This is a genomic window from Curtobacterium sp. TC1, assembly GCF_019844075.1.
Classification (GTDB): domain Bacteria; phylum Actinomycetota; class Actinomycetes; order Actinomycetales; family Microbacteriaceae; genus Curtobacterium.
Genome location: NZ_CP081964.1, coordinates 2,336,141 through 2,450,810, shown reverse-complemented (window position 1 = coordinate 2,450,810; position 114,670 = coordinate 2,336,141). Strand labels below are relative to the sequence as shown.

Sequence of the window (114,670 nt, the reverse complement as noted above, 5' to 3'; positions counted from 1 at the left end):
GACGAACACGGTCGGCCGTGCACGTGCACTCGGATCTAGGGAATCCAGGTGCGTGCGTGACCTTCCGTACGAGCACGATAACTCAGGTCCTGGCCATCCGAGCCGCCCCGCGCACCCCGTATCCGGCAACGGTGCCCCCAGTCCGGGGGGCCATGACGTGGGGGGTGTCACCCACCCGTGGGGTGGGCCTCGCCCGCCCGAAGGTCGGTCGGTGTACGAACGATGGTGATGTCCAGCGCTGACCCGACCGACGCCCGCCTCAACGACCGCACGCGCTGGAGGGCCTTCGCCGTGTGCGTCGCGGTGGCGGCCCTGACGATCCTCGACCTGTCGAAGGTCAACGTCGGACTGCCGTCGATCGAGCAGTCCCTCCACGCCACCAGCTCGTCGCTCCAGCTCATCGTCGCGGGGTACGCCCTGGCGTTCGGTCTCGCCCTCGTGCCCGCCGGTCGGCTCGGCGACCTGAAGAGCCGCCGCGCCCTGTTCATCGTCGGGCTCGTCGCGTTCACCGTGGCGAGCCTGCTCTGTGCCGTGGCACCGACCATCGAGGTGCTCATGGTCACGCGGATCCTGCAGGGCTTCGCCGCGGGCACGCAGATGCCGCAGGTGATCGGCCTCGTGCAGCAGCTGTTCCGCGGGCCGGAACGCGGACGGGCCTTCGGGCTGTTCGGCGCCATGATCGGCATCTCCACCGCGCTCGGCCCGACCATCGGCGGTGGGCTCATCGCGATCGGCGGCGAGGAGAACGGGTGGCGCCTGCTGTTCTGGATGAACGTGCCGCTCGGACTCGTCGCCCTGTTCTTCGCGGTGAAGCTCCTGCCCAAGGGAGCGCAGGGACAGGCTAAGGACCGCGAGCTGGACATCGTCGGCATCCTGCTGCTCGGCGCCGCGATCATCACGCTGATGCTGCCGTTCGTGCTCACCACGGGTGCCGGAGACTCCGGCGCGCGGTGGCTGTGGCTCGTCGGGTTCGTGGTGTTCCTCGGACTGTTCGTCCTCTGGGAGGTCCGGTACAAGCGGCAGGGCAAGTCGCCGGTGGTGCACTTCGAGCTGTTCCGGCTGTCGTCGTACCGCAACGGGCTGTCGATCGTCGCCGTCTACTTCGCGGCGATCCCGGCGTCCTTCCTGATGGTGACGCTCTTCCTGCAGGAAGGCCTCGGGCTCTCCCCGCTGTTCGCCGGCATGGTGAGCATCCCGTTCGCGGCCACGAGTGCCGTCGGGTCGTACATCGGCGGTCGGATCGTCGACCGGGTCGGGCGGGCACTGGTGGTCTTCGGGCTGTTCATGGTCGTGGTCGGCTTCGTGCTGCTCATGCTCGCCGCGGTCCTGACCCCGCCGGAGGTCACGCCGTGGGCGATGGCCGGGGCGTTCCTGGTCGGCGGGCTCGGCGGCGGGTTCGTGGTGTCCCCGAACCAGACGCTCACCCTGGCCGAGATCCCCGTCGAGCAGTCCGGCGTCGCCGGGTCCATGCAGCAGCTCGGGCAGCGCGTCGGGACCGCGATCGGTACCGCGGTGGCGACGAGCATCTTCTACGGGATCGTGCGGGGTTCCGCTGCCGGTGGCGACGGGTCCGGGGGGAGTCGGCTCGACGCGTACCACGACGCGTTCCGGAGCGGTACGACGTTCACGGTGTCGCTGATGGCGCTCGCCCTCGTGCTGGCCGTCGGGGACCTGGTGGTGCGGCGGCGTGCGGCTCGGCGCGAGGCCGCGACGGCCTGATCGACTCGGAACGACACCGTCGACGTCGCCCGACGTCGACGGTGTCGTTCTGCGTCGCGCTAGCGGCGGATGACCTCGACGACGGCGTCGTGCACCAGGCCGTTCGTCGCGAGCGCGCTGCCGTGCCAGGCTCCGGGGTCGCCGTCGAGCGAGGTGAAACGTCCGCCCGCCTCTTCCACGATGGGGACGAGGGCGGCGATGTCCCACGGCTTCAGGTCCGGTTCGCCCGCGATGTCGATGACGCCCTCGGCGACCAGCATGTACGACCACATGTCGCCGTAGGCGCGCGTGCGCCAGACCCTGCGCGACAGGTCGACGAGCGCGTCGAGCCGGTCGTCGTCGTCCCACTGCTGGATGCTGTTGTAGCTCAGGCTCGCGTCGGACAGGTCCGCGACGCCGGACACGCGGAGCGCGCCGTCGAACGAGTGCGCGCCGAGACCCTCCGCCGCCCACCAGCGCTTGCCGAGCGCGGGGGCGCTCACCACGCCGAGCACGGGGCGACCGTCGACCGCCAGGGCGATGAGCGTCGCCCACACCGGCACGCCGCGCAGGTAGTTCGCGGTGCCGTCGATCGGGTCGACGACCCACTGGCGGTGGCCCTCGCTCGTTGCCTCGGCACCGGTGTCCGCCGTGGTCTCCTCGCCGAGGAACGCGTCGTCGGGCCGTTCCGTCGCGATCCGCTCGCGCAGGGCGTGCTCGACGGCCTGGTCGGCATCGGTGACGTGCGTGCTGTCGGCCTTCTTCGACACGTGCAGGTCGGCGGCGCGGAACCGCTCGAGGCTGATCGTGTCGGCGATGTCGGCGAGCGAGCGGGCGAAGTCCAGGTCGGCGCTGAGGTCCACGGGTCGAGCGTAGCGGGGCTACGCGGCGACGACCTCTTCCTCCTCGAGCCGGGTGACCTCGCGCTCGCGGGCGATGCGCGTGCGGCGGGCGACGAGCCCGTGCACGACCACGCAGAGCAGGACCGCCGCGGCGAGCCAGAGTGCGAGGACCAGGGACGACCGGCCGAGCGAGGCGTCCGGGAAGTACTGCAGGTCCTGCGCTGCCTGCAGCCACGCGGCGCCGCTCCAGAAGGAGTGGAGCGCGGAGAAGAACCCGGGCACGAACGACGCCTGGAAGATCCCGCCGGACGACGTGAAGTTGAGCATCACGAACAGCATCGTGAGCACCGGTGTGGTCCACCGCCCGAGCACCGGGTGCAGGCCCACGCCGATCGCGACGATGATCGCGTCGTACAGCCAGGCGAACAGGAACACCTGCCAGTGGTGTGTGGTGATGACGCCGTAGATCGGTCCGGCGACGATGATCCCGATGCCGGCGACGACCCCGGCGGTGGCGAGCCCGACCACCGCGGTCCAGACCGCGCGGAGCTTCGTCGCGACGGACGCCACGGCGATGGCCGATGCGTAGCCGCCGACGCTCAGCGCGACGAGCAGGAAGAACAGCCCCTGTCCGGTGCTGTCCTGCTCGCCGGTCGGGACGACGTCGACGACCCGGAACGGCACGTGCTGCTCGTACGCGATCGGCAGGAAGACCTTCTGCGCGGCGCTCGCGGTCGTCTCGGACGCAGCCGTCGAGACGTAGAGCGTCGCGCCCGTGGTGGTCGGGGCGTACGCGGCGGCGAGGTCGCGGTCGCGGATCTGCCGCGCGGCGTCCTTGGTCGAGGCGACGACGTGGGCGACGAGCGCCCCGTCGGACTCGTCGGTGACGGTCTGGGCGAACACCTGGGTCGCGGCGGACTGCCCGACGATGCCGACCGGCAGCTCCTTCGGCATAGGTGCGTGGAAGGCGCCGAGGTAGGCGAGTCCCATCCCGGCGGCCAGGAAGAGCGGCACGAGGATGTGCGTGGCGAAGGTCAGGAGCACCCGTCCGAGGTCGGCGGGGCGCAGGACGCTGTCGGTGCGCTGCGGCTTCGGGGCCCTGGGGGACTTGTGCGTGGGGGAGTGGTGCGCGTGCGACGTCGTTGTCGTGCTCGAGGACGGGGCGTCGACGGCGGGGGTCGGCGCAAAGTTGTACTTTGCAACTTCAGACACGAGGGTTCACTGTACAACACTGCTGCACACGTGTCGACGCCGGGTCGGGCGGAGTGACACGCCCGAGCCCACTCCGCCGAGGTTCCACAACACGCCGCGCGCGGAGCGCCGAGGTTCCACAGCACGCCGCGCGGGGAGCGCCGAGGTTCCACGAACGGCCCGTGGCGCCGCCGAGATGTGCAGATTTCGGAACCTCGACGGGGCACGACGGCACGCGGCGCGGCGGGGCGGGCGCGGCGGGGCGGGCGCGGCGGGGTGCGACGTGCGCGCGGGCTACTCCAGGCCGGGGTCGGAGGCGCCCATGCCGGTGAGCAGCGCGCGGAAGGAGTCGAGCCGCTCGACACCCGTGGGCCCGAGCTCGCCGTCCTGCACCCGGTCGACGATCTCCCAGTCGTGCGCCTGCGCCAGGGGGATGTCGTCCCGCGCTGGCCGCACCGGGATCGCGTGCGAGGCGAACGCGCGGAAGACGTTCGCCGGGTCGACGTGCCCGAGGCCGAACGACCGCACGCCCGGGGTGTCGATGATCCAGCCGCCGTCCCGCACCCGCAGCGCGATCGACGACGACGAGGTGTGCCGCCCGCGACCCGTCACCGAGTTCACGACACCGATCGCCCGCGTCGACCCGGTCAGGGCGTTCACGAGCGTGGACTTGCCGACGCCGGAGTGCCCGACGGTCACGGTCACCTTGTCGTCGAGCAGGTCGTGCAGGGCCTCGAACGGGACGTCGTCGGACCGGCTCGTCACGATCCGCAGGTCCAGGCACGCGAAGTGCGCCAGGAACGGGGCCGGGTCGGCGAGGTCGGTCTTCGTGATGCAGAGGATCGGGTCGAGCCCGGCGTCGAACGCGGCGACCAGGTACCGGTCGATGAGCCGGGTGCGGGGCTCCGGGTCGGCGGCCGCGACGACGATGAGCATCTGGTCGGCGTTCGCCACGATGACGCGCTCGACCTCGTCGGAGTCGTCCGCACTGCGACGGAGCAGCGTGGTGCGCTCGGCGACCTTCACGATGCGTGCCAGCGACCCGGGGTCACCGGAGACGTCGCCGACGAGCGACACGTGGTCGCCGGTCACGACCGACTTCTTGCCGAGCTCGCGGGCCTTCGTCGCCGTGATGACGTGCTCGTCGCCGGGATCGGAGCCGGACCCCGTCCCCACCAGCACGCCGAACCGCCCGCGGTCGACGTTCGTCACCCAGCCGACGGGTGCGTCGTCGTAGGTCGGCCGCGTCTTCGTGCGGGGTCGGTTGCCCTTCGGGTTCGGACGCACCCGCACGCTCGACTCGTCGTACTGTCCGTACGGCTCGTCCGCGTCGGAGTCGTCACCGTCGACGTCGTCCCACCAGCTCATGCGCTCAGACTCCCGGAACCGAGTCGAGCGAGCCGGAGGAGGCGACCAGCGCCGCCCACAGCTCGGGGAACTGCGGCAGCGTCTTCGCCGTCGACCCGATGTCGTCGACGGCGACGCCGTCGACGACGAGACCCACGATGGCGCCGGCCGTCGCCATCCGGTGGTCGTCGTACGCGGCCCAGTCGCCGCCGTGGAGCGCGGCAGGCTCGATCCGCAGGCCGTCGTCGAGTTCGTGCACCGAGCCTCCCGACCGGTTCACGTCCGCCGCGAGCGCGGCGAGGCGATCCGTCTCGTGCCCACGCAGGTGGCCGATCCCGGTGATCTCGGTCGGCCCGCCGGCCAGCGCCGCCAGCGCGACGAGCGCCGGTGCGAGCTCGCCGCCGCGGCTGAGGTCCAGGTCGAGACCCGGCAAGGAGGCCCCACCCCGGATCCCGACGCCGCCGTCGACGACCAGGTCGTCACCGTCTCGGGCCACGGTCGCGCCCCACAGGGGCAGGAGCGCCTCGAGGTCGGCGCCGACCTGCGTGGTCGCGCGCGGCCAGGTGCGGATGCGGACGGTGCCGCCCGCGACGAGCGCGGCGACCGCGAACGGTGCGGCGTTCGACAGGTCCGGCTCGATCGTGATGTCGCGCGCGCCGATCGGCCCGGGGTGGACGACCCACTCGCCGACCGCGGGCTCGTCGACGGTCACGCCGCGGGCACGGAGCGCGGCGACGGTCATCTCGATGTGCGGCAGGCTCGGCAGCCGTTCGCCCACGTGGGTGAGGTGCAGGCCCTCGTCGAAGCGCGGCGCGGAGAGCAGCAGGCCCGAGACGAACTGCGACGACGCCGACGCATCGATCGACAGGGCGCCACCCCGGACCGAGCCGGTGCCGGTGAACGCGAACGGCATCGAGCCGTCGCCGTCGTCGGTGACGTCGACGCCGAGGTCGACGAGCGCCCGGATGATCGCGTGCATCGGACGCTTGCGGGCGTAGGGGTCGCCGTCGATGACGACGGGGCCGACGGCCAGGGCGGCGAGGGGCGGCAGGAACCGCATCACGGTGCCGGCGAGCCCGCAGTCGACGCGCACGTCACCGTGCATCGGCGCCGGGGTGATCCGGAGGTCCGGGCCGTAGGGGTTCGGCTGCTCGCCCGGTGCCGGTTCGACCTCGTCGATCCCGACGCCGAGCTGCCGGAGGCCCGCGATCATGAGCGCCGAGTCGCGGGAGTGCAGCGGCAGGCGGATGACGGAGGGGCCGTCCGCGAGGGCGGCGAGCACGAGCTCGCGGTTCGTCAGCGACTTCGAGCCGGGCAGCGCGATGTCGCCGCGCAGGGGGCCGCGCGCGAGCGGGGCGATCCAGGGGGCCGGGTCCGCGGCGGGCTGTGCACCGCTCCGGGAATGCGTCGTGTCTGCCATCGGTTCACAAGACTACTGAAACGATCGGGAGGACCCTTGGCGACAGCACTCGCACCATCGCGGACGCGCCTGCCCGGCGTGTCCACGTCGCTCGCTCTAGACTGGCCCGCGATGACGACCGACGAGCCGCAGGCAGCACCGCACGACCTGGTCGACGAGACCGAGGAGCAGCTCGACGCGGTCGAAGCGGAAGAAGCAGCGTCGTTCGTCGACGCCAAGACCGTGCCGGCCGACGAGCTCCGCGCGCTCTTCGAGACCCAGGCGCTGCCGTTCATGGACCAGCTGTACGGCGCGGCGATGCGGATGACCCGCAACCCGGCCGACGCCTCGGACCTCGTGCAGGAGACGTTCGTCAAGGCGTTCGCCGCGTTCCGTCAGTTCAAGCAGGGCACGAACCTGAAGGCCTGGCTGTACCGGATCCTGACGAACACGTTCATCAACACGTACCGCAAGAACCAGCGGAACCCGTACCAGGGCACCATCGACGAGCTCGAGGACTGGCAGCTGGGCGGCGCGGAGAGCGTCACCCAGTCGATCTCCGCACGTTCGGCCGAGGCTGACGCGATCGACCACCTGCCGTCCTCTGCGGTCAAGGACGCCCTGCAGGCCATCCCGGAGGACTTCCGGATGGCCGTGTACTTCGCCGATGTCGAGGGCTTCTCGTACCAGGAGATCGCCGACATCATGAAGACCCCCGTGGGGACGGTCATGAGCCGTCTGCACCGTGGTCGCCGGCTCCTCCGGGGGCTCCTGGCGGACCACGCCCGTGAGACCGGCATCGTCCCGGACGCAGCGTCGACGGCGACGATGCGCGGACGAGGTCGGAAGACTGCCGCGACCGAGGGTCGCGTCGATGGGAAGGAAGCACGATGAGCGGCTGCGACTGCTCCAAGGCGAAGGCCGAGCTCGAGGAGTTCCTGCACGGGGAGCTCTGCCGCGAGGACGCGGCGGACATCCGTGAGCACATGGACGACTGCGAGGACTGCACGACCGAACACCGCGTCGGCGTCGTCCTCATCGAGACCGTGCGCCGCGCGTGCAAGGAGACCGCTCCGGAGGAACTGCGCGGCGAGATCCTGGCGCGCATCCGGCTGGAGCAGTCGACGCACTGACCGGACCGCGGGCTCATCGTCCCGCGGCGTGGTGCGCTGCGATCGTCGCTGCGTCCAACACGGCGGCGTGGACACGGACCGTGTCGACGTCGCCGGTGTACGCGTAGTCGCCGGCGTCGGGCCAGCCCGCCAGGGTCTGCCGTCCTGCTCGCCAGTGCCCGTCGTACTGACGGAGCGATGCGGCATCGGCCCGCGTGCCCTGCTGTACGCCGTCGAGCCAGAGGGTCATCGACCGCGGCTGGAAGGTCGCGACCGCGTGGTGCCACTCCCCGTCGGTGACGATCGCGGACGATCCCACGGTGAACTTGAACTGGGTGCCCGATCCCTCGACGCCGAAGCGGAGTCGACCGCTGCTGTCGAGGTAGAGGTGTCGATCACGGTGCGTGGACGCGGCGTTCCGGTCGGAGCCGAACCCGAAGAGCCGACCGCCGTCCGTGTCCGTGGTGCGGAACCAGACCTCGATCGTGAACGCGTTCGGGGCGCTCACGGCGGTGTCGGTGACGGCCCAGGTCTCCGAGCTCCCGGTCGTCCCGAAGGTCGCGTGCGGGTTGTCCGCACAGCTGCCGACCGTCCGGGTGCCGTCGCCGACGAACTGCCCGTCGGCGCCGTTCCCGCTCGAGTCCGTGACGAGCCGGGTGCCCTTGTCGGCGAAGTCCCACGCGAGCACCGCCCCGGGCACCGGATCGTGGAAGCACGCGAACGTCTGACTGCGGAGCGACGAGGCAGAGCCCGTGGTACCGCTGAACCCCGCTGCCCCCATCGTGCTGAGGGCGATCGTCGTGGCAGCCAGTGCTGCGACGACCGACAACGAGGTCTGCGTCGGACGCACCACGCCGGCCGGGGTCAACGCTCGTGTGTGCAGGTCCCACCGTGGCGTCCCGCACCGTCGGCACGGCTGACCGGCCACGATGTCCCGGTCGACGCGAGCCAGTACCGCGACGACCGCGGCGGCGGCGGCAGTGAGCGCGAGCGGGGTCCAGGACCCGGAGCGGACCCACACGGTCGGCAGGCCGATGCCCGGGAAGCGGAGGACGCCGACGCCGTGGACGGCCGACGGGGAAACCGGGGTCCGGTCTGCCTCCGCGTTCGCGTCACCGCGGAGGCGGAGGTCGCCGTCCTGCTCGATCCGCTCGAGGCGGTGGAGTCGGAGCCGGTCGTCGTGGTCGGGGTCGTCGACCAGCAGGACCCGTCCTGGCGTGACGGACTCGGCGTCGACGGGCATCGCAGCGACGACGTCGCCGGTGCGGATCCCCGGCGCCATCGAGTCCGAGGCGACGGTCGTGACGTACCACCCGAGCATCGCCGGCAGCGATGCCCAGACCGCGAGCAGGAGCACCGACCAGAGTGCGGTGCGTGCCGAGACCGCGAGGAGCAGCCGGGGGAGGTCGCCGGAGCACCGGACGGGTCGTCGGGTGACGGTGGGCGACATGGGCTGCTCCTCGTGGTCGGTGGCGGTCACTGGGCGGGGCGGGACGGTCAGTCGGTCTGCGCTTCCCAGACGAACGTGGTGCCGGCCTCGGACGACTGCACGGTGTTCGGGGCGTCATCGGCGAGGGTGTAGCTGATCCGGTACGTGGCGTCCGCGGTCCCGGTGGCGGGCTCCCACGCGTCGAGGCCGGTGCCGAACGAGTCGTGCGCGGCGAGGTCGGCGAGGGTGCCGTCGTGGACGGTGGAGCCGGCGGCGAAGGAGTTGCAGTCACCGGCGGTCGCGAGGGACCCGCGCTCCACCTGCACGTCGAGGTACCGGCCGAGCGAGTCGGCGTCGGTCTGCTCGTCGACGTAGAACTTGACGGTGGAGGGGTTCGTGGTCTCGGCGGTGACGGTGATGCAGTTCGTGCCGGACGACCCGGGGACGAGGTCGCCGACGTCGAACATCGCGGCGCCCTGGTCATCGTCGGTCAGTGCGACGGCACCGGTGCGCCAGCTGTTCGTGGCGTTGTCGGTTGTGTCGGAGAACGCGGCGTACGAGGCCGTGGCGATGAGCGCGCCGCTGGCGACGACGGCGAGGGGGAGGGCGATCCAGGCGGCGGTGCGGCCGTGGCGGGAGGTGATGTGCATGGCTGTCCTGTCGTTCGGAATCACCCGGCGGGTGATATGACAGCAGCATATATGAATATCAGTTACGAGGACACCCCGTCGCAACACAACGCGGCGCCCGGGTAGGGTCGCCAGCATGACCCTCCTCGTCGAGTCGATCACCACCTGGTCCGACACGGACGTCTCCGACGTCGCCGCCCTCGTCCGACTGCTCGGCCACGAGGTCGACGACGCGGCGATGCGCGCACGCCTCGAACGGCTCACGCCCGAGGCCGGACACCGCACCTGGGTGGTGCGTGGCGAGGACGGCCGCCCGGTGGCGGTCGCCGGCGCGCAGGTCACCTGGGCGTACGCGAGCGACGAGCCGACGGCGCAGCTCTTGCTGCTGGTGGTCGACGACGCGGCCAGGAGGCTCGGCACCGGTTCGGCGCTGATCGGCACCTTCGAAGCATGGGCGGTGGAGCAGGGCGCGCGTCGGCTGAGCGCCGTCAGTGCGGCCGCGACGGACAGCGCGCACCGGTTCTACCAGAAGCGCGGGTACCACGACGCCGGGGTGCGCTACACGAAGATCGCGTAGCGCACCCCGGCGTGGGGTCTAGTCGAGTGCCTTCTCGATGACCTCGGTGGCCTCCTGCGCGGAGCGCTTCGACGAACCGGTGGCCGGCGCAGCACTCGCGGCACGGGCGGCGACCGACAGCGGTCGACCGTCGAGGTGCGGTGACAGGTTCATGCAGACGAAGGGCCAGGCGCCCTGGTTCTCCGGCTCTTCCTGCGCCCACACGACGTCGGCGTCCGGGTAGCCCGCGAGCACCTCGAGGATGCGCTCGAGGGGGAGCGGCGCGAGCTGCTCCAGCCGGACGAGGGCGACGTCGGAGACCCCGCGCTTGTCGACCTCGGCGCGCAGGTCGTGGTGGACCTTGCCGGAGTGCAGCACCACGCGACGCACCGCTGCCTTGTCGGTCACCCGGTCGTCGTCGATGACCTCTTCGAAGGTACCGCCGGTGAAGGCCTCGACCGCACTCGTCGCCTGCCGCAGCCGGAGCATGGCCTTCGGCGAGAAGACGATCAGCGGCTTCTGCGGACGCGCCCACGCCTGACGACGCAGCAGGTGGAAGTAGGACGCCGGGGTGGAGGGACGGGCGACGACCATGTTGTCCTCGGCGCACAGCTGCAGGTAGCGCTCGATGCGGGCGGAGGAGTGGTCCGGTCCCTGGCCCTCGTAGCCGTGCGGCAGCAGCAGGACGAGGCCGGAGCGCTGCCCCCACTTCTGCTCGGCGGACGAGATGAACTCGTCGATGACGGTCTGGGCGCCGTTGGCGAAGTCGCCGAACTGCGCCTCCCACAGCACGAGTGCCTCGGGACGCTCGACCGAGTAGCCGTACTCGAACGCCATCGCCGCGTACTCGCTGAGGAGCGAGTCGTAGATGGTGAAGCGGGCCTGACCCTCGGAGAGGTTCGACAGCGGCAGCCACTCCTGGCCGTTCGACCGGTCGTGGAACACCGCCTGGCGCTGGACGAAGGTGCCGCGCCGGGCGTCCTGGCCGGCGAACCGGACGGGCTTGCCCTCGACCAGCAGCGAGCCGATCGCCATGAGCTCGGCCATCGCCCAGTCGACGCCGCCGTTGCGGGTCATCTCGGTGCGCTTCGACAGCAGCTGCTGCAGCTTCGGGTGGATCGAGAAGCCGGCGGGCGGGTTGCTGTGCGCGTCCCCGATGGAGCGGACGAGTTCCTCGGAGACCGCGGTGTCGCGGACCTCGACCTCGGAGTCGTCCTGCTGCGCCGCCGGGCGTTCGAGCCCCTGGACGGCGCCGTCGTCGTCGACCTGGATGACCGGGATGGTGCCGGTCTGCGCCTCGTGCGTCTCGGCGAAGGCGCGCTCCAGGCGGTCCTGGAAGTCGCGGTGTGCCTCGTCGTACTCCTCTTGCGTGATGTCACCGCGACCGACCAGGGCCTCGGTGTACAGCGTGCGGACGGACCGCTTCGCCTCGATGAGGTTGTACATGAGCGGCTGGGTCATCGAGGGGTCGTCACCCTCGTTGTGCCCCCGGCGGCGGTAGCAGATGAGGTCGATGACGACGTCGCGGTGGAACGCCTCGCGGTACTCGAACGCCAGGTCGGCGACGCGGGCGACGGCCTCGGGGTCGTCGCCGTTGACGTGGAAGATCGGCGCCTGGATCGTCTTGGCGACGTCGGTGGAGTACACCGAGCTGCGTGCCGACTCCGGCGGGGTGGTGAAGCCGACCTGGTTGTTGATGACCAGGTGCACGGTGCCACCGGTGCGGTAGCCGCGCAGCTGCGACATCTGCAGCGTCTCGACCACGACGCCCTGACCGGCCATCGCCGCGTCGCCGTGGACGAGGACCGGCAGGACGTTCGTCGAACCGGGGCCCTGCTTGTCCTGCTTGGCGCGGACGATGCCCTCGAGCACGCCGTCGACGGCCTCGAGGTGGGACGGGTTCGCCGCGATCGTCACGGGGATGCTCGAACCGTCCGAGGTGCGGAAGAGCCCCTCGGTGCCCACGTGGTACTTCACGTCGCCGGAGCCCTGACCGGACACCGAGCCCGGCAGGGATGACCCCTCGAACTCACGGAAGATCTGCCCGTACGTCTTGCCGGCGATGTTCGTCAGCACGTTCAGGCGACCGCGGTGGGCCATGCCGATCGCGACCTCGGCGAGGCCCACGGCAGCAGCGTGCTGGATGAGCGTGTCGAGGAACGCGATGGTGGACTCGCCGCCCTCGAGCGAGAAGCGCTTCTGCCCGACGTACTTCGTCTGCAGGAAGGTCTCGAACGCCTCGGCCTCGTTGAGCTTGCCGAGGACACGGAGCTGCTCGTCCTTCGACGGCTTGGAGTAGGGGACCTCGATGCGTTCCTGCACCCAGCGGCGCTGCTCCGGGTCCTGGATGTGCATGTACTCGATGCCGACCGTGCGGCAGTACGCGTCGCGCAGGATCCCGAGCACGTCGCGCAGCGGAGCGCTCGTCGTGCCGGCCAGCCCGCCGGTGACGAACTCGCGGTCGAGGTCCCAGAAGGTCAGCCCGTGGCTCTCGATCTCGAGGTCGGGGTGTGTGCGCTGGCGGTACTCGAGCGGGTCGATGTCGGCCATCAGGTGCCCGCGGACGCGGTAGCTGTTGATGAGCTCCTGCACGCGAGCGGTCTTGTTGACGCGGTGCGCCAGGTCGACGTTGATGTCGTTCGCCCACTGGATCGGCTTGTACGGGATCCGGAGCGCCGCGAAGATGCCGTCGTAGAAGCCGTGCTCGCCGATGAGGCGCTCGTGCACGTGCTTGAGGTACTCCCCCGACCCGGCGCCTTGGATGACCCGGTGGTCGTAGGTGCTCGTCAGGGTGATGGTCTTGCCGATGCCGAGCTCGACCAGGGTCTTCGACGCCGATCCCTGGAACTGCGCCGGGTACTCGAGGGCGCCGGCTCCGATGATGGCGCCCTGCCCCTTGGTCAGGCGGGGGACCGAGTGCACGGTGCCGATGCCGCCCGGGTTCGTGAGCGAGATCGTCGTGCCCTGGAAGTCGGCCGGCGTCAGCTTGTTGTCGCGGGCTCGCTTCACCAGGTCCTCGTAGGCCGACAGGAACTGGCCGAAGGTCAGGGTCTCCGCGCGCTTGATGCTCGGGACGAGGAGGGAGCGGGTTCCGTCCTTCTTCGGGACGTCGATCGCGATGCCGAGGTTCACGTGCGCCGGGGCGACGACGAACGGCTTGCCGTCGCGCTCCTCGTAGAACACGTTCTGGCTCGGGAAGTCCTTGAGCGCCTGCACCATCGCCCACCCGATCAGGTGGGTGAAGGAGATCTTGCCGCCGCGGGCACGGCGCAGGTGGTTGTTGATGACGATCCGGTTGTCGATCATCAGCTTCGCCGGGATCGTCCGGACGCTCGTCGCGGTGGGGACGGTGAGCGAGGCGTCCATGTTCGACGCCAGGGTCTTCGCCATGCCCCGGAGCGGGGTCGCCACGTCCTCGTGGGTCTCCTCGTGGTCGTCGGCGGCGTCGTTGGCCTCGGCCGGGATCGGCTGCGGGGCCGGCTGGCGCGACGTGGTCTTCGCCTGGATCGGACCTCCGGCCGGAGCGGGAGCAGCGGCGGGCTCGGCGGGGGCGGGAGCAGCGGCGTCGGCGGGAGCGGCGGCAGCGGGAGCGGCGGTGTCAGCTGTCGGAGCGCCGCCGACCTGCGTGCGGTGGTAGCTCTCGAGGACCGGCCACCAGGACTTGTCGACCGACTCCTTGTCCGCGACGAACTGCTCGTAGAGCTCGTCGACGAGCCACTCGTTCGCCCCGAATTCGCCCGCGGTCTCGTCCGTTCCGGTCAGATGGCTCGACACAGCCGATCGCCCACTCTCCGTCGATAGATGCTCGTGTGTGTCGTGCGGTGCAACCCTGCCCCGCACAGGTGCCAAGCCTAGCCGCTGACACATGTCCGTTCCGTGTCAGCCTCGGCGCGAGTCGGGGCCCGGTCCGGCCTCCGGGCGGAGCCGTACAGTGGGCCCCATGAGGTTCTACGAGACGCGGCCGACGCACGACCTGACCTACTCCGACGTCTTCCTCGTCCCGAGCCGTTCCGGTGTGACGAGCCGCTTCGACGTCGACCTGGCGTCCAACGACGGCAGCGGTGCGACGATCCCGATCGTGAGCGCCAACATGAACTCGGTCACGGGTCCGCGCCTCGCCGCGACCCTGGCCCGTCGCGGGGGCGTCGGCGTGCTGCCGCAGGACATGCACCTGCAGGACCTCGACGCCGCGATCCGCTGGGTGAAGGACCAGCCGGTCGACTACGACACCGCCTACGACATGGGGTCCTCCACCACCGTCGCCGAGGCCCTGGAGCAGCTGCTGCCCGTCGCCGGTCGTGGCGTGGTGGTCCGTGACGCCGCCGGGGAGTACCTCGGCTGTGTCCCCGCGAGCCGGCTCGGCGACGCCGGTCCCGACGCGACGCTCGGCGACCTGCTGCACGGTGCCTCGACCGCGATCGACGCCGAGGACGCCGGCACACCCCGCCACGTGTACGACGTGCTGAGCGGCGCCGAGGTCGACTTCGCGCCCGTCGTCCGGCACGGCAAGGTCGTCGGCACCACGAGCCGGACGAGCGCCATCCGCTCGGACATCTACACGCCGGCCGTCGACGCCTCGGGTCGCCTGCGCGTCGCAGCCGCGATCGGCATCAACGGCGACGTCGCATCAAAGGCGCAGGCCCTCGCCGCCGCCGGGGTCGACGTCCTGGTCCTCGACACGGCCCACGGACACCAGGAGGGCATGCTCCGCGCGCTCCGCACCGTCGCCGGGCTGCGGCTCGGCATCCCGCTCGTCGCCGGCAACGTCGTCACCGCCGACGCCGTCGCCCACCTCGTCGACGCGGGTGCGGACATCATCAAGGTCGGTGTCGGACCCGGCGCCATGTGCACCACACGCATGATGACCGCCGTCGGTCGGCCGCAGTTCTCCGCCGTCCTCGAGACCGCGGCGGCTGCCCGGTCACTCGGCGCCCACGTCTGGGCCGACGGCGGGGTGCGGTACCCGCGCGACGTCGCCCTCGCCCTCGCGGCCGGCGCCTCGGCCGTCATGATCGGCTCGTGGTTCGCCGGCACCCTCGAGGCGCCGGGCGTGCTCCGCCGCGACGCCGCCGGCAAGGCCTACAAGGAGAGCTGGGGGATGGCGTCCGCCAAGGCCGTCCGCGAGCGCTTCGAGCGGCTCGACCCGTACGAGCGGGCCCGCAAGGAGCTGTTCGCCGAGGGGATCTCGTCGTCGACGATCTACCTCGACCCGGAGCGCCCGAGCGTCGAGGACCTGCTCGACATGATCACCACCGGCGTCCGCAGCTCCGCCACCTACGCCGGTGCAGCGTCGCTCGCCGAGTTCTCGGAGCGCGCCCTGGTCGGCATCCAGTCCGCCGCCGGGTACGAAGAGGGCAAGCCGCTGCCCGTCAGCTGGTAGCGCGCGCAGGCGGGCGCGGCCATGGTCGCGACCACGAACGGACGGGAGGCACGGTGCCAGCTGGCACCGTGCCTCCCGTCCGTCTGTTCTCGCGTCTACCGGCGTCGGGTCGCGTCCTCGACCTCGCCGACGAGCTCCTCGAGGATGTCCTCGAGGAAGAGCACGCCGAGGGTCCGGCCGTCGGCGTCGAACGCGCGAGCCACGTGGCGGCCAGCAGCTCGCATGGTGGCCAGGGCGTCCTCCAGATCCATCTCCGTGTAGAGCGAGATGAGCTGCCGGATGCGCTTCGGCGGCACCGGGTCGTCGAACTCGTCCGGCCGCAGGTCGATGACGTCCTTCACGTGCACGTAGCCCGTGGGGGAGCCGTCCTCGCCGACGAGCACGTACCGCGAGAACCCACGCTGCGCCACCGCACGCTCGACGTCCGCCGGGGTGGCGTCCTCGGGCAGGGTGACGAGCTCGGCCATCGGCACGGCGACGTCGCGGACCTTCTTCTCGGTGAACTCGAACGCCAGCGCGAGCTTGCCGTCGTCGGTCAGGGTGCCCTCGCGGCGGGACTGCTCCACGATGGTCTGCACCTCTTCGACCGTGAACGCGCTGACCGCTTCGTCCTTGGGCTCGACGCGGAACAGCCGCAGCACGGCGTTCGCGACCTCGTTCAGGCCGACTATCACCCAGTGCAGGCCGTGGCCGATGTACCAGAGCGTCGGCACGAGCAGCAGGGCGGCGCGGTCCGGCATCGAGAACGAGATGTTCTTCGGGACCATCTCGCCGAACACCACGTGCAGGAACGAGACGAGCAGCAGCGTGATCACGAACGCCACGGTGCCGATGACCTCGACGCTCCAGCCGGTCAGGTGCAGCGGGACCTCGAGCAGGTGGTGGATCGCCGGCTCGGAGACGTTCAGGATGAGCAGCGAGCAGACCGTGATGCCGAGCTGCGTGGTCGCGAGCATGCGGGTGGCGTGCTCCATCGCCCACAGGGTCATCTGCGCCGCCTTCGAGCCCTCCTCCGCACGCGGTTCGATCTGGGAACGGCGGGCGGAGATGACGGCGAACTCGGCGGCGACGAAGTACGCGTTGCCGAGCAGCAGCACGAAGAGCCAGAAGATCCCCCACCAGTCGGAGCTCATCGGGTGCTGCCCTTCGTGGTGGTCTTCGTGGACGGGATGATGATGGCGGTCGCCGCGGTGTCCGTCGGCGGGGGTGTCGGGGTCCAGCGGATGCGGTCGATCCGCCGGCCGTCGAGGCGTTCGACGCGGAACACGCCGCCGTCGAGCGGGACCTCGTCACCGACGACGGGCAGGCGGCCGAGCGTCGACATGAGGAACCCGCCGACGGTCTCGTACGGGCCGTCCTCCGGCACCTTCACGCCCGCGCGGTCCTCGAGCTCGTCGGGACGCAGGAGACCGGGGAAGGTCAACCAGTCGCGGGAGCGGACCACGTCGATGCGCGCGCGGTCGTGCTCGTCGGAGACCTCGCCGACGATCTCCTCGATCAGGTCCTCGAGCGTGACGACCCCGGCGGTGCCGCCGTACTCGTCGACCACGATGACCATCTGGTAGCCGCGGCCGCGGACCTCGGCGAGCAGGGTGTCGCCCGGCATCGTCTCGGGAACGCGTTCGGCGTCGGTCATGAGGGCCCCGACGGGGACCTCCGCGCGCTTCTCGCGCGGGACGGCGACGGCCTGCTTGACGTGCACGATGCCGACGACGTCGTCCGCGTCCTCCTCGATGACGGGGAAGCGGCTGAAGCCGGTCTTGCGGGCGAGGGCGATGACGTCCTGCGCGGACTCGGACACCCGGATGGTGGAGAGCCGCGGGCGCGGGGTCATCACGTCGCTGGCACTCAGCTCGGAGAACGAGATCGTCCGTTCGAGCAGGGTCGCGGTGTCCTGCTCGAGCGACCCCTCGGACGCCGACCGGCGGAGCAGCGAGGTGAGCTCCTCGGCGCTGCGAGCGCCGGACAGTTCCTCTTGGGGCTCGATGCCGATCGACCGGAGTACGGCGTTCGCGGTGCCGTTCAGCACCGCGACCGCCGGCTTGAACACGGTCGTGAAGGCGATCTGCAGGGGCACGACGAGCTTCGCGGTCTGCAGCGGCAGCGCGAGGGCGAAGTTCTTCGGCACGAGCTCACCGAGGATCATCGACAACAGGGTCGCGATGACGAGCGCGATGATCGAGCCGGCCGTCTCGACGATGCCCTCCGGCAGGTTCATCGCCAGGAACGGCGCCTCGAGCAGCTTCGCGATCGACGGCTCGAGCAGGTAACCGGTGAGCAGCGTGGTCAGCGTGATGCCGAGCTGCGCACTGGACAGGTGCGTCGAGGTGACCTTCAACGCCCCGATGACGGGTGCCAGGCCCGGCTCACCGCGGTCGCGACGCGCTTCGACGTCGGCGCGGTCGAGGTTGACGAGCGCGAACTCGGACGCGACGAAGACGCCGGTGCCGAGCGTCAGCAGGATGCCGCCGACGAGCATGACGATGTCGATCGGACTCATGATTCACCCCCGTCCGCGCACGGGGATGACGTGCAGCTCACCGAGTGAGCGGCGGATGAGTGAGGCGAAGAACTATTCGGGGGATCGTCCACAGTGCTGCCAATCGTACTGCCTGCCGGGGCCCGGAGCCGTGAATCCGTACAGAACCCCCGGTCCCTACGCCGTGACGCGGGCGCGGTGGTACTGCTGCGGCTCGTAGTCGACGGTCACGCCGAGTTCGGCGGCCACACGCAGCGGGAAGCCCGGGTCGCGCAGGAACTCGCGGCCGACCATCACGACGTCGGCCTGCCCGGTCGCGACGATCTGCTCGGCCTGGAAGCCCTCGGAGATCATGCCGACCGCGATGGTGCCGATGCCGGCGTCGCGCTTGATCGCCGCGGCGTGCGGCACCTGGTAGCCGGGGCCGACCGGGATCGGTGCGCTCGCGACGTTGCCGCCGGTCGAGACGTCGGCGAGGTCCGCGCCGTGCTCCGCAGCCCACCGGGCGACCTGCGTGGTCTCGTCGAGCGTGACCCCACCGTCCACCCAGTCGGTCGCCGAGAACCGGACGACGATCGGGAAGCCCTCGCCGACCTCGGCACGGACGGCGTCGACGACCTCGAGCAGCGCCCGGGCACGGTTCTCGAGCGACCCGCCGTACTGGTCGGTGCGGTGGTTGCTGAGCGGCGAGAGGAACTGGTGCAGCAGGTACCCGTGGGCTGCGTGGATCTCGACCAGGTCGAACCCGGCCTCGACGGCACGCCGAGCGGACTGCGCGAACGCCAGGGCGACGACCCGGATGTCCTCGGTCTCGAGCTCGCGCGGCACGGCGTACCCGTCGAAGGCCACGGCGGACGGGCCGACGGTCGACCAGCCGCCCTGGTCGGCGGGGACCGAGCCGTGCTCGGACTCCCACGGGCGGAACGTCGACGCCTTGCGGCCGGCGTGTGCGAGCTGGACACCGGCGGCAGCACCCTGCGCGTGCAGGAAGTCGACGATCGGCTTGAAGGCGTCGCGCTGCTGGTCGTTCCAGAGCCCGAGGTCCTGCGGGCTGATCCGCCCCTCCGGCACCACGCCGGTGGCCTCGACGACGACCGCGCCAGCCCCGCCCTTGGCGAAGCCGCCCAGGTGGACGAGGTGCCACGGGGTCGGCATGCCGTCCTGTGCCTCGGCCGAGTACTGGCACATCGGGGAGACCCAGATGCGGTTGCGGACCGTCAGGTCACGGATGGTGATCGGCTCGAACAGGGCGTGCGTCACGCGGGACTCCTCAGGGGACGGGCGCCGGCTCGGCCGCGAGTTCCGCCAGGAACGACCGCAGTGACGCCGACGACGTGTAGTGGTGGCCGACCGCCCCGATCGCTTCCGCGCCGGTGGCGTTCTCGGCCCTGTTGTCCACGAACACCATCTGCTGCGGCTCGATTCCCAGACGCGCGCAGGTGTCGCGGTAGATGGATGCGGCGGGCTTCAGGACGTGCTCCTCGGCGCTCACCACGACGGTCTCGAACAGCGAGCCCATCGGGGAGCGTCGGTACGGGTCACCGAAGTCGAAACCGGCGTTCGACAGCAGCGCCACCCGGGTGCCCGCGTCGTGCAGCTCTTCGACGATCGCCAGGGTCTCCGGTTCGACCTCGAACCACCCGGTGAAGTCGACGGCCCAGAACCGGTGGATGTCCGTGATGCTCCAGCTGCGTCCGACGCGCTCGCCGATCGCCTGCCAGTAGGCCACGACGGAGAGGTCCCCGCGGTCCAGGTCGTGGCGGAGTTCCTGGTAGACGGGGAACAGTTCGTCGGCCGGCACCCCCGTCAGCTCCACGAGTGCGTCACGCGACGCGTGCGGCGTCCTGCTGATCACCTCGCCGTAGTCGAAGACCACCACGCGACCAGGCAGGAACAGGCTCATGCGCTCCACCGTAACGTGGGGCCGGTGAACGACTTCGTGCCCGTCCAGCCGTCCGATGCCGCCGCGTGGGTCACCGCGCCGACGGGGGAGTCCACCAAGTACCGCCGTGGTGTGCTCGGCATCGCGACCGGCTCCGACCAGTACCCGGGTGCCGCGGTGCTCGGGATCGACGCCGCGGTGCACACCGGTGTCGGCATGGTCCGCTACGTCGGACCGTCGCGCGCCACCGACCACGTGCTCACCCGCCGCCCCGAGGCCGTGTCCGGCGTGGGACGCGTGCAGGCCTGGCTCGTCGGCTCGGGCATCTCGGCGTCGTCGCTCCGTGACCTGGACGACGTGACCGCCTCGGGCTTCCGGCACGCTTCCGACGACGGCGTGCCGGTCGTGGTCGACGCGGGCGCGATCCCGCTCGTCGACCTCGGCCCGCTCGCCGTCCTCACCCCGCACGCCGGGGAGCTCGCGTCGTTGCTCGGCGTCTCTCGCGATTCGGTCGAGCAGGGCCCGGCGGCCGCTGCCCTCCGTGCCGCCGAGCAGACCGGCAGCGTCGTGCTGCTCAAGGGCGAGCGCACGCACGTGGTCACGCCCGACGGATCGGTCCGGTTGGTGGCGTCGTCGGCGACGCCGTGGCTCGCGGCGGCCGGTGCCGGGGACGTGCTCGGCGGGGTGCTCGGGGCGCTCGTCGCCGCGCAGCAGGGGTCCGTCGAGGCTGCCGGATCGTCGCTGACGCCGTCGGACCTCGCGCACCTGGCCGCGTCGGCCGCGGTGGTGCACGGGTTGGCGGCGCGGCGGGCGTCCGGCGGCGGACCGTTCCCGATGACGGCGCTCATCGCCGAGCTGCCGGGGGTCGTGCGGGACCTGGTCGTCGAGGGCGACGCGCGCGGGTAGCGGTCGGTGCGGGCGCACCTTCCGACGATGCACGAGGTGATCGACGCGTGTTCCGTCGAAAGATGCGCACGCAACGGGTTCGTGCGCATGTTGCGACGAAACACCACCGGATCGACGGGTGGAAGGTCGCAACATGCGCACGCATGCGCGAGGGGGCGCGGCCCGAGACGCGAGCGGGGACGGACGGGAGGCCCGGTGCCAGCTGGCACCGGGCCTCCCGTCCGCCTGTCGCGTGCGTCACGGGCGTGACGCGCGTCGCGGACGTCAGCTCGCGGGGGTCGCGTGCACCAGGAACTCGACCGTGCCGGAGTCGTCGACCTTCACGAAGCCGAGGCTCGGTGCCTGCACTTCGTAGTCCGAGAACGTGACCGGGACCGAGCCGGAGATGTCGACGCCGTCGCCGTTCAGGCCGACCTGCAGGTCGGCGGTGACGTCCTTGGTGACGCCGTGCAGCGTGAGCTTGCCGGTCGCGGTGACCGTCGTCGTGTCCGAGCCGCTCGGGACCGCGTCGGCGATCGGCTCGGTGAGTTCGAACGTGGCCTCGGGGAAGGCGGAGGTGTCCATCGCGGAGTCGCGGAAGTACGAGTCGCGCTGGTCGGAGTCGGTGGCGATGTCGGCGACCTGCACGGTGATCGTCGCCTTCGTGATGCTCGTGCCGTCGACGGTGGCGCTGCCGGAGACGCTGTCGGTGCGGCCCGTGACGGTGACGTCGGAGCCGTTCAGGACCTCGTGCAGGCGGTAGCCGGCCTCGGAGTCACCGCCGACCGTCCAGTCGCCGGACAGGTCCGCGTCGTCGAGGGTGGAGGCCTGTCGGCTGGCGGCCACGGACGGTGCCGCCGAGGCCTTCGCGTTCTCGTTGCTGGTGTAGACGTTCGTCGCGACGATCGCCCCGATGACGCCGAGCACGACGACGGCGGCGATGACGGAGATCCAGATGACGGCCTTGCGGCGCTTGCGCGGACGTTCGGTGGTCACGAGCAAGACGGTGACACGTCATGGTTGGGGGAGCCTGGGATTCTCAACAGGTTCGGGTGTGCTCGCTGTCCGTGTGCTCGCTGCCGGCACGCCCGCTGCCGGTACGCTCGTTCGGTGCTGAGGACCGGGAACCCGTGGATCGAACGCGTCGGGTTCGTGGTGGCGTTCGCCGCCGTGCACGCGGCGCTGTGGTGGCTGACGGCCGTCTCGGCGAACCTGCCGCTCGGCGACGTCACCATCACGTACAGCCGGTGGATCGAGACCGGGCGGAGCGCGGACTTCTGGGTCGGTATCGACGGCGAGTGGGTCTACCCGATCCTGGCGATCGTGCCGATGGCCGCCGCGGCGCTCGGCGGCATCGCGTCGATCGGCTCCGGGTGGCTGCTGCTGATGGTCCTGCTCGATGCCGTGGCGTGCGCGTTCCTGTGGCGGTTCCGGGCGCGGGCCGTGCTCGGTTCGTCGGTGCGTGCGGGCAGCTCGTCGGCGGGCGGTGTGCGCGTCGTGTGGTGGTGGCTCGTCTTCCTGCTCGCACTCGGCCCGATCGCCCTCGGGCGCATCGACACCGTGGCGACCGTGTTCGCACTGGTCGGGGTGGCGTTCGTCGCCTCGCGGCCGGCGGTCGCCTCGGCGCTCTTCACCGCCGGTGCCTGGACGAAGGTCTGGCCGGCCGCGCTCGTCGCCGTGCTGCTGCTCCTGCGGAGGGGGCACCGCCGCGGCGTGCTGTCGGGGGCGCTCGTGCTCAGCGCGCTCATCGTGCTCGTCGACGTGCTCTGGGGCGGCGCGCCGTACCTCCTGTCGTTCATCGGTGAGCAGACCGGGCGTGCGCTGCAGATCGAGTCGCCCCTCGCGACGCCGTTCATGTGGGCGGCGGCGTTCGGAGCCCCCGGTGCGGCGGTGTTCTACGACCAGCAGATCCTGACGTTCGAGGTCTCCGGTGCCGGCACGCACGCCGCGGCCGCGGTCTCGACGCCGCTGATGGCCCTCGTCGTCGTCGCCGGTGTCGTCCTCGCGCTGTGGGCCGCACGCCGTGGCGCCCGACGGGCCGAACTCGCGCCGGTCCTCGCGCTGCTCTTCGTCGCCGCGCTCATCGCCACGAACAAGGTCGGATCGCCGCAGTACATCGGGTGGCTCGCCGTGCCGATCGTGTGGGGGCTCGCCGCCGGGACGCCGAGTGTGCGCCGCTTCGTGCCGATCGCGATCGCCGCGCTGCCCACCGCCGTGCTGACACAGCTGATCTACCCCGCGTACTACGACCAGGTGCTCACGCTGCAGCCGTGGATGCTCGTGGTGCTGACGCTGCGGAACGTGCTCGAGGTTGGGATCCTGGCGTGGACCGTGGTCGAGCTGGTGCGGATGGGCCGGGGCGCGGGCAGGATGGACGCATGATCGTCGCCTTCTCCGTTGCTCCGTCCGGTGGTCCCTCCGAACAGGCGGACGGCTCCGTGCACGACGCCGTCGCCGCGGCCGTGCGGGTGGTCCGCGAGAGCGGCCTGCCGAACCGGACGTCGTCGATGTTCACGGAGCTCGAGGGGGAGTGGGACGAGGTCATGGACGTCGTCAAGCGCGCCACCGAGGCCGTCGGCGCCTACGGCTCGCGGGTGTCGCTCGTGCTCAAGGCCGACATCCGACCGGGGCACACCGGGGAGATCGACGGCAAGCTCGAGCGGCTCGAAGCGGCGCTCGGCGAGGAGCGCTGAACCCCGCTGGCGTGCGCTGCGGCTGCAGCGCTCGGCGCTCGCGCTCAGCGCTTGACGCGCCGCCGTGCCCGGGTCCGACGGCGGGGGTCCGGCCCGAGCACCACGAGCACGGTGAGCAGCGCGATGCCGGCGAGCACCGCGATGAGCACGATCACCATGCCCATCGGGTCGGTGGCGTCCTCGCAGTTCGCGGGCGCGCCGGCGCGGCACGAGGCGAGCACGGTCGTGGTGAGGGTCACGTGCTCATTGAACAACGAGGACCCGCACGACACGCCGTCGCCCTCCCGGGGATGTCGGTGGTCGGGTGTCTCATGGCCCGTATCGAGCCACATCCGGTGGCCCCGAGACGACGAGGAGCGCGTGATGACCCACGACGGCTGGTGCCCTGACTGCGACTTGCGAACGGTCGTCATCGACACGGACGAACAGGGCGAGAACGCCTGGGCCACGTGCGCCGAGTGCGGCGTCGGCTGGACGCACCGTGACGAGCTGCCCGAACTCGCTCCCACATCGACGCGTCCCGTCCACTCGGAGCGTCAGGCGGCCTGAGCCACCTCGGCGGTCCGCGCACGGCGACTTCCGTTCGGCCTTTAGAGCGGTCTACACTGCTCGGACCGGATGGTCGTCGCCACCCGGACCGTCCCGTTCGCTGCTGAACCCGGACCGGCACCCCGTTCGGGCGTGGCCGCGCTGCCGATCGGCACGTGGACCGCGACGATCGCGGATCGCCCCCGCCGACACCGTCCAGCCGACACCCCGATCCGACGCCGCCCGTGCAGGACGTCGTCCGAGAACAGGCCCCATGTCACAGCTCACGCCTGCGCGTCGCACCGCCGCGCTCATCTCACTCGCCCTCGGCGGCTTCGCCATCGGGTCGACCGAGTTCGTCGCGATGGGCCTGCTGCCGAACATCGCACAGGCGCTGCTGCCGCAGCAGTACGGCCTCGACCCGGACGCCGGCATCGCGCACGCGGGCTGGCTCGTCAGCGCCTACGCGCTCGGCGTCGTGGTCGGTGCTCCCACCATCGCGGCGATGTCCGCGAAGTTCCCGCGCAAGGGTCTGATCCTCGTGCTGCTCGTCGGGTTCGTCCTCGCGACGATCGCGAGCGCACTGCTGCCGTCGTTCGGCCTGGTGCTCGTCGCCCGCTTCGTGGCCGGCCTGCCGCACGGCGCCTACTTCGGCATCGCGTCGATCGTCGCTGGCGACATGATGGGCCCGGGCAAGCGCGGCAAGGGCATCGCGATGGTGCTGCTCGGCCTGTCCGTCGCGAACGTCGTCGGTGTCCCCGCGATCACCTGGGTCGGCCAGCTCGCCGGCTGGCGGATCGCCTACGGCGTCGTCGCCGCACTGTTCGCGCTCACGTTCCTCGCCGTCGCGGCCTTCGTACCGAAGAGCGCCCGTGACGAGCACGCGACGATCGGCCGGGAGCTCCGTGCCTTCCGTGTGCCGCAGGTCTGGATCGTGATGGGCCTCGGCGCCGTCGGGTTCGGTGGGTTCTTCGCCGTCTACTCGTACATCTCGCCGCTCGTGCAGCACGTCACCGGCATGCCCGAGTCGTTCGTGCCGATCGTCCTGGTGGTCGTCGGCATCGGCATGGTCGTCGGTGGTGTGCTGGGCGGACACCTCGCCGACCACAGCGTGAAGCGCACGATCTACTTCGGGATGTTCTCGCTCATCGGCGCCCTGCTGCTCACGGTGCTGACCGCGCAGTGGCTCTGGGGCATGCTGCTCGGCGCGTTCCTGCTCGGGGCGACCTCGTCGGCGATCCCGCCGGCGGTGCAGTCCCGGTTGATGGACGTCGCCGGCGACGCCCGGACGATCGCCGCGGCGCTCAACCACTCGGCGTTCAACATCGGCAACTCGCTCGGCGCAGCACTCGGCGGCGCGGTCATCGCGGCCGGCTTCGGGTTCGTCGCACCGGGCTGGCTCGGCATCGTCCTCGCGCTGCTCGGCGTCCTCGTCACGATGGTCAGCTACTCGGTCGAGCGTCGCACCACGCGCCGTGCCGCCCTGCGCTCCCCGTCGCCGAGCACCGGCCCGATCACCGCGCCCGTCCCCATCCACTGATCGCGCGCAGTGGGCGGTCCCACGCACCGGACGGGAGGCCCGTGGCGACGCCGCCACGGGCCTCCCGTCCGATGTGGGGTGCGGGAGACCGCCCATGGTGAGCAGAAATGGTCGGGTCCCGTGATGGGACCCGACCATTTCTGCTCACGAAGCGGGCAAGCGCGCACGTGCGCCGCGCGCTACAGGCCCAGCGGGCCGCCGTCCTGCACGATGATGCCGTCGGTGATCGCACGCTTCCGGAGCGCGACCTTCGTGCCGACGTCGAACCCGGCGACGCGGTACTTCTCGCGGATGCGCTTGAGGTAGCTCTTCGCGGTCTCCTCGGAGATGCCGAGCTGGTAGGCGACGCTCTTGACGGGCTCGCCACCGCCGTACAGCGCCATGACGCGACGCTCCTGGGCGCTGAGCTTCGGCACGCCGCCGACGTCACCGCTGTTGATCGCCAGGTCGAGCTCTGCGGAGACGTACTGCTCGCCGCGCTGGGCGGAGCGGATCGCCTCGACGATCATGTCGGCGTCCTCGCTCTTCACCAGGTAGCCGAGGGCTCCGGCCCCCAGGGCCTCGCGCACGACGTTAGGCTCCGAGTACGTGCTCATCACGACCGTCTTCACCCCGGCGGTCTTGAGCGTCGAGATCTTCAGCGACACCGGGATGGAGTCCTTGAGGTCCAGGTCGAGCAGCACCACGTCCACCGGGAACGCCGGGCTCGTCAGGAGCTCGGGCCAGGTCGTGACCGCGGCGACCAGGGTGATGTCGTCGGCGGCGTTCCGGATCCACTCCGTGAGCGCGCCGAGGAGCATCCTGTGGTCGTCGACGAGTGCGAGTCGGATGGGTTCCTCTGGAGTCGCCATGCGGGCGTCCTTTCTCGGGGGCAGGTCGTGCCCGATCCTAGGAGGGAGGGGCAGGTGACACGGGCAGGCTGTCCGGGTGTCCGGCAGCTACATCGACGGATGTCGGTCCACGACGCAGTGCGCGACGATGTGGAGTGCGCCGTCGCGGACCGTCTCGGTGTACGGGCCGATGCGCTGCAGGGCGCTCCACGCGGTCGGGCCGAGCCTGCGGCGTTGGACACCGCGGGACTCGATCACCACCGGCACGTCCATCCGTTCGTCGGTGACGGGGTGGCCGTCGGACCCGACGGGCCCGAGCGTGACCGAGACGACCGGCAGGCCGGGGGTGGCGGTGCGGCCGTCGCCGACCATCTGCCACAGGGCCTGCAGCAGCCCGTCACGCTGGGCGGGGGTGAGGTGGCCGGCCAGCGCGCCGGGGTCGGCGACGCTCACCGAGCGGCCGAGGTGGTCCGACTCCGTGATCGCGTGGTAGAGCCAGGTCTCGCGACGGCCCTCGATGAGGTGCAGCCGGAGCTCGGTCGCGAGCGAGGCCGCGACGGAACTCGAGGCGTCCGACAGTGGCAGGGGATCGGTGCCGTTCGCGACGGCGTCGAGCAGCTTCTCGGCGGCCAGGTCGAGCCGGGCGAGCTCGTCCGAGGCGAGCATGCCGACGGCGAACTGCGGCGCCTGCACGTTGCTCTGCACGAGCACGCGGTCGAGTTCCCGCTGCACGAGCTGCCGGAACCGCTGCACGACGTACAGGGCGATCGACGGCGGCACGACGACCAGGGCGAGCAGGGACACGATGCCGGGCAGCGTGTCGTTCGTGATCGGGGTCGATGCGACGCTCATGCCGATGAACGCCAGGCCGAGCACCGCGATGGCGGCGGCGACTTCACGGGCGGGCCGGAGCGTGGCGATCGGCAGCAGTGCGAAGCCCGCGGCGATCGACGCCGACGCCGTGTGCGCGATGTCGTGCTCGGGCCAGATCCCGATGAAGTCGAGGGTCACCACGCACGCGAGCACGACGCAGATCAGCACGAACGCCAGTCCGGTCAACCGCTCGCCGTAGGTCAGCACGCTCAGGCCGACACCGACCGCGGCGACGAGGTAGAGCGCCCACGCGGCGGCGGGCAGCCACGGGTCGGAGAACTCGGACCAGCGGACCAGGAAGTACACGATGCCGGACACGGCCTCGATCGCGGTGAGCACCGCGGCGCCGAGGCCGAGGTAGCCGGCACCGAGCGAGGCGCCGGGCTTGGCGGCCTGGCGGAGCGACCGTGCGCCCGTCGAGGTCGAGGGGAGTCCGCGGGCCTGCCGGCGTTCGCTGGTGCGGTAGCGCTCGCGCGCTTCGCGGCGGGTGCGGGGCGGCTGCTGGCCGCTGGACTCACCGGGCAGGCCGCGGCTGATGGTGTCCTCGGGGACCCGGGTCATCGCGGTGCCTCCAGGACGACGGTGGTGCCGGAACCCGGCGCGGAGAAGAGCTTGGCGTCGCCGCCGACCTCGCGCAGACGGCTCACGACGCTCTCCTTGAAGCCGAGTCGTTCGGCGCTGACGGTGGTCAGGTCGAACCCGACACCGGAGTCCGTGACCATGGCGCGCACCATGTCGTTGTCGTGGACGATCGTGACGTGCGCCTCGCCGACACCGGCGTGCCGGCGGACGTTCTCGAGGCACTCGCCGAGCGCCAGCAGGAAGGCGTCGAGCACGTGCGACGGCAGCAGCACCTGGCCGGTGCCGTGCCAACTGACCTCGAGGCCCATCCGGCCGAAGCGCTGCTTCACCGACTCGAGGGTCTGGCCGAGCGGCGACTCCTCTTCGCGGGTGAGCGAGTAGTCGCCGGACTGCGACGGCTGCGGGGTCGCGCCGAGTCGCAGGTGGCGCAGGAGCCGGGCGTCCTCGGCGGCCTGCTCGCGCATCGCCTGCTCGGAGACCCCGACGCCCGAGTGGGCGAGGAGCGTGAGCGTCGCGAGGACCGTGTCGTGCAGCAGCCGAGCGCCCTGCCGCCGCTGCGCCTCGGTCTCGCTCGCCTGGCGTTCGGCGCGGTGCGCGGTGCCGATGCTGTAGATCCGTCGCGCGACGCGGGGGATGCTGCGCGAGATCCAGACGGCCACCACCGCGATGAGCACCCAGCCGAGCAGGGCGCCGCTGACGGGCGTCGACAGGAACCCGCCGGTCGCCCAGACCATCACGACCACGACGACACCACCGGCGGCGATCGTGAGCCCGAGGCCGACCGGCTGCCCGCGCTGCGCCATCAACGGTGCGGACAGCGAACCGCCGGCGAGTGTCATGACGGCGCTGGCGACGAGCGGGCGGACCGACTCGTCCGCCCCGGAGAACAGGACCGCGAGGGACGCGAGCCCCGTCACGAGGATCGCGGCGGTCCACCACACGGAGCCGCTGCGCCCGAAGAACACGAACGAAGCCACCATCGCGGCGATGCAGAGCAGGGCGCCCACGAGCGGCAGAGCGGGGACCGCGGCGGCGGAGACCACGCCGACGACGCTGACGAGCGCGCAGACGATGCCCACGACACGGGTCGTCGCCCGCAGCAAGCGGTCGCGTTCCTGTGCGATGAAGTCCATCGATGTCCTGGTTGGTGACGAGCTGGTGTGACGGGTCGTGCGGGGAAACCGAGCCTCGTTCAGTCCGGGCTCGCAGCCATCCAACCACGGGCGACACCCGTTGGGGGGTGTTCGGCGCGCCGCCGCGCGTGATGCGGCGCAGCCGCGCGCGTGCCGTGGTGCGTGCCGCGCGCGCCGCGCTCAGTCGTCGAGCAACCGCCGCAGGTGCGCGCCGACCTGCTCGTGCTCGATGAGGAACCCGTCGTGCCCGAACTCGCTCTCGATGACGGCGGCCGTGTCCCCGTCGACCGTGTCCGGGACCCCGGCGGCGATCCGGTGCTGGTCCTCGATCGGGAACAGCCGGTCGCTCGAGATCCCCACGACGAGCGTGCGCGCCGTCACGAGTTCGAGCGCCGCCGCGACACCGCCCCGCCCCGCGCCGACGTCGTGCGAGTCCATCGCGTGCGTGAGCGTGATGTACGACGATGCGTCGAAACGCCGGGTGAACTTGTTGCCGTGGAAGTCGAGGTAGCTCTCCACCGAGAACCGCCCGTCGTCGCCGAGCGGTGAGACGTCGCTCTGCCAGGACCGGGCGAACCGGCCGTTCAGCTCGTCGGACGCCCGGTAGGTCATCAGCGCCATCCGCCGCGCGAGCGCCAGCCCGCGGTGCGGTCCCTCGCCGGCGTGGGCTTCGTAGTAGTCGCCGCCGGCGAACGCCGGGTCCATCTGGATCGCCGAGCGCTGCAGCGAGTTCGCCGCGATCTGGTCCGCCGTGGTCTGCGCCGTCGACGCCAGCACCGCCAACCGCTGGACGCGCGCGGGGTGCGACACCGCGAACTCGAGGGCGTGCATCCCGCCCATCGACCCGCCGACGACGGCCGCGAACACGTCGATGCCGAGTCGGTCGGCGAGCTGGCGCTGCACCTCGACCTGGTCGCGGACGGTGACGAACGGGAACCGCGAGCCCCACTCGACGCCGGCGGGGGACACCGACGACGGCCCCGTCGTGCCCTGGCAGCCACCGAGCATGTTCGGCGCGATCACGAACCACTCGTCGGTGTCGATCGCCAGGCCGGGGCCGACGACGTCGCCCCACCAGCCGGCGGTGCGGTGTCCCGGACCGGGAGCGCCGGCGACGTGCGAATCGCCGGTCAGGGCGTGGAAGAGCAGGACGGCGTTGTCCCGTGCCGGGTTGAGCGTGCCCCACGTCTCGTAGGCGACGCGCACGGCCGGCAGGCGGCCGCCGCGCACCCACTGCTCGCCGAGGGACACGAAGTGCCGCGCACCCGGGTGGTCGCCGGGGCGCCAGGCGCCCGTGACGGGCGGCTTGCCGAGGGTGCCGAGTTCGGCGCCGGGCACCAGGGTGGACGGCACGGAGTCCTCAGGGGTCGTCTGCCAGTCCATGGTGGGTCCAGTCTGCCGGGAGGCGCGGCTCGCCGCCGCCGTGTTACGTCACGTCCGCCCCCTGGCCGGGTCGCAGGCCGCGCTCGCCGTTTGCTTGCGTGCGCATGTTCCGACATCGTGCGCGTTGTTCGACTCGCGGATCGTCGCACCATGCACACGCACCGGATGCGTGCGCAACCAGCGACGTCCCACGAGTCGATCGACTCGTGGGACGTCGCAACATGCACACGCATCGAGCGCGCCGTGCCTCGGTGCCCGGCGGACGCTACGCGCGCTGCCCCTCCTGCGAGACCGCACGGGCCGCGGCGAGTCCGGCCTCGAGGTCGGCCTTCAGGTCCTCGATGTTCTCGATGCCGACGGACAGCCGCACCAGGCCCGGTGTGACCCCGGTGGTGAGCTGCTGCTCGGGCGTGAGCTGCGAGTGGGTGGTCGACGCCGGGTGGATCACGAGCGAGCGCACGTCGCCGATGTTCGCCAGGTGCGAGAACAGCTGCAGGTTGTCGACGAACGCCTTGCCCGCCGGCACCCCGCCCTTGAGCTCGAACGACAGCACGGCGCCGACGCCCTTCGGCGCGTACCGGTTCGCCGCGGCGTACCAGGGCGACGTCGGCAGGCCGGCGTAGGCGACGGTGGCGACGTCCGGGTGGCGGTCGAGCCACTCGGCGATCTCCTGCGCGTTCGACACGTGGCGCTCGATGCGGAGCGACAGGGTCTCGATGCCCTGCAGCAGCGCGAACGCCGTGTCCGCCGAGTTCGACGCCCCGAGGTCGCGCAGCAGCTGCACGCGCGCCTTCACGATGTAGGCGAGCTCGTTGCCGACCGCCTCCGCGAAGACCGCACCGTGGTACGACGGGTCGGGCGTGTTGAACTCCGGGAACTTGTCCGGGTGCTGCGACCAGGCGAACTTCCCGCCGTCGACGATGATGCCGCCGATGACGGTGCCGTGGCCACCGAGGAACTTCGTCGCCGAGTGCACGACGATGTCGGCCCCGTGCTCGAACGGACGGATCAGGTACGGCGTCGCGATGGTGTTGTCGACGATCAGCGGGATGCCGGACTCGTGTGCGACGTCGCTGACGCCGGTGATGTCGAGGACGTTGATCTTCGGGTTGCCGATGGTCTCGGCGAAGAACAGCTTCGTGTTCGGGCGGACGGCGCGCCGCCACTCCTCGAGGTCGTCCTGGTCCTCGACGAACGTCGTCTCGATGCCGAGCTTCGCCAGCGTGTACTTGAACAGGTTGTACGTGCCGCCGTAGATCGACGACGACGACACGATGTGGTCGCCCGCCCCCGCGATGTTCAGCACGGCGTACGTCTCCGCCGCCTGACCGGACGCCACGAGGAGTGCGCCGCTGCCGCCCTCGAGCGCCGCGATGCGCTGCTCCACGACGTCGTTCGTCGGGTTCATGATCCGGGAGTAGATGTTGCCCGGCTTGGCGAGGGCGAACAGGTCGCGGGCCTCGTCCGAGTTCGCGAAGACGTACGAGGTCGTCTTGTAGATCGGGGTGGCGCGGGCGCCCGTGGTCGGGTCCGGCTGTGCGCCGGCGTGGACCTGGGTGGTCTCGAACCGCCACTGCGCGGCGTCGTGCTCGGTCATCTTGGTGCTCCTGTCCGGTGCGGCTGGTCGTCGGGTCGCCCTGCGCTCGGCCTGGAGGCGCGGCGCGGCTGTGCGTCGGGTGTCACGGTACGCAGGTGGTCGCGCTGGTACCAGCGCACCCGCCTCGGGACGTAACGCGCACGCCCGACGCGCCACGGGCCTCCCGTCCGAGCCTGCGCGCTCGTCTGACGGCGGCGACCGAGCGGGGACGTCACCGATCGCGGCGGAACAGCCAGCCGACGTTCGGTTCCAGCAGCCAGCGCATCCCGCGCCGCACGAAGGGCTGGGCGAGGAAGAGACTGACCGCGCAGGCGATCGCGACCATCAGCAGCACGAACGGCCACGCGGAGTGCGGGCCGGCGAGCACACCGGACTCGCGGATCGGGTAGAGCACGAAGGTGTGCAACAGGTAGACGTACATGGTCGCCGCACCGAACTGCGTGAGCCAGATGTTCCGGCGGGGGATGAGCACCAGGAACGACGCGGTGAGCAGTGTCGCGAGCAGCATCAGCCCGAACCGGACGGCGCCGGCCCACCAGGCGTCCTCGCCGAGACCCGAGTACGAGTCGTCGTAGAAGAACCAGTGGTGCAGGTCGAACTCCTTGAACTGCGGGATCCACACCGCGCACGACACGGCCCACGCGGCGAACACGACACCGGCGGCGACACGCACCCGGACGACGGTGCGACGCGAGGCCTCGTACCAGCGGTCGAAGAGCCCCCACTGCTTGACCTGCCACCCGAGCAGGAAGAACGGCAGCAGGCTGATCGCGCGTGAGAGGGACAGCGTGGAGTCGACGTTGTCGAAGTACCCGACGCCGATGCTGAACACGACGGCCCAGAACAACGGCCACCGCAGCTGCGCCAGGTACGGCAGGATCAGCTTGAAGATGCCGAGGGCCAGCAGGAACCACAGGGTCCAGGTCGGCTGGGTCGGGTTGAAGTCCTTGCCGCCCTCGACGATGCCCTGCACCACGGTCCAGATCGTCTGCATGATGATGTACGGCACGACGATGTCGGTGATCGTGCGGCGCATGCGCTTCGCCGTCGGGGTGTCCGCCGACGAGAAGTACCCGCTGATCACACCGAACGCGGGCATGTGGAACGCGTAGATGAACGTGTAGAGCGCCAGGGCGTGCTCGCTCGCCGTCGTCTGGCGCTGGATCGCGTGACCGATCACCACGAGCGTCACGGCGACGAACCGCGCGGTGTCCCACATGGGGATACGGCGCGGTGCCCGGCCGGGTTCGAGCTGCGTCGCCGGGGCCGAGGGTGCGGGAGGGGCGGCATCCGTCGTCATCGTCGGTCACGTTACCGGATCGTGACCTGGGAGGGTCGGTACGGTGGGGGTCCGGGGCGAGCAGTCGTCCCGGAACCGGGGCGATCAGTCGCCCGGTCACCGACCCAGGAGGCAGATCACATGGCAGCACGGCGCGCAGTCGTCACCGGAGCGAGCTCGGGCATCGGGGCGGCCACCGTCCGGCTGTTCCGGTCGCGGGGCTGGGACGTGCTGGCCGTCGCCCGCCGGGTGGCGAAGCTCGAGGCGCTCGCCGCGGAGACCGGGGCCGAGGTCCTGGTGGCGGACATCACGAGCGCTGCCGACGTCGAGGCGCTCTCCGCACGCGTCGCCGAGCTCGGCGGCGCCGACGTCCTGGTGAACAACGCCGGTGGCGCGTTCGGCTCGGCCAGCGTCGAGGAGTCGGACGTCGACGACTGGCGTGCCATGTTCGAGGTCAACGTGATCGGCACGAAGCGTGTCGTCGCTGCGCTGCTGCCGCACCTGCGGGACCGTGCCCGTGCGACCGGTGGAGCCGACATCGTCACGGTGACGAGCACGGCCGGGTTCGTGGCGTACGAGAACGGTGGCGGCTACAACGCCGCGAAGTTCGCCGAGCACGCCCTGGTCGGCGCGCTCCGGCTCGAGCTGAACGGCGAACCGATCCGCGTCGTCGAGATCGCCCCCGGACTGGTGAAGACCGACGAGTTCGCGCTCACCCGGTTCCGCGGCGACGAGCAGAAGGCCGCAGCGGTCTACGACGACGTGCCGGGCCCGCTCGTGGCCGACGACGTCGCGGAGGCGATCGTGCACGCGGTGGAGCTGCCGGCGCACGTGAACCTCGACCTGGTCACGATCCGGCCGGTCGCGCAGTCGGCGCAGCACAAGCTCGCGCGCGGAACGCTCACGCCGCGCTGAGCCGCCACGCTGATCCCCTGCGCAGCGCCCACGCTGATCCGCTGCGCAGCGCCCGGGCGGTGACCACGGGTCGCGGGCGCGGGGTCCCTGCCGGTACCGTGGTCGGATGCCGATCAGCAGCGAACCCGAGCCCACGGCGCCGGCTCAGTCGACCGTGACCGTGACGAGCGGGCCCGAGGTGCTCGGATGGTTGGAGTTCGGTGACGCCGCACGCCTGCTCGCGAAGGACGTGCTGTCCTCCGGCTTCGAGCCCGAGGTCGTCGTCGCCGTCGCCCGTGGCGGGCTGATCATCGCCGGTGCCGTGGCGTACGCGCTCGGCACCAAGGAGTGCGGCTCGATCAACGTCGAGTTCTACACCGACGTCGAGCAGCGCCTGGAGGAGCCCGTCGTGCTCGCACCCGCGCTCGACGCCCCGAGCCTGGCCGGTAAGCGCGTGCTCGTCGTCGACGACGTGTCCGACTCCGGTCGGACCCTGCGCCTGGTGGTCGACATCATCCGGAACGCCGGTGCCGACGTCCGCAGCGCGTGCCTGTACTCGAAGCCCGGCACCGTTCTCGAGCCCGACCACGTCTGGCGCCGAGTCGACGGCTGGATCACGTTCCCGTGGAGCGCCCTCGCACCGGTGACGGCCGAGTCGTGAGCATCCACCTCGTCGGCGGCGGACGCTTCGCCGCCTCGGACGCCGCAGCGCCCTTCCTCGCCGAGGCCACCGCACGGTCGGCTGCCGTCGGCCGGACGGTCCCGCGCATCGCCCTGCTCTCCGTCGCCGGCCCCGACGGCGGCAGCCCGTCGTCGACCGCCGACATCGCCGGGGTGCTCGGTGGTGCCCGCGCGGCCGAGGTCGTCGTGACCGAGGTCGCGGCCGGCCAGGTGTTCGACACGACCGTGCTGAGCGACGTCGACGCGCTCGTCGTCGGTGGCGGCGTCACGCCCGACTACCTCGGCGCGATCGCCCCGCTCGTGGACCAACTCCGGTTGCTCGTCGCCGACGGTCTGCCCTACCTGGGCTACTCCGCCGGCGCGATGATCGCCGCCGACCGCGCGCTCGTGGGCGGCTGGCGCATCGGCGGCGTCGAGATCTGCCCCGAGGAAGCCTCCGAGGGCCTCGACGAGGTCGAGCTCCGCGAGGGCCTCGGCCTGGTCGACCTGACCATCGACGTGCACGCGGTGCAGGCCGGCACGCTCGCCCGTCTCATCGCGAGCGCCGAAGCCGAGTTCGTCACCGCCGGCCTGGCGATCGACGAGGACACCGCACTCGTCGTCGGCGAGGGCGCGCTCGAGGTCCGGGGTACCGGCAGCGTCTGGCGCGTCATGGCCGGCGAGGAGTCCGTGGCCGTCGCCACGATGGGCGCGTAGCCGTCGTGGAACCACGACCGCTCGCCGACCTGGTCGACCCCGGCTGGGCGTCGGCGCTCGCTCCGGTCGAGGACGACGTGCACCGCATGGGTGCGTGGCTCCGCGACGAAACTGCGGCTGGCCGTACCTACCTGCCCGCCGGCGCCGACGTGCTCCGGGCCTTCACCACGCCCTTCGACGCCGTGAAGGTGCTCGTGGTCGGGCAGGACCCCTACCCGACGCCCGGCCACCCGATCGGACTGTCGTTCGCCGTCGATCCCGCGGTCCGCCCGGTGCCGCGCAGTCTGGCGAACATCTACAAGGAGCTCAGCGCCGACGTCGGCGTGACCCCACCCGCGCACGGTGACCTGCGCGCGTGGTCGGACCAGGGCGTCCTGTTGCTCAACCGGGTGCTCACGGTCCGTGCGGGCGATGCCGGCAGTCACCGCGGCAAGGGCTGGGAGGCCGTCACCGACCAGGCCGTCCGCGCACTGGTCGGCCGGGGGACCCCGCTCGTCGCCGTGCTCTGGGGTGCGCAGGCCGCGTCCGTCCGGCCGCTGCTCGGTGACACCCCGGTGGTCGCGTCGGCGCACCCGAGCCCGTTGAGCGCCTCGCGGGGCTTCTTCGGTAGCCGTCCGTTCTCGCAGGTCAACGCGCTGCTCGAGGAGCAGGGCGCGACGCCGGTCGACTGGTCGCTGCCCGGGCGCTGACGCGCCGCGCTCGCCCCGGGCGCTGACGCGCCGCGCTCACTAGGCTCGGGTCCGTGCTCGAGGAGGAATACCAGCGACGGCGGGTCCTGCCGCGACACCTGCGTGCCCGTCCGGCGAGCGAGACCGCGTTCGAGTACCGGATCCGTGCCGCCGAGGTGAGCGACCTGCCCGACGTGCGTGAGATCCACACGCACTACGTCCGCAACTCGTCGGTGACCTTCGACCCGTCGGCATTCACCTTCGCCCGCTGGAAGCAGCGCTACGACGACATCCGGAAGCGCACGCTGCCGTTCCTGGTCGCGGAGAACCCCGCCGGGCAGATCCTCGGCTACGCGCTGGTCGACGCCTGGAACCCGCGCGACCGGTCGAACCGCGTGGTCGAGGACTCGATCTACCTCGGAGCGGCGTCCGGCGGCAAGGGGCTCGGGCGTGCACTCATGGAGGCGCTGCTCGACGAGTGCCGGTCCGCCGGGGTCCGCGAGGTCGTCGCAGTGATCGCCGACCGGCAGGCCGAGGCCTCGATCCGCCTGCACGAGCGGCTCGGCTTCGAGGAGGTCGGTCGGATGGGCAAGGTCGGCTACAAGTACGACCGGTGGCTCGGCACGGTGACGATGCGCCTGCGGTTGCGCGGCCCGCGCCTCTTCGCGCGCAGGTAGTAGTCGGGCCGTCGTCCGTCGTCCGTCGTCCGTCGTTCGGTCGCGTCTCGGGCCGCGCCGAGGTTCCGAAATCTGCGCATCTCGGCGTGCGATCGCGCGCGTTGTGGAACCTCGACGACCAGCGCACGGCGTGTTGTGGAACCTCGACGACCAGCGCACGGCGTGCCGCCCCTCGCCCGCCCCCGCACACCCCGTCAGGGCAGCGGGGCCTCGGCGATGAACTCGTCGCGCGTCACACCGACGAGCGCCGTCGTCGCGGCTGCGGCAGCGGCACCGTCGCCCGCGACGAGCGCGTGACCGACGGCCTCGTGCCGGAGGGCGGCCTCGCGCGTCCAGCGCGTGATGGTGTCGCGCGACTCCGAGGTGCGGGTGCGCAGCAGCGCCTCGACGGTGCCCGCGAAGTGCGCGAAGACGGCGTTGCCGGACCCGGTGAGCAGGGCGCGGTGGAAGCGGACGTCGGCCTCGAGGTACGCGCGGCTGTCCTCGCGCGCGCAGGCGGCGAGCATGTCCTGCGCGGCGTCGAGGACGGCGGACGCCCCGGAGCCGCCGGCGGTGAGCGACGCCGCGACGGGTTCGACGCCCAGCCGCAGCTCGAGCAGTTCCCGCTGCTGCTCGAAGTACGCGGGCGACGCGCCGCGCCACCGGATGACCGTCGGTGCGAGCAGTTCCCACGACCCGATGCCGAGCACCTGCGTGCCGACGCGCTGCCGGGGTTCGACGAGGCCGAGCGACTGCAGGACGCGGAGCGCCTCGCGGACGACCGACCGGGACACGCCGAACTCGTCCGCCACGAGTTCGGGGCGGACCACCGTGCCGGGCTCGAGCGCGCCGTCGACGATGCGCTGCCCGAGGGTGTCGAGCACGTGGGCGTGCAGTCCGCGTGCTTGGGGCATCGTTCCTCCATGCAGTACGTGTCGCGCGGTCGGCGTGACGTCGGTCCCATCGAAACGGCAGACTGCGTCCGAGGGCGGATGGCGCGCGGCGGATCGTCGTATAGTCTGATTAATCAGATTATTGAGGGTCGGCTCGTGCAGCGCCAGCCGCCCTCGACACCAAGGCGACGGAGCCGCGCGGCAGCGGCTCCAGGAAGGGGCACCGATGCCTCACGCTCCAGTCCACGCGCTCGCGCACCCCGTCGGTGCGGTCCTCGCCGCCGAGGGTGGCGGCACCGAGACGGTCGACCCGTCCGGCCCGATCCCGCAGCTGATCATCGCGGCCCTCGTCGGCATCGTCGTGATCATCGCGCTCATCACCTGGCTCAAGGTGCACCCGTTCATCGCGCTCGTGATCGGTGCCCTGGGCGTCGGCATCGGCGCGGGGCTCGCGCCCGACAAGGCGGTCACGAGCTTCGGCAACGGCTTCGGCGCGACGATGACGAGCGTCGGCATCCTGGTCGGCCTCGGGTCGATGTTCGGCAAGATGCTCGTCGACTCCGGTGCTGCCGACCGCGTGGTCGACACCCTCGTCCGCAGGTCGTCGAAGGCCGCGCTGCCGTGGACGATGGCCCTGATCGGTGCGCTGATCGGCCTGCCGATGTTCTTCGAGGTCGGCCTCGTGCTCCTCATCCCGATCATCGTGCTGGTCGCCAAGCGCAGTTCCGTGCCGATCATGAAGATCGCCGTCCCCGCCCTGGTCGGCCTGTCGACGATGCACGCGTTCGTCCCGCCGCACCCCGGCCCGCTCGTCGCCATCTCCACCGTCGGCGCGAACCTCGGCACCACGCTCGCCTTCGGCATCGTGCTGGCGATCCCGGTGATCGTGCTCGCCGGTCCGGTCTTCGCGCAGTTCGCGGCGCGCTGGGTCGACATCCCGGCCCCCGACCTGTTCGGGTCGCGTGGTTCGGACTCCGGGGCGGCGTCCGGTCCGCAGGACCCCGCTTCGGGCGGACGGGAGGCCCGGCGCGGCCCCGCCACGCAGGACACCGCGTCCCTGCCCAACGGCAAGAGCGACTTCACGCGCGTCATCAGCGAGCCGCGCAGCCCGTCCTTCACCGTCGCGCTCGTCGGGATCCTGCTGCCCGTCGTCCTCATGCTCGCCCAGGCCATCCGCGAGGCCACCATGCCCGACGCCGCCGGCTCGTGGGTGAGCCTGCTCGACTTCCTCGGGTCGCCGATGATCGCGATCGGCATCGCCGCGATCTACGCGATGGTCTTCTTCGCGATCGGCGGCGGCATGGACCGGTCCGCCGTGGCGAAGTCGCTCGAGAGCGCACTGCCCCCGGTCGCCGGGGTGCTGCTCATCGTCGGTGCCGGCGGTGGCTTCAAGCAGGTGCTCATCGACACGGGCATCGGCGGGGTGATCGCGGACGCCGTGAAGGACTCCGGCATCTCGGTGCTCCTCGTCGCCTGGGTCGTGTCGGCCCTGGTGCGCGTCGCGACCGGGTCGGCCACGGTCGCCACCGTCACCGCGGCGGGCATCATGGCGCCGATCGCCGCCGACCTGTCCTCGCCGATGACCTCGCTGCTCGTGCTGGCGATCGGTGCCGGGTCGGTGTTCCTGTCGCACGTGAACGACGCCGGGTTCTGGCTCGTCAAGGGGTACCTCAACACCACCGTGGGGCAGACCTTCAAGACGTGGACGGTGCTCGAGTGCCTCATCTCGGTGCTCGGTCTGCTCGGGGTCCTGCTGGCCGGGGTGTTCATCCGATGAGCGGCGACTCCGCTCTGGATGCGCGCGTCCTGGTCGTCATGGGGGTCTCCGGTTCCGGCAAGTCGACCGTCGCGGCGATGGTCGCCGAGCAACTCGGGTGGGACTTCGCCGAGGGCGATGCGATGCACCCGCAGGCGAACGTCGACAAGATGCACGCCGGCACACCGCTCACCGACGAGGACCGCTGGCCGTGGCTCGACGTCGTCGCCGGCTGGATCCGCGGGCACCTCGACGCCGGGACGCACGGTGTCGTCACGTGCTCGGCACTGAAGCGGTCGTACCGCGACGTGCTGCGGGCGCCCGGCGTGGTGTTCGTGCACGTGGCCGGTGACGGCGCGTTGATCGAACAGCGGATGTCGCAGCGGTCCGGCCACTTCATGCCGACGTCGCTGCTGCAGTCCCAGCTTGCGACGCTCGAGCCGCCGCAGGACGACGAGGCGCACCTGACGATCGCCGCCGACCGTACTCCGGAGGAGGAGAGCGCCGAGGTCGTCGAGCGGCTCGGGCTCGGCGTCGGCCGCTAGCTGAACCGGATCGGGGTGCCGACCGGCAGGGCGGCGAGGGTGCGGGTCATCTCCGCTGAGATCCGCACGCACCCGTGCGAGCTGCCGGTCGGGTCGGGGTAGTAGTGCAACGCGGTCAGGGCCGCGTTGCCGCCGTACGACGGGATCCGTGACGAGTGCGCCCCGGTCAGGATGATCGGGTTGCCCTGCGTGTAGGTCACACGGGTGTCCACGTACGCCGCTTCGACGTAGGTGGCGGTGTCGGTCGGCGTGGGGTCTTCGGGAGTGCCGAGCCGAGCAGCCTCGGTCGCGGTGACGTCGCCGCTCCGGGTGACGACCGACACCGTGCTGCGGGCGACGTCGACGTGGATCATCCGGTCGGTTTCGGCGATGGTGAAGTCGGCGGCCCTCGCCCAGGCGAACGTGGCACTCGACGCGTCCGGGTCGCCGCCGTCGCCCGGGGTGCGGTTCCGGGCGGGGGTCGAGACGAGGAGCATGCCGCCGTCGACACCCGGAGACCGGCCCCAGACGGCGGTGGCGGCGGGCAGGTCGATCGTCGAGACCCGGTGCGAGAGCGTCGCCACCGGACGCGCGCGGCTCGACGGGCTGGCGTACAGGGCCACGAGGTCGTGCCGCGGGGTGGCGATCTGCCAGGTGTCCGCGGGGCGGACGTCCCCGCCGTCGAGGAGTTCGGGGACGACGCCGTCGTGGAACGCCAGGGGCAGTGCGGCGAGGGCGGCGGCCGACGGGGCTCGGGGGACGGCTGCGAGCGTCGGGGTGGAGGTCGGCGTCGGCGCCGCGGTCGGCGCGGCCCGTGCGGCGCGGCTCGGGTCGGCGTCCGGCCGGTCGGCGGTCACCCCCACGACGACGATGGCCGCGACGGCGACCGCAGCGGCGCCCGCGGCCACGGCGATCCAGCTCCTGCGTCGCATCGGCATCCCCCTGTGCTCCTGGTCCAGCGTGCGCTCGTCGTCTGGGTGTGTGCTCGTGGTGTCGGTCAGCGTTCGGTGACGTGGCCGGCGTCGACGTGCCACTGCCGGTCGAGGCGGACGGTCTCCAGCATGCGCCGGTCGTGCGTGACGAGCAGCAGGGTGCCGTCGTAGGAATCCAGCGCCTGCTCGAGCTGCTCGATCGCCACCAGGTCGAGGTGGTTCGTCGGCTCGTCGAGCACGAGCACGTTCACCCCGCGGGCCTGCAGCAGCGCGAGTCCGGCGCGGGTCCGTTCGCCGGGGGAGAGCGCCGACGCGGGACGCCCGACGTGGTCCGCCTTCAACCCGAACTTCGCCAGCAGCGTCCGGACGTCCGCGGTCGTGTACTCGGGGACGATCGCCTCGAACGCGGCGGCGAGGGACTGGTCGCCGGTGAAGGCCGCGCGGGCCTGGTCGACCTCGCCGACGGCGACGCTCGATCCGAGCGAGGCCGTGCCGGTCGTCGGCACCTGCTTGCCGAGCAGCGCACGCAGCAGCGTGGACTTGCCGGCGCCGTTCGGTCCGGTGATCCCGATGCGGTCGCCGCCGTCGACCTGCAGCGACACCGGACCGAGGGCGAAGTCGCCCTGCGTGAAGGTCGCGTCGGACAGCGTTGCCACGACCGCGGACGACCGCGGTGCGCTGCCGATCGTGAACTCGAGCTGCCACTCCTTGCGTGGTTCCTCGACCTCGTCGAGCCGCGCGATGCGGGACTCCATCTGCCGCACCTTCTGCGCCTGCTTCTCACTCGACTCCGAGGCGGCCTTCCGGCGGATCTTGTCGTTGTCGGGGGCCTTCTTCATCGCGTTGCGCACGCCCTGGCTCGACCACTCGCGCTGCGTCCGGGCGCGGGAGACCAGGTCGGCCTTGGTCGCGGCGTAGTCGTCGTACGCGTCGCGCTTGTGCTGCCGGGCGATCTCGCGCTCCTCGAGGAACGAGTCGTACCCGCCGCCGAACAGCCGGTTGGACGACTGTGCCAGGTCGAGCTCGAGCACGCTCGTCACCGAGCGCGCCAGGAACTCGCGGTCGTGGCTGACGAGCACGACGCCGCCGCGCAGGCCCCGCACGAATCCCTCGAGCCGGTCCAGCCCGTCGAGGTCGAGGTCGTTCGTGGGCTCGTCGAGCAGGACGATGTCGAAGCGCGACAGCAGCAGCGCCGCCAGTCCGACCCGGGCGGCCTGCCCACCGGACAGCGTGGTCATGAGCGAGTCCGGTCCGACACCGTCGTCGTCGGCGCCGGTCTCGAGCCCGAGGTCGGCCAGGACGGCGGGGATGCGGTCCTCCAGGTCCGCGGCGCCCGCGGCGAGCCAGCGGTCGAGCGCCGTCGAGTAGCGGTCTGCGGCGGCGTCACCGGCGTCCGGGTCGCCGAGCGCGGCCGCCGCGGCGTCCATGGCCTCGGTCGCCTCGGCCGACCCGGTCCGGCGGGCGATGTACCCGGCGACGGTCTCGCCGGCGATCCGCTCGTGTTCCTGGGGGAGCCAGCCGACGAACGCGTCGGTGGGTGCGAGCGACACCGTGCCGGCCAGGGGCTCGTCGACGCCGGCCAGCAGCCGGAGCAGCGTGGACTTGCCGGCGCCGTTCACGCCGACGACACCGATCACGTCGCCCGGCGCCACGGTGAGGTCGAGGGAGTCGAACAGCGTGCGTGCGGCGTACCCGCCGGACAGGCCCTTGGCGACGAGCGTGGCGGTCATGCGCCAATCGTCCCACGTGGCGGAGCGCGCACGGCACCGTGCTCAGAGTGCCCGGGACTCCGGGTGCAGCACACTGGTGGGATGGGACCCTGCGTCTTCTGCGCGATCATCGCCGGCGACGAACCGGCCGTCTGGGTCGAGCGCGAGGAGCACGCCGTGGCGTTCGCGCCGCTGCCCGGGTCCGCGCTCGCACCCGGGCACACCCTGGTCGCGCCGGTCGAGCACGCCGACGACCTGCTCGGCGCCGCACCGCTCGCGCTGGCTGCGACCGTCGCGCTCGCGCAACGTGTCGCACGGGCGATGCGGGGCGCGCTCGGCGCCACCGGCACCGTCGTCCTGCAGGCCTCCGGCGCCGATGCCGGGCAGAGCGTGCGGCACCTGCACTTCCACGTCGTGCCGTGCTGGCCGGACGACGGCACGACGCACTGGCCGGAGCCGCCCTCGGCACACGTCGTCGACGGTGACCCGCACGCACTCCTCGCCGAGATGTTCGAGTAGCCGATCCCGGGCAGCGGTGCGCGGAACGGAGTGGAGTGGGCGCTGCACCGTCACGCCGTCCCACCGACACCTCCAGGAGCACACCATGACCACGAAGATCACCCTGATCATCGACAACCCGGCCGACCCGTCCGCGTTCGAGCAGTCCTACGTGGAGCTCGAGTCCCTCGCCGCGAAGCTGCCGGGCCTGCAGCGCCTCGAGGCTGCGAAGGTCTGGCCGAAGGAGGACGGCACCCCGACCCCGGCCCACCGCACCCTCGACCTGTACTTCGCCTCGTACGGGGACGCGTCCGACGCGGTGGCGACCGCCGAGGCCGGCGCGTTCTTCGAGCGGCTCGGCGGGACGGGCGCCACGTTCACCGGCCTGTTCTCCGACATCGAGCACGAGTAGCACCGACGGCCGGGCTGGGTCTCGGGCTGAGCGACACTCCTCGGGTCCGGAACCGCGAGGACTGTCGCTCAGCGCGAGTCTCGGCTCGGCACCGGCGTCAGCCTGCCCGCGCCGAGCGGGAACGGGCCGGCGTGGTACTCGAGTACGGCCGCGTCGCCGACGGACAGCGTCGCTCCACCGAAGCGCCATGCCCGGTTGAACAGGTACACGCCGATCACGGTGCGGCCGTCGTCCGCGACCGCCCACGTGCCGGTACCCCACTGCGCCGGGTGCCCGACCCCGTCGATCGTGACGGTGGGGCGGGCGGACCAGGTGAGCAGGGGGCGAGCGAGCCGGAGCTCGATCCGGCGCTTCGTCGTGCCGGAGGGGAGAGTCGTGTCCACCTCCGCAGGATAGGGCCAGCGGACCCGCCGCCAGCGCGCCCGTCCACCCGCCGCCAGCGCGCCCGCCGCCGGCGCACCTGTGCCCGTCGCGCCTGCGCACCCGTAGCGTGGCGGCCATGACCACCACCGTCCTCGTCGCCGGCGCCACCGGAGACCTCGGCGGACGCATCGTGCACGAGCTCCTGCAGCACGACACCCGCGTCCGCGTCCTCACCCGCCCGAGCAGCGACGCAGTACAGCGCCGTTTCGCCGACGACGACCGCATCGACGTCGTCACCGCGGACTACTCGGACGCAACGGCTCTGTCGGCCGCACTCGCCGGGGTCGACGTGGTCGTCTCCGCGGTGAGCGGCACCCGCGCCGTGATCGTCGACGCGCAGCGCGCCATGCTCGACGCCGCGGTCGAGGCCGGCGTCCCGCGGTTCATCCCCTCGGACTACGCCGCCGACTACCGGTCGATCACCCCCGGCTCGAACCGCAACTTCGAGCTCCGCCGCGAGTTCGCCGCCGCCCTCGACGCCGCGCCGATCCGTGCGACCTCGGTGCTGAACGGGGCGTTCACGGACATGCTCACCGGTCAGGCACCGCTGATCCTGTTCGACCGCCAGCGGGTGCTCTACTGGTCGTCGGCCGACCAGGTCCTCGACTTCACCACGAAGGACGACGTCGCGCGCGTGACGGCGCTCGTCGCACTCGACGCGGACGCCCCCCGTGTGGTCGAGGTCGCCGGTGACCGCGTCACGGCACGGTCGATCGCCGACACGATGTCACGGCTGACCGGCACGCCGTTCCGGCTGCAGTGGGCGGGCACGACCGGCACGCTGTCGGCGATGGCCCGGGTCGGCCGGCGGCTGTCGAAGGACGACGCCGAACCGTTCCCGGCGTGGCAGGGCATGCAGTACTTCGTGAGCATGTTCAGCGGCGAGGCCGAGCTGCACCACGTCGACGACGACCGTTACGGTCCGCACGGGTGGACGAGCGTCCGCGACGTGCTCGCCGCCCACCTGGGCGTCTGACGGTCAGGCCGGGAGGCCCGCCCCGCGTCGCGCAGGACGGCCGGCGGTCCGCCGCCGTGGCCGTCACGGGCACGCGCCGGCCGGGTCCTGCGCTGACGGTCAGGCGCCGCGGACGGCCCTGACGATCTCCTGCCGTGCTGCTCGTCCGCTGCGCGTCGGCAGCAGGGGGAACACGTGCAGGGCGCCGGGCAGCTCGCGCAGCGTGACGTCCACGCCCGCGGCCCGGGCGGCCTCGACGAGCAGGTGCGCGTCGGGGTTCAGCACGTCGTGGGTCCCGGTGTGGACGAGCATCGGGCCGAGGCCGTGGAACGAACCGGACAGGGGACTGACGTCCGGGTCGTCGATCGACAGGCCGTCGGCCCACAGGTGACCGAGGACACGGCCCCCGTCGCGACCGAGCCACGGGTCGCTCGGCTGCACCTCGGGGATGCGCGGGTTCGAGAAGCCGAGGTCGAGTGCCGGTGACACCAGGACGGTCCGGAGGGAACGGACGCCCTGGCCGCGCAGGGTCTGGGCGACGGAGAGCGCGATCTGCCCACCGGCGGAGTCACCGGCCAGGTGCACCCGTCCGCGCCGGTCGATGACGCGGCGTGCGACGTCGATGACCAGGTCGTGCGCCTGCCGAGCGTTGCCGTCCGGCAGGAGTCGGTAGATCGGCACGGTCACGGTGGCGCGCGCCTCGGCTGCGAGCTGGGCGATGAGCGCCCAGTGCTGCGGGGCGATCTCGTGGACCCACCCGCCGCCGTGCACGTACACGACGTCGCGGAGCGGTGGCTGGCGGCTCGGCGTCACGGTGTACACGGGGGAGCCGGCCTGACGGTGGACGTCGACGCGCACGTCGGGCCGGAGGCGCCTCGGTGGTCCGAAGGGCTCGGGGCGGAGGGCCTGTCGGCGGACGGCCCGGTGCGCTCCCGCCTCGGTGACGAACGGCGCGTTCGCGTGCGTGGCCCGCAGGAACAGCGGGACCGCGGCTTCGGGGACGATCACGCTGCGCCTCCCGCGTCGGCGGTGTCGTCGGCGCCGTCGGGCTCGCGCACCGGCTCGCTGAGCCCGAGGAGCGCGCCCCGCACCGCGGCGACGCGGATGGTCGCCGCGTCGTCGTAGAGCACCGTCTGGCTGACCGCGCCGACGTGCGCGGCGACGACCGCACGCGTGAAGACGTCCGGCGCGACGGTGAGACGTCGGCCCTGCGCCGTGACCGACTCGACGAGCAGCGGTTCGAGCGCGGCGTGGAAGGCGTCGGTGTGCGTGCGGAGCAGCGCCCGGAGCTCGGGCTCGTGGCGTGCCCGCGACAGCAGGACCGACCGGATCGCGTACCACTTGCCCTCGGGTGGCAGGCCGCCGAGGACCCCGGAGACGATCGCGTCGACGGACTGCGGGTCGGTCGCGTCGAGCGCTGCCCGGAAGCCGTCCTCGAGCCGCTCGACGACCACGGCCTCCTGCGCTTCGTACACCGCGAAGAAGAGCTCGTCGGTCGTCGCGAAGTTCGAGTAGAAGGCCCCGCGCGTGAAGCCCGCACGCGCCACGATCGCCTCGACGCTGGCCGAGGCCGAGCCGGTCTCGTCGAACAGCGCCTCGGCGGCGCGGACGAGCTCCGCACGGGTGCTGCTGCGTCGCCGGACGGGTCGGGCGCGTGCGGCGGGGTCGTCGCTCACTCGTGGGGACACCGGTTCATCCTAGGAGGCGTCGTCCGACCGGCGCGGGTCCGCCAGGTAGTCGTGCACGGACCGTACCGGCGCGAGCGTCAGGTCGGTCAGGACGTGTGAGGCGCTGACGACCTCGAGCACCGGCAGGTCCGCCATCGGCGCGAGGGCGTGCTCGAACAGCTGCAGTCGGGCGGGCCCGGTCCAGGCCCCCTTCACGACGATGTCGGTGATCTCGGTCCGCACGAGGTCGGCGGCCCGCAGCCCCAGCGTCGTCACGTCGGGGACGAGCTTCACCATCCAGGTCGGCACCGTGATCTGCGCCGCGGCCTCGACCGGGTCCATCGGCTCCCACTGGTACGCCATGGTCGCCGTCGCAACCCGTTCGGCACCGCGGTCGAGCGTGCCGACGAGGGCGCCCTGGTCGACGCGCAAGCCCGGGGTCCCGAGCACCTTCGGGTAGGCGCTCAGTTCGCGACCGGCGAGCGTCGCCGCGGAGTTGTCGAGGTACATGGCGTGCAGGTACTCGCCGACCTCGCCGTCGTGGGTGACCTGGATCGCCTGACCGGACTCGACGTACGGGCCGTACCCGTCGACGTCGCCCATCTTCATGACCTCGAACCGGACCAGCGGGGCGTCCACCCGCAGCGGCTCCGGCACCACGGCCCGCAGTGCGTCGGGGTCGGTCCGGTACACGACGTTGAAGTACTCGCGGTCGGTGAAGCGCGTCGGTCGCAGCGGGTACACCGGCGCGGTGAGGGGCGTGGTGGCGTGGCGGAGGACGTCCGAGGCCTGCATGAGAACTCCTTGTCGGTTGCAATACGATCCGTACTGAGTACGTTGTGTATCGAACGTACACCCGAGAACGAAGGACACCATGGGCTTCCCCCTGCCGACCGACATCCGCAACCGACCCGTCACCGTGATCGGCGGTGGGACCCTCGGCCGGCGCATCGCGCTCATGTTCGCCAGCGCCGGTGGCGAGTCCCGTGTCTACGATCTCGCCGAACCGGTCCGCACGGCCGCCGTCGAGTACGTCGAGCGCGAGCTCCCGGCGCTCGCCGCCGCGCGGGACGGCGGCGCGGTCGGCACCGTCCGCGCGTTCGACGACCTGCACGCGGCCGTCGCCGGTGCGTGGCTCGTCGTCGAGGCGATCCCGGAGCGCATCGACCTCAAGACCACGGTGTTCGGCCAGCTCGACCGCGCCGTCGGGGCGGACACGATCCTGGCGAGCAACTCGTCGTCGTACGCGAGCCGACTGATGATCGACGAGGTCGAGCACCCCGAGCGCGTGCTGAACATGCACTTCTACATGCCGCCGGCGCAGAACGCCGTCGACCTGATGAGCGACGGCGAGACCGACCCCGCGGTCGTCGACCTGCTGCTCGAGGTCCTGCCGACCTACGGTGTCCGCCCGTTCGTCGCCCGCAAGGAGTCGACCGGGTTCATCTTCAACCGCATCTGGGCGGCCATCAAGCGCGAGTCGCTGGCCGTCGTCGCCGACGGGGTCTCCACGCCCGAGGACGTCGACGCCATGTTCGCGGTGAACACCGGGTCGCCCGCGGGTCCGTTCCGGATGATGGACCAGGTGGGGCTCGACGTCGTCCTGGACATCGAGGAGCACTACGCGGCGGAGGACCCGCACCTGCCCGAGGGTCCGCGGCAGCTGCTCCGGCAGTACGTCGAGGCCGGCGACCTGGGCGTGAAGACCGGGCGCGGCTTCTACCGGTACGACCAGCACTGACGGCCGACCAGCACTGTCGGACGACCAGCACCGACGCCGCCTAGGCTCGGGAACCGTGTTCGAACTCCACCACCTCGCCGCGCAGGAACTCTGGGACTGGATCCGCCGGGGGGAGGCGACCGCGCTCGAGGTGACCGAGCACTACCTCACCCGCATCGAGCGCCTGGATCCCGGCCTCGGCGCGTTCGTGACGGTCACGGCCGACGCAGCGCGCACGAGAGCCGACCGTCTCGGCCACCTGGTGCCGACGTCCAGACCGTTGTGGGGCCTCCCGTCCGCCGACAAGGACCTGTACGACCGCGCCGGGGTCCCCACGCGCAGCGGCACCGCGAGCCTGCCGGAGCGCCCCGCCGGGGCCGACCACCCGCTGGTCGCGGCGCTCGACGCGGCCGGCACGGTGAGCCTCGGCAAGACGACGTCGCCCGAGTTCGGGATGTCCTCGTCGTCGGAGACCCGGTTCGGGGTGACGCGGAACCCGTACGACACGGGCCGTGCGCCCGGCGGGTCGTCGAGCGGCGCGGCGGTCGCCGTCGCGGCCGGACTGCTGCCGGCGGCCGTCGGGTCCGACGGTGGGGGTTCGGTCCGGATCCCGGCCGCCGCGACCGGACTCGTCGGCCTCAAGCCGAGCCGTGGGCGGGTGCCGTCGATGCCCGGTCGCTCCGGCGTCGGCGGACTGTCCGTCGCCGGGCCGCTGACCCGGTCGGTGGCGGACGCCGGGATGCTGCTCGACGCGCTCGTGGCGCCCACCGGGCTGGCGGAGCCGGCACCGTACGCCCTGGTCACGCCGGACGTGGGTGACGGCCCGTTCACCGCCGCGGCCGTCCGCGGCGAGGGGCGCTTCGTCGTCGGACTGCTCGACGGCTCACCGTGGGACGACACCGTCGACGTGGTGGTCGACCCCGCGGCGCGCGCTGCCGTCGAGACCGCGGTGCGGGTGCTCGGCGAGGTGGGGCACGGCGTGGAGGACGTGCAGATGCCCCGGGCGCCGTACGCCGACGCGTTCCGGGTGGCCTGGGAGAGCTCCGCGGCGCGGCTGCCGATGGTCCCCGGCATCGACCTGACCGCGCTGACGCCCCTGGTGGCGTGGCTCGTGGAACGGGGACGGCGGCTCACCGGCACCCAGGTGCTCGACGCGATGACCACGCTCGACACGTTCTCGGCGACGCTGATCGGCGCGTTCGACCGGTTCGACGCCGTGCTGTCACCGACGCTCGCGCTGACCCCGAGGCCGCTCGGCTGGTACGGCGACGACCCGGACGAGGACTTCCGCCGCCAGTGCGCCTACTCGCCCTGGACCTCGATGGCGAACGTGGCGGGGCTGCCGGCGATCACCCTGCCCGTCGGGGTCACCGCCGACGACCACCCGGACGGTGGCGGCCTGCCGATGGGCGTCCAGTTGATCGGGCGTCCGGGGGGCGAGCGGGTCCTGCTCGCGATCGGGGCCCAGCTCGAGCGTCGGCTGCGGTGGCAGCGGCGGCACCCGGCGGCCTGGACCGCCTGACCGCCTGACGCGGGTGCAACTCGCGCGGCGACCTGGAACGACACTCCCGATGTCGTACGACGTCGATGTTGTCGTTCCGACTCAGAGCCCGCCCGCGCTACGGCAGGGTCGGCGCGGCCTCGACCAGCGCCCGCGTCACCGGGTGCACCGGCGCGTCGAGCAGCCCGACCGGCCCGTGCTCCACGATGCGCCCCGCCGACATCACCGCGACGGTGTCGCACAGCCGCTGCACCACGCCGATGTCGTGCGACACCAGCACCAGCGTCAGCCCGAGGTCGTCGGCGAGCGAGCGGAACAGGTCGATGACCCGTGCCCGCACGACCACGTCGAGCGCGCTCATCGGTTCGTCCCCGAACAGGATCCGCGGACCGTGCACCACCGCCCGGGCGATGGCGATGCGCTGCCGCTGGCCGCCGGAGAACTCGTGCGGGTAGCGGTCGACGGCGTCCGCCGGCAGGTCGACCCGTTCGAGGACGTCCCGGACGAGCGCGGCGTGCGAACCCTCCACCCGGAGCGCCCGCAACGGTTCGCGGATGATCGCGCCGACGCGCATCCGCGGGTCGAGCGACGCGTACGGGTCCTGGAACACCACCCCGGTCTCGCGACGGAACCAGCGCATGGCACCCGCGGACCCGGACGCCACCACCGGACGACCGGAGGCGGTCACGGCACCCGCGGAAGGGGCCTCCAGGCCGGCGAGCAGCCGCACCAGGGTCGACTTGCCGGATCCCGACTCGCCGACGATCCCGAGCCGCTGGCCGGGGGCGACCGTCAGGTCGACGCCGTCGACGGCGGTGCGCACCGGGCCCGGTTCGAAGGGCCCGCGGCGGGGGAGTCGGTAGGTGCGGTGCAGCCCGACTCCGTCGAGGACGGCGGTCATGCGGAGCCTCCGGACGGTCGGGTACGACGGGCGGTGGCGCGCGCGGCATCGACGAGCGCGACGGTCGCGGGGTGCTGCGGCGCCGCGAGCAGCGACGCGACCGAGCCCTGCTCGACGACCCGGCCGGCGTCGAGCACGACGGCGGTGTCGGCGATCCGGGCGAGCACCGCCAGGTCGTGCGTGACGAAGACCATGCCGGCCGCCAGCCCTTCGAAGAGGTCGAGGATCCGCGCCTCGGTCGTGACGTCGAGCGCCGTCGTCGGCTCGTCGGCGACCAGGTACGCGGGCTGCCCGGCCATCGCCATCGCGATGCAGATCCGCTGGCGCTGCCCGCCGGACAGCTGGTGCGGGTACTGGCGCAGCAGCGACTCCGGGTCCGGCAGTCCGACGTCCGCCGCCAGCGCGGTCGCCGCGGCACGCGCCGCCCGCCGGTCGAGTCCCCGGTGCAGCCGCAGGGGCTCGGCGATCTGCGCGCCGACGCGGCGCAGCGGGTCGAGGGCGGTGCCGGGCTCCTGGAAGACCATGCCGATGCCGGACCCACGGTGCCGTGCGCGCTGTCGGTCGGGCAAGCCGACGAGTTCGGTGCCGTCGACACGGATGCTGCCGGTGACGGTCGCCCCGGTGGGCTCCAGCCCCATCAGGGCGAGCGAGGTCATCGACTTGCCGGATCCGGACGCGCCGATCACGCCGACGCGTTCGCCGGGAGGCACGGTGAACGTCACGTCGTCCAGGATCGTCCGCCCCGTGATGCGGACGGAGAGCCCCACCACCTCGAGCCCACCGGTGCCGGTGTCGCTGCGGCTGTGGCTGCGGTCGGTCATGCGGTCACCCCGGGGGTGGTCGTGGCCGCGTCCGGGCGGCGGTCGCCGCCCGCTGCGCGGTCGTTCGTCGTCAGACGCGGGTCGGTGGCGTCGCGGATCGCGTCGCCGAGCAGGGAGAGTGCGGCGACGACCAGCGCGATCGCGGCTCCGGGCCAGGTGGCGCTCCACGGGTGCACCCCGATGTAGGTCTGCAGGTCGGACAGCAGGCTGCCCCACGACGCCGTGTCCGAACCGGCGCCGTAGCCCAGGTACGACAGCCCGGCCTCGGCGAGGACCGCGGTGGCCATCGCGAGCGAGAGCTGCACGGTGAACAGCGGCGCGGCGTTCGGCACCAGGTGGCGGAACAGCACCCCGGCACCACCGACACCGGAGGCGCGGGCCGCGGTGACGTAGTCGCTGCGGGCGATGCGGCGGATCTCGCCGCGGGCGACCCGGGCGATCGTCACCCCGAAGGACAGCCCGACGCTGACGATGACGACCCCGAGCGACCCGCCGGACACCGCGGTCAGGAGCATCGCGGTCAGCAGGGTCGGGAACGCCACCAGGATGTCGAGCAGGACGGCCGTGCCCTCGCGCACCCAGCGGGCGGTGAGCGACCCGATCGCGGTCAGGGCGATGCCGACGACGCTGGCGATCACCCCGGCCCCGACGGCGACGAGGACGGTGGTGCGGGTGCCGGCGAGCAGGTAGCTCGCGATGTCGCGGCCGGCGGCGTCGGTACCGAACCAGTGTGCGGCGCTCGGACCCTCCCACTGGTGGAACGGGTCGGCGCGGAAGGGGTCCTGCGGCGTCCACACGAGCGACACCGCGGCGAGGACCACGAGCAGACCGAGCACGACGACGGCGAAGACCCCGGTGGGCCGGGACAGCAGGCGGCGGATCACCCGGACACCTCGCGTTGGCGCGGGTCGAGGGTGCGGTGCACGACGTCGACGGCGAACCCGACCAGCAGCACCAGTCCGGTGAGCACGAGGAGCTCGGACTGCACCTTGGTGATGTCGCGGCGGCCGACGTCGGTCACGAGCATGCGCCCGACCCCGGGCAGCGAGAACAGCTGCTCGACGACGACGGCCCCGACCAGCAGCCCGGCGATCTGCACCCCGAGCACGGCGAGCACCGTGAGGGCGACCGACGGCAGCCCGTGCCGGAGCAGTGCCTGCGTGCGGGTGAGGCCGATCGCGGCCGCGGTGCGGACGTGGTCCGCGTCGAGCACCGACAGGGTCGCCGACCGGGTGAAGCGCAGGATGACGGCACCCTCGACCGCACCGATGGTCATGGCGGGGAGCACGAGCGAGGCGAACGCCCGGCCCGGCTCGGACCAGCCGTCGAGCGGGAAGCCCTGCGTCGGCAGCCAGTGCAGCGTGACGGCGAACAGGGCGACGAGCAGCATGCCGGCCCAGACGACCGGGACGGCGGCGACGGCCTGCGCGACGAACCCGATGACGGCGCCGCCCGGCCGACGGCGGAGCACCGCGGCGACGACCCCGAGGGGGACGCCGATCACGAGCGCGGTCGCGAGCGACATGCCCGCGAGCGGCAGGGTGATCGCCAGTTTCTGCGCGATCTCCGGCGCGACCTGCCCGTTCGTCACGAGGGACCGACCGAGGTCGCCGCGGAACACCCCGCCGATCCAGTCGAGGTACTGCGCCACGACGGGCCGGTCGAGGCCGAGCTGCTGCCGGAGCTGCTCGACCTGCGCCGGGGTCGACTGGGTGCCGGCGACGACCTGTGCGACGTCGCCGGGCAGCACCCGCAGGGTCGCGAAGATGATGACGCTCGCGACGAGCAGCCCGACGACGAGCAGCAGCAGCCTGCCGACCAGGAACCGGGTCACGTGCTCGGAGCTCCGGCAGCGGTTCGGTTCACTTGACGGCGAGCTTCGACAGGTCGAGCCTCGAGTTGCCGCCGTCGACGGGGAAGCCCGTGACGCCGGTCCGCACCGCGGTGATCTCGGTGGCCGTGTAGAGCCACTCGCCGGCGGCGTCCTCGCTCACGATCTTCGCGGCCTTGCGCAGGGCCTCGGTCTTGGTGGCCTCGTCGGTCGCCGCGATCGACTCGGCGTAGAGCGACTGCACCTCGGCGTTGTCGTAGCCGAAGTAGTAGTCGGGGTTCGCCCAGTTGCCGAAGTCGCGGGCCTCGACGTGGTCGACCATCGACAGGTCGAAGTCACGCTCGCCCGACTTCGGTGCCTGGAACACCGAGGACAGCCAGGTGGCGAAGTCGACGCGCTTGACGGTCAGGGTGATCCCGACGTCGGCGAGCTGTGACTTCAGCACGTCGCCGATGGTCGCCGGGTAGACGTTCGCGTACGTCAGCGTGAGCTTCAGGTTCTCCTGTCCGGCGGCGGCGAGGAGCCGCTTCGCGTTGTCAGGGTCGTACGCGTCGATGTCGGTCAGGTCCTCGTACCCGGGGTCGAGCTCCGGGATCGGACCGCCCTGCTCGACACCCGTGCCGCCGATGGCCTTGATGAGCGCCTTCGGGTCGATCGCCTGCCGGATCGCCTGGCGCACCCGCTTGTCGGTGAACGGTTCCTTGCGGTCGTTGAACGCCAGCGTGTACTTGTCCGTCGTCTTGCCGCTGTGCAGCGCGATGTCGGCGTTCCCCTGGAGCTGGCTCTTCAGCGTGCCGTCGACCGGGTTGAGGACGTCGAGGTCCCCGTTCGCCATCGCGTTGACGGCCGTCGACGGGTCGGTGATGTACCGGAAGACGATCTTCGCGACCTTCGCCTTCGTGCCCCAGTAGTCGTCGTTGCGGTCGAAGGTGAGCGAGTCGCCCTGCTTCCAGTTCGCGACCTCGTAGGGGCCGGTGCCGTTCGCGGTGTCCGACAGGTCGTTCGTCGCGGCCTTCTCGAGCACCAGTCCGGAGCGGCCGGTCAGGTTCCAGAGCAGGTCCGAGTCGGGCTTCGCCAGCTCGAGCCGGACCACACCGGTCGACGGGGACGTGATCGAGGTGACGCCGGCGAGCTTGGCGGAGTCCACGTAGGTCTCGTTCGACTTGACCTGCTCGAGCGACCACACGACGTCGGCCGCGGTGACGTCCTTGCCGTCCTGGAACGTGATGCCGTCGCGCAGCGTGAACGTGTAGGTCAGGCCGTCGTCGGAGACCTCGTGCTCGGAGGCCAGCACGTCGCGGATGTCGCCGTCGGCGGTCCGGCCGACGAGCCCCTGGTACACGTTGTCGATGAGCACCTGGTCGAGCGCTGCACCGGACTGCGTGCGGATGTCGAGGCTGGTCGGTTCGAGCACCAGGCCGACGCGCACGGTGGCGTCGGCGCCGCCGTTCTCGTTCGACGAGCCGGAGCAGCCGGTCAGCGCGAGGGCGGAGACGACGGCGACCGCGGTGGCGGCGAGGGCGGCACGTCCGATGCGCGTGGTGCGTGCAGCCCGGGCGGTACGGCGGTGGAGCGGACTCATGGGGTGTGGGTTCCTTCCGGACGCGAGGCGATGGTCACAGCTCGCGCTCGCACGAGGTTACCGGGGGCCGGTACGGTCCCGCGACGGTTCATCGATCCGGTGCAACAAACCGTGACGTCCCGCCCATGCCCGGATCGCCGCAGCGAGTTCGAGGGGCGCCTGGTTCTGCACCGCGTGCCGTGCGGTGACCGTCACGATCTCGGCGTCCGGCAGCCGCTCGGCGAACGCGGCGTGCAGCTTCGGTGAGACGTACCCGCGGTCGCCGCGGACGAGCAGGATCGGCACCCGCAGGGCCTCGAGGTCGGGCCAGGCGTCGGCGAAGCGCCCCACCGACGACGTGCGGCCGGCGGGCAGGTGCGGGAAGTGGTGCCGCCGGACGAGCGCGCCGTCGTCGCCGAGCCGCGTGGTGTGGCGGGCCTCGCGCAGCAGCACGTGCCGGTCGTCGCCGACGCGTGCCTCGATCGCCCGGTCGACGACCTGGTCCAGCGTCGCGAAGGGCTCCTCGGCCTCGAGTGCCCGGGCGATCCGGTCGACCGCCCGCTGCGCGAAGTCGGGCGACATGTCGACGAGCACGAGCCCGGTGACCCGCTCCGGTGCCGTGGCCGCGAGCCGTGCCGACAGGATCGCGCCGAGGGAGTGCCCGACGACGATCCCCGGCGGGACCCCCAGGGCGTCGAGCGCGGCGAGCACGGTCGGCGCCGTCACGGACGCCCCGTAGTCCGCGTCGTCCCGCCACGACGACCGGCCGTGTCCCGGCAGGTCGAGGGCGACCGCCGGCTCGCCGACGGCGAGCGCGGTCTGGTCGAAGCTGTGGGCGTCGATGCCGAGGCCGTGCAGGTAGGTGATCCGGGCCTCCCGGTCTCCCCACCGGATGGCGGACGTCTCCTGTCCGTCGTGGGTGCGGACCACCTGCCTGGAGGCGCGGAGCGGCTCCGTCACGCCGCTCGCGCGGGCGAGGGCGGCCAGGTCTGCGAATTCGTCGTCGGGGGCATCGGGCACGGAAGCGATCTTCGCACCGTCGGCGGGGTCTGGAGACCTTAGGTAAGGCATGCCATACTCGGATCCGTGGCAACCCGGTACCGCGTCTTCTCCGTCCGTGTGGCAGCGGTCACGTCCCTCACCCCGCACTTCGTCCGGGTGACGCTGACGGGCGATGCCCTGGCGGACTTCTCCTCGGTCGGGCTCGACCAACGGATCAAGGTCGTGCTGCCGCTGGACGGCGTGGGCTTCTCCGAACTGCCCGAGGACGAGGACTGGTACGCCGCCTGGCGTGCCCTGCCGGACGCGGAACGGAACCCGCTGCGCACGTACACGGTCCGCTCGTTCCGGCCCGACGCCCGTGAGCTCGACATCGACTTCGTCGCGCACGGGGACGCCGGGCCCGCATCGCGGTGGGTGTCGTCCTGCCGCGTGGGCGACGAACTCCGGATCGTCGGACCGCGCGTGCCGGAGTCGCCCGAGGACCTGCCGACCGGCGCCGCCGAGTTCGCACCCGGGCACGCGAACCGCATCCTGCTCGCCGGGGACGAGACCGCCGCCCCGGCGATCTGCGCCATCCTCGAGGCGCTCGACGTCTCGACCGTCGGCCACGTCTTCATCGAGGTGCCGACCGACGCCGACCGGCTGCCCGTGACCGCGCCCGCCGGGGTCGAGGTCCGTTGGATCGCCCGGAACGGCGCGACGCACGGCGTCCGCATGACCGACCAGGTGCACGCCTGGGCGTCGACGGTCGTCGCCGGTTCCTCGTCCGCCGCCGGTCCCGCCTGCGGGGACGCCGTCGAGCTGACCGACGTCGACGTCGACGAGCAGGTCCTGTGGGACGTCCCCGCGCCGGTGGACGAGCGTCCGGTGTACGCGTGGATCGCGGGGGAGGCCGGCTGCGTCAAGGAGCTCCGTCGGCACCTGGTGCGCGGCGTCGGGATCGACCGGAAGCAGGTCGCGTTCATGGGGTACTGGCGGCACGGCAAGGCCGAGAACTGAACGCCGCAGCCGGGCTCCCCACGACCGCGTTGGGTGTGCGTGGGCTGACGCTCGCGTACGACGACCGCATCGTGGTGGACGCGCTCGACGTGGACGTCCCCGACGGCGAACTGACCGTCATCGTCGGCCCGAACGCGTGCGGCAAGTCGACGCTGCTGAAGTCGTTCGCACGCACCCTCAAGCCGCGCGCTGGCACCGTGTACCTCGACGGCGCGCCGATCGACTCCTACCGTCCGAAGGCCGTGGCCCGACGGGTCGGCATGCTCCCGCAGACGCCGATCGCCCCCGACGGCATCACCGTCCGCGACCTGGTGTCCCGCGGGCGCTTCCCGCACCAGGACCTGCTGCACCCGTCCTCCGGGTCCGACCGGCGGGCCGTGCAGGCCGCCCTCGAGCAGACCGAGACCCTCGACCTGGCCGACCGCAGCGTCGACGAGCTCTCCGGCGGGCAGCGGCAACGGGTGTGGATCGCGATGGTCCTGGCGCAGGAGACCGACATCGTGCTCCTCGACGAGCCCACGACGTTCCTCGACATCGCCCACCAGTACGACGTGCTCGAACTGGCCTCCGCGCTGCACGCCGCGGGCCGGACGGTCGTCGCGGTGCTGCACGACCTGAACCAGGCGGCGCGCTACGCCACCCACCTCATCGCGATGCGCCAGGGGTCGATCGTGGCCGCGGGGCCGCCGTCGTCCGTGCTCACCGCCGACCTGGTCGAGGACGTCTTCGGTCTGCCGTGCGTGGTCGTCCCCGACCCCGAGACCGGCACACCCCTGATCGTCCCGCGTCGCCCCGCCGCAGCCTGACGACGCCGCGCCGCGCCCCGCCCCGCCGCGCCGCGCCCCGCCCGGCCCGGTTCCCCGAGGTTCCGAAATCTCGGCATCTCACCGCGCCCACGGGCCGCCCGTGGAACCTCGGCGGGACGTACGCGGCATGTCGTGGAACCTCGGCGGCAGGGAGAGCCCTCGTCCTCGCCGACGCAGGGGCTCAGCGGTAGCCGCCGTCCTCCAGGCCGGCCTCGACCTCGAAGCGGTTGCGGAGCGGATCACGGCCGGCGGCGGCGTACAGCACGGGCATGAGCATGCCGTACCGCCGCCACTGCGCGACGTGCACCCGCTCGTGCCGGAGCACCTTGGGCCCGTCGTTGTCGCGGGTCAGGTAGACCGAGCCCACGCAGGTGCCACCGCGGCGGAACACCCACCGCGGCAGCCCCGTGCAGACGATCAACCCGTCGACGACCCGGACGGGCCCGGTCGACAACGGTAGGCCCACCGCGAGGCCGACCGCGGTCGCGAACAGCCAGCCCGCGCGGGACACCGGGGAGTCCAGGAGCGGGTTGCGCACCCCTACTCCGGGCGACCGTAGGTCTCGAGCAGGCGGAGCCAGACCTCGTTCATGGTCGGGTAGGCCGGCACCGCGTGCCAGAGGCGGTCGACCGGGACCTCGCCGACGACCGCGATCGTCGCCGCGTGCAGCATCTCGGCGACGTCCTGGCCGACGAAGGTGACCCCGACGACGACCCCTCGGTCCTCGTCGACGACCATCTTGGCCCGCCCGGTGTACCCGTCGGCCTGCAGTGCGGACCCCGCGACCCCGCCGAGGTCGTACTCCACGGCACGGACGTTCAGCCCCTGCTCGCGGGCGGCCTGCTCGGTCAGGCCGACGCTCGCGACCTCGGGGTCGGTGAAGGTGACCTGGGGGACCGCGGCGTGGTCGGCCGTCGCGACGTGGGCGCCCCACGGCTCGGTGTGCAGCGGCGTGCCCTGGTACCGGGCAGCGATGGCCTCGCCGGCTGCGCGGGCCTGGTACTTGCCTTGGTGGGTGAGGAGCGCGCGGTGGTTGGCGTCGCCGACGGCGTACAGCCAGTCGGTGCCGTGCACGAGCATCGTGTCGTCGACCTCGAGCCAGTCACCGGCGGTGAGCCCGACGGACTCGAGCCCCAGGTCGGCGGTGTGCGGGGTACGGCCGGTGGCGGCCAGGACCTCGCTCGTGATGACGGTGGTGTCGTCGTCGAGTGTGGTGGTGACGAGCCCGTGCTCGTCGCGGTCGACCCGCACGGGGCTCACACCGGTGCGGACGTCGACGCCGAGTTCGCGGAGCGCGTCGGTGACGAGCTCGCCGGCGAACGGCTCCATGCCGCCGAGCAGCCCGTGGCGGGCGACGAGGGTGACCTTCGCACCGAGCGATGCCCAGGCGGTGGCGAGCTCGGAGCCGGCGACGCCGCCGCCGATCACGAGCAGGCTCTCCGGCACCTGCTGGGCGCTGGTGCCCTCGCGCGTGCCCCACGGCTTCGCGTCGGCGAGTCCCGGCACGTCCGGCAGGGCGTGCAGCGATCCGGTCACGACCGCGACGGCGGCGCGGGCCGTGTGCGTCTCGCCGCCGACCTCGATCGTCTTCTCGCCGGTGATGCGGGCGTGGCCGCGGATCAGGGCGATGTCGGCGGACTCGAGCCAGGACACCTGGCCGTCGTCCTTCCAGTCCGAGGTGAACGAGTTGCGGCGCGCGAGCACGTGGGCCGCGTCGAGTTCGCCGGTGACGGCCTGCTTCGCACCGTCCAGGCGCTTCGCCGCGGCCAGGGCGTGGCCGCTGCGCAACAGTGCCTTCGACGGCATGCACGCCCAGTAGGAGCACTCGCCGCCGACCAGTTCGGACTCCACGATCGCGACCGCCAGGCCGCGCTTGTGGGCGTAGTCCGCCACGTTCTCGCCGACTGCGCCGGCGCCGATCACGATGAGGTCGTAGTCCGTCATGTGGCCGAGCGTACGCGGACCGGCATGGGGTGTGCCCGGCGCGCCGGGTCGGTTCTCAGGCCACCCGGGAGGCGCTGGTCAACGCCCCGACGACGCGCAGGATCACGCCGAGGTCGTCCACTGCACGGTCCGGGTCGACGGGAGCGAATCCGGTGAGCGCGGCGCCGGCGAGGCGCCGGCCGCGGGTCGCGGCCTGGATCCGCTCGACCAGACCGGCGCCGTCGAGTCCGAACGGCACGGGTTCGAGCAGGCCGTCGACCTCGGACGGGTCGAGGACGTCGAGGTCGACGTGCACGAACACCGACGTGGCTCCGGTGGCGTCGACGGCGGCGGCGAGGGCGTCCGGGGTGGCGGCGTCGACGTCGAGCCGGGTGATCCCGGCTCGGTCGAGCGCTGCTTCCTCGGCGTCGTCGAGACCCCGGACCCCCGCGACCACGACCGATGACGCGGGGAGCACGGGCAGTGCGGGGAACAGCTCGTCGGCGCGGTCGACGAGGATCCGCAGGGCTGCGGTCTCGGCGGCGACGGGTTGCGCACGGTTGAGCGGTCGGTACCCGCTGGACCCGGCGATCCGCACGAACGCGGTGTCGGGGCCGAGGCCCACGGTCGCGCCGAGGACGATCGCGCCGTCCCCGCCGACGACGAGGACCGGTTCGCTGGCGACGCCGGTCTCCGCTGCCACGCGGTCGGCGACGGCGAGCACGGAGGTGTAGCGGGCGACGGCCGTCTCGAGGCGGTCGCCGGCTCCGGTGGGGACGTCGACCACGGTGGTGGACGCTCGGGGGAGGTCGGCCGCGATCGCGGTCGCTCCGTCCCCGAGGCGCATCGCGCGCGACGACGCCGAACCCTGCCACTGACCGACCACGAGGAACTGCATCGTCTCAGTCTGTCAGGTGGGGTCCGGCGTCGTCCGGGAAGGTCAGAGGCTCGACGAGCCGCCGGACTTCAGCGCGGCGAGTCGTGCTTCGACCTCGGCGTCCTTGCCGACGTCCTCGAGGCTCTCGAACTGGGCGTCGAGGCTCGACGACTGCAGCTCCTGCTGCCCGAGGACCTTCGCTTCTTCACGACGGACCTTCTCCTCGAAGCGACCGAGGTCGCTCGTCGGGTCGAGCACGTCGATGTTGCCGAGCGCGTCGTTGACCTTGGACTGCGCTTCGGCCGTCTTGGAGCGGGCGACGAGGTTGTCGCGCTTCGCCCGGAGTTCCTCGAGCTTCTGCTCCATGCCGGCGAGCCCGGTCTTGAGCTTCTCCACGGCTTCGTTCTGCGAGGCGAGGTTCGGCTCGGCGTCCTTGACCTCCTGCTCGGCGGCGATCTGCTTGCCGATCGCGATCTTGGCGAGGTTGTCGAACTTGTCCGCCTCGGCCGTCTTGCCCTCGGCGCGGTACTTGTCCGCGGCGGAGGACGCGCTGGCCGCCTTCTGGCCCCACTCGGTCGAGGCGCGCTTGTCCTCTTCGTGGTCCTGCTCGAGCAGGCGCACGTTGCCGATGGTCTGCGCGATCGCCGTCTTCGCGTCGGCGATGTTGTTCGTGTAGTCGCGCACGAGCTGGTCCAGCATCTTCTGCGGGTCCTCGGCGTCGTCGATGAGCTGGTTGATGTTCGCCCGCACGAGGGTGGAGATGCGGCCGAAGATCGTCTGCTTTGCCATTGCTGTTCCCTTTCCTGGAAGGTCTGACGTGGTGAGTCTGGTCTGTCGGGTTCGGTTCGTCGGGTGTGGTCTGTTCGTCGGCTGGGGCGGGGTCAGAAGCGGCCGCCGCCGGAGAACCCGCCTCCGCCGCCTCCGCCGCCCCCACCACCGAAGCCGCCTCCGCCACCGAAGCCCCCGCCGCCGCCCCCGAAGGAACCGCCGCCGAAGCTGCCGCCGCGGCCGCCGAGCAGGCCGCCGAGCACGATGCCGGTGACGAGGCCGCCGAGCTGTGCCCCGTTGCCGCCGCCGCCGCCGAAGCCGCCGCCACCGCCACCCCAGCCGCCCATGTCGCCGTTCGCGGCGTCCATCGCGGCGGCCGCGTACTGCTCTGCGGCGCGTGCGGCCTGCAGGGCCTGTCCGGGATCGGTCGTGGCGAGCTGCACGGCGTCGTCGAGGGCGCGTTCGGCCTCGGACAACCGGGTGCGGGCGGTCGGCCCGATGCCCCCGCGGTGCAGCGAGATGTACTCCCGCGCCTGGCTGATCCGGTTCCGGGCGTCGCGCAGGGCGTCGTCGAGCGCTCGGGACGCCCGGCGCTGCTGCTCCTCGGCACCGCGGGCTGCGGCGATGGCCTGGTCGATCTCCGTGTTCGCCTTGGTGAGGGCGTCGACCGCGGCGACCGGGTCCTTGGGGTCGAGGCCCTGTCGGAGCACGGTCTGCGCCCGCGTGACGGCGGCGGCGAGGTCGGGACCGCCGACGGTCAGCGTCCGGGCCGCCGAGACGTCGCCCTCGATGTCGATGCGCATCGCCTCGGCGCGCGCCGTGGCCTCGGCGAACGATCCCTCGGCGGCGATCGCGCCGTTCGTGAGCTGCTGCACCTGCGCCAGTGCGTGCTGCGCGTCACGCACGGCGACCACTGCCTCGCCCTTGTCGCCCGCGGCGATCGCCGCGGTGGCCGCGTTCGAGCGCTCGGTGGCGTAGGCGAGGACCTGGTGGGCCTGGTCGACGTTGTCGGACACGGTGGCGAGGGTGCGCCCGGTGTACCGCGACCGGACGCGGTCGAGGGCTGCTGCTGCCGCGCCGACCGACGCCGGGGCGGCCGCCACGGCCGGGGCCAGTGCGACCGCTGCGTCGTCGACGCCGTCCTCGAGCGACCGGAGCTGGTCGAAGGCCTCGGTCTGCGCCTCGATCGAGGCGTGCGCCTGCTGGCAGATCGCGATGATCTGGTTCGCCCAGTCGGCACGCTGCTGGGGGGAGTCGGGGATCTCATCGTCGAGCTGCTGCCGGAACGTGAAGGCCTTGCGCACGGCCTGCTGTGCGGCGGCGACGGCGTCGGCGAAGGGCTTCGCGGCGTCGGGACCGAACTGCGCCGTGGCGAACCCGACCTCTTGCTCGGCGGTGCGGAGTTCGTCGTCGATGGTGACGAGCGCTCCGCCCGCGGTGCGTTCGAGGTCGGCGAGGGACTCCTGCTGCGCTTTGGTGGCCGCGGCGGTCCTGCGCTTGTTGCGGGCGCGGATGACGAGCACGACGACCACCAGGCCGACGACGATGACGAGCAGCAGGATCCAGAGCCAGGTCAGATCCGGCGGCGCCTGGGTGTCGGTCAGGCCGTTCGCGAACGCCACGGCCGCGCCGGACCAGTCGCCCTGCTTCAGCTCGGGGAGCAGTGCGTCGTTCACGGCGCTCTGCACGTCGGACTCGGAGATGGCGGTCTCGTTGGTCTGCTGGACGTCGTAGTTGCGCTCGTCGACCGCGACGGACAGCAGGATGCCGTCCGTGTCGATCTGGTTCCGGTCCATGACCGCGGAGCCCCATGCGGTGTGGTCCGTCGGATCGGTGAACGTCGGCACGAACACCACGTACAGCTGCGTCTGGGTCTCGGCGTACAGGTCCTGCACCGCCTGTTCGACCTGCGCCTGCTGCGACGAACTGAGGGCGTCGGCTTCGTCGAGGACGTACGCACCACCCAGGTCGACGGGTGCCGTGGCCTGCGCGGTCGCTGCCGGAGCCAGGACGATCAGCATCGCCACGACCGCCGCCGTGACGCGACCCCAGAGCCGCGCTGTCCCCCGTTCCGTGCTCGACCCGCCTGTGCCCGATCCGTGCTGGACCGTTCGCATCCGTCCTCCGTCCGTCACCGGTCGGCGCCGTCGACACCGCTCCGAACCGCGCCCTGTGTGCGCCGTCGCCCGGAGTCTATCCAGGCCCCGGAGCGCACGGACAGACTCCCGGTGAACCCTGTGGACAAGCCGATCCATGGGTGTCTTGTCCCCCGAGCCGGGGTATGCTGGCGGCACTGTTCGACGACGAACGGAAGGGAACAGCAATGGAGCGAACCACGAGTACCGAGGTCGTCCCGCTCGAGGACGGCTACCACCGCGTGTCGACGCCGGCGACCGGCGTGATCGGCTTCGTGCGCGAGCACGACGGCCGCTACGAGGTGCTGCGCGGACGCGTCCGCCAGGCGACCCGATCCGAGGGTCTCTACAGCACCATGAACGTCGCACTCATCGCGCTCACGCACGCGTAGCGACACGGCTCTGGACCGACCACCCGCGCACCGTAGGCTGCGTGCGTGGGTGAGTCGGGCCTCCAGACCGTCGTCGTGACGCTGTGCGCGCCCGGTCCGGACCGCGCTGCCGACCGGGAGGCCCTGGTCGCCGCCGTCGCGTCGGCGTCCGGTTCCGAGACGGCCGAGGTGCGCGCGGGGCGCGTCTGCCCGCACTGCCGCGGGACCGACCACGGTCGTCCGTGGGCCACGGTGCACGGCACCGGCTACGGCGTCAGCCTGTCGCGCACGACCGGAGCAGTCGCCATCGCCGTCGCTCCCGGCATGGTCGGCTTCGACGTCGAGCGCGTGTCCCGCGTCGCCGCAGCGCCGCTCGACGCCTTCACGTCCGGTGAACGCGGTCGTTCGGCGGGTGACGTCGGCCTGCTCGCGGCCTGCTGGGCGGCGAAGGAGGCCGTGCTGAAACGCGACGGCCGGGGCCTGCGAGTCGACCCGATCGCGGTGGACGTCGACGTCGCGGCCGGGTCCGCGCGCTTCGAGGGGGTCGACCACGCCGTCACGGTCCTCCGACCGGCAGCCGACCTGGTGCTCGTCGTCGCGGCCGGCGGACTGCCCGTCGTGGTCGAGGGGACGGTCAGCGGGGGAGCGTGAGCACCGCTACGCCGTCCTCGGTGATCGCGATGGTGTGCTCGGTGTGGGCCGTCCGGGCTCCGGTGGCGCTGCGGAGCGTCCAGCCGTCGGGGTCGGTGACGAGCACGTCGGTGTCGGCCATCACCCACGGCTCGAGCGCGAGCAGGAGCCCCGGCCGGAGCGTGTAGCCGCGACCCGCGCGGCCGGTGTTCGACACGTGTGGGTCCTGGTGCATGGTCGAACCGATGCCGTGGCCGCCGAACTCGACGTTGACCGGGTAGCCCGCGGCCTCGAGCACGGTGCCGATCGCGTGCGACAGGTCGCCGGTGCGCGCACCGGGGCCGGCAGCGGCGATCCCGGCGGCGAGGGCGCGCTCGGTGGCGTCGATGAGGGCGAGGTCCTCGTCGCGCGGGGTGCCGACGACGAAGCTCACCGCGGCGTCGGCGGCGATGCCGTCCAGGGACACCGCGAGGTCGAGGGTGAGCAGGTCGCCGTCGGCGAGGGCCCGGTCGTGCGGCAGCCCGTGCAGCACGGCGTCGTTCACGGCGGTGCAGATGTGGTGGCCGAACGGACCGCGGCCGAACGAGGGGGCGTAGTCGACGTAGCAGGAGTCGGCACCGGCGTCCTCGATCATCTGCTTCGCCCACCGGTCGATCTCGAGCAGGTTCGTGCCGACGCGGGTGCGTTCGCGCAGGGTCTGCAGGATGGTGCCCACGAGGGCTCCGGTGGCGCGGGCCTTGTCGACCTCGGCGGGCGTCAGGATCTCGATCACGCGGATGATCATACCGGTATTACTATGTGGGGATGGTCCGTCTCCCGCTCAGCCCCGACGAGGTCGCGCGCGGCCGCCGCCTCGGTGCGCTGCTCCGTCGTGCCCGTGGTCCACGGTCTATCGTCGACACCGCCCTCGCCGCCGGGATCTCGCCCGAGACGCTCCGCAAGATCGAGACCGGGCGCATCGCGACGCCGGCGTTCTCGACCATCGCAGCCGTCGCGGGTGTGGTCGGACTGTCGCTCGACGCGGTGTGGTCCGAGGTCAGCTGCGACCCGGCCGACGGCGAACTGGCGGGCTAGCCGGCCGGGCAGCGGAGCCCGCTAGTCGACGCGGGGCGCGAGCAGCGCCGGAACCGACGCCTCGTCGATCCACGGGCCGGTGACCGCACGGACGTCCGCGACGGGACGGCCGGCGGCGTCCGCGAACGCCCCGAGCACGTCGGGCACCGTCACCGAACCGTGCCGGTGCCGTTCGGTGATGCTCCGGAGCCCGGCGAAGAACGCGTCGTCGCCGAACGTGCGGCGGACGGCGTGCAGGGCGAGGGCGCCGCGCTTGTAGACGCGGTCGTCGAACATGTCCTTCGCGCCGGGGTCCCCGACGACGAGGTCCTCGGGCTGGTCGAGCAGGCCCTGCCGGTACTCCGCCGCGAGCGTGTCGGCGGTGTCGCCACCGCGTTCCTCGGACCAGAGCCACTCGGCGTAGCAGGCGAACCCCTCGTGCAGCCAGATGTCCTGCCAGCGCGCGACCGTCACCGAGTTGCCGAACCACTGGTGGGCGAGCTCGTGCGCGATGAGCCGGTCGGTGCCGTGCTCGCCGTCGACGTGGTTGCGGCCGAACACCGCCAGCCCGTGGGCTTCGAGCGGGATCTCGAGCTCGTCGTCGGTGACCACGACGCCGTACGCCGCGAACGGGTACGGGCCGAAGCGGTCGGAGAACAGCGCGAGCATCTCCGGCACCTGACCGAAGTCGGTCTTCGCGGCGGTCGCCAGGTCGGAGGGGTGGTGCAGGGTGACGGGGACGACGGCGCCGCGGAGCCTCGTCGTGCGGTACCGGCCGATCTGCACCGTCGCCAGGTACGTCGCCATCGGCTCGGTGGTGGCGTAGGTCCAGCGGGTGCCGATCCGGTCGCGTTCCTTGCCGAGGAGGTCGCCGTTCGCCAGGACGTCGTACGCGGCCTCGGCGGCGATCTCGAACCGGTAGGTCGCCTTGTCGTCCGGTCGGTCGTTGCACGGGAACCACGAGGGTGCCCCGGTCGGCTGGGCCGCGACGATGACGCCGTCGGTGAGCTCCTCCCACCCGACCTGGCCCCAGGCGCTGCGCACGGGGCGCGGGTTGCCGCGGTACTTCAGGTGCACGGTGAACGTCGTGCCGGCCGCGATCGGGGACGCCGGGGTGACGGTGACCTTGTGCACGGCGTTCGACACCTTCTTCGCGCGGGCACCGTCGACGTCGGCGCGCTCGACGCTCAGGCCGTGCAGGTCGACCACGATCTTGTCGAGCGGCTCGAGGGCGCGCGCGGTGATCGTCGCGGTGCCGTCGAGGCGGTTCGTGGCGACGCGGTAGTCGAGGCGGAGGTCGTAGTGCTCGGCGCTCCAGCGTCGGTCGCCGCTGTGCGGGGTGTACGGGTCGGCAGCGGAGGTGTTCGGCACGGTCTCAGTCAACCCCATGGCGGCGGTCAGTCCGCCACGGAGCCCGGTTCGGCTGTCCACGGAGCGATGGGGTTGCCGGACCACCGCGACCCGGTGGGCACCTGCTCGCCGCGCATCACGAGCGAGGCCGGACCCACCGTCGCGCCCGTGCCGATGCCCGCGGCGGGCAGGACGACGCTGTGCGGGCCGAGGGTCGCCCCGGCGTCGAGCCGGACGGCGTCGAGCTGCATCACGCGGTCGTGGAACAGGTGGGTCTGCACGACGGTCCCGCGCGCCACCGAGGCGCCGGCGCCGATCGTCACGAGGTCGGCCTCGGGGAGCCAGTAGGTCTCGAGCCAGGTGCCGCGGCCGATCGTCGCACCGAGGCTCCGCAGCCACGCCGCCAGGGCCGGGGTGCCGGTGGCCTGCTCGGCGAACCACGGCCGGGCGACCGTCTCGACGAAGGTGTCCTGCACCTCGTTGCGCCAGACGAACGACGACCACAGCGGGTGCTCGCGGGCGGTGATCCGGCCGACGAAGACCCACTTCGCGATCGTCGACACCACCGCGGCGACGGCGCCGGCGACGATCAGCACCGGCCCGGCGAGCAGCACCGTCCACCCGACACCGACCGCGGACCACAGGGCGAGCAGCGTGCCGGCCACACCGAGGGCGACGCCCGCGGACACCATCGGCGCCACGAGCCGCAGCAGCTCCCAGCAGCCGCGGGCGACCTTGAGCCGCACCGGCGGACGGAAGGTGCGCTCCTCGTCGAACTGCGTCGCCGCACGGCGGAGCCGCACCGGGGGCGAGCCGAGCCACGACGACCCGCGCTTGGCCTTCTTCGGCACGGCGGACAGGACCGCCACCAGGGCTTCGCGCGGTACGGAGCGTCCGGCGCCCGTCATCCCGCTGTTGCCGAGGAAGGCCCGCCTGCCCACCTTCGACCGGCCGATCCGCACCCGGCCCCCGCCGAGCTCGTACGTCGCGACCATGGTGTCGTCGGCCAGGAACGCCCCGGACGCGATCTGCGTCAGCGCGGGGATGAGCAGGACCGTGGAGATCTCCGTGTTCCGGCCGACCTTCGCTCCGAGCAGCCGCAGCCACACCGGCGTCACGAGCGAGGCGTACAGGGGGAACAGCAGCGTCCGGGCCGCGTCGAGCACCCGCTCCGTCGACCACGCCTGCCAGCCGATGCGCGAGCGCACGGGGTGGCGTCCCTCGTGCAACCCGATGCCCAGGAGCCGCACCGACCCCACCACGAGCAGGGCGTACACGGCCCCGGCGACCACGGTCGCGAGCGGCACCGTCGCGAGGGCGCGCAGGACCGCGTCACCGAGCGTCGGCGCGCGCCCGACCAGGGCGGCGGCGACCAGCAGCCCGACCGCGACACCGATCACCGGCAACCCGGCCACGGCCACGGAGCCGGCCCCGTACGCCAGCAGCCAGCGTCGACGCGACGGGGGACGGGCCTCCCGGCTGTGCCTGGCCGAGCCGACGCGTTCGGCGGGCGAACCCGCCCAGCGTTCCCCGGCGGGCACCCGGCCGGCGACGGCCGAACCGGCCTCGACCTCGGCGCCCGCGCCCACGTGCGCACCGGGCAGCAGCGTGGTGCGGCTGTGCACGACCGCGTCGTCCTCGACGCGCACCCGACCCAGTCGGAACACGTCGCCGTCCACCCAGTGCCCCGCGAGGTCGACCTCCGGCTCGATCGACGCACGCTTGCCGATCGTGAGCATCCCGGTGACCGGCGGGAGCGTGTGCAGGTCGACGTCGGTGCCGATCCGCGCCCCCAGTGCACGGGCGTAGTAGCTGATCCACGGCGCCCCGGCGGTCGAGGGGCCGTCGACCGCCTCGGCGATCCGCTCCGCCAGCCAGACCCGCAGGTGCACCGAACCGCCACGGGGGTGGTCGCCGGGCCGCACCCCGACGAGCAGCAGCCGGGCGAGCACGACCGTCAGCGCCATCTTGCCGATCGGCGTCACGAACACCAGCAGCGCGACCACGAGTGCCGGCCAGGGGAGCACCGGCAGGAACGGCAGCGTGGTCGCGTGCAGCACCGCCGCGACCGACGCCGTCCATGTCAGCACCCGCAGCCCGCGCAGCACCTGCACCGGCAGCCCGAGCACCGTCATCGCGAGCCCCGTCGCCGGCGGGACCGGGGTCACGTCGCGCGACGCCGCCGCGACCGGACCGGACTCGTCCAGCGCGGCCGCCAGCGCACCGATGCGCGGGTGGTCGTACACGTCCGCCACCGTCGTCGTCGGGAACCGCTCGCGGATCGCCGAGACGAGCTGCGCCGCCGTCAACGAACCGCCGCCGTGCGCGAAGAAGTCGTCGTCGACGCTCGACACCGGCACCCCGAGGATCGCCGCCCACCGCTCCGCGATCCAGGCGACGGTGTCCGGCAGCATCGCGGCGTTGGTCGCCCCGGGCAACGGCCACGGCAGGGCGGCACGGTCGACCTTGCCCGACGTCCGCGTCGGCAGCGTGTCCACCACCGCGACGAGCGGCACGAGGGCAGCGGGCAGCTCCTGCCGCAACCGGGCGTTCGCGAGCGCGACGTCGACCGTGGCACCCGCGACCGGAGCCACGTACCCGACCAGCACCTGGTTCCCCGCAGGGGTCCGCTGCACCACCGCCGCACCACCCGCCACGTCGTCGAGCGCCTGCAGGGCCGCGTCGATCTCACCGAGCTCGATCCGCCGACCCCCGAGCTTCACCTGGTCGTCCGCGCGTCCCTGGAACACGAGTCCCTCGGGGTCGTACCGCACCAGGTCACCGCTCCGGTACGCCCGAGCCCACCCGAGCTCCGGGAACGGCGCGTACTTCTCCGCGTCCTTCGCCGGGTCCAGGTACCGACCCAACCCGACACCACCGATCACGAGCTCACCGACCCCACCGGGCTCCACCCGCTGCCCGGCAGCGTCCACCACCGCCAGGTCCCACCCGTCCAGCGGCAGCCCGATCCGGATCGGCTGGCTCCCGTCGAGCAGGGACCCGCACGCCACCACCGTCGCCTCGGTCGGCCCGTACGTGTTCCACACCTCACGGTCACGACTCGCGATGCGCGCCGCCAGCTCCGGCGGGCACGCCTCACCACCGAAGATCACCAGCCGCACCTGCTCCAACGCGTCGTCCGGCCACAGCGCCGCGAGCGTCGGCACCGTCGACACCACCGTGATCATGTGCGCGATGAGCCACGGCCCCAGGTCCACCCCCGTCCGCACCAACGACCGCGGCGCCGGCACCAACGCGGCACCGTGCCCCCACGCCAACCACATCTCCTCGCACGACGCGTCGAACGCCACACTCAGCCCCGCCAGCACCCGGTCGCCCGGACCGATCGGCGCCGACTGCAGGAACATCCGCGCCTCGGCGTCCACGAACGCCGCAGCACTGCGATGGGTGACCGCCACGCCCTTCGGCACCCCCGTGGACCCGGACGTGAAGATGATCCACGCATCGTCGTCCTCGCGGGGGAGTGCGGCGCTCGCCGCAGGATCCGTCACGGGCAGCTCGCCGCCGTCCCGATCGCGCAGGACACCGCCGGCTCCGATGACGCCCACGACGCTGGCCTCGCCGAACACCAGGGTCGCGCGTTCCTCGGGGTCGTCGGCGTCGACGGGCACGTACGCGGCTCCGGCGGCGAGGACGGCGAGGATCGACAGGTACAGGTCGCGTCCGCCGGAGGGGATCCGCACGCCGACCCGGTCGCCCCGTCGGACACCGCGACGGGCGAGGTCGTCGGCTTGCGCGCGCACCAGGTCGAGCAGGGCGGCGTAGTCGACGGTGCCGGCGGGGTCCTCGAGCGCGGTGGCGGTCGGGTGGGTGGCCGCGGTCGCCGCGAGGACGTCGAACAGCGTCCGTGGCGCAGGGGCGTCCCCGCCGCGGGCGAGTTCGAGCTGCGCGTTCCCGGTGCCGGTGGTCATCGGTTCCCTCTTCCCGGTCGCGTGCAGGACGACCGGCCCGTGATCCTAGGGGGTCGAGGTGTCGCGCTCGGAAACAGACGCCACGGCCCCGGAGCCGAGGTCCGCACGCGCCGCGTCGAGCGCCCGCGCGATCCCGATCGAGTCGTCGAGCGAGTGCACCGGCGACTCCGTCCGGCCGTCCGCCACGTACCGGGCGAGCGCCGCCGCCTGCCAGACGAGCCCCTGCCGACCCCGCAGCCCGGTCGGCTCCGACCAGCGGTCCTCCCCACCCCGGTGGTGCACCGCGAACGACGCCGGGAACACGAAGTGGTCGGTGTACCGCACGGTGGCCCGGCTGCCCGCGATGGCCGCCAGCCCCGGCGTCCACGCCGTCATCGACGTGGCCACCACGGCCTGTGCGCCACCGTCCGCCGTCGACACGGTGACGGACTGGAGGTCGACCCCGCGATCCGAGACCGCTCCCGTCGTGCTGCTGGTCACCGGGGCGCCGGTGGCGAACCGTGCGAACCAGTGCCCGTAGACACCGGCATCGAGGAGTGCGCCGCCGCCGGCGGCGGGGTCGAACATGCGGTCGGCCGCGTCCGGGTCGTGCGGCCACCCGACGTCCACGGTCGCGAGCCGGACGTCGCCGAGGGCGCCCTCTGCGAGCAGACGGGCGATCACCGTGGAGCCGGGCAGGTACCGGGTCCACATCGCCTCCATCGCCAGGACGCCCTCGGCCCGTGCGGCGTCGGCGAGGGTGCGGGTGTCCGCGGCCGAGGTCGTCATCGGCTTCTCGACGAGGACGTGCTTGCCCGCGGCGATCGCGAGCAGCGCGTGCCCGAGGTGCTGCGGGTGCGGGGAAGCGACGTAGACGACGTCGACGGTGGGGTCCGCGACGAGGGCCTCGTACGAGCCGTGCACCCCGGGGACGCCGTGGCGGGCGGCGAAGGCGGCGGCACGCTCGGGGGAGCGAGACCCCACGGCGACGACGCGCTGGTCGGAGTTCGCGTGCACCGTGGCGGTGAAGTCGTTCGCGATCTGCCCGGGGCCGATCACGCCCCACCCGAGCGTCGGCCCGCCTCGGAGCGCGTGGACCTCGGGCTCGGGGAACGTCATCGTCATGCCGGCACGCTACCGGGCGGACCCGACCGTCGTCGCGCGGCGTGGCGCCCCGGCTTCGACCCGCATGGCCCTGCGGTGTTGTTCTGGTGCCCCCAGGAGGATTCGAACCTCCGCCCCTGCCTCCGGAGGGCAGTGCTCTATCCCCTGAGCTATGGGGGCCAAGGGGTGGAACAACCGTAGCAGGTCCGGCGCGCGGTCCCGGACAGCGCGTGTCGCGCAGGGGACGCGACTGCAGGGCGGACGGGAGGCGCGGTGCGGGCCCGCCACGGGCCCCCCGTCTGCACGGTGCGCGCGTTGCGGGCCCGTGCAGGGTTGCGCGCTTCGTGCGGCGCTGTGGGCGCGCACCACGTGTGCAACCTCGCACCGGATGGCGGTCCCGGCACCGTGCGTGGTCGCCGCTGGACGGGAGGCGCGGTGCGGGCCCGCCACGGGCCTCCCGTCTGCACGGTGCGCGCGTTGCGGGCCGGTGTGAGGTTCCGTGCTTCGTGCGGCGCTGTGGGCGCGCACCACGTGTGCGACCTCGCACCGGATGGTGGTCCCGGCACCGTGCGTGGTCGCCGCTGGACGGGAGGCGCGGTGCGGGCCTGCCTCGGGCCTCCCGTCTGCACGGTGCGCGCGTTGCGGGCCGGTGTGAGGTTCCGTGCTTCGTGCGGCGCTGTGGGCGCGCACCACGTGTGCAACCTCGCACCGGATGGTGGACCCGGCACCGTGCGTGGTCGCGTCAGCCCGCCGGCGTCGCCGACGCTGTCGGCTGCAGCGCGGCGCGGACCGCGTCGACGACGGGCTGTGCACCGCCGGGCTCGGTGAACAGCGTCGACTGCGTGGTGATCCAGTACGGGTCCGCGAAGGCGTCCGCGCGGCCGATGCCGTCGTTCAACGCGAAGTAGCCCTCGACGCGGTAGGTGGGGACCGAGCCGCCCCGGTCGTACAGGGCGTCCTTCAGGTTGGTGAGCGACTTCTCAGGCAGGTGGGCGACGGCGAGGGTGATCGTCTCGGTGTCGTCGTCGGTGGCGACGAACTGGCAGACGCGGCCCCGCTGCTTCGCGATGGTGGCGGCGGGGGAGCCCTTCGCCGGGGTGAAGGAGTCGTCGAGTGCGAAGGTCGTGCCGTACACCGACAGGGCCTCGGTCGGCAGGAGCTCGGCGCACGTCTGGGCCACCGCCGTGCCGACCGGGGTCGCATTGGGCGTCGGGTCGCTGTCGCCTCCGCTCGAGCAGGCCGACAGGGCGAGTGCTGCTGCGGCGGTGACGACGGCGACGGAGCACGCCCGGGCACGGCTTCGGGTGGTCATGCCGACATGATGGCCCATCGTCCGGCGTGCACCTGGGTGTCCCGGTAGACTCGTCCGCCGTGACTCCTGCCGAACTCTCCGCCGCGTACCTGTCGATCCTGACCGGGATCGTCGAGCGACGAGGCGCGTCCGAGACCGTGACGATCGGGGACTCCCACGTGGTGCTCGAGCGGCCGAAGAACCGCGCGCACGGCGACTGGGCCTCGAACGCCGCCATGCAGCTCGCGAAGCGCATCGGCACGAACCCGCGCGAGCTCGCGACGGAGATCGCCGGTGAGCTGACCGAACTCGACGGCGTGGCCTCGGTCGACGTCGCCGGCCCCGGGTTCATCAACATCACACTCGAGGCGGCGGCGGCCGGCGAGATCGCCCGCACGATCGTCGAGGGCGGCGAGTCCTTCGGGCGCGGCGACTTGTACGACGGCGTCCGGATCAACCTGGAGTTCGTGTCGGCGAACCCGACCGGCCCGATCCACATGGGCGGCGTGCGCTGGGCGGCGGTGGGCGACAGCCTGGCCCGCGTGTTCCAGGCGCAGGGCGGCCTCGTCACCCGCGAGTACTACTTCAACGACCACGGTGCGCAGATCGACCGCTTCGCCCGCTCCCTCGTCGCGTCGGCGCTCGGCGAGCCCACGCCGGAGGACGGCTACGGCGGCGCGTACATCTCCGAGATCGCGGCGCGTGTGATCGCGACGCTCGACCCGTCGACCGACGTCAAGGACCTGCCGCGCGACGAGGCGCAGGAGGTCTTCCGGCGTGAGGGCGTGGACTTCATGTTCGCGGACATCAAGTCGTCGCTGCACGACTTCGGTGTGGACTTCGACGTCTACTTCCACGAGAACGCCCTGCACGAGTCGAAGGCCGTCGAGCGCGCCATCGCCCGTCTGCGGTCGGCCGGCGTGATGTACGAGGCCGAGGGCGCCGAGTGGCTCCGCACGACCGACTTCGGCGACGACCGCGACCGCGTGGTCATCAAGTCCGACGGCGAACCCGCGTACATCGCCGGCGACCTGGCGTACTACCTCGACAAGCGCGAGCGCGGCTTCGAGCGCAACCTGATCATGCTCGGCGCGGACCACCACGGCTACGTCGGCCGGATGATGGCGATGTGCGCGGCCTTCGGTGACGAGCCGGGCACGAACCTCGAGATCCTGATCGGGCAGATGGTCAACCTGCTCAAGGACGGCGAGCCGATGCGCATGTCGAAGCGCAACGGCACCATCGTCACGATGGAGGACCTCGTCGACGCCGTCGGGGTCGACGCCGGCCGGTACTCGCTCGTCCGGTTCGCCAGCGACACCGCGATCGACATCGACCTCGACCTGCTCACGAAGCGGACGAACGACAACCCCGTCTTCTACGTGCAGTACGCCCACGCGCGCACCCAGTCGGTGGCCCGCAACGCCGAGGCGGCCGGAGTCGACCGGTCCGCGTTCGACGCCTCGTTGTTGACGCACGACTCCGAGGGCGCCCTGCTCGGTGCCCTGGCCGAGTACCCGCGCGTGGTGCGCCACGCCGCAGAGCTCCGTGAGCCGCACCGCATCGCCCGGTACATCGAGCAGCTCGCGGGCCTGTACCACCGCTGGTACGACGCCTGCCGCGTGACCCCGCTCGGCGACGAGCCCGTCACCGACCTGCACCGCACGCGCCTCTGGCTGAACGACGCCACCGGCCAGGTCCTCCGCAACGGCCTCGGCCTCCTCGGTGTGAGCGCTCCGTCCCGCATGTAGCGGAGCCGCGTCGCGAGCAGACGGCCGAGCCGTTGTCGTGACGCGCCCCCTGACGGTCATCGCGCCCCGGTGTGCGGGGGCGCAATGGCCGTGGCGGGGCGCGATCGAGCGGGCCCGCACCCCGCCCCGCCCCGCGCCTCCAGGCAGGCTGACGGGACCACCTGGCAGGGTGGGAGGCATGTCCGCCGCCACCGAACGCCCCCGCACGCGCCGCCGCTGGCCCGTCGTCCTGATCGTGGTCGTCGTCGTGCTCGCCGCCCTCGTCGTGATCGCCGAGTTCGTGCTCCGCGGGGTCGTCGACCGCATCATCGCGCAGCAGGTCGAGCAGTCGCTGCCCGACGGCACCACGGGCCAGGTCGAGGCGCACGCCGACGGCATCGTCATCCCGCAGCTCATCGGCGGCACGCTCGACCAGGTCGAGATCTCCTCGTCGAAGCTCACCGTCGACGGCATCCCGCTCGCCGCCGACGTCACCGCGCGGGACGTCCCGGTGGACGGCAAGGGCGACGTGCGCGACGTCGACGGCACCGTCACGCTCGCGTCGTCGAGCGTGAAGGACCTGTCGAAGTACAGTCCGCTGTTCGACCGGCTCTCCCTGGTGGACGGCGGCGTCGAGCTGTCCGGCTCCACCGCGGTGCTCGGCTACGACATCACCTACGCGGCGAAGGGCGACGTGGTCGCGCAGGACGACGGCCGCGGCATCACGATCACCCCGAAGAGCGTGCGGATCACCAACTCGGACCTCGGCCTCAAGGTCAACTCGATCCCCGGCGTCACGAACGTGCCGGTGCAGGTCTGCACGGCGCAGTTCCTGCCCGAATCGCTCCGCGTGCGCTCGCTCGACGTCTCGAAGGCCGACGCGACGGTCCGCGTCACCGCGGACGCGCTGCCGCTCAACGAGGAGGGTCTGCAGACGGTCGGCAGCTGCGGCTGATCCCGTGGCTGCGTAACGCGGCCGGGAGGCCCGTCCAGCGTCGGTAGGATCGGGTCCCGTGAGCGAGAACCCCCTTGCACCGCCGCGACTGCGGTTCCCGACGGACGCCTCCGAGCTGGTGGACCGGATCTGGCCCGCGTCCGCGACGCGGACCGACGACGGCGACCTGGCCATCGGCGGTGTCACCGCGACGGACCTGGTCCGGCAGTACGGCACCCCGCTCTACGTCGTCGACGAGAGCGACGTGCAGTCCCGTGCGGTGCGGGTGCGCAACGCGTTCACCGAGGCGTTCGAGGGCATCGGCACCCGCGCCCACGTGTACTACGCCGGCAAGGCGTTCCTGACGACCCAGGTCGTGGCGTGGATGGCCGAGGCCGACCTGCGCGTCGACGTCTGCACCGGCGGGGAGCTCGCGGTCGCCCTGGCCGCCGGCATCGACCCGGCGATGCTCGGCTTCCACGGCAACGACAAGTCCGACGCCGAGATCGCCCGCGCGGTCGAGGTCGGCGTGGGCACGATCGTGCTCGACAGCCACGAAGAGGTCCAGCGTGTCGCCCGTGCCGCTGCGGACGCCGGGGTCGTGCAGCGCGTGCGCATTCGGATCAACAGCGGCGTGCACGCGTCCACCCACGAGTACCTGGCCACTGCGCGCGAGGACCAGAAGTTCGGCATCCCGCTCACCGAGGCCGTCGCCGCGGCCGAGGCGGTGCGCGCCGAGTCGTCGCTGGTGTTCGTCGGCCTGCACTCGCACATCGGTTCGCAGATCTTCGACGAGTCCGGGTTCCGCGAGGCCGCTCGACGCCTGATGGACGTGCACGCCACCCTCGTCGAGACCGGTCCGGTGCCCGAGCTGAACCTCGGCGGCGGCTGGGGCATCGACTACACCGAGGCCGACTCCGCCTTCGCGCCCGAGGACGTCGCCGACGCCCTCGCCGCGATCATCGCCGAGGCCTGCGCCGAGCGGGACATCCCGGTGCCCGAGGTCGCGGTCGAGCCCGGTCGCTACATCGTCGGGCCGGCGGGCATCACGCTCTACCGCGTCGGCACGATCAAGCCCGTCACCCTCGAGACCGGCGACGACGCGGGCCACGCGACGCGCACGTACGTGTCCGTCGACGGCGGCATGAGCGACAACGCCCGCCCGGCCCTGTACGGCGCGGACTACACCGCCCGGCTCGCCCGGGCGTCCGGGTCGCCGGCCGTGCTCACCCGCGTCGTCGGGAAGCACTGCGAGAGCGGGGACATCGTGGTGAACGACGAGTACCTGCCGGGTGACGTCCAGCGCGGTGACCTGCTCGCCGTCGCGGCCACCGGCGCGTACTGCTGGGCGCTGTCGAGCAACTACAACCACGTGGGCCGACCGCCGGTCGTCGCCGTGGCGGACGGCGCAGCCCGTATCCTCGTGCGGGGCGAGTCGATCGACGACCTCCTCGCCCGCGACACCGGGGTCGTGCCCGTACCCCACGCCGGCACCGGCAACTGACCCGACGAACAGGGCTCACCCCCACCGACAGGAACCACACCAGATGATCGAATACCGCAACGTCCGCGTCGCGCTGCTCGGGGCCGGCTCGGTCGGGTCCCAGGTCGCGCGGCTCCTGCTCGAGCACGCCGACGAACTCGCCTCGCGCGCGGGTGCCGGCCTCGAACTCGTCGGGATCGCCGTGCGCGACGTCGACGCCCCGCGCGACGTCGACCTGCCCCGTGAGCTCTACACGACCGATGCCGGATCGCTCATCCTCGGTGCCGACATCGTCGTCGAGCTGATCGGTGGCATCGAGCCGGCGCGCACGCTCGTGCTGCAGGCGCTGCAGTCCGGTGCAGACGTCGTCACGGGCAACAAGGCGCTCCTGGCGACCCACGGTCCGGAGCTCTTCGCGGTGGCCGAGCAGGTCGGCGCGCAGCTGTACTACGAGGCCGCCGTGGCCGGTGCGATCCCGATCATCCGACCGCTGCACGACTCGCTCGCCGGTGACCGCATCGAGCGGATCATGGGCATCGTCAACGGCACCACGAACTTCATCCTCGACCTGATGGACCGGCAGGGGAGCACGTTCGAGGACGCCCTGGCCACCGCGACCGAGCTCGGGTACGCCGAGGCCGACCCGACCGCCGACATCGAGGGCTACGACGCCGCGCAGAAGGCCGCGATCCTGGCCTCGCTGGCGTTCCACACCTCGGTGCCGCTGGCTGCGGTGCACCGCGAGGGCATCACGTCGGTCACGATCGAGCAGGTCCGTGCCGCGCGCAAGGCCGGCTACGTCGTGAAGATCCTGGCGACCGCCGAGCGGCTGACCGACGAGGACGGCCGCGAAGGCGTCAGCGCCCGGGTGTACCCGGCCCTCGTGCCGGAGTCGCACCCCCTGGCGAGCGTGCACGGTGCGAAGAACGCCGTGTTCGTCGAGGCCGAAGCAGCCGGCGACCTCATGTTCTACGGTGCCGGTGCCGGTGGCGTCGAAACGGCCTCCGCCGTGCTCGGTGACCTCGTGTCCGCCGCACGTCGGCACGTCATCGGCGGCCCGGGCGTCGCGGAGTCGACCCAGTCGGACCTGCCCGTCTTCCCGATCGGCACCGTCCGCACGCGCTACCAGATCACCTTGCACGTCACGGACGCCCCCGGCGTGCTGTCGACGGTCGCCGGCGTGCTCGCGAAGCACGGCGTGAGCGTCGAGACCGTCGAGCAGACCACCGCGGGCGCCCCCGAGGGGACGGCCGCGCTCGTCATCGGCACGCACCTGGCGCGCGAAGCCGACCTGGCGGACACCGTCCGCACGCTCCGCGGCGAGGACGTGGTCCTGGACGTGACCAGCGTCCTGCGCTTCGTCGGCGCCTGACGCACCACGGGCCTCCAGGCCGACCCCGAACCGAAAACCAGACCGACCCACCGGACAGAGAGAGAAGCCTGATGGCCCACCAGTGGCAGGGAGTCCTGCGCGAGTACGCCGACCGACTCGACGTGACCGAGGCGACGCCGATCGTCACGCTCGGTGAGGGCGGCACGCCCCTCATCCCGGCTCGTCGGCTCTCCGAGCGCACCGGCGCCGAGGTCTACGTCAAGTTCGAGGGCATGAACCCGACCGGGTCCTTCAAGGACCGCGGCATGACGATGGCGATCTCGAAGGCCGTCGAGCACGGTGCGAAGGCCGTCATCTGCGCCTCGACCGGCAACACCAGCGCCTCGGCCGCCGCGTACGCCACGCACGCCGGCATCACCGCCGCGGTGCTCGTGCCCGAGGGCAAGATCGCCATGGGCAAGCTCAGCCAGGCCGTCGCGCACGACGCGCAGCTGCTGCAGGTCCAGGGCAACTTCGACGACTGCCTCGACATCGCCCGCGACCTGGCGGCGAACTACCCGGTGCACCTCGTCAACTCGGTCAACAACGACCGCATCGAGGGCCAGAAGACCGCCGCGTTCGAGGTCGTCGACGTGCTCGGCGACGCCCCGGACTTCCACTTCCTGCCGGTCGGCAACGCGGGCAACTACACCGCGTACTCGCGCGGCTACCGCGAGGACGTGGCCGCCGGTCGCACGACGAAGCTCCCGCGCATGTTCGGGTTCCAGGCGGCCGGCTCCGCACCGATCGTGCGCGGCGAGGTCGTCAAGAACCCGGACACCATCGCGTCGGCGATCCGCATCGGCAATCCGGCCTCGTGGCAGTTCGCCCTCGAAGCCCGCGACGAGACCGACGGCTACTTCGGCGCCATCTCGGACGAGGCCATCCTCGCCGCGCACCACATCCTGTCGGCCGAGGTCGGCGTCTTCGTCGAGCCCGCGTCGGCGATCGGTGTCGCAGGGCTCCTCGAGCGCGCCGACGCCGGCATCGTGCCGAAGGGCGCGAAGGTCGTCATCACCGTCACCGGCCACGGCCTGAAGGACCCGCAGTGGGCCCTGCGCACCGAGGACGGCAGCGAGGTCACCCCGACGAGCGTGCCGGTCGACACCAAGTCGATCGCGGACGTGCTCGGACTGGTCTCGGCGCAGTGAGCCTCGACCGCTCGTCCGGACCGGGGGAGGGCGTCACCGCCCACAGCGCTGTACCGGCCGGACGGGCGGTCCACGCTGTGCCCGCCGGACGGGCCGTGCGCGTCCGCGTGCCGGCGACGTCCGCGAACCTCGGCCCGGGGTTCGACTCGCTCGGCCTCGCGCTTTCGCTGTACGACGAGGTCGTCGTCCGGGTCCGCCCGGAACCCGGCGCCACCGTCACGGTGCAGGGCGTCGGTGCGGGCGAGGTCGCCACCGACGACACGAACCTGGTCGTGCGCGCCGTCCGCCGCGGCCTCGAGCACGCCGGCGTCGACCAGCCCGGCCTCGAACTGCACGCCACGAACGCGATCCCGCACGGCCGTGGGCTCGGTTCCTCGGCGGCCGCGATCGTCGCGGGCCTGATGGCGGCCCGCGGGCTGCTCGAGGGCGTCGTCGACCTGGACGCCTCGACGCTGCTCAGCCTGGCCACCGAGATGGAGGGGCACCCGGACAACGTCGCCCCCGCACTGTTCGGTGGGCTCACCATCGCGTGGATGACGGCCGAAGGACCCGCCTACAAGCGGCTCCTGGTGCACCGCGGTGTCGCACCGGTCGTGTTCGTGCCGACGTCCACGCTGTCGACGAAGCTGGCCCGCTCCCTGCAGCCCGAGAACGTCCCGCACGCCGACGCCGCGTTCAACGTCTCCCGCTCCGCACTGCTCGTCGCCGCGCTCATCCAGAGCCCCGAGCTCCTGCTCGCCGCGACCGAGGACCGTCTGCACCAGGCCTACCGGGCCAGCGCGATGCCGGAGACCGACGCACTGATCGGACTGCTCCGTCAGCACGGGCTCGCGGCCGTCGTGTCCGGGGCGGGACCGAGCCTGCTCGTGCTCGGCAGCGACCCGGCGCAACGGCTCACCGCCGCGGATCTCGTCGCCCGGCCCGGGGAATCCGACTGGCGGGCGCTCATGCTGGCCGTCGATCTCGGTGGTGCTACAGTGGTGGCGCACTCGGCGCTCGAAGCCGAACCCGCGTAGTCGCCCGGACTGCTCGTGCCATGGGGTCCATCCCGTGGCCAGCTCCGACGCAGCGCAGGGTCCGGTGCGCGGGGGCACTCTCTTTCTGATCACCGAATCCCGGTCCGTCGTCTGAACGGCGGTCGATGCATACCCGTGCATCCGGGACGGTGGAAACTCTCCGCGTTCTGCGGTTCGAAAGGAAACACCGACCTTGACCGACAACAACTCCGCCCAGGTGGAGATCCCCAGCGACCTGCGCGCCCTCCGACTGCCGGAACTCCAGCGCATCGCCTCCTCGCTCGGCATCACCGGGCTCTCGAAGCTCCGCAAGGGCGACCTCATCGCCTCGATCGAGGACAAGCGCCCCGTGACGGACGACGCCCCCGCCGCGGCAGCCCCCGCCGCGGCAGCGCCCGCCGCGCCCCCCGTCACGGCCCCGGTGACCGAGCAGCCGACGCTGCCGGAGCCCGCAGCCGAGGCGCCGACTGCTCCGGTCGCCGACCCCGAGGCCCCCGCCGTCGAGTCCGAGCCGGCCGCGCCGTCGCGTGCCCGCCGTTCGCGTCGTGCGTCGTCCGGTGGCACCGTGAACGCCGGCCCGACCTCGGCCGCCGAGCACACCAACGCCGGCCACACCGGTACCGAGGACCTGCTCGCGGGCCTCGACCAGGTGCGTGCCGAGAAGGACGCCCAGGAAGCCGCCCAGACGCAGACCGGTGGCCAGCGTCGCGGCCGTGGCCAGCGCGGTTCCGACCAGCAGGCTCAGCAGCCGAACGAGTCGGCCGACCAGCAGACGCCGACCTCGGCACCTGCGCAGGACGACCAGCAGGCGCGGAACGACCAGCAGAGCACCGAGGGTGCGTCGCAGGACCAGTCCGGTGCCGCCGAGTCCGGCGAGCAGAACGACCAGAACGACCAGCAGGGCGAGGGCGGTTCGCGTCGCGGCCGTCGCAGCCGTGGTCGCGGTCGTGGTCGTGGGCAGAACGCCGAGAACGGCGAGCAGAACGGTGACCAGCCGCAGCAGGACGGTCAGCAGCACCAGCAGGGCGGCCAGCAGAAGCAGAACGGCGGCGACCAGCAGAAGCAGGGCGACGCCAAGCAGTCCGACGCCAAGCAGAACGACGCCAAGCAGCGCGACCAGAAGCAGGACGACCGCGCCGAGCAGAAGCAGCAGGCGGCCAACCAGCAGAAGCAGAACGGTCAGCAGAAGCAGGGCCAGCAGGCCCAGCAGAACGCCGACGACTCCGAGGGCGGCCGCAGCCGTCGCCAGCGGGACCGCAAGCGCGGCCGTGGCGGCCAGAACGACGACTTCGAGCCCGAGGTCACCGAGGACGACGTCCTGATCCCGATCGCGGGCATCCTCGACGTCCTCGACAACTACGCGTTCGTCCGCACCACGGGCTACCTGCCCGGACCGAACGACGTCTACGTCTCGCTCGGCCAGGTGAAGAAGTACCACCTGCGCAAGGGCGACGCCGTCGTCGGCTCGATCAAGCAGCCCCGTGACAACGAGCAGCAGAGCCGTCAGAAGTACAACGCGCTCGTGACCGTCGACTCGGTCAACGGCCAGACCGCCGAAGAGGCAGCGGCCCGCGTCGACTTCTCCGACCTCACCCCGCTGTACCCGAACGAGCGCCTGCGCCTCGAGACGGAGCCCGGCAAGCTGAGCACCCGCATCATCGACCTCGTGTCGCCGATCGGCAAGGGCCAGCGCGGTCTGATCGTCTCGCCGCCCAAGGCCGGCAAGACCGTCGTGCTGCAGGCCATCGCCAACGCGGTCGCGAAGAACAACCCCGAGGCGCACCTCATGGTCGTCCTGGTCGACGAGCGGCCCGAAGAGGTCACCGACATGCAGCGCACGGTGAAGGGCGAGGTCATCGCCTCGACCTTCGACCGTCCGGCCGAGGACCACACCACGGTCGCCGAGCTCGCCATCGAGCGCGCGAAGCGCCTGGTGGAGCTCGGACACGACGTCGTGCTCCTGCTCGACTCGATCACCCGTCTGGGCCGTGCGTACAACCTGTCGACCCCGGCGTCGGGCCGCGTGCTCTCCGGCGGCGTCGACTCGGCGGCGCTCTACCCGCCGAAGCGCTTCTTCGGTGCGGCGCGCAACATCGAGGACGGCGGCTCGCTGACCATCCTCGCCACCGCGCTCGTCGAGACCGGTTCCAAGATGGACGAGGTCATCTTCGAGGAGTTCAAGGGCACCGGCAACATGGAGCTCCGCCTCAACCGTCACCTGGCGGACAAGCGGATCTTCCCGGCCGTCGACGTCAACGCCTCCGGCACCCGTCGCGAGGAGCAGCTGCTCTCCGCCGACGAGGTCAAGATCACCTGGCGTCTGCGTCGGGCACTCGCCGGGCTCGACCCGCAGCAGGCCCTCGAGATCGTGCTGCGGAACCTCAAGGAGACGCAGTCGAACGTCGAGTTCCTGGTGCAGGTGCAGAAGTCGGTCCCGACGACCGGCGGCGCCCACCACAACGGTCACCAGGAGTAACGCGTGTTCGAGTCGGTGGCAGGGCTGCTGGCGGAACACGAGGACCTGACGCAGCAGCTGTCGGACCCCGCGCTCCACGCCGATGCGGCCCGGGCGAAGAAGGTGAACCGGCGCTACGCCGAGCTCAACCAGATCAAGTCCGCGTACGAGTCCTGGCAGGCGGCGGGGGACGACCTCGCCGCCGCCCAGGAACTCGCGCGTGAGGACGCGGCGTTCGCGGACGAGGTCCCCGGGCTCGAGGAGCAGTTGGCGGAGCGTCAGGAGCGTCTCCGCCGGCTGCTCATCCCGCGCGACCCCGACGACGGACGCGACGTGATCATGGAGATCAAAGGCGGCGAGGGCGGCGAGGAGTCGGCGCTGTTCGCGGCCGACCTCCTGCGCATGTACTCGCACTACGCCGAGACCAAGGGCTGGAAGGTCGAGCTCCTCGAGCGCACCGAGTCCGACCTGGGCGGCTACAAGGACGTCCAGGTCGCGATCAAGTCGAACACCACTGACCCGTCGCAGGGCGTCTGGGCGCACCTGAAGTACGAGGGCGGCGTGCACCGTGTGCAGCGCGTGCCGCAGACCGAGTCGCAGGGGCGCATCCACACCTCGACGACCGGCGTGCTGGTGTTCCCCGAGGTCGACGAGCCGGAGGAGGTCGCGATCAACCAGAACGACCTGAAGATCGACGTCTACCGGTCGTCCGGTCCCGGCGGCCAGTCCGTCAACACGACGGACTCCGCGGTCCGCATCACCCACCTGCCCACGGGCATCACGGTGGCGATGCAGAACGAGAAGTCGCAGCTGCAGAACCGTGAGGCCGGCATGCGCGTGCTCCGCGCACGCATCCTCGCGCGGCAGCAGGAGGAGCTCGACGCGATCGCCTCGGACGCGCGCAAGTCGCAGATCCGCGGGATGGACCGTTCGGAGCGCATCCGGACGTACAACTTCCCGGAGAACCGGATCGCGGACCACCGCACCGGCTACAAGGCGTACGACCTCGACCGCGTCATGAACGGTGCGCTCGAGCCCGTCGTCCAGTCCGCCATCCAGGCGGACGAAGAGGCACGTCTGGCCGCCATCGGCGACCAGGACGCGTAACCGCTCACCCCGCCTGGAGGCCCGGCTCGTGTCCGACACGCCCGTCACGTTCGCCGCGGATCGCCTGCTCGAGCAGGCGGCCGCGGCGCTCGTCGCGTCCGGCGTCCCGACACCCCAGGTCGACGCGGAGCTGCTGCTCGCGTGGGCGACCGACACCTCGCGCGGCGCCGTGCAGGCCCGGGCGATGACCGGTGGCGCCATCGCGGCGGAGCACGTCGAGCGCTTCCGGCACGCGATCGCGCGTCGGAGCACCCGCGAACCCCTGCAGCACATCACCGGGCAGGCGTACTTCCGCGCGCTGACCCTGGCGGTCGGGCCAGGGGTCTTCGTGCCGCGGCCCGAGACCGAGGGCGTCGTGCAGTTCGGCATCGACGCGCTCCGGACGGTCGCGGTGCCGGCGCCGATCGCGGTCGACCTCGGTTCGGGCAGTGGTGCGATCGCCATCGCGATGGACACCGAGGTGCCGAACGCCGTGGTCTACGCGGTCGAGGCCTCGCCCGAGGCACTGCCTTGGACCCGTCGGAACGTCGATGCCCACGGCGGCACGGTGCGACTCGTCGAGGGTGACCTGGCCGACGCGCTGCCCGAACTGGACGGCACGGTGTCCGTCGTGGTGTCGAACCCGCCGTACGTGCCGGACGACGCGGTCCCGATCGATCCCGAGGTGCGCGACCACGACCCCGCGATGGCGCTGTACGGCGGACCGGACGGCCTCGACGCGGTGCGTGCCCTGGCCGAGACGGCGTGGCGGCTGCTCGTGCCCGGCGGGGTGCTCGTCATCGAGCACGCCGAGCCGCAGGGCGCCGGCGTCCGCGACGTGCTCGCGCGCCGGGGGTTCCGGACCCCGGAGACGCACGTCGACCTGACGGGACGCGACCGCACGACCACCGCGACGCGGTAGCCGGACGCACCACGGGCCTCCCGGTCGGTGTGTCGGTCAGGCGACGGGGGAGGCCTCGCGCTGCTGCGCGACGAAGGCGCGGACGTGCTCGCGCAGGTCGGTGTCGCGCTCGACCAGGACGGCGTGGATGCCGACGCTCCGGGCGCCCGCGATGTTCTCCGGCATGTCGTCGGCGAAGAACGTGCGCTCGGCGGGCACGCCGTGGTGCTCGACCGCGCGGAGGAAGACCTCGGGCTCGGGCTTGCGGGCGCCGAAGTTGCTCGACGTGTCCAGGTGGTCGCCGAACAGCCCGGGCAGCGAGGGTGCCCACTGGTGGATCCACCGACCGGCGAGCGGCCCGTTGTTGGTGAGCAGGCCGACACGCCCGTGCTCGCTCGCGATGCGGACGGCCTCGATGCGTTCCGGCAGCTCGGTCATCGCGGATCCGCGGATGCGCGCCCACTCGGCCTCGGGGACGTCGCACTCCATGGCCTGCTCGAACGCGGCGAGGTACTCGTCACCGTCGGCGAAGCCACCGGCCTCGGCACGCATCTCGTGGCCGCAGTCCCACCAGCGCCGGCGGAGCTCCGCGAACTCGTGTCCGGTGAACTCGGAGAGTGCGGCCATCCGCACCTGCCAGTCGTACCGGACCAGGACGTCGTCCATGTCGAAGAGGAACAGGAGGTGGGGCGCAGGGGTCTCGTTCACGATGTCCTCCATTGTGTCGCACTATCATCGTCGAGTCATGGCATCCCGATACGACTGCACCGACTCCGACGGGCTCCTGACCGGGATGCGGCTCGCACGTGCCGCCCTCGGGCGCGGAGACCTCGTCGTCGTCCCCACCGACACCGTCTACGGCCTCGCCGCGGACGCCTTCAACGCGGCCGCCGTCCAGCGGCTGCTCGACGCGAAGGGCCGGACGCGGCAGTCGCCGCCGCCGGTGCTCATCCCCGGCCCGCCGACGCTCGACGCGCTCGCGAGCGACGTCCCGCAGCAGGTGCGCGACCTCGTCGCCGAGTTCTGGCCCGGCGGGCTGACCGTGATCCTGCGGGCACAGCCGTCGCTCGACTGGGACCTCGGCGAGACGCGGGGCACGGTCGCCCTGCGGATGCCGGACTCGCGGATCGCACTCGAGCTCCTGCAAGAGGTGGGTCCGCTCGCGGTCTCGTCCGCGAACTCGACCGGTGACCCGGCGGCGATGGACGTCGACGCCGCCGAGCGGATGCTCGGGGACAGCGTCGCCGTGTACCTGGACGGTGGCGCCATCGGCGCGCACGAGGGCTTCGAGGCCTCGACCGGGTCGACGATCGTCGACGCGACGGGGCTGTCGGACGGTGGGAAGCTCCGCATCGTCCGGCACGGGGTGATCTCCGACGACGAGATCACCCGGGTCGTCGGAGCCGACCTCGTCGGATGAAGTACTACCTGCTGGCGGGGGCGATCGCCGCGGTCGTGAGCTTCCTGGTCAGTGTGCTCGTCTGGAAGCTCGGGCTGAAGTACAAGTGGTACCCCCAGGTCCGCGAGCGGGACGTGCACCGCACGCCCACGCCGCGCCTCGGCGGGATCGCGATGTACATCGGCGTCATCGTGTCGCTGCTGGCGGCGTGGTTCCTGTTCCCCTCGATCGCGGGGACCGACTACTTCCGGCTGGTGTTCTCCGAGCCCGGGCGCGTGCTGGCGGTGCTCGGAGGAGCGACGATCATCGTGGTCCTCGGGGTCGCGGACGACATCTGGGACCTCGACTGGATGACGAAGCTCGCGGGGCAGATCATCGCCGCGGGCATCCTCGCCTGGCAGGGCGTGGCCATCGTGTCGCTGCCGATCGGGAACACCCTGGGGGTCGGCTCGTCGTACATGAGCCTGATCTTCACGGTGCTGGCGGTGGTGCTCGTGATGAACGCGGTGAACTTCATCGACGGACTCGACGGCTTGGTCGCGGGGGTCGCGATCATCGCCGGCGGGGTGTTCTTCCTCTACACGTTCTTCATCAACCGCGTGGTCGTGCAGACCGAGTTCTTCTTCAACCTGCCGTCCCTGCTGACGGCGGTGCTCGTCGGGTCCTGCTTCGGGTTCCTCATCCTCAACTGGCACCCCGCGAAGCTCTTCATGGGCGACGCGGGAGCCCTGCTCGTCGGCTTCCTGATGGCCACGAGCGCGGTGTCGGTCACGGGCAACATCGATCCGGCAGCGGTGCAGACACGCCAGGCACTGCTGCCGGCCTTCATCCCGATCCTGCTGCCCTTCGCGATCCTGATCGTGCCGATCCTCGACTTCGGCCTGGCGGTCACCAGGCGGCTCAGTGCCGGGAAGTCCCCGTTCTCGGCCGACCGCAAGCACCTGCACCACCGCCTGCTCGACATGGGGCACTCGCACTTCCACGCCGTGCTGATCTTCTACGCGTGGACCGCCACCGTCGCGGTCGGGTGCCTGCTGTTCCTGTTCGTCGACTGGTACTGGGTGGTCACCTTCGTCGCGGTCGGCTTCACCGTGTGCGCGGTCGCCACGTTCGCGCCGCTCGGCCGGAAGCGGACCGAGATCGCCGCCCAGACCGCCAACCGCTCCGCCGCCGTGGTGGACGCCAGCCTCGACCCGCTCGACCGGGCCGCCAACGACCGCACGATCCCAGGAGACATCACGTGACCGCACCGAACGCGCTCGACCACGTCCGGCCGGTGTTCCGCCGCATCATCACCTGGGGAGCGGTCCTCGCCGTCGCCCTGGCGATCGTCGGGGGAGTCGTGGGACTGCTCGTCGCCGACACTCCCGGGCTCGTCGGCGGCCTGCTCGGTGCCGTGCTCAGCGTCGTGTTCCTCGGGCTGACCGCCGTCAGTGTCCTCGTCGCGCTGCGCGTCTCCAAGGGACAGATGATCTCGGGTGCCTTCTTCGGCATCGTGATGGGCACCTGGCTGCTCAAGTTCATCGTCTTCATCGTGCTGCTCGTGGCGCTGAAGGACCGCACCTGGGTGGACTTCCCGGTGCTCGCGATCGTGATCATCGCGGGTGTCGTCGGGTCCCTGGTCATCGACGTCGTCGCGGTGGCGAAGGCCCGGATCCCGATCGGCGTGCAGCTGCCCGGCGACGGAGCCGGTGGCTCCGCGGACGCTGAGAACCCGACCCCCCGCAACTGAGAAGCCGGGAAGCCTCTCGCACCTGATAGGCTTCTCGGAGTCCGCCACCGGAGCCTTTCGCTCGGAGCGGGCAAGCCTCCACAACGTCCACCATCGCGTGCCATGATGTGCGCGCGCCGACACAGGAGACAGCGCTGCTATCCCACGCTCTTCCCCTGTCCCTCTCTGCTGCGGTTGACACCGTTGCGGCGGGGAGCAGCAAGGCCGCCGAGTTCCATGGTCCGTCGATCAACGAGTTCTTCCCGGATGCGATCTTCTTCGCCGGGACGCCGTTCGAGATCGATCGGGTCGTCCTCATCCGCTTCTTCGCCGTCGCCGTGCTCCTGGTGTTCGCCTTCGTTGGGACCCGCGCGCTGAAGCTCGTCCCGAACCGCGGTCAGGCGTTCATCGAGTACGCGTTCGACGTCGTTCGTCGCAACACCTTCGACAACCTCGGAGAGAAGGACGGCAAGCGATTCCTGCCGCTCCTGGCGACGATCTTCTTCGGCGTGCTGTTCATGAACCTGACCGGTCTGATCCCGGGCATGAACCTCGCCGGCACCAGTCGCATCGCGATGCCGATGATCCTCGCGATCGTTGCCTACGTCGCGTTCATCTACGCCGGCCTCCGCAAGCACCCGGGCACGTTCCTCCGGAACTCGCTCTTCCCGCCCGGGGTGCCGTGGTTCCTCTACATCATCGTGACGCCGATCGAGCTCGTCTCGACGTTCGTGCTCCGTCCGGTCACGCTGACGCTGCGACTCCTGATGAACATGGTCGTCGGGCACCTGCTGCTCGTCCTGTTCTTCTCGGCCACGCAGTTCTTCTTCTTCGACGCTTCGCTCGGCTTCAAGGCCTTCGGCGTCGGGACGCTCGCGTTCGGCATCGCGTTCAGCTTCTTCGAGATCCTCGTCGCGCTGCTGCAGGCCTACGTCTTCATGCTCCTCACCGCCGTCTACATCCAGCTGGCGCTGGCTGACGAGCACTGATTCCTCACTGACCCCCTACGGGACCGGCGACCGTCGGACCCGCACCTCGAAAGGAAAACACGTGGACGCAACGACCGTTCTCGCGGAGATCAACGGCAACATCGCGACGGTTGGCTACGGCCTCGCTGCGATCGGCCCGGCCATCGGTGTCGGCATCGTCGTCGGCAAGACGATCGAGTCCGTCGCCCGCCAGCCCGAGCTCCAGGGCCGCCTGACGACCCTCATGTACATCGGTATCGCCTTCACCGAGGCCCTGGCCTTCATCGGCATCGCCACGTACTTCATCTTCACCAACTAAGGTTCCTCGATGCACAACGCACTCATCATCGCGGCGGAGGAGACGCACAACCCCCTCATTCCGCCGGTGTACGACATCGTGTGGTCGTTGGTTGCCTTCGTCATCATCTTCTTGGTGATGTGGCGTGTCGTCACGCCGCGCATCACGAAGATGCTCGATGAGCGCACCGAGGCCATCGAGGGTGGCATCAAGAAGGCAGAGGCTGCTCAGGAGCAGGCCGCTGCTGCGCTCGACGAGTACAACAAGCAGCTCGCCGACGCCCGCTCCGAGGCGTCCCGCATCCGCGAGCAGGCCCGCGCCGACGCCACGGCGATCGGCAACGAGGTCCGCGAGCAGGCAGCGGCCGATGCAGCACGCATCACGGCCAACGCCCAGGCGCAGATCGAAGCCGAGCGCCAGAGCGCCGTCCAGTCCCTCCGGTCCGAGGTGGGCACCCTTGCCCTCGACCTCGCGTCCGGCGTGATCGGCGAATCGCTCAAGGACGACGCCAAGTCGTCGGCAGTCGTCGACCGGTTCCTCGCCGACCTCGAGGCCTCGCAGGCCACGAAGACGGGGGAGCACTGAGCATGCGCAGCGCTACCAGAGAAGCACTCGCGTCCACCAGGGCGGTGCTCTCGGACCTCGGTTCGAGCGCCGACCTGGCCGCGGGTGCCGAGATCCTCGCCTCCGGGCGTGCGATCGCCGGTGCGCCGCAGCTGCTCGGGCTGCTGTCCGACCCGACGGCTGACCCGGCCGGCAAGAAGGTCCTCATCGACCGCGTCTTCGCCGGCCAGTCGAACGCGACTCGTGCGGTCCTGACCGCGGTGGCCGGCTCGCGCTGGTCCTCGCAGCAGGACCTGCTCGCGGGCATCGAGGACGCGGGCATCCGCGCCGTCGCCGCCACCGCGGGTCCGGGCTCGCCGATCGAGTCCGAGTTGTTCGCCTTCGAGACCGCCGTCCGTTCGGACGCCGGCCTCGAGCTGGCACTCGGCACGAAGCTCGGTAGCCCGGCGCAGAAGGGCGCGCTCGTCGAGCGGCTCCTCGGCCCGAAGGCGTCGCAGCAGACCGTGACCATCGTCTCCGCGCTCGTGCAGCAGCCTCGCGGCCGCCGCATCGGTGAACTCGTCCGCGATGCCTCGCGCATCGTGGCCGAGCAGGACGGCAAGCTCGTCGCGACCGTGGTCACCGCCACGGCACTCACGACCGCCCAGTCGGCACGCGTTGCACGCGGTCTGGCCGAGCGCTACGGCAAGGACATCAGCATCAACCAGGTCGTCGACCCCACGGTCGTCGGCGGGGTCCGGGTGCAGATCGGCGGCGACGTCATCGACGGCACCGTGTCCACGCGGCTCTCGGAGCTCCGGCTCCAGCTCGCCGGCTAGGCGTACGGTCGAAGCCGCTCCTCCCAAGTCCACAACGGGAACTGCCGAGTCTGGCAGCGTCACCCTCTCGGAGCCGAAGGGCCCCGGAAAACCACAAGGAAAATCCCATGGCAGACATCACCATCAGCCCCGATGAGATCCGTGATGCCCTGAAGGACTTCGTCTCGAACTACGAGCCGACGAAGGCCTCCACGGCCGAGGTCGGGCACGTCACCGACGCCGGTGACGGCATCGCGCACGTCGAGGGCCTCCCCGGCGTCATGGCCAACGAGCTGATCCGCTTCGCGGACGGCACGCTCGGCCTCGCGCAGAACCTCGACGAAGACGAGATCGGCGCGATCGTGCTCGGCGAGTTCGCCGGCATCGAAGAAGGCATGGAAGTCACGCGTACCGGTGAGGTCCTCTCGGCCCCCGTCGGTGACGGCTTCCTCGGCCGCGTCGTCGACCCCCTCGGCGCCCCGATCGACGGCCTCGGCGAGATCGCAGCCGAAGGGCGTCGTGCCCTCGAGCTCCAGGCTCCCGGCGTCATGTCCCGCAAGTCGGTGCACGAGCCGCTGCAGACCGGCATCAAGGCCATCGACGCGATGATCCCCGTCGGCCGTGGTCAGCGTCAGCTGATCATCGGCGACCGCCAGACCGGCAAGACGGCCATCGCGATCGACACGATCATCAACCAGAAGGCCAACTGGGAGTCCGGCGACGAGGACAAGCAGGTCCGCTGCATCTACGTCGCCATCGGTCAGAAGGGCTCCACGATCGCCTCCGTCAAGGGCGCGCTCGAGGACGCCGGTGCGATGGAGTACACCACCATCGTCGCCGCTCCCGCGTCCGACCCGGCCGGCTTCAAGTACCTCGCCCCGTACACCGGTTCGGCCATCGGCCAGCACTGGATGTACTCCGGCAAGCACGTCCTCATCATCTTCGACGACCTGTCGAAGCAGGCCGAGGCCTACCGTGCCGTGTCGCTCCTCCTGCGTCGTCCGCCGGGGCGCGAGGCGTACCCGGGTGACGTCTTCTACCTGCACTCCCGTCTGCTGGAGCGTTGTGCGAAGCTGTCCGACGAGCTCGGCGCCGGTTCGATGACGGGTCTCCCGATCATCGAGACGAAGGCGAACGACGTCTCGGCGTACATCCCGACCAACGTCATCTCGATCACCGACGGCCAGATCTTCCTGCAGTCGGACCTCTTCAACGCGAACCAGCGTCCGGCCGTCGACGTGGGCATCTCGGTGTCCCGCGTCGGTGGTGACGCCCAGGTGAAGTCGATCAAGAAGGTCTCCGGCACGCTGAAGCTCGAGCTGGCGCAGTACCGCTCCCTCGAGGCGTTCGCGATGTTCGCGTCCGACCTCGACCAGGCGTCGCGTCGTCAGCTGGATCGTGGTGCCCGCCTGACCGAGCTCCTCAAGCAGCCGCAGTACTCGCCGTACCCGGTCGAGGAGCAGGTCGTGTCCATCTGGGCCGGCACCAACGGCAAGCTCGACACCGTTCCGGTGCCGGACGTGCTGCGCTTCGAGTCCGAACTGCTCGACCACCTGCGTCGCAACTCCGAGGTCCTCACGACCCTGCGCGAGACGAACCAGCTCAGCGACGAGACCGTCGCCGAGATGTCGAAGCAGATCGACGAGTTCTCGAAGAGCTTCCAGACGAGCGACGGCAAGACCCTCGGCTCCGAGCAGTTCGACGCGGCAGACGCCGAGGACGTCGACCAGGAGCAGATCGTCAAGGGTCGTCGCTAGATGGCAGCGCAGGTCCGGGTCTACCGACAGCGAATCAAGTCCGCGAAGACCACGAAGAAGGTCACTCGCGCGATGGAACTGATCTCGGCGTCGCGGATCCAGAAGGCGCAGGCCCGTATGGCTGCGTCCGGCCCGTACTCGCGAGCCGTGACGCGTGCGGTGTCGGCCGTGGCGACGTTCTCGAACGTCGACCACGTGCTGACCACCGAGCCGGAGTCCTCGACCCGTGCGGCCGTGGTGCTCTTCACCTCGGACCGCGGCCTGAACGGTGCGTTCAGCACGAACGTCCTCAAGCAGGGCGAGGAGCTCGCCTCCCTGCTCCGCAGCGAGGGCAAGGACGTCGTCTACTACCTGGTCGGTCGCAAGTCCGTCGGGTACTTCGCGTTCCGTGAGCGCGCGTCGGAGCAGCAGTGGGTCGGCAACACCGACCAGCCGGAGTTCTCGACCGCCAAGGAGATCGGCGACGCCGTCGTGGCGAAGTTCCTCCAGGACACCGCAGAGGGCGGCGTGGACGAGATCCACATCGTGTTCAACCGGTTCCTCAGCCTGGCGACGCAGGAGCCGCAGGTCGTTCGCCTGCTGCCCCTCGAGGTCGTCGAAGGGGTCGAGGAGCCCGAGGGCAACGAGCCCCTGCCGCTCTACGAGTTCGAGCCGGACGCCGATGCGGTGCTCGACTCGCTGCTCCCGGTCTACATCGAGAGCCGCATCTTCAACGCCATGCTGCAGTCGGCTGCTTCCGAGCACGCCGCCCGTCAGAAGGCGATGAAGGCGGCCAGCGACAACGCGGACTCGCTGATCCGTGACTTCACCCGACTCGCGAACAACGCGCGTCAGGCGGAGATCACCCAGCAGATCTCCGAGATCGTCGGCGGCGCCGACGCCCTCTCGTCGAAGAAGAAGTAGTCCGCGTCGTTCGCGGACAGATACCCACCCTCAGGAAGGCACCAGCCATGACCGACACCGCAACCACCGCGGTCGAGACGTCGTCGGCGCCCGGTGTCGGCCGGATCGCCCGTGTCACGGGTCCCGTCGTCGACATCGAGTTCCCCCACGACGCAATCCCGGAGATGTACAACCTCCTGTTCACGACCATCACCATCGGTGACTCGTCGCAGGAGATCGGCCTCGAGGTCGCCCAGCACCTGGGCGACGACCTGGTCCGTGCCATCTCCCTGAAGCCGACCGACGGCCTGGTCCGTGGCCAGGAGGTCCGTGACTCGGGCGCTCCGATCTCGGTCCCCGTCGGCGACGTCACCAAGGGCAAGGTGTTCGACGTCCTCGGGAACGTGCTCAACACGGACGAGAAGCTCGAGATCACCGAGCGCTGGCCGATCCACCGCAAGGCCCCGGCCTTCGACCAGCTCGAGTCGAAGACCTCGATGTTCGAGACCGGCATCAAGTCCATCGACCTCCTCACCCCGTACGTGCAGGGTGGCAAGATCGGCCTCTTCGGTGGTGCGGGCGTCGGCAAGACCGTCCTCATCCAGGAGATGATCCAGCGCGTCGCGCAGGACCACGGCGGTGTGTCGGTGTTCGCCGGTGTCGGTGAGCGCACCCGTGAGGGCAACGACCTCATCGGTGAGATGGAAGAGGCGGGGGTCTTCGACAAGACGGCCCTCGTGTTCGGCCAGATGGACGAGCCGCCGGGAACGCGTCTCCGCGTGGCCCTGTCGGCGCTGACGATGGCGGAGTACTTCCGCGATGTCCAGAAGCAGGACGTGCTCCTCTTCATCGACAACATCTTCCGCTTCACGCAGGCCGGCTCCGAGGTCTCGACGCTGCTCGGTCGCATGCCGTCCGCCGTGGGCTACCAGCCCAACCTCGCCGACGAGATGGGTGTGCTCCAGGAGCGCATCACCTCGACGCGTGGTCACTCGATCACCTCGCTGCAGGCGATCTACGTGCCGGCTGACGACTACACCGACCCGGCTCCGGCCACCACGTTCGCGCACCTCGACGCGACCACCGAGCTCTCGCGTGAGATCGCGTCGCAGGGTCTGTACCCCGCGATCGACCCGCTGACCTCGACGTCGCGGATCATGGACCCGCGGTACCTGGGCGCCGACCACTACGAGACGGCCACGCGCGTCAAGCAGATCCTCCAGAAGAACAAGGAACTGCAGGAGATCATCGCCATCCTCGGTGTCGACGAGCTCTCCGAAGAGGACAAGATCACCGTCGAGCGCGCTCGTCGTATCCAGCAGTTCCTCTCGCAGAACACGTACATGGCGAAGAAGTTCACGGGCGTCGAGGGCTCCACGGTGCCGCTCAAGGACACCATCGAGTCCTTCCGCGCCATCGCCGACGGCGAGTTCGACCACGTTGCGACGCAGGCGTTCTTCAACGTCGGTGGCATCAACGACGTGGAAGAGAAGTGGGCACAGATCCAGAAGGAGAACCGCTGACATGGCGGGTCTCAGCGTGAGCGTCGTCTCGGCCGACCGTGAGGTCTGGTCGGGCGACACCACCATGGTCGTCGCACGCACGACAGAGGGCCAGATCGGCATCCTCGCGGGACACGAGCCGATGCTCGCGATCCTCGCGCAGGGTCAGGTCCGCATCACGCGGGCCGACGGGTCGACCGTCGCGGTCGACGCCGAAGACGGCTTCCTGTCGGTGGAGCACGACACGGTGACGATCGTCGCGCGGCAGGCCGCGCTGGCGTCCTGACCGGACTGACCGTCCTCCTCCCGCCTTCGGAGACGAAGCGGGAGGGTGGGGACACGAGCCGCACGCTCGATCTGCGTGCACTCTCGTTCCCGGAACTGGCCGATGAGCGGGCCGCGGTGATCACCGCGGCCCGCTCTGTCAGTTCCGAGGAGTCCTCGGCCAGGACGGCTCTCAAGCTCGGACCGAAGTCGATCGCCGAACGGTTCCGGAACCTCGAGCTCGACACGTCGGGCACGATGCCCGCGATCGAGCGCTACACGGGGGTGCTCTACGACCCGCTCGGTGCGCAGACGGCCGACGACTCGACGCGGTCGTGGTGGTTCGACCACGTGGTCGTGCAGTCGGCGATGTTCGGTCCGATCGGCGCGGGCGACCCGATCCCGGCGTACCGGCTGTCGCACGACTCCCGGCTCGGGAACCTCCGGCTCGCGTCACACTGGCCGGCGGTCTCGTCCCGGGTCCTGGACGAGCGGGCAGACGGCCTGGTCCTCGACCTCCGGTCGGAGGGCTACCGCCAGCTCGGTCCCGTCCCGGGCTCCGTCGCCCCGCGCATCGTGAGCGTCGACGGCTCCGGTCGACGGCGAGCGTTGAACCACTGGAACAAGACCGCGAAGGGGCGGTTGGTCGCGCTGCTCGCGCGCACCGGAGCGGTCGTCGCGACGATGGATGAGCTGGTCGGATGGGCCGCCGCCAACGGCGTCATCGTCGAGCGCAGCGACTCAGGGTGGGACCTGGTCGCCGGGAGCCTCGAACCCGTCACTGTCTGACCATCGCCCCGGTCCGTCCTCCACAGGTCGGGCCGGGGCGGTGCTGTCCACAGGTGGTCGGCTCGCGCCTGCCGGGAGGCCCGGATCACGCTTCGATGGCGTGCATGATCCCCTCGACGGCACGTTCCCCCGACCAGACCGCAGTCCGTTTCCCTCGCGAGATCGCGGCGGCGGTCACACTGCCCGCGGCCGCAGCATCGCTGGTCGCGCCCGGCGCGGGACCCTGCACCAGGACCGGGGCGATCGCGATCGTCACGGCGTGTGGTGCCCTCGCGACACGTCTGGCCCTCGTGCCGTTCCTGGTGGCACGCGATCTGCCGGATCCACGGTCGGTCCGCGGGTTCGACCCGTCCGACGGCCCCGTGCCGCCAGCGCTGCTGGGCCTCGGGCCCGGACCGGACCGCGACCGTGTGCGGACGGCTGGCGACCGGTGTGCCGAGGCGTGGCGGGTCTGGCGCGCCGAGGACCGGCTGGGGGACAGCGCGGCCGGAGCTGCCGGTGCGCTCGCGCTCGGCGCCTGGTGCGCGTGGGCGCTCGGGTCGTCGGCCCGAGCGGAGACCCGGGCGCGTTACGCCCTCGAGACCTGCGCAGACGACCCGCTCGCCGGTCTGGTCCTGCGCTCCGTGCTGGCCGGTAGTTCCCCGACGTGGAGTGACGGCCCCGTGACCGGCGCCGATCGTGACCGGCGCCGATCGTGACCGGCCCCGGCCCCGGTCACCCGCCCGTCGGACGACACGGTGTGACGGGTCGACCGGATCGTCTACGGTGGGTGGGACCACATCCGAAGGGCTCCGGTTGCGCGACGACGACATCGAGGACACCGTCATCCGTCGACCCCACGGCACGGGCGGCGACCGTGTCGACGATCTGTTCGGCGACACCGTCATCCGACCGCGCTCGGAGCCGTCGGCGCCCGACGGCGAACCGGCCGTCGACGGAGCCGACCCGGAGGACACGATCGTCCGCGCCCCTGGCCGGAGCACCGCCGGACCGAGCGTGCCCGTCGGAGCCGTGCCGGGCCTCCCGTCCGTCCCTGCCGCGCCCGCGGCGCGTGTGCCGTCCGTCCGCATCGGCGACCGCACCTTCCGACTGGACCACCCGGTGATCATCGGCCGGCGCCCGTCGCTGCCGCGGATCACCAGCGGCCCCGAACCGGAACTCGTGACGGTGCGGTCCGTCAACGGCCAGGTGTCGTCGTCGCACGTCCGCATCCACGCCGAGGGCGAAGCCGTGGTCGTGCAGGACCTGCGGTCCACGAACGGCACCGTCGTCCGACCGGCCGGCGCGCCGGTGTACCGCATGGCATCGGGTGCGTCGATCGTCGCACTGACGGGTACGGTAGTCGAGGTCGGTGACGGCAACGCCATCGAGGTCCTGTCGCCGTACCTCCGGGTCGCACCGACGGCGGACGGGTCCCCACCGGTTCCCCCGTGGCCCACCGACCAGACAGCACCCGGCACGCCCCGACCCCCCAGAGAGCGATCCTGAAACGTGACCGAACTCGGCCGAGCAGCGACTGCGCACGCCATCGACGTCCCCGGTGCCGACGGTGCCACCCTGACGCTCTCGTGGGGAGCCGCGACCGACGTCGGTCGTCGGCGTGACCACAACGAGGACAGCTACATCGTCGGGGCGCCCTTCTTCGTCGTCGCCGACGGCATGGGCGGTCACCTCGCCGGTGACCGCGCGAGCGACGCCGTCGTGCGTCGGCTCGAGCAGGTGACGCAGGAGCCCTTCACCTCGCGGCAGGGCATCCAGCGGGCGCTGCTGCTCGCGACCGCCGACATCGAACGCGCAGCCGGTGGCAACGCGATCGGCGCCGGGACGACCGTCACCGGCATCGCATTGGTCGCGTCGCTCGGCCAGCCGGCCGCACTCGTCTTCAACGTCGGCGACTCCCGGACCTACCGCATCGAGGACGGCGTCCTGCGACGCGTCACCGTGGACCACTCCGTGGTGCAGGAGATGGTGGACGCCGGCCTGCTGCGCGCCGAGGACGCCGAGCAGCACCCGGACAGCAACGTCATCACCCGCGCGGTCGGGTTCGGCGAGCCACCGGCACCGGACTGGTGGACGCTGCCGCTCCGCGCGGGTGACCGCTACATCGTCTGCTCCGACGGACTGACGAAGGAACTCGGCGACGCCGGCATCGCACGCATCGCCGCGCGGGAAGCCGGCGCGCAGGAACTCGCCGAACGCCTGGTCGGCGACGCGGTCGTCGCCGGCGGTCGGGACAACGTCACCGTCGTCGTGCTCCAGGTCGATGCCGCGCCCGACGACGGCGACCTCGAGGACACGCTCCCGCGGCACTGACCGCTGTCAGGACCCCCCGAACTGGGGGAGTGCACCCGTCCACAGGCGGTCGGTGCGCGGATGGACGGTCACCGGCGCTTCGTACAATGACTGTGCCACGACGAGAGAGTTGGCCGCTCGGCCGGGGAGGAGACGACGATGGCTCGACGCCTGCCGTCCAACCCGCCGGTGATCGGCGGGTTCAGCCCCGTGCACGTCCTCGGCTCCGGTGGCTTCGCCGACGTCTTCCTGTACGAGCAGGACATGCCGCGCCGTCAGGTCGCGGTGAAGGTCCTGCTCGACGAGGTCGTCGACGACCGCGTCCGGCAGATGTTCCAGGCCGAGGCCAACCTGATGGCCCGGCTCAGCACCCACCCGTCGATCCTGACCGTGTTCCAGGCGAGCGTCGCGGCGGACGGCCGTCCGTACCTGGTGATGGAACTCTGCTCCTCGTCGCTCAGCGAGCGCTACCGGCGTGAGCCGATCCCGGTGTCCGAAGTGCTCTCGATCGGTGTCCGGATCGGGTCCGCCCTCGAGACCGCGCACCGCGAAGGCGTGCTCCACCGCGACATCAAACCGTCGAACATCCTGCTCACGGCGTACGGCAACCCCGTCCTTTCAGACTTCGGGATCGCGGCCACCATCGGCGGGACCGACCCGGACGAGCCCGTCGGCATGTCGATCCCGTGGTCGGCGCCCGAGGTGCTGATCGACGAGTCCCGCGGCACGATCCAGTCCGAGGTCTACTCCCTCGCCGCCACCGTGTACTCGCTGCTCGCCGGCCGCAGCCCCTTCGAGGTCCGCGGCGGCAAGAACGGTGCGAGCGACCTGATGGCCCGGATCGACAAGGGCGGTGTCAAGCCGACCGGTCGCACGGACGTACCGCCGTCGCTCGAACGACTGCTCGCCACGGCACTGTCCCGCAAGGTGCCGTCGCGGCCGACGACCGTGCTCGAACTGGTGCGCGGGTTCCAGCAGGTCGAGGCCGAGCTCGGGATCCCGCAGACCGCCGCCGACGTCGCGGTCGAGGCCTGGGCCATCGCGACCCCGGCGCCGGAGGGCGACCGGACCATGATCCGCGAGCTCCAGCCGCCGTCACGGGTCGGTGCCCGGCGCCGAACGCGTCGTGCGGTCCAGGGCGGGGTGGTCGCCGGCGGCTCGCAGAGCGTCGGGACGGTCCACCGCACCGGGTCGGTCACGCGTGCGCGTCGCCGCACCCGTTCGACGCTCGTCTGGGCGACGTCCCTGACCGTCGTCGTGGTCGCGGCCCTGGCCATCGCCACCGTGGTCGTCGTCGGGCGGCTCGGTGCCGGGGCCATCCCCGTGGTGGCCGACGTCCGCGCGCAGACCTCGGCGGAGTCGGTGTCCTTCTCGTGGGCGGACCCCGGGCTGCGGAGCGGCGACACGTACGTCATCTCGTCGAACGGGTCGTCCAGCCAGCAGACCGGCACGACGTTCGTCGTCTCCGGCCAACGCGGTGACGAGGAGTGCATCGCGGTCGCGGTGAACCGTGACGGCAAGACCGGCGCCGCGAGCGCGCAGAAGTGCGCGACCGTCGGGAGCGCCGGGTGATCCGCGCGCTCGTCGCGAAGCACCGTTCCGCCGCCGTCACCACCGGGGTCTCCGTCCTGGTCGCCGCGGTCGTCGCGACCACGGCGATCGTCTCGACCGGGTACCACACGCAGCGCGTCGACCTCGGGGACGGCACCGTCTGGGTGCCCTCTGCGGAGTACGGAGCGGTCGGCCGGGCCAACACCGGGGTCCTCCAGCTGAACACCGCCGTCGAGACCGCGAGCGACGACCTGTCCGTGCTGCAGCGCGGGTCCATGGTCTACAGCGTCGACCAGACCAAGGGGACCGTCGCGAAGGTCGACGTCGCCGACGCCACCGTCGGCGATGCCGTGACGCTGCCCGCCGGGACACCCCAGGTCTTCTTCGCGGGCGACACGGCGGTGATCGGCAACCAGGACACCGGCGAGCTCTGGGCGACGCCCGCGGCGGACCTGACCGAGTTCGACGCCTCGACCAAGGCCGACCTGACGCTCGGGGCGGACACCGTGTTCGACGCCTCGGACGGACACGTCGCCGTGTACTCGGCGAAGACCGGCACGGCGTCGCTCGTCGACGTCGGGTCGACGCTGTCCGTCGACCAGCGGTGGAAGGTCGACATGGACCGCACCGACGACTTCCAGGTGGCGACCTTCGACGGGCACCTGGCCGTGCTCGACCGCACCAGCGGTGCCCTGTCGATCGACGGCCGCACGGTCGAGCTCGGCGACCGGGTGGGGGCGTCGCCCGCGCTCCAGCGATCGTCCGACACCTCGTCCGACGTCACCGTCGCCGGGACCGCCGGGCTCGTGCGCGTGAGCGCCTCGGGTTCCGTCGACGCCACGGCCCTCCAGGTGTCCGGCCGTGCGGCGCGACCGTACGTCGACGGGAGCTGCACCTACGCGGCGTGGGCCGGCGGTCAGGCGATCGACACCTGCGACGGCAACGCGCTCCAGCGGCTCGCGAGCACCGGCGGGACCAGCACGCTGCAGATCCTGCACAACGGGCAGACGATCGTCGCGAACGACCCCGCGAGCGGCCGGTCCTGGGCGATCGACCGCAGCGGCCAGCTCATCGACAACTGGGCCGACCTCATCGAGCAGGACGACGAGCAGCAGCAGGAGCAGGTCTCCGACGACGACCCCGAGGTCGACAAGGACCAGAAGCCGCCGGTGGCGGTCGACGACGACCTGGGCGCTCGTCCGGGACGCACCACGAGCCTCCCGGTCCTGCTGAACGACTACGACCCGAACGGCGACCCGATCATCGTGAGCGAGGTCGGGTCCTTCCCGGAGTCCGCGGGCCGCGTGGCGATCGTCGGGGACGGCCAACGGCTGCAGGTCACGCTGTCGTCGCGGGCGAGCGGCACGGTGACCTTCCCGTACACGATCACCGACGGCAACGGCGGATCGGACACCGCGACCGTCCGGGTGAGCGTCCGGCCGGAATCGCAGAACGAAGCCCCGCGGCAGGTGCGCGACACCTCGGCGGACGTGGTGCAGAACGGACACGTCGTCAGCAGCGTGCTCGGCGACTGGGTCGACCCCGACGGCGACCCGGTGTACCTGAAGTCCGCGACCGCCTCCGACGGCGACCGGGTGTCCACCACACCGGACGGCCTGCTGGACTTCCGGGCGGACAGCGGCCGGACCGGCGACCGCGCCGTGCAGCTCGTCGTGAGCGACGGACGTGCCGACGGCCGCGGCTCGGTGACCGTCCACGTCGCGAAGCAGGGCAGCGTGCCGCTGCGTGCCGACCCGTTCCCGGTGCAGGGCTACGCCGGCAAGGCCTTCACCGTGGAACCGCTCGACCACGTCCGCGGCGGCAACGGCACCGTGACCCTGACGAGCGTGTCGTCGGCGTCGGGTCTGACGGTCACCCCGAGCTACGACGCGGGCACCTTCCGGGTGCAGGGCGCGAGCGCCGGCGACCACCAGCTCGAGTACACCGTGACCGACGGCGTGAAGACGTCGAGCGGCATCGTCCGCGTCACGGTGCTCGCGCCCCCGGACGCCTCGACCGCCCCCATCACGACCCCGAAGACGGTCTTCGTCAACACGCTGTCGACCAAGGACACCGACGTCACCGCGACCGACATCGACCCCGCGGGCGGCGTGCTGCTCGTCACCGCCCTCGACGGGCCCGCCCGGGGGAGCGGCGTGCAGGCGAGCATCCTCGACCAGCACACCGTGCGCGTCACGCTGACCGCACCGCTCGACGGGCCGGTGTCGTTCGGCTACACCGAGACGAACGGCCTGGCGTCGTCCACCGGCACGATCACCGTCGTCGAGATCCCCAAGCCCGACCGGATCCAGCCGCCCGTGGCCCAGCCCGACAGCGCCACCGTGCGGGTCGGTGACGTCGCGAACATCGACGTGCTGGACAACGACACCCAGCCCGAGGGCGAACCCCTGACCCTCGAGCCCGAACTCGTGCAGAACGTGCCCGGCGACGGTGGTCTGCTGTTCGCCTCGGGCGACCACCTGCGCTACCTCGCGCCGAAGACCCCCGGCAACTACACGGCCGTCTACCGCGTCGCGGGTCCGGACGGCCAGTACGCCGACGCGGCCGTCTCGATCTCGGTGCGCGAACGGGACGCAGCGACGAACAACCCGCCGGTGCCGCAGACCGTCACCGCCCGGGTCGTGGCCGGCTCGTCGGTCCGGATCACGGTGCCGCTGAACGGGATCGACCCGGACGGCGACTCCGTGCAGCTCGTCGGCGTCGGATCCAACCCCGACAAGGGCTCGGTCACCGACGTGGCCTCCGACGCACTGACCTACGAGGCGGGCGACTACTCGGCCGGCACCGACGAGTTCACCTACACGGTGGTCGACGCCCTCGGCGCACGCGCCACCGGCACCGTTCGCGTGGGCATCGCGCCACGGGCCGAGCAGGCGTCGAACCCCGTCGCCGAGGCCGACCACGTGACGATCCGACCCGGCGGCTCGGTGACCGTGCGGGTGCTGCAGAACGACTCCGACCCCGAGGGCGGCCAGCTCACCGTGTCGGCGGCCGAGCCCACCGCCGACGACGTGTCGGCGAAGATCCTGCGGAAGCAGCAGATCCGGGTGACACCCCCGAAGGCCGCGAGGTCGGGCGACTACGCCGTGCTCTACACGGTGGCGAACGCCAGCGGGGGGTCGAGCACCGCGTTCCTCACCGTCACCGTCGACCCGGACGCGCAGCCCCTCCGTCCCGAGGTGGACGACACCACCCTGGACCTGCAGGACATCCTGCGGCGTGAGAGCGTGACCGTCGACGTGCTCGACAACGTCTTCTTCGCCGAGGGCACCGCCGCCGATCTGCAGGTCGGGGTCGTCGACGGCTACGGCGACACCGCACGGCTCACGGACGACGGGCGGATCACGGTCCGCCTCACCGACGAGTCCCAGGTGATCCCGTTCTCGGTCGCACGGGTCGACCACCCCGACATCGTGTCGTACGGCTTCATCAACGTGCCCGGGTTCGACGACGCCCTGCCGCAGATCAACCGCTCGGCCGGCGCCGTCACCGTGAAGAGCGAAGCCACCGTCCGGATCCCGCTCGAGGACTACGTCGTCACCGCGAACGGCGAGACGGCGACGATCACGGACCGCGGCACGGTGAAGGCGACGCACGCGAACGGCCAGAGCCTGGTCGTGGACTCGTCGACGCTGCAGTTCACGTCGTCGAAGCTCTACTACGGCAACGCGTCCATCTCGTTCGAGGTCACGGACGGGTCCGCCGCCAACGGCGGGAAGGGCCGCGTGGCGACCCTCGTGCTGCCGGTCACCGTGACGCCTCGGTCGAACCAGCCGCCGGCGTTCACCGGCTCGGCGGTCGAGATGCAGCCGGGCGAGACCCGCACCGTCGACCTGACGAAGCTCACCGACTACCCGTACCCGAAGGACCTGCCGGAGCTGCGCTACTCCGTCGTCGGTCGTCCCACGGCCGGCACCACCGCGACGATCTCCAAGCAGCAGCTGACCATCACGGTCGCCGACACCGCGAAGAAGAACACCACGGCGTCGATCGGCATCGGCGTGCAGGACGACGCGAACGCGGGTCGCGCCGGCACCGTCACCGTCGGGGTGGTGGCCTCGACCAGGCCGCTCGTGCAACCCGGCGCCGACCGCTCGATCACCAAGCGCGGCGCGACGACCACCATCGACGTCCTGACCAACGACCAGCCGACGAACCCGTTCCCCGGGCAGCGGCTGCGCGTCGTGAACATCCGCGGTCTGTCCGGCGGGCTGCCGAGCGGCGTCTCCGTCACGCCGAGCGCCGACCGCACCCGCCTGCAGGTCCGCGTGTCCGACAGCGCCAAGCCCGTCGACGCCCACGTGCAGTACCAGGTCGCCGACGCGACGAACGACCCGGACCGCTACGTGTGGGGCGACGTGACGATCTCGGTGCAGGACGTCCCCGACGCTCCTGGGACACCGACCCGTACCGGGTCCTACGACGGCGGGCAGGCCACGTTGACCTGGTCCACCCCGCAGGGCAACAACTCGCCGATCACCGGGTACCGCGTCACCGGCACCGACGGCGTGTCGAAGAACTGCGGTACCGCGACGGTCTGCACCCTGACCGGGCTCGACCCGAAGGCGTCCTACCGGTTCCAGGTCATCGCCACGAACGCCATCGGCGACTCGAAGCCGTCGGGCCGCTCCGCCCCGATCAGCGCGGACTTCGTGCCGGCACCGCCGAAGGGCATCACCGTCACGCCGAGCAAGTCGACGCCGAACCAGCTCGACGTCAAGTGGAACGCCGTGGCTGCTCCGAACCGGGGGAGCGCGGTCGACGACTACATCGTGACCATCGAGGGGCCGGGTCTGTCCGGCACCCGGCACACCGGCACGGCGACGAGCACCTCGTTCACCGGAGCCCAGAGCGCCGCACAGTACAAGGTGTCGATCTCGGCCCGGAACGACGCCGACCGCAACGGCACGGTCGTGCAGTGGAACTCGGGGTCGGCCACGGGGACGGCCGTCGGCACGCCCGCGGTCCCGACCCTGAACGCGACACGGGACCAGTCCCCGGGGAAGACGACGGTCGCGCTGAGCGCGTCCGAGAGCGACTGGGCCGGCAGCGGTCGGACGCTCACGATCGTCCGCTACCCGCCCGGCGTCGACATCCCCGGCGGCTGCACGACGACGGACTCCGACAAGAAGTGGGTCGGCAGCACTGCGACGGACACGTTGAGCTCGAACGGGAACTTCCAGTACGTCGCACTGGCCGACAACGGCCTGTTCTGCACCCCGAGCCGTGCCGCGTCCGTGCAGGGGTACGCGGCACCGGGAACTGCGTCGGCGGACATCGCGGTCGAGAAGTTCAGCGACGATGCGGGCACGTACGCCATCCGCATCCGCAACCCGCGAGCGCAGCCCAGCGCCAACGGATCCGTGGATCACTACGCGTACGCGGTGAACGGCGGCGGGCTCGTGTCGTTCGGCGCGAACGGTTCGTGGGTCGACGGTGTCGCCTTCGGTTCCGCGGTGAGCGTCACCGTCGTGGCGTGTGCGGACAGTACGTCGAACTTCTGCGGCGACGGCACCACCGTCAACGGGCTCCGTCCGGTCCAGACGCGGGCAACGCTGCCGGACTCGATGACCGCCAGCACCCAGGTGACGGTGAACGCCGAACCGCAGAACGCCGGTCTCCAGCCGACCGGCTACCGCGTGGTCTTCTGCGGGTCGCGGTACTCCGCGCTCTGTGGTCAGGGAACGGTCTACGCGCCCGATGCCCTGCCGACCGTCGAGGACTCGCTCGTGGCGCGGTACGTGTACGTCGCCGCCATCGTCGACGGGCACGAGGACCCGAACCCGCCGAGCGCGACCATCGCAGCGGCGCCGGCACCCGACCCCGAGCCGGCGCAGCCCGTTCCGGGTGAGCCCGATCCGGAACCCGCGCCCGGCTGACCCGGTTCCGCGGCCCGCTGACCGTACGCTGCACACACCGCCATCCCCGAGAACGAGGAACGACCACGCATGAGCATGACCCCGGAGCAGGCCACCTGGTTCGCCGACGTCGCAGGCCGCATCGTGACCAACGTCGAGCAGGTGCTCCTCGGGAAGACGTTCGTGATCCGCCTCGCGGTGACGGCGATGCTCAGCGAGGGGCACCTCCTGCTCGAGGACGTCCCCGGCACGGGCAAGACGAGCCTGGCGCGGGCGATGGCGCAGAGCGTGCAGGGGACCACGAACCGCATCCAGTTCACCCCCGACCTGCTACCCGGCGACATCACCGGCATCAGCGTCTACGACCAGCGCACCCAGGAGTTCGACTTCCACCGCGGCCCGGTCTTCGCCAACATCGTCCTCGCCGACGAGATCAACCGTGCGAGTCCGAAGACGCAGTCGGCCCTGCTCGAGGCGATGGAGGAGTCGGCGATCACCGTCGACGGTGTGAACCACCGCTTGGCGGCCCCGTTCATGGTCATCGCGACGCAGAACCCGATCGAGCAGGCCGGCACGTACCGCCTGCCCGAGGCGCAGCTCGACCGCTTCCTCATGAAGACCTCGATCGGCTACCCGGACCACGCCGCCACGGTGAAGATCCTCGAGACCTCGTCGGCGCCGTCGGCGTCGGTGCCGCTCGCGAGCGTGGTGCCCGCGGCGACGATCACCGAGATGGCCGCGCTGGCGCGCACGGTGCACGTCGACGCCGTCATCGCCGACTACGTCGCACGGCTGGTCGACGCGACGCGTTCGGCCAGCGAGGTCCGCCTCGGCGTCAGCGTCCGCGGCGCCATGGGCCTCATCCGGTCGGCACGTGTGCTCGCTGCGCTGAGCGGCCGCCACTACGTCACCCCGGACGACGTCAAGGCCCTCGCCGTGCCGGTGCTGGCGCACCGCCTGGTGCTCGACGCCGAGGCGGAGTTCGACGGTGTCAGCGCGCCGAGCGTCATCGCGCAGCTGCTGGTGGAGACGCCGCCGCCGGCCGACCGAGTCACGACGTGACGGACCGCCGGCCCGTCTCCACGCGCTCGCGCCGTCCGTCCTCGACGCGGTCGCGTCGCGGGACGACGGCGTACGAGCGCACGGGGACGGTCGCCGGCCTGACCAACGTCCGCTCGCGGATCGTCGGTGACCGCGAAGGCGTCGCCGCGGATGCGGTCGTCGGGATCGTCCGGATCTGGGCGACGGCCTGGAGGCTCGTCAAGCGTTCCTGGGGCGAGGTCTCGTCCGTCGTCACCGGGCTCGGTTGGACGGTCGCCGCGCTCACGCTCGTCGCGTTCGTCGCCGGCTACCGGTTCGGCCTGCGCGAGATCGTCGTCGTCGGCTTCGCGGGGGCGGTGCTGGTCGTCGTGGCGGCGATCGCGCTCATCGGCCGGACGCGTCTGGTGATCCGGATGCGCCTGCCGCAGCACCGGGTGGCGGTCGGCGACGAGGCCGGTGTCGTGGTGACGGCGGAGAACCCGACGCGCCTGCCCTCGGTTCCGACGACGGTCGAGGTGCCGGTCGGTCCGGGTCTGGTCGACGTCGCGATCCCGGCGATCGGCGCGCACGGCACGTTCGAGCAGCTGGTGCCGGTGCCGACCGTGCGCCGCGGCGTGCTCGACGTGGGTCCGGTCACCGGCGTCCGCGCCGACCCGGTCGGTCTCGTCCGTCGCGAGGTCGTGTGGACCGCGCGCGAACAGGTCATCGTGCACCCGCGCACGATCGCGATCCCGTCGACGAGCACGGGGCTGGTGCGCGACCTCGAGGGGCAGGCGACCACCGACCTGTCACCGGCCGACATCGCCTTCCACGCCATCCGCGAGTACATGCCCGGTGACGACCCCCGGACCATCCACTGGAAGTCGACGGCGAAGTCGGGCGCCCTGATGGTGCGCCAGTTCGAGGACACGCGCCGTTCGCACCTGGTCGTGGCGCTCGGCATCGCCCGGTCGGAGTTCGGTGACGACGAGGAGTTCGAGCTCGCAGTGAGCGCGGCGGCGTCGCTCGGTGCCCGCGCGATCCGTGACGGCCGGGAGGTCTCGGTCGTCGTGTCCGAACGCACCCCGGAGTTCGCGAAGCGCGCCGTCTACGCGGTGCGGACGCTGCCGACCGTCACCCCCACACGCCTCCTCGACGACTTCGCCTCGGTCGGACTCGCCGATGCCTGCCTGCCCATCGCCGAGGTCTCGCGGATCGTCGGCAGCGACACCGAGGGCATCTCGGTGGCGTTCCTGGTCGTCGGTTCGACGATCGGGTTGCCGGCGCTCCGGCTCGCGGCGACGCGCTTCCCGGTCGGGGTCGAGGTCGTCGCGGTGATCTGCGAGCCCGAAGCGCAGCCGCGGTTCCTGCGCGTCGCAGGGCTGACCGTGATGACCATCGGGTACCTGGACGACCTCCGGCACGCCCTCCACCGATCGGCCGCCGCATGAGCGCCGCTCCGGTGACCACTCCGACGCCGCCGGCAGAGCGTGCTCGCCGGTCGACCCGCCGTTCCCATCGCCGCGACGCCCGACGGCTCGCACCGTTCCGTCTCGCCGGCGGGACCCTCGTCGTGTGGCTCCTGCTCGCGGTCGCGAGCGTGTCCTGGTGGCCGGTCTACCGCGACGAATCGATGATCGTCGCGGCGGTGACCGCGATCGTCTTCGGCACGCTCGTCGCCCTCGTCGGCGCGGTCCTGCGTCTGCCGCTCGTCGTCGTGGCGATCGCGACGGTGGCGGCGTTCACGCTCGCCGGTGTGCCCGCGGCCGTGCCCGGGCAGGCCAACGGGGTCCTGCCCACGGGGCCGGGCCTGCTCGCGCTGTTCGCCGGTGTCGCGCTCGGGTGGAAGCAGCTGGTGACCATCAGCCTGCCGGTCGGGTCGTACGAGGCGCTCCTCGTGCCGTACTTCGTGACGCTCCTCGTCGCCACGGTGACGGCCGTGAGCGTGGCGACCCGGGCCTCCAGGCAGGAACTCGCGAGCATCCCGGCACTGGTGCTGTTCGCGGTCGGGGTCGTGGTCGGGCCGAGTCGGCTGGACACGTCGATCGTGACGGCCGTCGTGCTCGTCGCCATCGCGCTCGTCTGGGCGCTGACGGTGCGGCACGCGCGTCGCGCGGTCGCCGTCGCGACCACGATCGGGTCGGCGGTGCCGATCGCACGGTCCGTCGTGCGCCCTGCGCTCGTCGGCACGGGCACGATCGTGGCGGCGGCCGTCGTCGCCACCGGGCTCGGTTTGGTCGCCCCGCCCGGGAACGAGCGCACCGTCGCCCGGACCGACGTCGTCAAGCCCTTCGACCCGCGCGACTCCGTCAGCCCGCTGAGCGGGTTCCGGGCGTACGAGGAGCGGAGCGCGGCGGACACGGCACAGCTCCGGGTCACCGGACTGCCGGAGAACGGGTTCGTGCGCATCGCGACGCTCGACACCTACGACGGCGTGGTCTACCGCGTCGGCGGGTCGGACGGCTCCTCGGCGTCGGGCACGTTCGAGCGCGTGCCGACGTCGGTCGACGTCCGCGGCGTGGACGGCACGAGGGTGCGCGTCGGGGTGACCGTCGACGGCTACAGCGGGGTCTGGCTGCCGACGGTTGGCGACCTGGAGCGCGTCGAGTTCACCGGTGCCGACGCCGGTGACGAGCGCGGGTCCTTCTTCTACAACGGCTCGACGCAGACCGGCGCCGTGGTCGGCGGTGTCCGTGACGGCACCTCGTACGACCTCACCGCCGTGGTGCCGGACCAGCCGACCGACGAGCAGCTCGCGGCGGCCCGCCCCGGGAGCGCAGCGGTCCCGACGGTGCGCGACGTGCCGGACGCCGTCCGCGAGACGGTCGAGGCCACGACCGACGCCGACGCGTCGTCGGGCGCGAAGCTGGTCGCGGTGATCCAGGCCCTCAAGCGCAACGGCTACGTCAGCCACGGCGTCGGCGACGACCGGATGAGCCGTTCCGGGCACGGTGCCGACCGCATCCAGGAGCTCTTGACGTCGCCGCTGATGATCGGCGACCAGGAGCAGTACGCGGCCGCCGCAGCGCTGATGGCCGACGAGCTCGGGTTCCCGGCCCGGGTCGTCATGGGCTTCACCGCCGGCGGCGACTCCGGGTCCGCCGGGGCGTCGGCCAGCGGGGGCACCACCACGTTCCGCGGCTCGGACGTCACCGCCCGTATCGAGGTCGACACCGCGCAGTGGGGATGGGTGATGCTCAACCCGAACCCCAGCGTCCGCGAGATCCCGAACGAGCAGCAGCAGACGCCGCAGCCGGTGACCCGCCCCGAGACCGTCGTGCCGCCACCCCCGGTCGACCAGCAGGACCAGGACCAGCAGGCGCCGCCGCAGAGCGACCGGAACACGCCGCCCGTGCAGCCGCTGTGGCTGCAGATCCTGCTCGCGGCACTGCCCTGGGTGCTCGGCGCGCTCGGGTTGATCGCGCTCGTCCTCTTGCCGTTCGGCGTGATCGTCCTGCAGAAGCGGATCCGTCGTCGTCGGCGTCGTCGCGCACCGACGCCACGCGGCCGCATCGTCGGCGCGTGGGACGAGTACCGCGACGCGCTCCTCGACCACGGGCACGACGTCGCCGGATCGGCCACCCGGCGCGAGACCGTCGCCGGCGCCCCGGGTGAGGGCGGGACCGGACTGGCCGCGCTCGCGGACCGGGCGGTGTTCGGACCGAGCGACGTCGACCAGGTCGCTGCCGACCGGATGTGGTCGGCGACGGACGATGCCGTCGGGACCCTGCGTGCCGGTCGGACGCGGCGTGAGCGGTTCCGCACCGCCGTGTCGCTCCGGTCCCTGCGCGGACCCGATCGACCGCGCGGGACGACCGGTCAGGGCTCGGCGAGACGCGGTGACTACGATGGCCGGAGGCCTGACGAGCGTCGTGGACGGCCGAGTGAGGACAGAGGCAGACCGTGATCAGATGCGAACACTGTGGATCGATGCTCCCGGACGGGGCGATCTTCTGCGGTGAGTGCGGACGCGCGGTGACCGCCGGGGCGAGCCGCCGGCCGGTCGCTCCGACCCCCGTCGAGCAGGCCCCACCACCGCCCCTGCAGCAGCCCGACGCCCACGGACGTCGCTCCGATCCGGCCGCCGACGCGTGGTTGCCCGAGTCGACCCTCGACCCCGCCACCCGCGCCTGGCTGACCGGCGCCGACCGCCGCGACGCCGAGCCCCCGGCTGCCGTGCCGGTCCAGCGCCCTGACGACCTCGCTCCGCGCGAGGCCCCGTCGCACGTGCACGGTTCGGGTTCCGGCCTCGGCGACTGGTCGAACGCGGCCGCGCAGCCCGGCGCCGCACCTGTCCAGGACGAACCGCCGCTCGACCCGGACGCCTACCGGTCCGAACCCGCGGACGCCCTGGCCGACGACCCCGAGCGCACGCGCTTGGCCCCCGTCGACGAGCGCCCCGCAACCCCGGCGCCCGCCGACGAGGCCCCGGCCCCGGTGTGGGCGCCGCCCGTCGCTCCCGCCCCGACCGCCGCTCCGAGCGGCCCCTCGTGGTGGGTCGGCCGAGGCGCCGCAGTCGAGTCGGACGCTGCAGCGGAACCGGGAGCGCCGTCGGAACCCGACGTACCCGTCGTGCCGCCGATCCCGACCACGTCTGGTCGCGACACCGACACCTCCTCGGCTGAGGCCACGCAGGACGCGTCTGCCCCCGCGGGGTCCGACGCGGGTGCGCCCGGACCGGACGGCGCCGGCGAACAGTCCGCCGCTGTGCCCGTCGTGTCCCCGCCACAGCCGGGGGACACCGCCGTGGTCGAGCCGCTGATCGACCGCCGACCGCCGCGGCCCGCACCCCTCGTGACGCCGGGCATGCACGCCACGACCATCTGCCACGTCTGCGGCAACCGCCTCGAGCCGGACGACATCTTCTGCGGCGAGTGCGGTGCCGTCCGCCCTGCCGTGACCGCCGCCTTCACCGGGCCGGTCGTGCCGTTGCCCATGGCGCGTCCGGACTGGGCGACCGAGCACTCCGGCGAGGAGTCGGCCGGAGCGGGCGGATCGTCGTCGACCGCCGTGCCGGACGACGAGATCCCGGTCGACGAGACCGCTGCCGGCGAGACCGCTGCCGGCGAGACCGCTGCCGGCGACGGCGCTGCCGACGACGGCGCTGCCGACGACGAGTCGGCCCTGCCGGACAGCGAGGCATCGCGGCCGGGTGGGCGTCCCCGCGGCGCACACGCGGCACCGGTCACCGAGCCGTCCGAGCCCGGTGGTGCGGCAGAGTCCGGCGAGTCGCAGGGGGCCGAACGGTGCTGGGCTCCGACGGCGCAGACCCCGCTCGCCGCGCCGCTGCCACCGGTCCCCGGGGCGACGACCCCCGAGGTCCCGCTCCCGCCGTCGGAGCGTCCCGAGGCCCGTGCTGACGACGACGAACTCGACGAGGACGTCGACGAGACCCGCATCGTCTCGAAGACGCCGACGCGTGCGCCGTTCCTGCTGCACTTCAGCACGGGCGAGCGCTTCGGCGTGCACGGCACCGGACTGCTCGGCCGTCTGCCGCGTCCGCAGCCGGGGGAGCGGTACGACGACCTGCTGACCGTCCACGACCCGGGCAAGTCGGTCTCCAAGACCCACCTCGAACTCGGGCGTGACGGCGACGACCTCTGGGTGTCCGATCGGTTCTCCGGCAACGGCACCGTCGTCCGGCACATCGACGGCTCGATCCGCCGGTGCGAGCCGGGGCGCCGTTACCGCGTGGAGCGCGGTGCACGCGTGGACATCGGCGAGCAGTTCTTCCTCGTGCAGTAGCGGTCCCGACCTTCTCCACAGATCGGTCGGGGCCGCCCCGGCACCGTCGCGCTTCTGCTGCGATGGAGGCATGACCCCGTTCGCTGCCCGGTGCGTCCTGGTCGGGACCGCCGTCGTCCTCGTGCTCGCCGGGGTGTTCGCGCCGCTCGACGGCGTCTCCCGTCCGGTGGTGTTCGCAGCCGCCGGGTGCTGCGCGGTGCTGGACGTCCTGCTGGACCGGTCCAGTGCGGACGGACGCCACGAACCGTCGTCGCTGTCGGGCGACGACTCCGCAGCGACGGTCGAGCCCCTCTGTCCGAGCGCTCCCGGACGGCTCCTGCTCGGCCACGGCCCGGACGGTGTCCCGTGGGAGACCGACGCGACCGGTCACGTCGTGGTCGTCGGTGCGGGCGCGCTGGCGGCCGCGGTGTTCCAGGCGGTCGCCGAACAGCTCCGTGCCACCGCCGACCCGTGCGACGACCTCCGTACGGCCGGCCGACTCGAGACCCCCGCCGGTGCGGCGGTGTCTGACGGCGCGGCGGTGCCTGACGGCACTGCGGTGCTCGCGCGGCTCGACCGGTCCGGACGTCCGAGCGGCACGGTCGTGCTCGTGCCGGGCCTCGGCACGATGCCACGGCTCTGGGACGCCGCGGTCGAGGTCACCCGCTACGGCTGCACCGTCCGTCGCCCACCCGACCGACGCGGAGTCACGCTCACACCGGTGCTCCCGGTGCTCTCGCCACTGCCGGAGCTCGTCGGGTGAGGGCCTCAGCGCAGGCCGGAGCCGACCCGGACCGCGCCGACCGGCACACCACCGCCGAGCACCTGCTCACCGGTCGCCGCGAGCACCTCGGCCACGCCGTCGGCACCCACCAACCCGTTCCGCTGCAGCAGGGTCAGTGCTGCGAGGGTGCCCGCGCGCTGCGATCCGTCCAGCACCTTCACCGCGACCGCGGCACCGCCGGGGAGCCCCATGACCATGACGCCCTCGGCACCGAGCTTCGCCAGGACCTGCAGTCGCTCGATCGTGACGGTGTTCGCCCGCCCGACGCCGTCGATCGCCCACGGGTGCGCCAGGACGGCGTCGGTCAGCGCGGCGGAGTCGTCGTCGGCACGGGCGACGACACCGGCGAAGCCGCGTGCGAGACCGGTCAGCGTGAGCGGGAACACGGGGGCGCCGCAGCCGTCGGTGCCCACCAGGTCCACCGTCTCGTGCGTGTACTCCTCGACCACCGAGCGGACACGCTGCTGCACGGGGTGCTCGATGTCCAGGTACGTCGCCTCGTCCCAGCCGTTGACGCGGCAGGCGGCGAGCATGCCGGCGTGCTTGCCCGAGCAGTTCATCGCCAGGCGTCGGGGACCGTCCATCGTCCGGCCGGTCGCGCGGTCGAAGGGCATGTCCGGCGGGCACCCGAGGTCGGCCTCGACGTGGTCGAACGACTCGAGCATGTGCAGGGCGAGGGCCTGGTGAGCAGCGGTGCCGGCGTGGCTCGCGGTGGTGAGGACGAGTTCCTCGTCGGAGAACAGGGCACCGGCGCGGCGGACGGCGAGGGCCTGGAACGGCTTCATCGTCGAGCGCGGGTAGATGCTGGCGGTGGCGTCGCCGACCGAGTCGACCACGGCTCCCGCGGAGTCGACCACGACCCCGGCGCCGATGTGCCGGCTCTCGTCGAACCCGGACCGGTCGAGGACCGCGAGTTCGACCGACCCGTCGGCGGTGAGAGGATGGCGATCAGTGCGGACTTCGTGGCTCACCGTCATGCCGCCATGCTAGCCAGGGCGGACGACCGCCAGCGACGCCGACGAAGGGGCACCCGCGTGCAGGACCACATCTACGAGGTCTCCGTCAGCTGGACGGGGGACCGGGGCACCGGTACCTCCGGCTACCGCGACTACGGCCGCGACCACGTCGTGTCGGCGGTCGGCAAGCCCGACGTGCCCGGCTCCGCCGACCCCACG

102 protein-coding genes and 1 tRNA gene (1 of these 103 only partly in view) are annotated in these 114,670 nt (G+C 71.9%); 58 read left to right on the top strand and 45 right to left on the bottom strand.

From position 1 onward, the window contains the following. Positions 1–228: 228 nt before the first annotated feature. On the top strand, positions 229–1,719 hold the full coding sequence (locus KZI27_RS12660; protein WP_222657905.1) for an MFS transporter: 1,491 nt from the start codon (positions 229–231) through the stop codon (positions 1,717–1,719). A gap of 59 nt (positions 1,720–1,778) precedes the next feature. Here KZI27_RS12660 and hisN read toward each other — a convergent pair whose 3' ends face one another. The 4 genes from hisN to aroA form a co-directional block, all read right to left on the bottom strand. Continuing rightward, entirely contained in the window at positions 1,779–2,561 is a 783-nt protein-coding gene (gene hisN, locus KZI27_RS12655) for a histidinol-phosphatase (protein ID WP_123312329.1), read from the bottom strand. An 18-nt stretch (positions 2,562–2,579) separates the two neighbouring features. Beyond that, positions 2,580–3,752 (bottom strand): hypothetical protein, encoded by a 1,173-nt coding sequence (locus tag KZI27_RS12650; RefSeq protein WP_222657904.1) that lies wholly within the window; start codon positions 3,750–3,752, stop codon positions 2,580–2,582. A 273-nt stretch (positions 3,753–4,025) separates the two neighbouring features. Continuing rightward, entirely contained in the window at positions 4,026–5,099 is a 1,074-nt protein-coding gene (rsgA, locus tag KZI27_RS12645) for a ribosome small subunit-dependent GTPase A (RefSeq protein WP_222657903.1), read from the bottom strand. A gap of 4 nt (positions 5,100–5,103) precedes the next feature. After that, positions 5,104–6,498 carry a 3-phosphoshikimate 1-carboxyvinyltransferase gene (gene aroA, locus KZI27_RS12640; protein ID WP_222657902.1) on the bottom strand — a complete coding sequence of 465 codons (1,395 nt, stop codon included), beginning with the start codon at positions 6,496–6,498 and terminating at the stop codon, positions 5,104–5,106. A 111-nt stretch (positions 6,499–6,609) separates the two neighbouring features. Here aroA and KZI27_RS12635 point away from each other — a divergent pair, with 111 nt between their 5' ends. Both KZI27_RS12635 and KZI27_RS12630 read left to right on the top strand, forming a co-directional pair. Beyond that, complete coding sequence (locus tag KZI27_RS12635) at positions 6,610–7,371, top strand: sigma-70 family RNA polymerase sigma factor (protein WP_222657901.1); 762 nt, start codon at positions 6,610–6,612, stop codon at positions 7,369–7,371. Further along, positions 7,368–7,610, top strand: coding sequence for a zf-HC2 domain-containing protein (locus tag KZI27_RS12630; RefSeq protein ID WP_111086426.1), 243 nt, complete (start codon positions 7,368–7,370; stop codon positions 7,608–7,610). Before KZI27_RS12635 ends, KZI27_RS12630 begins: the two co-directional genes overlap by 4 nt. Before the next feature lie 13 nt (positions 7,611–7,623). On the opposite strand, the gene KZI27_RS12625 is transcribed toward KZI27_RS12630, so the two are convergent. Both KZI27_RS12625 and KZI27_RS12620 read right to left on the bottom strand, forming a co-directional pair. Beyond that, complete coding sequence (locus KZI27_RS12625) at positions 7,624–9,039, bottom strand: LamG-like jellyroll fold domain-containing protein (RefSeq protein WP_222657900.1); 1,416 nt, start codon at positions 9,037–9,039, stop codon at positions 7,624–7,626. A 47-nt stretch (positions 9,040–9,086) separates the two neighbouring features. Then, positions 9,087–9,668 carry a hypothetical protein gene (locus KZI27_RS12620; RefSeq protein ID WP_222657899.1) on the bottom strand — a complete coding sequence of 194 codons (582 nt, stop codon included), beginning with the start codon at positions 9,666–9,668 and terminating at the stop codon, positions 9,087–9,089. A 115-nt stretch (positions 9,669–9,783) separates the two neighbouring features. On the opposite strand from KZI27_RS12620, the gene KZI27_RS12615 reads away from it, so the two are divergent. Then, positions 9,784–10,224, top strand: a complete 441-nt coding sequence (locus tag KZI27_RS12615) for a GNAT family N-acetyltransferase (RefSeq protein WP_222657898.1) — start codon at positions 9,784–9,786, stop codon at positions 10,222–10,224. Positions 10,225–10,242: 18 nt separating this feature from the next. On the opposite strand, the gene KZI27_RS12610 is transcribed toward KZI27_RS12615, so the two are convergent. Then, entirely contained in the window at positions 10,243–13,977 is a 3,735-nt protein-coding gene (locus KZI27_RS12610) for a multifunctional oxoglutarate decarboxylase/oxoglutarate dehydrogenase thiamine pyrophosphate-binding subunit/dihydrolipoyllysine-residue succinyltransferase subunit (protein ID WP_222657897.1), read from the bottom strand. A 166-nt stretch (positions 13,978–14,143) separates the two neighbouring features. Here KZI27_RS12610 and KZI27_RS12605 point away from each other — a divergent pair, with 166 nt between their 5' ends. Then, a complete protein-coding gene (locus KZI27_RS12605) occupies positions 14,144–15,583 on the top strand; it encodes a GuaB1 family IMP dehydrogenase-related protein (protein WP_222657896.1) in 1,440 nt (479 codons plus the stop codon). Between the two features lie 95 nt (positions 15,584–15,678). Here KZI27_RS12605 and KZI27_RS12600 read toward each other — a convergent pair whose 3' ends face one another. The 4 genes from KZI27_RS12600 to KZI27_RS12585 all read right to left on the bottom strand — a co-directional run bounded on the left by KZI27_RS12600 (position 15,679) and on the right by KZI27_RS12585 (position 19,965). Beyond that, the gene (locus KZI27_RS12600) at positions 15,679–16,716 is read right to left on the bottom strand and encodes a hemolysin family protein (RefSeq protein WP_111086420.1); all 1,038 of its coding nucleotides are present in this window, start codon (positions 16,714–16,716) and stop codon (positions 15,679–15,681) included. Continuing rightward, entirely contained in the window at positions 16,713–18,083 is a 1,371-nt protein-coding gene (locus tag KZI27_RS12595) for a hemolysin family protein (RefSeq protein ID WP_222657895.1), read from the bottom strand. The genes KZI27_RS12600 and KZI27_RS12595 overlap by 4 nt, the downstream gene beginning before the upstream one ends. A 156-nt stretch (positions 18,084–18,239) precedes the next feature. After that, positions 18,240–19,322, bottom strand: a complete 1,083-nt coding sequence (locus tag KZI27_RS12590) for an NADH:flavin oxidoreductase/NADH oxidase (RefSeq protein ID WP_222657894.1) — start codon at positions 19,320–19,322, stop codon at positions 18,240–18,242. 10 nt (positions 19,323–19,332) lie between these two features. Next, positions 19,333–19,965: an HAD family hydrolase gene (locus tag KZI27_RS12585; protein ID WP_222657893.1), complete on the bottom strand. Its 633-nt coding sequence runs from the start codon at positions 19,963–19,965 to the stop codon at positions 19,333–19,335. A 24-nt stretch (positions 19,966–19,989) separates the two neighbouring features. Between KZI27_RS12585 and KZI27_RS12580 the strand changes: the two genes are divergently transcribed. Next, positions 19,990–20,850 (top strand): NAD(P)H-hydrate dehydratase, encoded by an 861-nt coding sequence (locus KZI27_RS12580; protein ID WP_222657892.1) that lies wholly within the window; start codon positions 19,990–19,992, stop codon positions 20,848–20,850. Positions 20,851–21,114: 264 nt separating this feature from the next. Here KZI27_RS12580 and KZI27_RS12575 read toward each other — a convergent pair whose 3' ends face one another. Continuing rightward, positions 21,115–21,825 (bottom strand): YceI family protein, encoded by a 711-nt coding sequence (locus KZI27_RS12575; RefSeq protein ID WP_261783891.1) that lies wholly within the window; start codon positions 21,823–21,825, stop codon positions 21,115–21,117. A 114-nt stretch (positions 21,826–21,939) separates the two neighbouring features. Between KZI27_RS12575 and KZI27_RS12570 the strand changes: the two genes are divergently transcribed. Beyond that, positions 21,940–23,211 carry a hypothetical protein gene (locus KZI27_RS12570; RefSeq protein ID WP_222657891.1) on the top strand — a complete coding sequence of 424 codons (1,272 nt, stop codon included), beginning with the start codon at positions 21,940–21,942 and terminating at the stop codon, positions 23,209–23,211. After that, positions 23,208–23,522: an MTH1187 family thiamine-binding protein gene (locus tag KZI27_RS12565; RefSeq protein ID WP_222657890.1), complete on the top strand. Its 315-nt coding sequence runs from the start codon at positions 23,208–23,210 to the stop codon at positions 23,520–23,522. The genes KZI27_RS12570 and KZI27_RS12565 overlap by 4 nt, the downstream gene beginning before the upstream one ends. Before the next feature lie 44 nt (positions 23,523–23,566). Here KZI27_RS12565 and KZI27_RS12560 read toward each other — a convergent pair whose 3' ends face one another. Continuing rightward, a complete protein-coding gene (locus KZI27_RS12560; RefSeq protein ID WP_222657889.1) occupies positions 23,567–23,761 on the bottom strand; it encodes a hypothetical protein in 195 nt (64 codons plus the stop codon). Positions 23,762–24,324: 563 nt separating this feature from the next. Here KZI27_RS12560 and KZI27_RS12555 point away from each other — a divergent pair. Beyond that, positions 24,325–25,590: an MFS transporter gene (locus KZI27_RS12555; protein ID WP_222657888.1), complete on the top strand. Its 1,266-nt coding sequence runs from the start codon at positions 24,325–24,327 to the stop codon at positions 25,588–25,590. 179 nt (positions 25,591–25,769) lie between these two features. Here KZI27_RS12555 and KZI27_RS12550 read toward each other — a convergent pair whose 3' ends face one another. From KZI27_RS12550 to KZI27_RS12525, 6 genes are all read right to left on the bottom strand, one after another. Beyond that, the gene (locus KZI27_RS12550; RefSeq protein ID WP_123312345.1) at positions 25,770–26,441 is read right to left on the bottom strand and encodes a response regulator transcription factor; all 672 of its coding nucleotides are present in this window, start codon (positions 26,439–26,441) and stop codon (positions 25,770–25,772) included. Between the two features lie 87 nt (positions 26,442–26,528). Further along, positions 26,529–27,854: a hypothetical protein gene (locus KZI27_RS12545; RefSeq protein ID WP_222657887.1), complete on the bottom strand. Its 1,326-nt coding sequence runs from the start codon at positions 27,852–27,854 to the stop codon at positions 26,529–26,531. Beyond that, positions 27,851–29,008, bottom strand: coding sequence for a sensor histidine kinase (locus tag KZI27_RS12540; RefSeq protein WP_222657886.1), 1,158 nt, complete (start codon positions 29,006–29,008; stop codon positions 27,851–27,853). The genes KZI27_RS12545 and KZI27_RS12540 overlap by 4 nt, the downstream gene beginning before the upstream one ends. Positions 29,009–29,188: 180 nt before the next feature. Beyond that, on the bottom strand, positions 29,189–30,391 hold the full coding sequence (locus KZI27_RS12535) for a homoserine O-acetyltransferase (protein WP_222657885.1): 1,203 nt from the start codon (positions 30,389–30,391) through the stop codon (positions 29,189–29,191). A 265-nt stretch (positions 30,392–30,656) separates the two neighbouring features. Continuing rightward, a complete protein-coding gene (locus tag KZI27_RS12530; protein WP_222657884.1) occupies positions 30,657–31,988 on the bottom strand; it encodes a bifunctional o-acetylhomoserine/o-acetylserine sulfhydrylase in 1,332 nt (443 codons plus the stop codon). Positions 31,989–32,199: 211 nt separating this feature from the next. Next, a complete protein-coding gene (locus tag KZI27_RS12525; protein WP_194647913.1) occupies positions 32,200–33,288 on the bottom strand; it encodes an acyltransferase family protein in 1,089 nt (362 codons plus the stop codon). A 120-nt stretch (positions 33,289–33,408) separates the two neighbouring features. Here KZI27_RS12525 and KZI27_RS12520 point away from each other — a divergent pair, with 120 nt between their 5' ends. The 5 genes from KZI27_RS12520 (at position 33,409) to KZI27_RS12500 (ending at position 36,883) form a co-directional block, all read left to right on the top strand. Further along, a complete protein-coding gene (locus tag KZI27_RS12520) occupies positions 33,409–34,182 on the top strand; it encodes an SDR family oxidoreductase (RefSeq protein WP_222657883.1) in 774 nt (257 codons plus the stop codon). Positions 34,183–34,288: 106 nt separating this feature from the next. Then, the gene (locus KZI27_RS12515; RefSeq protein ID WP_261783890.1) at positions 34,289–34,822 is read left to right on the top strand and encodes a phosphoribosyltransferase; all 534 of its coding nucleotides are present in this window, start codon (positions 34,289–34,291) and stop codon (positions 34,820–34,822) included. Further along, on the top strand, positions 34,819–35,538 hold the full coding sequence (locus tag KZI27_RS12510) for a Type 1 glutamine amidotransferase-like domain-containing protein (protein ID WP_222657882.1): 720 nt from the start codon (positions 34,819–34,821) through the stop codon (positions 35,536–35,538). The genes KZI27_RS12515 and KZI27_RS12510 overlap by 4 nt, the downstream gene beginning before the upstream one ends. A gap of 5 nt (positions 35,539–35,543) precedes the next feature. Next, the gene (locus KZI27_RS12505; protein WP_222657881.1) at positions 35,544–36,227 is read left to right on the top strand and encodes a uracil-DNA glycosylase; all 684 of its coding nucleotides are present in this window, start codon (positions 35,544–35,546) and stop codon (positions 36,225–36,227) included. 53 nt (positions 36,228–36,280) lie between these two features. Further along, positions 36,281–36,883: a GNAT family N-acetyltransferase gene (locus tag KZI27_RS12500; RefSeq protein ID WP_222657880.1), complete on the top strand. Its 603-nt coding sequence runs from the start codon at positions 36,281–36,283 to the stop codon at positions 36,881–36,883. Between the two features lie 194 nt (positions 36,884–37,077). On the opposite strand, the gene KZI27_RS12495 is transcribed toward KZI27_RS12500, so the two are convergent. Beyond that, positions 37,078–37,776: a FadR/GntR family transcriptional regulator gene (locus tag KZI27_RS12495; protein WP_222657879.1), complete on the bottom strand. Its 699-nt coding sequence runs from the start codon at positions 37,774–37,776 to the stop codon at positions 37,078–37,080. 205 nt (positions 37,777–37,981) lie between these two features. Between KZI27_RS12495 and KZI27_RS12490 the strand changes: the two genes are divergently transcribed. After that, positions 37,982–39,532 carry a GntP family permease gene (locus tag KZI27_RS12490; RefSeq protein WP_222657878.1) on the top strand — a complete coding sequence of 517 codons (1,551 nt, stop codon included), beginning with the start codon at positions 37,982–37,984 and terminating at the stop codon, positions 39,530–39,532. Next, positions 39,529–40,056: a gluconokinase gene (locus KZI27_RS12485; protein ID WP_222657877.1), complete on the top strand. Its 528-nt coding sequence runs from the start codon at positions 39,529–39,531 to the stop codon at positions 40,054–40,056. Before KZI27_RS12490 ends, KZI27_RS12485 begins: the two co-directional genes overlap by 4 nt. Here KZI27_RS12485 and KZI27_RS12480 read toward each other — a convergent pair. Together KZI27_RS12480 and KZI27_RS12475 are read right to left on the bottom strand one after the other, a co-directional pair. Then, positions 40,053–40,967, bottom strand: coding sequence for a L,D-transpeptidase (locus KZI27_RS12480; protein ID WP_222657876.1), 915 nt, complete (start codon positions 40,965–40,967; stop codon positions 40,053–40,055). The genes KZI27_RS12485 and KZI27_RS12480 overlap by 4 nt on opposite strands. Positions 40,968–41,032: 65 nt before the next feature. Next, positions 41,033–42,697: an ABC-F family ATP-binding cassette domain-containing protein gene (locus tag KZI27_RS12475; protein ID WP_222657875.1), complete on the bottom strand. Its 1,665-nt coding sequence runs from the start codon at positions 42,695–42,697 to the stop codon at positions 41,033–41,035. An 81-nt stretch (positions 42,698–42,778) separates the two neighbouring features. Here KZI27_RS12475 and KZI27_RS12470 point away from each other — a divergent pair, with 81 nt between their 5' ends. Together KZI27_RS12470 and KZI27_RS12465 are read left to right on the top strand one after the other, a co-directional pair. Next, positions 42,779–43,195, top strand: coding sequence for an HIT family protein (locus tag KZI27_RS12470; protein WP_222657874.1), 417 nt, complete (start codon positions 42,779–42,781; stop codon positions 43,193–43,195). Between the two features lie 85 nt (positions 43,196–43,280). Then, positions 43,281–43,586, top strand: coding sequence for an EthD family reductase (locus KZI27_RS12465; RefSeq protein WP_123312361.1), 306 nt, complete (start codon positions 43,281–43,283; stop codon positions 43,584–43,586). A gap of 68 nt (positions 43,587–43,654) precedes the next feature. Here the strand turns inward: KZI27_RS12465 and KZI27_RS12460 are convergent, their stop codons facing one another. Beyond that, positions 43,655–43,969: a hypothetical protein gene (locus KZI27_RS12460; protein WP_222657873.1), complete on the bottom strand. Its 315-nt coding sequence runs from the start codon at positions 43,967–43,969 to the stop codon at positions 43,655–43,657. Between the two features lie 116 nt (positions 43,970–44,085). Here KZI27_RS12460 and KZI27_RS12455 point away from each other — a divergent pair, with 116 nt between their 5' ends. Next, a complete protein-coding gene (locus KZI27_RS12455) occupies positions 44,086–44,985 on the top strand; it encodes an NmrA family NAD(P)-binding protein (protein WP_222657872.1) in 900 nt (299 codons plus the stop codon). Between the two features lie 99 nt (positions 44,986–45,084). Here KZI27_RS12455 and KZI27_RS12450 read toward each other — a convergent pair whose 3' ends face one another. The 3 genes from KZI27_RS12450 to KZI27_RS12440 are packed head-to-tail and all read right to left on the bottom strand — an operon-like array spanning position 45,085 to position 47,426. Then, positions 45,085–45,972 (bottom strand): alpha/beta hydrolase fold domain-containing protein, encoded by an 888-nt coding sequence (locus tag KZI27_RS12450; RefSeq protein WP_222657871.1) that lies wholly within the window; start codon positions 45,970–45,972, stop codon positions 45,085–45,087. Then, the gene (locus tag KZI27_RS12445; RefSeq protein ID WP_222657870.1) at positions 45,969–46,652 is read right to left on the bottom strand and encodes a TetR/AcrR family transcriptional regulator; all 684 of its coding nucleotides are present in this window, start codon (positions 46,650–46,652) and stop codon (positions 45,969–45,971) included. Before KZI27_RS12445 ends, KZI27_RS12450 begins: the two co-directional genes overlap by 4 nt. 9 nt (positions 46,653–46,661) lie before the next feature. Next, positions 46,662–47,426 carry an acetoacetate decarboxylase gene (locus KZI27_RS12440; protein ID WP_222657869.1) on the bottom strand — a complete coding sequence of 255 codons (765 nt, stop codon included), beginning with the start codon at positions 47,424–47,426 and terminating at the stop codon, positions 46,662–46,664. Between the two features lie 79 nt (positions 47,427–47,505). Here KZI27_RS12440 and KZI27_RS12435 point away from each other — a divergent pair, with 79 nt between their 5' ends. Both KZI27_RS12435 and KZI27_RS12430 read left to right on the top strand, forming a co-directional pair. Then, positions 47,506–48,372: a 3-hydroxyacyl-CoA dehydrogenase family protein gene (locus tag KZI27_RS12435; protein WP_222657868.1), complete on the top strand. Its 867-nt coding sequence runs from the start codon at positions 47,506–47,508 to the stop codon at positions 48,370–48,372. A 55-nt stretch (positions 48,373–48,427) separates the two neighbouring features. Continuing rightward, positions 48,428–49,873: an amidase gene (locus KZI27_RS12430; protein WP_222657867.1), complete on the top strand. Its 1,446-nt coding sequence runs from the start codon at positions 48,428–48,430 to the stop codon at positions 49,871–49,873. Between the two features lie 97 nt (positions 49,874–49,970). On the opposite strand, the gene KZI27_RS12425 is transcribed toward KZI27_RS12430, so the two are convergent. From KZI27_RS12425 to KZI27_RS12400, 6 genes are read right to left on the bottom strand one after another with little or no spacing between them, the layout of a single operon-like run. Then, a complete protein-coding gene (locus KZI27_RS12425; RefSeq protein WP_222657866.1) occupies positions 49,971–50,753 on the bottom strand; it encodes an ABC transporter ATP-binding protein in 783 nt (260 codons plus the stop codon). Further along, the gene (locus KZI27_RS12420; RefSeq protein ID WP_222657865.1) at positions 50,750–51,574 is read right to left on the bottom strand and encodes an ABC transporter ATP-binding protein; all 825 of its coding nucleotides are present in this window, start codon (positions 51,572–51,574) and stop codon (positions 50,750–50,752) included. The genes KZI27_RS12425 and KZI27_RS12420 overlap by 4 nt, the downstream gene beginning before the upstream one ends. Beyond that, complete coding sequence (locus KZI27_RS12415) at positions 51,571–52,458, bottom strand: ABC transporter permease (protein ID WP_222657864.1); 888 nt, start codon at positions 52,456–52,458, stop codon at positions 51,571–51,573. Before KZI27_RS12415 ends, KZI27_RS12420 begins: the two co-directional genes overlap by 4 nt. Next, the gene (locus tag KZI27_RS12410) at positions 52,455–53,408 is read right to left on the bottom strand and encodes an ABC transporter permease (protein WP_222657863.1); all 954 of its coding nucleotides are present in this window, start codon (positions 53,406–53,408) and stop codon (positions 52,455–52,457) included. Before KZI27_RS12410 ends, KZI27_RS12415 begins: the two co-directional genes overlap by 4 nt. A 28-nt stretch (positions 53,409–53,436) precedes the next feature. After that, positions 53,437–54,987: an ABC transporter substrate-binding protein gene (locus tag KZI27_RS12405; protein ID WP_222657862.1), complete on the bottom strand. Its 1,551-nt coding sequence runs from the start codon at positions 54,985–54,987 to the stop codon at positions 53,437–53,439. A gap of 57 nt (positions 54,988–55,044) precedes the next feature. Beyond that, on the bottom strand, positions 55,045–55,986 hold the full coding sequence (locus KZI27_RS12400; RefSeq protein WP_222657861.1) for an alpha/beta fold hydrolase: 942 nt from the start codon (positions 55,984–55,986) through the stop codon (positions 55,045–55,047). A gap of 66 nt (positions 55,987–56,052) precedes the next feature. Between KZI27_RS12400 and KZI27_RS12395 the strand changes: the two genes are divergently transcribed. Further along, positions 56,053–56,967, top strand: a complete 915-nt coding sequence (locus tag KZI27_RS12395) for a siderophore-interacting protein (RefSeq protein WP_261783889.1) — start codon at positions 56,053–56,055, stop codon at positions 56,965–56,967. A gap of 29 nt (positions 56,968–56,996) precedes the next feature. Beyond that, the gene (locus KZI27_RS12390; RefSeq protein ID WP_410004001.1) at positions 56,997–57,773 is read left to right on the top strand and encodes an ABC transporter ATP-binding protein; all 777 of its coding nucleotides are present in this window, start codon (positions 56,997–56,999) and stop codon (positions 57,771–57,773) included. Positions 57,774–57,954: 181 nt separating this feature from the next. Here the strand turns inward: KZI27_RS12390 and KZI27_RS12385 are convergent, their stop codons facing one another. From KZI27_RS12385 to KZI27_RS12365, 5 genes are all read right to left on the bottom strand, one after another. Further along, on the bottom strand, positions 57,955–58,311 hold the full coding sequence (locus KZI27_RS12385; protein WP_222657860.1) for a Fe-S oxidoreductase: 357 nt from the start codon (positions 58,309–58,311) through the stop codon (positions 57,955–57,957). 2 nt (positions 58,312–58,313) lie between these two features. Beyond that, positions 58,314–59,717 carry a dihydrolipoyl dehydrogenase family protein gene (locus tag KZI27_RS12380; protein ID WP_222657859.1) on the bottom strand — a complete coding sequence of 468 codons (1,404 nt, stop codon included), beginning with the start codon at positions 59,715–59,717 and terminating at the stop codon, positions 58,314–58,316. 55 nt (positions 59,718–59,772) lie between these two features. Continuing rightward, positions 59,773–60,594 (bottom strand): arginase family protein, encoded by an 822-nt coding sequence (locus KZI27_RS12375; RefSeq protein WP_222657858.1) that lies wholly within the window; start codon positions 60,592–60,594, stop codon positions 59,773–59,775. Between the two features lie 42 nt (positions 60,595–60,636). Beyond that, positions 60,637–61,362 (bottom strand): PspA/IM30 family protein, encoded by a 726-nt coding sequence (locus tag KZI27_RS12370; RefSeq protein WP_222657857.1) that lies wholly within the window; start codon positions 61,360–61,362, stop codon positions 60,637–60,639. Between the two features lie 92 nt (positions 61,363–61,454). Continuing rightward, positions 61,455–63,362: a TPM domain-containing protein gene (locus tag KZI27_RS12365; protein WP_261784235.1), complete on the bottom strand. Its 1,908-nt coding sequence runs from the start codon at positions 63,360–63,362 to the stop codon at positions 61,455–61,457. A gap of 302 nt (positions 63,363–63,664) precedes the next feature. On the opposite strand from KZI27_RS12365, the gene KZI27_RS12360 reads away from it, so the two are divergent. After that, on the top strand, positions 63,665–63,868 hold the full coding sequence (locus tag KZI27_RS12360) for a hypothetical protein (protein ID WP_071255966.1): 204 nt from the start codon (positions 63,665–63,667) through the stop codon (positions 63,866–63,868). Between the two features lie 45 nt (positions 63,869–63,913). Further along, a complete protein-coding gene (locus tag KZI27_RS12355) occupies positions 63,914–64,498 on the top strand; it encodes a 4'-phosphopantetheinyl transferase family protein (RefSeq protein WP_222657855.1) in 585 nt (194 codons plus the stop codon). On the opposite strand, the gene map is transcribed toward KZI27_RS12355, so the two are convergent. Then, positions 64,482–65,249 carry a type I methionyl aminopeptidase gene (gene map / locus KZI27_RS12350; protein WP_222657854.1) on the bottom strand — a complete coding sequence of 256 codons (768 nt, stop codon included), beginning with the start codon at positions 65,247–65,249 and terminating at the stop codon, positions 64,482–64,484. The genes KZI27_RS12355 and map overlap by 17 nt on opposite strands. Before the next feature lie 32 nt (positions 65,250–65,281). On the opposite strand from map, the gene KZI27_RS12345 reads away from it, so the two are divergent. Continuing rightward, positions 65,282–65,551: a helix-turn-helix domain-containing protein gene (locus KZI27_RS12345; RefSeq protein WP_222657853.1), complete on the top strand. Its 270-nt coding sequence runs from the start codon at positions 65,282–65,284 to the stop codon at positions 65,549–65,551. 21 nt (positions 65,552–65,572) lie between these two features. On the opposite strand, the gene KZI27_RS12340 is transcribed toward KZI27_RS12345, so the two are convergent. The 5 genes from KZI27_RS12340 to KZI27_RS12320 form a co-directional block, all read right to left on the bottom strand. Beyond that, positions 65,573–66,901 carry a M1 family metallopeptidase gene (locus KZI27_RS12340; RefSeq protein WP_261783888.1) on the bottom strand — a complete coding sequence of 443 codons (1,329 nt, stop codon included), beginning with the start codon at positions 66,899–66,901 and terminating at the stop codon, positions 65,573–65,575. A gap of 26 nt (positions 66,902–66,927) precedes the next feature. Then, positions 66,928–70,812, bottom strand: coding sequence for a Pls/PosA family non-ribosomal peptide synthetase (locus KZI27_RS12335; RefSeq protein WP_222657852.1), 3,885 nt, complete (start codon positions 70,810–70,812; stop codon positions 66,928–66,930). 45 nt (positions 70,813–70,857) lie between these two features. Beyond that, on the bottom strand, positions 70,858–71,916 hold the full coding sequence (locus KZI27_RS12330) for a Gfo/Idh/MocA family protein (RefSeq protein WP_261783887.1): 1,059 nt from the start codon (positions 71,914–71,916) through the stop codon (positions 70,858–70,860). Positions 71,917–72,000: 84 nt separating this feature from the next. Next, positions 72,001–72,075: transfer RNA gene (locus KZI27_RS12325), tRNA-Arg, on the bottom strand. A 562-nt stretch (positions 72,076–72,637) separates the two neighbouring features. Beyond that, complete coding sequence (locus KZI27_RS12320; RefSeq protein ID WP_222657851.1) at positions 72,638–73,207, bottom strand: hypothetical protein; 570 nt, start codon at positions 73,205–73,207, stop codon at positions 72,638–72,640. Between the two features lie 59 nt (positions 73,208–73,266). On the opposite strand from KZI27_RS12320, the gene argS reads away from it, so the two are divergent. The 9 genes from argS (at position 73,267) to prmC (ending at position 85,335) form a co-directional block, all read left to right on the top strand. After that, the gene (argS, locus tag KZI27_RS12315) at positions 73,267–74,937 is read left to right on the top strand and encodes an arginine--tRNA ligase (RefSeq protein WP_222657850.1); all 1,671 of its coding nucleotides are present in this window, start codon (positions 73,267–73,269) and stop codon (positions 74,935–74,937) included. Positions 74,938–75,115: 178 nt separating this feature from the next. Next, positions 75,116–75,871, top strand: a complete 756-nt coding sequence (locus KZI27_RS12310) for a DUF2993 domain-containing protein (RefSeq protein ID WP_222657849.1) — start codon at positions 75,116–75,118, stop codon at positions 75,869–75,871. A gap of 58 nt (positions 75,872–75,929) precedes the next feature. Beyond that, positions 75,930–77,354, top strand: coding sequence for a diaminopimelate decarboxylase (gene lysA, locus KZI27_RS12305; protein WP_222657848.1), 1,425 nt, complete (start codon positions 75,930–75,932; stop codon positions 77,352–77,354). Between the two features lie 43 nt (positions 77,355–77,397). Then, positions 77,398–78,705, top strand: coding sequence for a homoserine dehydrogenase (locus tag KZI27_RS12300; protein ID WP_222657847.1), 1,308 nt, complete (start codon positions 77,398–77,400; stop codon positions 78,703–78,705). A gap of 71 nt (positions 78,706–78,776) precedes the next feature. Then, the gene (gene thrC, locus KZI27_RS12295; RefSeq protein ID WP_222657846.1) at positions 78,777–79,856 is read left to right on the top strand and encodes a threonine synthase; all 1,080 of its coding nucleotides are present in this window, start codon (positions 78,777–78,779) and stop codon (positions 79,854–79,856) included. A gap of 77 nt (positions 79,857–79,933) precedes the next feature. After that, positions 79,934–80,872, top strand: coding sequence for a homoserine kinase (gene thrB, locus KZI27_RS12290; protein ID WP_222661366.1), 939 nt, complete (start codon positions 79,934–79,936; stop codon positions 80,870–80,872). Positions 80,873–81,065: 193 nt separating this feature from the next. Continuing rightward, complete coding sequence (gene rho / locus KZI27_RS12285; protein WP_222657845.1) at positions 81,066–83,348, top strand: transcription termination factor Rho; 2,283 nt, start codon at positions 81,066–81,068, stop codon at positions 83,346–83,348. A 3-nt stretch (positions 83,349–83,351) separates the two neighbouring features. Further along, positions 83,352–84,434 (top strand): peptide chain release factor 1, encoded by a 1,083-nt coding sequence (prfA, locus tag KZI27_RS12280; protein WP_222657844.1) that lies wholly within the window; start codon positions 83,352–83,354, stop codon positions 84,432–84,434. 28 nt (positions 84,435–84,462) lie between these two features. After that, positions 84,463–85,335 carry a peptide chain release factor N(5)-glutamine methyltransferase gene (gene prmC / locus KZI27_RS12275; RefSeq protein WP_261783886.1) on the top strand — a complete coding sequence of 291 codons (873 nt, stop codon included), beginning with the start codon at positions 84,463–84,465 and terminating at the stop codon, positions 85,333–85,335. A 36-nt stretch (positions 85,336–85,371) separates the two neighbouring features. On the opposite strand, the gene KZI27_RS12270 is transcribed toward prmC, so the two are convergent. Continuing rightward, positions 85,372–86,022, bottom strand: a complete 651-nt coding sequence (locus KZI27_RS12270) for an HAD family hydrolase (protein ID WP_222657843.1) — start codon at positions 86,020–86,022, stop codon at positions 85,372–85,374. A gap of 37 nt (positions 86,023–86,059) precedes the next feature. Here KZI27_RS12270 and KZI27_RS12265 point away from each other — a divergent pair, with 37 nt between their 5' ends. The 22 genes from KZI27_RS12265 (at position 86,060) to KZI27_RS12160 (ending at position 113,474) form a co-directional block, all read left to right on the top strand. After that, on the top strand, positions 86,060–86,734 hold the full coding sequence (locus tag KZI27_RS12265) for an L-threonylcarbamoyladenylate synthase (protein ID WP_222657842.1): 675 nt from the start codon (positions 86,060–86,062) through the stop codon (positions 86,732–86,734). Beyond that, positions 86,731–87,957 carry an MraY family glycosyltransferase gene (locus KZI27_RS12260; RefSeq protein ID WP_123312394.1) on the top strand — a complete coding sequence of 409 codons (1,227 nt, stop codon included), beginning with the start codon at positions 86,731–86,733 and terminating at the stop codon, positions 87,955–87,957. The genes KZI27_RS12265 and KZI27_RS12260 overlap by 4 nt, the downstream gene beginning before the upstream one ends. Then, positions 87,954–88,445, top strand: a complete 492-nt coding sequence (locus KZI27_RS12255) for a hypothetical protein (protein WP_222657841.1) — start codon at positions 87,954–87,956, stop codon at positions 88,443–88,445. Before KZI27_RS12260 ends, KZI27_RS12255 begins: the two co-directional genes overlap by 4 nt. A gap of 107 nt (positions 88,446–88,552) precedes the next feature. After that, positions 88,553–89,413, top strand: coding sequence for a F0F1 ATP synthase subunit A (gene atpB, locus KZI27_RS12250; protein ID WP_333925860.1), 861 nt, complete (start codon positions 88,553–88,555; stop codon positions 89,411–89,413). Positions 89,414–89,474: 61 nt separating this feature from the next. Then, a complete protein-coding gene (gene atpE, locus KZI27_RS12245) occupies positions 89,475–89,711 on the top strand; it encodes an ATP synthase F0 subunit C (protein ID WP_027465781.1) in 237 nt (78 codons plus the stop codon). A gap of 9 nt (positions 89,712–89,720) precedes the next feature. Beyond that, positions 89,721–90,275: a F0F1 ATP synthase subunit B gene (locus KZI27_RS12240; protein ID WP_222657840.1), complete on the top strand. Its 555-nt coding sequence runs from the start codon at positions 89,721–89,723 to the stop codon at positions 90,273–90,275. Positions 90,276–90,277: 2 nt separating this feature from the next. Then, a complete protein-coding gene (locus KZI27_RS12235) occupies positions 90,278–91,072 on the top strand; it encodes a F0F1 ATP synthase subunit delta (RefSeq protein ID WP_222657839.1) in 795 nt (264 codons plus the stop codon). A gap of 107 nt (positions 91,073–91,179) precedes the next feature. Continuing rightward, positions 91,180–92,808: a F0F1 ATP synthase subunit alpha gene (atpA, locus tag KZI27_RS12230; RefSeq protein ID WP_123312397.1), complete on the top strand. Its 1,629-nt coding sequence runs from the start codon at positions 91,180–91,182 to the stop codon at positions 92,806–92,808. Next, complete coding sequence (locus KZI27_RS12225) at positions 92,809–93,711, top strand: F0F1 ATP synthase subunit gamma (RefSeq protein WP_123312398.1); 903 nt, start codon at positions 92,809–92,811, stop codon at positions 93,709–93,711. Between the two features lie 47 nt (positions 93,712–93,758). Continuing rightward, positions 93,759–95,213 (top strand): F0F1 ATP synthase subunit beta, encoded by a 1,455-nt coding sequence (atpD, locus tag KZI27_RS12220; RefSeq protein WP_065959250.1) that lies wholly within the window; start codon positions 93,759–93,761, stop codon positions 95,211–95,213. 1 nt (position 95,214) lies between these two features. Further along, entirely contained in the window at positions 95,215–95,478 is a 264-nt protein-coding gene (locus tag KZI27_RS12215; protein ID WP_027465776.1) for a F0F1 ATP synthase subunit epsilon, read from the top strand. Next, positions 95,475–96,245 (top strand): YaaA family protein, encoded by a 771-nt coding sequence (locus KZI27_RS12210; protein ID WP_315971215.1) that lies wholly within the window; start codon positions 95,475–95,477, stop codon positions 96,243–96,245. The genes KZI27_RS12215 and KZI27_RS12210 overlap by 4 nt, the downstream gene beginning before the upstream one ends. 104 nt (positions 96,246–96,349) lie before the next feature. After that, positions 96,350–96,943 (top strand): hypothetical protein, encoded by a 594-nt coding sequence (locus tag KZI27_RS12205; RefSeq protein ID WP_222657838.1) that lies wholly within the window; start codon positions 96,350–96,352, stop codon positions 96,941–96,943. Between the two features lie 97 nt (positions 96,944–97,040). Further along, positions 97,041–97,733 carry an FHA domain-containing protein gene (locus KZI27_RS12200; RefSeq protein ID WP_222657837.1) on the top strand — a complete coding sequence of 231 codons (693 nt, stop codon included), beginning with the start codon at positions 97,041–97,043 and terminating at the stop codon, positions 97,731–97,733. 3 nt (positions 97,734–97,736) lie between these two features. Beyond that, complete coding sequence (locus KZI27_RS12195; protein ID WP_222657836.1) at positions 97,737–98,558, top strand: PP2C family protein-serine/threonine phosphatase; 822 nt, start codon at positions 97,737–97,739, stop codon at positions 98,556–98,558. Between the two features lie 138 nt (positions 98,559–98,696). Further along, positions 98,697–100,109 carry a serine/threonine-protein kinase gene (locus KZI27_RS12190; RefSeq protein ID WP_222657835.1) on the top strand — a complete coding sequence of 471 codons (1,413 nt, stop codon included), beginning with the start codon at positions 98,697–98,699 and terminating at the stop codon, positions 100,107–100,109. Continuing rightward, positions 100,106–105,988 (top strand): Ig-like domain-containing protein, encoded by a 5,883-nt coding sequence (locus tag KZI27_RS12185; RefSeq protein WP_222657834.1) that lies wholly within the window; start codon positions 100,106–100,108, stop codon positions 105,986–105,988. Before KZI27_RS12190 ends, KZI27_RS12185 begins: the two co-directional genes overlap by 4 nt. Positions 105,989–106,057: 69 nt before the next feature. Then, positions 106,058–107,029 (top strand): AAA family ATPase, encoded by a 972-nt coding sequence (locus tag KZI27_RS12180; RefSeq protein ID WP_123294288.1) that lies wholly within the window; start codon positions 106,058–106,060, stop codon positions 107,027–107,029. After that, positions 107,026–108,438 carry a DUF58 domain-containing protein gene (locus KZI27_RS12175; protein ID WP_123312405.1) on the top strand — a complete coding sequence of 471 codons (1,413 nt, stop codon included), beginning with the start codon at positions 107,026–107,028 and terminating at the stop codon, positions 108,436–108,438. The genes KZI27_RS12180 and KZI27_RS12175 overlap by 4 nt, the downstream gene beginning before the upstream one ends. Further along, positions 108,435–110,894, top strand: coding sequence for a DUF3488 domain-containing protein (locus tag KZI27_RS12170; RefSeq protein ID WP_222657833.1), 2,460 nt, complete (start codon positions 108,435–108,437; stop codon positions 110,892–110,894). The genes KZI27_RS12175 and KZI27_RS12170 overlap by 4 nt, the downstream gene beginning before the upstream one ends. After that, positions 110,891–112,732 (top strand): zinc-ribbon domain-containing protein, encoded by a 1,842-nt coding sequence (locus tag KZI27_RS12165; protein WP_410004000.1) that lies wholly within the window; start codon positions 110,891–110,893, stop codon positions 112,730–112,732. Before KZI27_RS12170 ends, KZI27_RS12165 begins: the two co-directional genes overlap by 4 nt. A gap of 70 nt (positions 112,733–112,802) precedes the next feature. Further along, a complete protein-coding gene (locus KZI27_RS12160; protein WP_222657831.1) occupies positions 112,803–113,474 on the top strand; it encodes a hypothetical protein in 672 nt (223 codons plus the stop codon). Between the two features lie 5 nt (positions 113,475–113,479). On the opposite strand, the gene KZI27_RS12155 is transcribed toward KZI27_RS12160, so the two are convergent. Next, entirely contained in the window at positions 113,480–114,472 is a 993-nt protein-coding gene (locus KZI27_RS12155) for an asparaginase (RefSeq protein WP_222657830.1), read from the bottom strand. A 57-nt stretch (positions 114,473–114,529) separates the two neighbouring features. Here KZI27_RS12155 and KZI27_RS12150 point away from each other — a divergent pair, with 57 nt between their 5' ends. Beyond that, on the top strand, positions 114,530–114,670 hold the beginning of the coding sequence (locus tag KZI27_RS12150; RefSeq protein ID WP_261783885.1) for an OsmC family protein. The gene runs 369 nt beyond the window's last position; 141 of the gene's 510 nt are visible here — the first part of the coding sequence; its start codon is at positions 114,530–114,532; its stop codon lies off the right edge, out of view.

Excerpts from the sequence above, each read along its gene's own strand:
- KZI27_RS12215 (WP_027465776.1), top strand. The coding sequence starts at position 95,215 with ATGGCGGGTCTCAGCGTGAGCGTCGTCTCGGCCGACCGTGAGGTCTGG.
- KZI27_RS12520 (WP_222657883.1), top strand. The coding sequence starts at position 33,409 with ATGGCAGCACGGCGCGCAGTCGTCACCGGAGCGAGCTCGGGCATCGGG.
- KZI27_RS12470 (WP_222657874.1), top strand. The coding sequence starts at position 42,779 with ATGGGACCCTGCGTCTTCTGCGCGATCATCGCCGGCGACGAACCGGCC.
- KZI27_RS12160 (WP_222657831.1), top strand. The coding sequence starts at position 112,803 with ATGACCCCGTTCGCTGCCCGGTGCGTCCTGGTCGGGACCGCCGTCGTC.
- KZI27_RS12435 (WP_222657868.1), top strand. The coding sequence starts at position 47,506 with ATGGGCTTCCCCCTGCCGACCGACATCCGCAACCGACCCGTCACCGTG.
- KZI27_RS12180 (WP_123294288.1), top strand. The coding sequence starts at position 106,058 with ATGAGCATGACCCCGGAGCAGGCCACCTGGTTCGCCGACGTCGCAGGC.
- KZI27_RS12495 (WP_222657879.1), bottom strand. The coding sequence starts at position 37,776 with ATGCCCCAAGCACGCGGACTGCACGCCCACGTGCTCGACACCCTCGGG.
- KZI27_RS12310 (WP_222657849.1), top strand. The coding sequence starts at position 75,116 with ATGTCCGCCGCCACCGAACGCCCCCGCACGCGCCGCCGCTGGCCCGTC.
- KZI27_RS12585 (WP_222657893.1), bottom strand. The coding sequence starts at position 19,965 with ATGAGCCTGTTCCTGCCTGGTCGCGTGGTGGTCTTCGACTACGGCGAG.
- KZI27_RS12240 (WP_222657840.1), top strand. The coding sequence starts at position 89,721 with ATGCACAACGCACTCATCATCGCGGCGGAGGAGACGCACAACCCCCTC.
- KZI27_RS12660 (WP_222657905.1), top strand. The coding sequence starts at position 229 with ATGTCCAGCGCTGACCCGACCGACGCCCGCCTCAACGACCGCACGCGC.
- KZI27_RS12565 (WP_222657890.1), top strand. The coding sequence starts at position 23,208 with ATGATCGTCGCCTTCTCCGTTGCTCCGTCCGGTGGTCCCTCCGAACAG.
- KZI27_RS12635 (WP_222657901.1), top strand. The coding sequence starts at position 6,610 with ATGACGACCGACGAGCCGCAGGCAGCACCGCACGACCTGGTCGACGAG.
- KZI27_RS12205 (WP_222657838.1), top strand. The coding sequence starts at position 96,350 with ATGATCCCCTCGACGGCACGTTCCCCCGACCAGACCGCAGTCCGTTTC.
- KZI27_RS12405 (WP_222657862.1), bottom strand. The coding sequence starts at position 54,987 with ATGAGTCCGCTCCACCGCCGTACCGCCCGGGCTGCACGCACCACGCGC.
- KZI27_RS12515 (WP_261783890.1), top strand. The coding sequence starts at position 34,289 with ATGCCGATCAGCAGCGAACCCGAGCCCACGGCGCCGGCTCAGTCGACC.
- KZI27_RS12555 (WP_222657888.1), top strand. The coding sequence starts at position 24,325 with ATGTCACAGCTCACGCCTGCGCGTCGCACCGCCGCGCTCATCTCACTC.
- KZI27_RS12370 (WP_222657857.1), bottom strand. The coding sequence starts at position 61,362 with ATGGCAAAGCAGACGATCTTCGGCCGCATCTCCACCCTCGTGCGGGCG.
- KZI27_RS12625 (WP_222657900.1), bottom strand. The coding sequence starts at position 9,039 with ATGTCGCCCACCGTCACCCGACGACCCGTCCGGTGCTCCGGCGACCTC.
- KZI27_RS12345 (WP_222657853.1), top strand. The coding sequence starts at position 65,282 with ATGGTCCGTCTCCCGCTCAGCCCCGACGAGGTCGCGCGCGGCCGCCGC.
- KZI27_RS12155 (WP_222657830.1), bottom strand. The coding sequence starts at position 114,472 with ATGACGGTGAGCCACGAAGTCCGCACTGATCGCCATCCTCTCACCGCC.
- KZI27_RS12630 (WP_111086426.1), top strand. The coding sequence starts at position 7,368 with ATGAGCGGCTGCGACTGCTCCAAGGCGAAGGCCGAGCTCGAGGAGTTC.
- KZI27_RS12595 (WP_222657895.1), bottom strand. The coding sequence starts at position 18,083 with ATGAGTCCGATCGACATCGTCATGCTCGTCGGCGGCATCCTGCTGACG.
- KZI27_RS12550 (WP_123312345.1), bottom strand. The coding sequence starts at position 26,441 with ATGGCGACTCCAGAGGAACCCATCCGACTCGCACTCGTCGACGACCAC.
- KZI27_RS12545 (WP_222657887.1), bottom strand. The coding sequence starts at position 27,854 with ATGACCCGGGTCCCCGAGGACACCATCAGCCGCGGCCTGCCCGGTGAG.
- KZI27_RS12360 (WP_071255966.1), top strand. The coding sequence starts at position 63,665 with ATGGAGCGAACCACGAGTACCGAGGTCGTCCCGCTCGAGGACGGCTAC.
- KZI27_RS12455 (WP_222657872.1), top strand. The coding sequence starts at position 44,086 with ATGACCACCACCGTCCTCGTCGCCGGCGCCACCGGAGACCTCGGCGGA.
- KZI27_RS12190 (WP_222657835.1), top strand. The coding sequence starts at position 98,697 with ATGGCTCGACGCCTGCCGTCCAACCCGCCGGTGATCGGCGGGTTCAGC.
- KZI27_RS12265 (WP_222657842.1), top strand. The coding sequence starts at position 86,060 with ATGGCATCCCGATACGACTGCACCGACTCCGACGGGCTCCTGACCGGG.
- KZI27_RS12615 (WP_222657898.1), top strand. The coding sequence starts at position 9,784 with ATGACCCTCCTCGTCGAGTCGATCACCACCTGGTCCGACACGGACGTC.
- atpA (WP_123312397.1), top strand. The coding sequence starts at position 91,180 with ATGGCAGACATCACCATCAGCCCCGATGAGATCCGTGATGCCCTGAAG.
- KZI27_RS12525 (WP_194647913.1), bottom strand. The coding sequence starts at position 33,288 with ATGACGACGGATGCCGCCCCTCCCGCACCCTCGGCCCCGGCGACGCAG.
- aroA (WP_222657902.1), bottom strand. The coding sequence starts at position 6,498 with ATGGCAGACACGACGCATTCCCGGAGCGGTGCACAGCCCGCCGCGGAC.
- KZI27_RS12365 (WP_261784235.1), bottom strand. The coding sequence starts at position 63,362 with ATGCTGATCGTCCTGGCTCCGGCAGCGACCGCGCAGGCCACGGCACCC.
- KZI27_RS12425 (WP_222657866.1), bottom strand. The coding sequence starts at position 50,753 with ATGACCGCCGTCCTCGACGGAGTCGGGCTGCACCGCACCTACCGACTC.
- KZI27_RS12540 (WP_222657886.1), bottom strand. The coding sequence starts at position 29,008 with ATGGACTTCATCGCACAGGAACGCGACCGCTTGCTGCGGGCGACGACC.
- KZI27_RS12335 (WP_222657852.1), bottom strand. The coding sequence starts at position 70,812 with ATGACCACCGGCACCGGGAACGCGCAGCTCGAACTCGCCCGCGGCGGG.
- thrC (WP_222657846.1), top strand. The coding sequence starts at position 78,777 with ATGGCCCACCAGTGGCAGGGAGTCCTGCGCGAGTACGCCGACCGACTC.
- KZI27_RS12420 (WP_222657865.1), bottom strand. The coding sequence starts at position 51,574 with ATGACCGACCGCAGCCACAGCCGCAGCGACACCGGCACCGGTGGGCTC.
- KZI27_RS12375 (WP_222657858.1), bottom strand. The coding sequence starts at position 60,594 with ATGCAGTTCCTCGTGGTCGGTCAGTGGCAGGGTTCGGCGTCGTCGCGC.
- KZI27_RS12475 (WP_222657875.1), bottom strand. The coding sequence starts at position 42,697 with ATGACCGCCACGCTCGTCGCCAAGGGCCTGTCCGGCGGGTACGCCGCA.
- KZI27_RS12485 (WP_222657877.1), top strand. The coding sequence starts at position 39,529 with ATGAGCGGCGACTCCGCTCTGGATGCGCGCGTCCTGGTCGTCATGGGG.
- KZI27_RS12170 (WP_222657833.1), top strand. The coding sequence starts at position 108,435 with ATGAGCGCCGCTCCGGTGACCACTCCGACGCCGCCGGCAGAGCGTGCT.
- KZI27_RS12490 (WP_222657878.1), top strand. The coding sequence starts at position 37,982 with ATGCCTCACGCTCCAGTCCACGCGCTCGCGCACCCCGTCGGTGCGGTC.
- atpD (WP_065959250.1), top strand. The coding sequence starts at position 93,759 with ATGACCGACACCGCAACCACCGCGGTCGAGACGTCGTCGGCGCCCGGT.
- KZI27_RS12235 (WP_222657839.1), top strand. The coding sequence starts at position 90,278 with ATGCGCAGCGCTACCAGAGAAGCACTCGCGTCCACCAGGGCGGTGCTC.
- KZI27_RS12600 (WP_111086420.1), bottom strand. The coding sequence starts at position 16,716 with ATGAGCTCCGACTGGTGGGGGATCTTCTGGCTCTTCGTGCTGCTGCTC.
- KZI27_RS12480 (WP_222657876.1), bottom strand. The coding sequence starts at position 40,967 with ATGCGACGCAGGAGCTGGATCGCCGTGGCCGCGGGCGCCGCTGCGGTC.
- KZI27_RS12380 (WP_222657859.1), bottom strand. The coding sequence starts at position 59,717 with ATGACGGACTACGACCTCATCGTGATCGGCGCCGGCGCAGTCGGCGAG.
- KZI27_RS12300 (WP_222657847.1), top strand. The coding sequence starts at position 77,398 with ATGATCGAATACCGCAACGTCCGCGTCGCGCTGCTCGGGGCCGGCTCG.
- KZI27_RS12605 (WP_222657896.1), top strand. The coding sequence starts at position 14,144 with ATGAGGTTCTACGAGACGCGGCCGACGCACGACCTGACCTACTCCGAC.
- KZI27_RS12330 (WP_261783887.1), bottom strand. The coding sequence starts at position 71,916 with ATGACGATGACGTTCCCCGAGCCCGAGGTCCACGCGCTCCGAGGCGGG.
- KZI27_RS12260 (WP_123312394.1), top strand. The coding sequence starts at position 86,731 with ATGAAGTACTACCTGCTGGCGGGGGCGATCGCCGCGGTCGTGAGCTTC.
- KZI27_RS12440 (WP_222657869.1), bottom strand. The coding sequence starts at position 47,426 with ATGCAGGCCTCGGACGTCCTCCGCCACGCCACCACGCCCCTCACCGCG.
- KZI27_RS12320 (WP_222657851.1), bottom strand. The coding sequence starts at position 73,207 with ATGACCACCCGAAGCCGTGCCCGGGCGTGCTCCGTCGCCGTCGTCACC.
- KZI27_RS12225 (WP_123312398.1), top strand. The coding sequence starts at position 92,809 with ATGGCAGCGCAGGTCCGGGTCTACCGACAGCGAATCAAGTCCGCGAAG.
- KZI27_RS12620 (WP_222657899.1), bottom strand. The coding sequence starts at position 9,668 with ATGCACATCACCTCCCGCCACGGCCGCACCGCCGCCTGGATCGCCCTC.
- KZI27_RS12465 (WP_123312361.1), top strand. The coding sequence starts at position 43,281 with ATGACCACGAAGATCACCCTGATCATCGACAACCCGGCCGACCCGTCC.
- rsgA (WP_222657903.1), bottom strand. The coding sequence starts at position 5,099 with ATGAGCTGGTGGGACGACGTCGACGGTGACGACTCCGACGCGGACGAG.
- KZI27_RS12530 (WP_222657884.1), bottom strand. The coding sequence starts at position 31,988 with ATGACCGAGCACGACGCCGCGCAGTGGCGGTTCGAGACCACCCAGGTC.
- KZI27_RS12535 (WP_222657885.1), bottom strand. The coding sequence starts at position 30,391 with ATGGACTGGCAGACGACCCCTGAGGACTCCGTGCCGTCCACCCTGGTG.